The following is a 115343-nucleotide window of genomic DNA, read 5'->3' on the forward strand; positions in this document are numbered from 1 at the left end:
GGGGATTTGTGGGAGATGTAACAGGAGATGGAGTTGATGATTTAGCACTTGTATATGATTATGACGGTAATTCTACGGGATACGGCTATGCAGTAATAGTGGCGGGAGACAGGAATCTGGTATCTGTTCAGGATAATAATCCCTCTTCAGTTCCTTCATCTTTGAAGTTGGAAGCGTACCCCAACCCGTTTAATCCAACAACAAAGATGAAGTATACTCTTACGACTACGGGCTTCGTGACACTTTCAATAGTCAGTGTATCAGGAGAGCTGATTGAAAGACGGGAACTTGGAGAGCGACATCCCGGAAGTTATGAACAAGAGATAAACCTCGGTTCGAAAAACGCTGCCTCGGGAATCTATTTTGCAGAGATAACCCTCAAGACAGGTTCAGAAGTGAAGAAGGAGAGGGTAAAACTACAGTTGCTCAAGTAGATAAGAATATTTCTAAAAGCTGTCATCAGAAATGGTGGCAGCTTTTTTTTCAGGTATCTGCCGTATTAATTAAGACCTGTTTGGTCTCAACAAAATCAAAAAGTCTAATAAAATGAATAACACCAAATTCTTAATTCTGTCAGTTTTGCTCTCGTTTTCAGCCTTGTCACAGAACAGGCCGGGAATCGATTACTTCCTGCACATCAGTTTTTTTGACCAGTACATAAATGCCAAATTTGGTGTTGAAGCGTGGAGTGACAAAGAAAACAATGTACTGCAAAGAGTTAAGCCTGTATATGAGATGATGAAAGCAGCCGGAATTACGCATTGTGTTACATTTCTTGATGATTACACTTCAGATACCCTCGTAAATCCGGGACTGAAAATCTACGACCGTCACATCGAATGGTCGGAAATAGAAAGTCTGCCGGTCGAGGGAACAAACAATCCCGGGAGATATCTCCTCGCTCAGGGACTCGATACGATTGAGAATGCCTTTGAGATCGGGGAATCGTCGTCGTTTACCGGCTCTTCACTTACAAAAGAGAATAATTATGGCTTCGGAGTTGCCGGGGGAGACACGAGCAGCGTCTGGTGGATGAATGTTGCTCCCAATATGATTCCCAAGTGGGTCACGGGTAAAACGGGCGGCAGGGCATCTGATGACCTTGACACCGGCGGGAAAAAAATAAAAATCAGAAGAGGAGAAGTGTCAGCCGGAGGCGGATATTACCTGGTTTACGGGATTATTAACCGGATGATGTTTACACGAAACAGGCAGCACTTTATGTGGATAAAGGCAAAAACAGACGAAAATAACCTTCCCGCTTCCACTCCCGTGCTTACTGTCCGGATAAGAATTAAACCATATACTTATGAAATGAATCCCGAAGATCATTTCGGAAAGCAATTGAATTTTGAAGATCCTGCCACTTTAAGAGACTCTTTACTGCCCGATGTGGTCTTTCAAATTCCTGTAACCGTGAAGGATTTTAAGGGAGATGGCTACCACTGGATCGAAGTTACTCATCCTCTTTTTCGACGAAGTGATGCGTTCAATCAGGTGGGGAAGGAGATGGAGATCGCTCTGTATTTCGAGAACAACATCGGTGTGAGTATAGACAGGATCGCCATTTGTGATGAGGATTTCAGGGAGTTCTATTCAAACGGGAAACTTCGCTCGGAGATTGAGTCTGCGATCAATTCAAAAACCGGTAAATACATCGATAATCCTCTTTTTGAATCGGCATATTATGATGAACCATACATGCTTACGACGAAGATCCGGGGGGATTATCAGAAAATGTTGAGAAGGGGAACGAACAGGGAAAGACTTGATATTAATGGTGCAACAGGAGGTGCCTGGAACTGGAATCTTGCTTTCGACAGGGAAATGTCCAAAGGTGAACAGTTCTATAAAAATTATCTCCTCTATGATTTCTATCCCCTGATCAGGGAGATTCCAAAAGGATACGATGATCAGGCAAGACTTCAGAGGGCTTTTGATGAGATGATCTGCCACAAAGGTGAACCTGTACTTAAATATCCGGGTCACGACCGCGACATGATCCAACACATGGGCTATCTTTCCGCAATAGAAGCATCCCAAAATTACACATCAGGAATCCCGGGGGATGACATCCCCTTGTTTCACACCATACAAGTGGCTGCATCTCAGACCATAAGATACGACGGTAACGGGAAATACTCTTACAAACCTAAATTTGGTGAACTTCGGGCACCGACACCGGAGGAAGTAAAGGCGATGAGTAATCTCGCAATAGCTTATGGAGCAAAAGGTTTCATGTATTATATGGTACCGACAATGATCCCGATGTTCAGACAACCTCTCGTGGAAGGGAGTGAAGTGCTTGCAACTTACGGAATCTTTGACGATGCCGGGAGAAAATATGATGATGACAGCAAGGAAGTCTGTTTCTCAAGAGGCTATGCGGAACAAACAGGAAATGACAGATACCGGGCAGTGAAAGAAACCATAACCACCATCAAATCGATAGAAAAATACATTTTGCGAGGCAATTGGCTGAACGGGTTTACATCAGATCAGAATGGCGGGAAATATCGTCTCGATAGAGGAAGAAAATGGATCAGTTCGATCAGCAGCAGACTTCTTGACAAAGATATTCCCGACTCAATACCTTATATGGAAGCAGGACTGTTTGGTTATACCAACGGACTGAGCGGCAAGGAAAGGACTTTTTCGCCTGACACTTTACTTCTTTATGTTGTGAATAAATTTTGTGACGATACTGACCGTGATCCGACTACTCATGCGGTCAGGGAAGTAAAGGTATTTATCGATGTGGAGAGTGTTCCATTCAAAAGATTTAAAATTCTGAACTTGTCTGATTCACAAAACACGGTACCCGGTCGATTTTCGCAGGACAGGACCGGCAGTTCAGATTATGTGAAATTACTACTTTCAGGAGGGGATGCCGCACTCCTGATGATTGTGAAGGAATGACTTCACTTTGGTCACCGGTACAATCTGTTTCTAATTTATAAGGCTGTCTCTTAACGGGCAACCTTTTTTTAGAACCCGGGAGCTTCGGAACCGTATATTCTTTAAGTGATAAAAGCACTCAAGTACTCAGGTACTCAAGTCACTCAGGAACTGCCTCCCAATTCCCCAAATATTCCTATTTTTAAAGTTTGAAATATTTAAAATATTAAGACTTTATAAGTATGAAATATCAAGCAAGCGAAATCGAGCCGAAATGGCAAAAATACTGGGACGAGCACGGGGTTTACAAGACTGATCTGAACGATCCTGCCAAAAAGCTTTACTCCCTGGTAATGTTTATTTACCCTTCAGGGGCAAAACTTCACTGCGGGCACTGGTACAATTATGGTCCCGCTGACACATGGGCACGATTCAGAAAATTGATGGGATATAATGTTTACGAACCGTTCGGTTACGATGCATTTGGTCTTCCAGCCGAAAACTACGCAATAAAGACGGGTGTTCATCCGTTGGACAGCACCCTGAAAAACATAGAAGATATCAGAGCCCAGCTCAAAAGAATCGGCTGCATGTATGATTCAAACAGTGAATTGATGACATGTGATCCCGATTATTACAAATGGAATCAGTGGCTTTTTCTTCAACTCTACAAAAAAGGACTCGCATACCGCAAAAAATCACCCGTAAACTGGTGTACTTCGTGCCAGACAGTTTTGGCTAATGAACAGGTACTCGGGGATGGAAGCTGTGAGAGATGCGGAAGTCCCGTTATTCAAAAAAACCTTGTACAGTGGTTCTTTAAGACCACAGCCTATGCCGACAGACTGCTTGAAGATCTTGATCTGATTGACTGGCCCGAAGAGACAAAGACCAAACAGCGTAACTGGATTGGCAGAAGTGTGGGTGCTGAAGTCGAATTTAAGGTGGAAGGAAGTGAAGAGGTAATAAAAGTTTTTACCACCCGACCTGACACACTTTTTGGTGTTACCTATGTAACCCTGGCTCCCGAGCATCCGCTTGTAGCAAAACTCACGAAGCCCGAATACAAATCGTCTGTTGAAAAATATGTTGAACAAACCGCATATCTGACCGATATTGACAGACAATCGACGACAAAAGAGAAATCGGGTGTGTTCACGGGTTCTTATGCGGTTAATCCGGTCAACGGTGAATCGGTTCCCGTCTGGATCGGTGATTATGTCCTCGTAACCTATGGAACAGGCTGTGTAATGGCTGTTCCCGGACATGATGAGAGAGATTTTGAATTTGCGAAGAAGTTTAACCTTCCAATCGGAAAAGTGATTCTTCAGGAAGGTACCAATCTCGAGGATGAACTTGCCGAGGCATTTACCGAGGCAGGAACAATGGTAAATTCGGGTAAATTTACGGGATTAAACTCAATTGCCGGTAAAGAAGCGGTTATAAAGGAACTTGAAAAAACAGGGAACGGATGTGCCAAAGTTAACTACAGACTGAGGGACTGGCTGATTTCCCGTCAGAGGTATTGGGGAACGCCGATCCCCGTGGTTTACTGTAATACATGCGGCGAGGTTCCTGTTCCCGAAGAGCAGCTTCCGGTTACACTTCCCTACGATGTGGAGTTTAAACTTCAGGGTGATTCACCCTTGAGGAGACACGCAGGATTTATGAACACAACCTGTCCGAAGTGCGGCGGTCCTGCTGAAAGAGACCCCGACACGATGGATACATTTGTGGATTCCTCCTGGTACTACCTCCGTTATCTGAATCCGAAATTTAAGGACGGGATGATCGACACTTCGCTTACCGATAAATGGTCACCCGTTGACATGTATATTGGGGGCAGGGAACACTCGGTGATGCATCTGCTGTATGCCCGTTTTGTCCACAAATTTTTGATGGATATTGGTCTTGTCAAAACTCCCGAACCGTTCATGAGGCTTGTGCATCAGGGGACAATCACCAATCAGGGTGCCAAGATGTCGAAATCGAAAGGGAATGTCGTAAATCCCGAGCCATACATCGACAAATACGGATCTGATGTTTTCCGTCTATACCTGATGTTCATGGGACCATATGAACTTGGTGGTGACTGGAGTGATTCAGGAATTACCGGCACTGAACGGTTTGCCCAGAGACTTTATGACATGGCTCAGACCTATGCAGGATGGTTTACAAAACATAAATCCGAAGAAAAATATGATCTTGCAGATTTGAGCAGTGAAGAAAAATCGGTTTACAGATATGTGAACAAAACCCTCGCGAAATATCAACATGAGATGGAACATCTGAAATTCAATACGGCAATTGCCTCGATGATGGAACTGAGCAATGAACTCGGAAAGAATCTTGCAGCCTGCAGAGCCGGAATTCAGACATACACTCTCTTGAGGGTTGCTTCGATGCTGGCTCCACTGGCACCACATCTTGCCGAGGAAATTGCAAGCATTTTGGGACGGGAAAAGTCGCTGTTTGAGGAACCCGATCAGTTCACCCCCGATCCTGCAGCTTTGACGGTTGACTCCGTCACGATTGCTGTTCAGGTCTCGGGCAAGATGAGAGGAACTGTTGACATGCCCGTCGATTCAGATCAGGAATCTGTTTTTGATGCGGCAAAAAATGACCCCAAAACTGGCAAGTTCATTGAAGGAAAAGAGATCATTAAAGTAATCTTTGTTAAAAACAAAATTTTGAATGTAATAGTAAAACAGGCATAAAATGTTAGACTTAAAATTTATAAGAGAGAATCCCGATGTTGTAAGACAGGGAATCGAAAACAAAAATGAAAAAAACAGAATTGATGAAGTACTCGAACTCGACAAAAAGAGGAGAGAAATTCTCGTTATCGCCGATGATCTGAAGTCGAAGAGGAACAGGGTAAGCGACGAGGTGGCAAGGCTTAAAAAAGCCAAGGAAGATGCCACTTCCCTCATAGAGGAGATGAAAGGTGTCGGAGAGGATATAAAAAAGTATAACGAAGAGCTTGCAGTAGTGGAAGCGGATTTGAACAACATACTCGCTTACATTCCCAACCTGCCGCATTCATCAGTACCCGTCGGAAAATCTGCCGCTGATAATGTTGAAGTGAGAAGATGGCTTCCCGATGGATATAATCTTGATGACCCGACCGTGGTTCCCGACCATCTTCAGATTGGCAAAAATCTGAAAATCCTCGATTTTGAGAGGGGAACAAAGATTTCAGGTTCCGGTTTCCCCCTCTACATGGGAGACGGAGCCACTCTTGAGAGAGCACTTTTCAACTTTTTCCTCGATTTCCATCTTGAGCATCACGGATATCAGGAAGTGATGACCCCCTTTATAGTGAATCGTGATTCGATGAAAGGGACGGGACAGATTCCGAAAATGGAAGAGGATATGTACACCTGTGAAAGAGACGGGATGTATCTTATTCCGACTGCGGAGGTGCCGATTACCAATATTTACAGAAGCGAGGTTCTTGATGAGTCCTCACTTCCGATAAAATACTGCGGATACTCCCCCTGTTTCAGACGGGAAGCGGGTTCTTATGGCAAGGATACCAAGGGATTTTTAAGAGTTCACCAGTTTAATAAGGTAGAGATGGTGAAGTTCGCAAAACCTGAAGGTTCTTACGATGAACTTGAAAAACTTGTGAATGATGCCGAAGATATTCTGAAAGCCTTGAATATTCCATACAGAGTTCTGATGCTTTGTACCGGAGATTTAAGTTTTTCGGCAGCGAAATGCTATGACATCGAAGTGTGGTCACCCGCTGAAAAGAAATGGCTCGAAGCCTCTTCCTGCAGTAACTTTGAAGATTTTCAAGCCCGGAGAGCAAACATAAAATATCGCCGTTCGGAGGATAAAAAGCTTGAGTTCATTCATACATTGAACGGTTCAGGGCTTGCCACCAGCCGGTTGATGGTTTCACTTCTCGAAAACAATCTCAGACCTGACGGCAAACTCAATGTTCCCGAAGCTCTAAGACCATATCTCAGAAAAGATATTATCGGATAGAGATTTCCTTTCCCCGTGCAGAGGGGTTGTCTTTTCAGTGGATACAATTTAATCCCTGAAAACTCAACCCCTCCGGGATAAAAAATTCCCTGATAAAAAAATACCCGATTCATTTGTAATTCTCGTAAAATATTTGGAAATTCCATTGTGGATTTGCGATATTAGCGAAATGCCACACCGGTTAAATTTCATATTTACAAAACAGATCAGGACTGTGCTATGCAGAATGATTTTATAATGAACAGTATGATGTCAAAGCTGGCAGCCGACTCGAAATTCGTGGGAATTTTCATGATGGTTGTCGGCGGGTTGGTTTGTCTTACACTTTTCGGGATACCGTTTGGTCTTCCATATTTATTTGCCGGAATCAGAGCCAAGGATGCCGGAGCACAAATCGAACAATTTATGATGACAAACGACAATGTGATAAAAACGAATGCCTATGAGAACTATCAGAAGCATTTTTTCATATTGAAGGTTTTGTTTATAGTCGGAATTGTAGTTGCGATTCTTGCAATTCTGATTTTTGTATTCGTCTTTGCAGCAATGATTTCGAGTATTTCAAGATCGGGAGTACACTAACATGGAAAACAACTACTACGAAAAGAACATTATCACAAAGCTTGGTTCCGATGCCAAATTTGTCGGTATTCTTAATATCATCATCGGTGTTCTCAACTGTCTTTCGCTGTACGGAATTCCTTCAGGAGTTCTTACGATTATTACCGGGATGAAGGCAAAGGATGCGGGAAACCATTTCCAAAATTATGCAACTTACGGGGATGAGGCTGAAGAATACAGAGCCATCGAAAATCTCGGAAACTACTTCAAATGGATGAAAATATCGATCATAGTGGGGATTGTGATCATGGCGATCGTTTTCATTATTTCCCTCTCTGCCGGAGGCAGTCTTTTCAAGATCCCCAAGGGTAGATACACTCAGCTTTAGCCAATAAAAAAGAGGCTGATAACCTTTCGGAAATCAGCCTCTCTAACATTTCACACATCACTTCGGAGCCAACAAATCTTTATTGATACTCCGGCACACAGGCAATTCACAGCAATTCGTTCACAGTATATCCATCTTTACATTACTGCCGGAGCATCGGGAGAGATTCTATAATTAACACTGTTGGAGTAAGTACTTGTTTAACATTTGTGGCAATAAAAAGAGTTCCAAATGTTAGATAATTATTGACAAAAATTGAACGACACTTGATTATTAGCGAAAAGATGCTTAATTTTAGGATATGAAAGAAACTTTAGAATTCCCCATAAATGTCGTCGCAAAACTTACAGGCCTTTCGTCCCATCTCATCAGGGCGTGGGAAAAAAGGTATTCTGCAATTACTCCGTCAAGAACAGGTACGAACAGGAGGGTATATACTGAAGAAGCGATCGAAAAGCTGAAATTGCTAAAGCTCCTCACCTCAAAAGGTTACTCGATAGGGAATGTGGCTTCCCTTGGTATATCGCGTCTCAAGGATATGCTGGGACAGCCGGAGCTTCACCACCATCTCCCCGGTGTGGAGCCCAAAAGTGAGGGAGACATCATCACACGATGCCTGAAAGCGATTGAGGAATACGACTCACAGAAACTCGAAACAGAGCTGATTAAATCCTCACTTCAGTTTACCTTGCTGGAATTGTTCGACAAAGTGATTACTCCTCTCATGCATAAAACAGGTGACCTTTGGCGGGTTGGTAAACTAAGACCGGCACATGAGCATCTCGCAATTGAAACGATAAAAAGATTTCTGAGAGGAATTCAGGCAGGTTTCTCGATTCATTCTGCTGCCCCCGTCATGGTGGTTTGTTCTCCGGCAAACCAGTTGCACGATCTCGGTGCATTCATGACCACATTCGCGGCTTCATCTGAAGGATGGAAAACCGTTTTTCTGGGTTCGAACCTTCCCGCAGAAGATATAGCAGCCGCTGCACTCCGGGTAAATGCAAAGGCTATTGCATTGAGCATCGTCTATCCGGATGACGATCCATATCTCTCCTCTGATATCCAGAAAATGGGGATTCTTCTTCCCAAAAGCATTAAAATCATCTTTGGCGGGCAATCGGTCTATGGCTACAAGAAGGAAATCGACAGCATTGGGGGTATTATAGCCGGAAATATGACCGCACTTCGGAATGTGATGCACTCGATTAGAAAAAAATAAAAAATTTCACCTGTTTTTTTCCGAAATTTCATAACTTTATTAACCGGTTTTCAGCCTTTTTTGGCAGCGCCGAGGGCGGAAACAATCAGTTAATTTTTTACCGGCAGGCATAATATGAATACTAAAGACGACAGGAAAAAAAGATCCGGGAAGTTTCGCGGAATTGAAGAAGATTACCCCGGATTCGAAAAATTCAGGAAGAACAATAAATTTTACCCCGGGTATCCTCCTGATGCAAGCAAAGAAGCGATTCAAAAAATAGAATCTCAGCAGTTCGGTACAGGCCACCTTGTACACGACAGTAAAGTCCTTTTTGACGGCGACAGATCTGAAAACACTTATAAAGAATTCAGACCCGGTGTCGTCGGAAATCCACCCACCAAAAGCAACCGGTTCCTGACCGGCTGGTTCCCCTGCAGTACAGGGAGTTTCCATCGCAAGCGCTCCGAGACTGTTTTTCTTGACACTGACAACGACGGCATCGACCGCAAATGCTACATCCTCCTGAAGTATCGACAATTTTTTAAGTATTCAACACTCGTGGAAAAGAAATTCGAGATTTCGGAGCAAAAGAAAACTGAACTTAAAAATAAAATGAACAATTTGGACGGATAAGAAAATGGGGAAAAAGAATAAAATGAGCGAAGCAGAAAGATTTTTCAGAATGCTTAAACAGGATGATTCGCTGACATATGCCGAAATATCAGCGGCTTATGCTTGGTTCACAGGCTTTTTTGAGAAGAGAGCAAGGCAAACACTTTTTAATTTTGATGAATGGCAGGTTTTGAATGCCATGTCGGGTGTACTCGAGTCGCTTTTCACTACTTTCCGCGGAGAGGAAGCTCCCGACGATCCTGAAGCTTACCTGAGGATCACTATAGCGAACGCCTTAAAACCCCTTTATGGTGATAAAGCCGATGCAAACCGGATTGCCACAAGAAAAAAATATGCAAAAATTTTGCAAAGTTTGGAAAACGAGGGCAGAATTTACTCTAATGATACAAAGGTCAGTGTGAATAATGTGTTCGATCAGCCTGGGCTCAGTGAAGAATCCATTTATGGTTACATTTGGCAACTCGCTGATGATGACACAAAACTTGATGCAGTGTTCATTCTCGAACTCCTGACATTAATCAATGGACCGGTTGAAGAACAATTATTGCTCAATCAGTTGGTTAATTACTCAAGAGGCATAAAAAACACTGAGGTTAGAATTGACGGAGACGAAGATCCGGAGAATGAAACACCGGAATATGAAGCAAAGGATACAAATTTTTGGGCGGATAAGGAGCTTGAAATAAAAGATTTTATGGATAATGTTATGTCGGAAATTGAGCAAGAAGCCAATTCAGATAAAATATTGAGCGAAGAAGTTTTTATGCAGCTCCTTTATTTATCGATGAGCAACAAAACCAGCAAAGAAATCGGAAAAATTGCAGGAATGACTCAGAAAAATGTTGAATACTACATATCCGAGCGGGCAAACAGAGCGATGAGATGCCACATAAAGGATTGGACTAAAGAACTTGCTGATCTATTATGGGACTACAGCGAGGAAACCGTGCTCGCCCTGTTGCAGGATGAACTGACTGTGAGACTAAAGGATAAATACCATGTATATCTACAGGGAATTAATTGATGAAAATTGTGCTATTGTTGCAGAAATGTGAAGCAAGGAGTGTCTGATATGGACAAAAAAGAGAAAAAGATGATCAAACAAAAAAGTGTGATGCCTGATTTGGAGCAATTCAAAAAGATGGTGGAAAAAGCCCGGGCGGCTGTGTACGAAAAACCTGATGAGATAAAACCGGGACAAATATGGGGAATTACAGGCAAGGAATACCGGTTTGTAGTTTTGTCTTCTCCAGAAGACTCCATTACAGGAAAAGATGTAAGAGTTGTTCCGGTAACACATAAGGTTCACATGGCAACCGAAACAGATGTGATACTTCCTGAAGATTTCGTTTATTATTCCGAATCTGTAGTTCTTCCGTTTCAGGTTACAAACATCATGAAGGAAAGACTCGACCTTTATCACGGCGAGCTTAAAAAAGATATCACCGATTTCCTCCTCAAAACCGACAACAAAGGTGAGCTGGCGACACTTCCCAATTTCACACGCCAGGGCAGGAACGATCCTTACGACCCCATAATCTTTGAATACAACGAAAACCTCAGGGAAGAGTTGTTCAGCTTTGCTCAGGAAGTTTTTCATGCTGCAGATCTGGTTGAAGATGAGGAGAGGGTAACGGTTTTTGACACTGTAGAGAAAACATTACTGGAATTCCTGGGTTTCCTGAAGAATGCTCTCGCCTCTCCGGAACCTGAATATATGATGATGATGGCAATGACACCCGAGAGACCGGATTTCAATCCCAGAGCGAAAAACAAGAAAATTCTTCTGAAAAGTCACGACAACATTTCAATCGCTCTTGCCACCATAAGCTCCGAGCCGGTAATGGTTTTCACAGCATTAAATCTGGAGGACGACAGAGATTTGACGGGTGTCAGAATCACTCTAACAAGCGGAGACGGTGAAGGGAGCTATTCTGATTTTCATGATGGAAATTTTGGTTCCAGACAGATTAATTTTCTGATTCCTGAAAATATAGTTCAAAATATGAAAAATGGTTTTGTTCTAACCTATAAACTCGCCGGTCAGGCGTTTGAATTACCTGTCAATTTCAAATAAGAGAGCAAATGTCCGGTAAAATTAACAGGATCATCAATAAACTCAGACAATACAACAATGGTTTTGATGTAGCAATCTCCGAGTACCAGCAAAAAGACAAGGAAGAGAGGGTGGATTTTTTCCTTCGAATCCGGGATGAATATTTAACGGGAATCAGTGGACGCAGGTTAAAAGAGGATACCAAGAAGAGATTTCTGCAAATGGTATATCCCGACCAGGATGTTACATCTGAACTTCAAATTTGCAGCCGGTTCAGCCCGGTTGAATCACTTCAAATTGGCGAAACATACCTTGCAACCTACTTCTCCGAAACAACCGGAGGAGCAGCTTACAGGATGAAATTAGTTGCACAGAAAGCAACATCTCCGTCACAGATTGAAAGGAAATCTGTAAGTCCTGCTCTGACAATGATTTCCAATTTGATAAATGAAATCATCAAAGAAAAAAAGTTTTTTGTTGCAAGGAGCCATTTATTCAACTTCGAACCTGTAGTCTTCGATGCGTTTGATGTATATGTTGATGATATAAAAATAAAGGGAAGATCACACGAACTTCCAATGGCTATGGCACTCCTTTCTACAGTTTTTAAGAGAGCCCTTCCGGCAAATGTGGCTTTTACGGGTGCATTAAATGAGTATGGAAAGATTGAGAGAGTATCCGGTTTAACTGAAAAGATTAAAGCCTTCATCAATGAATATCCTGAGGTTGATACTCTATATATTCCGAAACAGAACGAATTCGACAAATATTTTCGTCCTGATAACATCAAAATAGTACCCGTTGACCGTTTCTCTGATTTGATGAAAATTATATTCCCCGATTTTAGTGAGATAATTGAGGGGGACATCGAGGAAAAAATTTACTTTGAGGTGGTGAAGGATGTCGAACTAAGCCTGCCCAAGGATATGCCGGGAAAGATGGATACGCCAAAAGCAGTTTTGTTCACTTTGCAATATTCCTATGTCGGTGATCTTGGAACCGGAGTTATGAACAAGCTCAACCTTGTGGAAGAAATAAGAAAGAATACGAGTGGAGATTCTGACTGGTTTATTCTTGACAATGTCAGACCAAACTGGTTTGTAGCTTTTCTGGCGGGAAAATTTTTTAATAAATGTTCGGTGTTTGCCATAACCAGTAAAAGTGACGGATTTCAGAATGCTGTAGTCATTTTCAAGAGGGGAAATGTGGGCGTGAAACCGGGGGATAGAATTCCTTACACAATAAAAAAGGCTTCGGACACCTAAACCACTGAATAGGGATTCATATCAAAGACAATTCTGATATCTTTGTGTTTTGATTTTTTCCGCCAGATTTCGTGAGCTTTGGTAATGGTTTCTCTAAGGATTGAAGCAGAGGGATCGACCTTTTTGGAAGTTTTTATGAGCATCTGGAAGCGAAACTCGTTTTTCAGTTTTGAGAGGACTGCCGCAGAGGGGGGAAGAATTGAGACATTTCTGTTGTAATTAAACATCTCTTTGTACAAATCAATAAGGGCATTACTTGCCTTTATCGGGTCTTTATCCTTTGTCTCGGCGAGGCAGAGGTTTGAGAACGGGGGATAGAGCCTGAATTCGCGACTTTGCACATCCCTGTTAAAAAATCCCGGATAATCGCCATTCAACACCAGCTTAAGGAGGGGATGATTCGAATCATAAGTCTGGATAATCACTTCACCGGGGAGGTTGCTTCTGCCCGCCCTGCCGCTGACCTGAGTCAGCATCTGAAAAGTTCTCTCCTCTGCTCTGAAATCGGGCATCCATAATGAAGCCTCCGCTGAAATCACACCGACGAGGGTAACGCGGGGGAAATCAAGTCCTTTCGAAACCATCTGAGTTCCTACCAGCACATCAATTTCACCATCCCTGAATTTATTCAGAATCTCTCCAAGTTTCCCTTTTTCCGAGATTGTATCGGAGTCAATTCTTTCAATCCGGGCATCGGGGAAATATGACTGCAATTCATCTTCCACTCTCTCAGTGCCCGTCCCAAATAGTTTCACATTTCGGGAGCCGCATACTGTGCACGCTTTTGGCATTGGTTTTACGGAGTTGCAATAGTGACATTTGATGTTGTTCGTTTTTATGTGGTAGATCATTCCCACAGAGCAGTTGTCACACTTTTCAAGGTTGCCACACTCGACACAGTAAACCTGAGTGGCAAACCCCCGTCTGTTTTGGAGGAGAATAACCCCTTCCCCCTTTTTGATTTTCTCATCGATTTTACTCAGAAGGAGCTTCGAGAAGACATTCTCCATCTCTCCTTTTTTCTTCATTTCGGTGGTGTTTACAAGTTTTAAGTCGGGAAGTGTAGCACCATCAACTCTTTCGGGGAGTTCGAGAAGTGTGTATTTGCCTGAACGGGCATTATGCATCGACTCGATGGAGGGGGTGGCAGAGCCCATCAAAATTGGACAGTCATTGTGCTTTGCGAGAACCACTGCAGCATCCCGGGCATGATATTTCGGGGGTATTTCCTCCTGTTTGTAACTGGAATCGTGTTCCTCATCCACTATTATCAGGCCGATATCATTCAGCGGTGCAAACAGAGCCGAGCGCGCACCTGTGACAACCTTGCACTTTCCCGATGCTATTCTCATCCATGCATCATGCCTCTCTCCCGGGGAGACCCTGCTGTGAATTACTGCAACCTTATCTCCGAAATTTTGAACGAGTCTCGCCGTCATTTGAGGAGTCAGCGAGATTTCAGGAACGAGAAGGAGGCAACTTTCCCCCTTTGCAATGGTCTTCTTTATCAGTTCGATATAAACCTGGGTTTTACCGCTTCCCGTTACTCCATGAAGCAGAAAGGGTTTGAAACTTTTATTTGTAATATGCACAGAAACGGCAGAGATCACTTTTTCCTGGTCCGGTGAGAGATCGAACTGCTTCAATTCCTCGTTGTAGGTTTCGTGGTAAACTCTGTCAACCACCTTGTCATAAACCTCCACAAGACCTTTTTCCACAAGTCCGTTTATGGAACTTGAAGAGCCTGATACCACTTTTAGCAGTTTTCCCGAGGGGGCTTCCTTCGTTCTGAAAGATGCAAGCTTCAGAAGCACAGTAACCTGTTTAGGGGAGCGTCTCTCGATTTCGGGTATCACCGAATATATCTCTTCAAGTGATTTTGCAAGTCTGACATACCGTTCGGTTTTGGTTTTAACCTTGGGCTTGCTTAGTCCGTCATCGATAGTGAGAATTCCCTCCTGCTCCATTTTCTTCAAAGGATTGATTATCGACTTCACACCCGTCAGATTTTGGAGTTGTTTTAGGGTATATTTCTCCTTCTTCAGAAGCAGATCCATCACTTTGTATCGTGTGGATGAGGTGTTTTTTTCATTTCCGATAAATTTCTCGATCGTTTCACGGTCGGAGTAAACAATTTTTTCAGACTGAATGGAAGTGCCGTAGGGGTCGGTAAGTTTTAGTGCCTCTCCGAGCGAACTCATGTAAAAAGAAGAGAGCCACTGATAAAATTTCAACTTTTTTTCGTCAAAAACGGGATGCTTGTCGAGTACCCGAATAATTTTTTTGATTTTACTCAGATCATCAAAGGGGGGGTCATCCGTCATCCCGACAATAAATCCCGTTAGAGTTCTCTGACCAAAAGGGGCAACCACCCGTTTCCCGATCTCCACTTCATCATAAAGCGTTACCGGAACCGAGTAGGTAAAAAGAGAATCAACCGGAAGCGGGAAAGATACCTGGAGGAAACGCATTTTTAATTATGAGTTATGAGTTATAAGTTATGAGTTAGAACCAAAATTAAATAATAACTCATAACTCATAATTCATAACTACTTTACTTTTTTCTTAAAAAATGGTACAAGGTCCCGCTTGTTTTGGGGTTTTTTGCTGATGAGTTCGAATTCGAGTTTTTTCTCATCTTTGGGCCATATGATGCGGGTGTATTCCGGCTTTTTGATAACGGTACCGTTTGTTACACCGATGGAATCTTTGCTGATGTTGGTATAGTAATAGTATTCACCGTCAAACTGGATGGCTTCCACATTGCGGATGGAATTGAAGGAAAACTGTACACTTCCCGAGAGTTTTTTGTTGACTACATCGAGGTTTACACCGATGAGTCTTTTTCCCGTCTCTGCCATATATCCTAAAAATTCATCCCTCTGGAAGTAGATATCCCACAGAATTGTAGTATCCTGTTCCAGCTCCTTGTTGCCGGTTGCATCTGAATAAATTCCGTCTGCGAAGAGGGTGGCGGTGCCTGTTGTATCGGAATTTTTATTTATGGTTATCTCATATCTCATTTTTTCGACGAGGAGGCAACCCTGGGAGGTCAGTAAAATGGTCAGTATGGAGAGGGCAAAGAGTGTTTTTTTCATAATCTTCTTGAGTTGTTTAAATTTCTACTGTTGGTTCGCAATTAACTGAATTAAGGTATTTTGATCAAGTCATCAATTACTCTCTCATCATAGATGAGGTGGTCATAGGTTTCACGGCTGCGAGCTATATGCCAGGCACTGCCATCCACAATTATTTCAGGTGGTTTTCTTCTGACATTGTAATTTGACGACATTACCGAAGCATATGCACCTGCAGACATTATTGCTACGAGATCTCCCGGTTCACCTTTTTGCAGTTCCCTTCCTTTGGCGAGATAATCACTCGATTCGCAGACCGGTCCGACAACATCGTATGTTATACGCTCACGGGAGTTAATAAGTTCTACCGGAAGGATTTCGTGGTAACTTTGGTAAAGAATCGGGCGGATAATTTCTGTCATGGAAGTGTCGAGAAGGAGAATATTTTTATTTCCGCTTTCTTTTGTGTAGAGCACTTTGCTGATAAGGGCTCCGCAGTTTGATGTGATGAATCTTCCCGGTTCGAAGAATATTTCACAGTTAAAATCATTCAGTATTGGAGCCACCTGCTCTCCAAATTCTTTAATATGGAAGATATCCCCGCCGTGGTAGGGTGACCCGAAACCTCCGCCGAGATCGAGGTGTTTTAATTTCAAACCGCGATCTTCGAGTTTACTCATGAATAACCTTAGTTTTTTCAGAGTCTCGAAGTAAGGGTCGAACGACAGGATCTGTGAACCAAGGTGGACATCAATTCCTGTGAATTCGATGTTTTGATAGTTCTTATGATTCAGAAAAATATCCATTGCAGGTCCCGGATCGATTCCAAACTTTACACCGCTTTTAGCAGTTGAGATATTTGGATGTGTCTGGACAACAATATCCGGATTTACACGCAATGCCACCGAAGCCTTTTTCCCCAGTTCGCCAGCAATTTCGTTTATCATTTCCACTTCAAGCTTCGATTCAGCTTTTATCATGAGTACTTCAGACTCAACTGCGAGGCGGATTTCTTCGAGAGTTTTTCCGACGCCGGTCATTATCATCCGGCTTGGATGGGCACCGGCTTTAAGGGCGCGATAGAATTCACCGCCCGAGTTCACATCGAGACCAAATCCTTCGTTATAGATTATTCTGATTACATTGATATTTGAGTTTGATTTTACTGCATAAAAGACTTTGTGAGGTACATTTTTGAAAGCGGCATCAAACTCGCGGCATCTTTTAACGAGCGAAGCTTTGCTGTAAATGTAAGCCGGAGTGTCTTCAGCAGAAATTATTTCTTCAACAGGGATGTTTTCACAAAATAGTTTGTTATTTTGGTAGTGCCAAAAGTTATCTTCAAAGTGTTGCATTTTTGGGGAAATTTTTCAGAAAATTAAAACGAAATTTAGTCAAAAATCTTAAGACAGCGGAATTTGGTGATTCCGGGAGCTTATAATGCAAAAACAGATAGTAGTCGATGAGAGGAGAATAAGACTTCTGCAGGAGGGGACGAACAGAAACGGGGTGGTGGTTTACTGGATGAGTCGTGACCAAAGGGCGGATGACAACTGGGCTCTTCTTTTTGCACTTCAGACGGCAAACAGACGGCAAATGCCCCTCATGGTGGTTTTTACTCTTGTACCAAATTTCCTTGAGGCAACAGAGAGACAGTATAACTTCATGATCAAGGGGCTGATGGAAGTGGAGAGAGTTCTAAGGAATCATCTGATTCCATTTAAAGTACTCCTTGGATCCCCTGAGACAACACTTCCGCAGTTTTTGAAGGAAATCAGGGCTTCGGCTCTCATCTGTGATTTCGACCCGCTGAAGATCAAAAGAATCTGGAAAAGGGATGTTGCCAAACAGATCAATATTCCTTTCTATGAGGTTGATGCACATAATGTTGTTCCTGTCCTCAATGTCAGCAACAAGGAGGAATTTGGTGCATACACCTTGCGACCTAAAATTCACAGACTTCTTCCCGAACTTTTGACCGATTTTCCGGTACTTTTCGAACCTGTCGTCAAGGAGAGTTATCCCGAAAGAGTCGATTGGGATTCTGTGAATTCATCTCTCGTGATCAACAGGGGGGTGAAAGAGTCGGAACATTTTCACCCCGGTTCAGGATCAGCCACGAAGGCATTACAGAACTTTCTGATCAGGAAGATAGAATTTTATGATGACAAAAGAAACGATCCAACGGAAGATTATCAGTCGGACCTTTCACCATATTTTCATTTCGGAAAACTTGCTCCTCAAAGGGCAGCTTACGAGGCTTTTATGAGGGTAAAGAAAACAGAAGCAAAAGATGCATTTCTTGAAGAATTGATTGTAAGAAGAGAACTGGCGGATAATTTTTGCTACTACAACACGAAGTATGATTCCTTCGAGGGATTTAAGGACTGGGGAAAGCTTACCCTGAACACCCACCGGAACGATGAGAGGGAGTTTGTATATTCACTAACAGAATTTGAGGAAGCGAAAACACACGAAGACCTGTGGAATGCAGCTCAAATGGAGATGGTAAAAAAAGGGAAAATGCACGGATACATGCGGATGTACTGGGCAAAAAAGATTCTCGAATGGAGTGAAAGTCCTGAGGAAGCCATGAGAATAGCCGTGTATCTTAACGACAAATATTCACTTGATGGCAGAGACCCCAACGGTTATACAGGCATTGCATGGTCTATCGGTGGAATTCATGACCGCGCATGGACTGAACGAGCTGTCTACGGGAAGATCAGATACATGAACTACAATGGATGTAAAAGGAAGTTTGATACGGCAGAGTATGTTAAACGATGGCTGAGTATTTGAAGGCTGAGGGCTGAATTGCGATGGCTGAATATTTGAAGTTTGAGGTTTGAAAATTTGAAGAAAATGAAATAATGAAGAAAACAATTTCGCGGCAGGTGGTGATACTTGGGATGGTGAGTCTTTTCACTGATATTGCGAGTGAGATGCTGTATCCCGTAACACCGATTTTTTTGACTGCAACTCTCGGTGCCTCGATGGCCTTGGTTGGTGTTATCGAGGGGATTGCGGAGGTGATTGCCGGATTCCTTAAGGGATATTTCGGGATGCTATCCGACAGGCTACGGAAAAGATCAATCTTTGTGACTATAGGATATTCATTGTCGGCAGTTGCAAAACCGCTACCCGGTTTGATTCCCGGTATCGGGACTGTGATTGGTTCGCGAATTGCTGACAGAATCGGGAAAGGGATCAGAACTGCTCCCCGTGATGCACTTCTTGCAAGTCATTCCGATGGGAATTCGGGGGCTGTTTTTGGTTTTCATCGCGGAATGGATACTCTCGGAGCGGCATTGGGACCTGTTGTTGCACTGGTTCTCCTCTATTTTTATCCCGAAAACTACACACTTGTCTTTTTGGTGGCGTTTATTCCGTCCGTTTTTGCGGTTGTTTCCACACTGCTGGTTAAAGACAGGTTTGTTGAGGGGAAATCGAAACCAAAATCAAACTACCTTGCTTTTCTGAAGAATGCGGGTACACAATACAAATTTCTTTTGGCAATTGTTGTTCTTTTTTCCTTTGTAAACAGCAGTGATGTCTTTCTTATTCTAAAGACTCAAAAAGAGTCAAATTCAGAACTGCTGGCAATAATTGGCTACATTTTCTACAATCTGGTCTATGCATCATTTTCCTATCCCGCAGGAATAATTTCCGATAAACTTGGTAAGAGAAAGGTTTTTGCAACAGGACTGTTTCTGTTTGCGATCGTTTATTCGGGATTTGCGTTTCTTTCCAATATTTATGTGATTTTTGGACTTTTTACCCTTTATGGAATATACGCCGCAACCACAGAGGGGATAGTAAAAGCATGGGTTTCTGATCTCGTTCCTGATGAGTCGAGGGGATCTGCGATCGGGTTGCTGACGATGTTGCAGAGTTTTGCTGTGATGGCGGGCTCCGTAACCACAGGAGTTCTCTGGGATGCCTTTGGGTCAAAATTCCCGTTTTTGATTTCGGGAGGTGTTGCCGGGGTGCTCTGTCTGGTTGTACTTCTCATGAAGGAGCAGATGCATCGTAAACATGAATTACCTGTGTAGAACGGGGATTTATCTATTCGGGCGACAGAGTGTACTAATCATGTACCTGTGTCGTAGTTGAACAGCATCCGGTACAGGCATCGAATTTATGTTTTCACATCAATTCATTATTAAGTAAATTTAAAGTCAAGTTTTTTTGAAATAAAGAAGAGTAAACGATATCCGATGGAATTTAAGTTAAGAACACACAATTGCGGAGAGCTTCGGGAGAGCAATATAGGCGAGAAAGTAGTATTGAACGGCTGGGTGGCTGTTAGAAGAGACCTCGGTGGAGTAATTTTTATTGATCTGCGGGATCGATACGGAATAACCCAGGTTGTATTTGATCATACTTTCAACGCTGATGCACATGCACACGCAAAAGAATTAAGATCGGAATATGTGATCTCGATAGAGGGAACCATTCGTAAGAGACCTGAAGGAACAGAGAACGCTGCACTTCCAACAGGATTTGTCGATGTAATGGTTGACAACCTCCTGATTCTGAACAGAGCGAAGACACCACCATTTCCAGTTGAAGACGACATTGATGTTCATGAGGAATTGAGGTTGAAGTATCGTTATCTCGATCTTCGCCGTCCCGCCATGCAGAAAAACATGCTTGTTCGCCACAAAATGTATCAGGTAACAAGAAAGTTTTTTGATGAAAACAGTTTTGTGGAAGTGGAAACACCGATACTTATGAAATCAACCCCGGAAGGGGCAAGAGATTTCCTTGTGCCGAGCCGTCTGCACAAAGGGAAGTTTTATGCTCTTCCACAGTCTCCTCAGCAGTACAAACAAATTCTCATGGTTGCAGGTTACGACAGATATTTTCAGATTGTAAAGTGCTTCAGGGATGAAGACTTGAGAGCCGACCGTCAGCTTGAGTTTACTCAGATAGATGTTGAAATGTCGTTCATCAATCAAAATTTTGTATTTGAGACTTTTGAAAGACTGATGAAAGTGCTTTACAAGGAGATCTGGGGGAGAGAGCTTGAAACCCCGATTCCGAGAATCACCTATGAAGAGGCTATGACAAGATACGGCTCCGATAAGCCTGATCTTCGTTTCGACCTTGAAATGAAAACCCTCAACGGAGTGTTTGCAGGCACGGAATTCAGAGTTTTCAAAGACACTATTGAGTCAAAAGGAATCATAACCGGACTTGTTGCTCCCGGATGCGGTGACTACACAAGAAATCAGCTTGATGTGCTAACTGACTTCATTAAGAAACAGGGTGCAGGCGGACTGATCTGGATTCGTGTAAAGGAAGATGGACTTGAGTCCCCGACGATGAAGTTCTTTACCGATACCGAGAAAGAGGCAATGGTAAGTGAACTTGGCGCCAAACCGGGCGATCTTATCCTTATCCTCAGTGGCAGGAAATACAAAACCCTGGGACTTATGGGCAACCTTCGTCTGGAGATGTCACGCAGACTCAATCTCGTCACAGCGGAATCAGAACCGAAACTTTTGTGGGTTAAGGATTTCCCTCTGTTCGAATGGGATGAAGAGACCAACAGATATTATGCAATGCATCATCCATTCACTTCCCCCAACATGGAAGATGTGGCGTTGATGGATACCGATCCTGCTGCTGTCAGAGCGCAGGCTTACGATCTGGTTCTCAACGGGAATGAAATTGCCGGTGGCAGTATCAGAATTCATGATTCGGAGTTGCAGGCTAAGATGTTCAAAACTCTCGGATTCACCGAAGAGGACGCAAAAGAAAAATTCGGCTTCCTGATGGGTGCGTTCCAATATGGTGCACCACCTCACGGCGGAATCGCATTCGGATTTGACCGTCTGTGCATGATCTTCTGCGGGGAGAAATCGATTCGCGAAGTTATTGCCTTCCCCAAAACTGCAAACGCAATTTCACTTATGGATGACAACCCGTCACTGGTCTCCGATGACCAGTTGAAGGAACTTCATCTCAGAATCAGACAGTAGTTATTAAGACCCGGTTAACAGCCGGGTTTTTTTATTATATTTCCCTAATGATTCAGAGAAATTTATGAGCCGAAGAATGAAGAAGCGAATACCATCAAAATCCTCAAATTATGCAAGTTTGATAGAAGAGAATATTTATTTTGTTGACAAGACGAAATATATCAGGACTTTAGAGTCGATCAGCGATAAATATGTGTTTTTTCTTCGTCCGCGCAGATTCGGGAAATCTCTCACCCTTTCCATGCTTGAATATTATTACGGCATTCAATACCGGGAAAGATTTGATGAGTTGTTCGGCCAATACTTCATCGGGCAACCGGGAAATACAACCCCCCTAAAAAACAGTTATTATATATTAAGCTTCAATTTCAGCGGAATAGGTACAGATGTCAGGGAAGAAATCAAGAAGAAGTTTGAAGTCGAAATAAGGACTGCTCTTAAAGGTTTCATGTACACATACGGTATAAGTAGTGAACAGGAAATTAATGAGTATTTGAATATTGATGGCAGCAGTGAGCTGTTAAGAAATTTTATGTTGATATTTAAAAAATACAGATCAGAGGGGAAAATTTATCTTTTGATCGACGAATATGACCATTTTACGAATGAATTATTCTCCTTCGACGAAGTTCATTTCAAGGAAGTTGTTTCCCGCAACGGATGGGTCAGGAAGTTTTATGAGGTAATCAAACAGTTCATGGGTGACGGAATAATCGACCGGTTCTTTGCAACAGGAGTAACTCCCGTTACACTCGACAGCATGACGAGCGGATTTAATGTCGCAAAAAACATCACACTTGACTACAAATTCCACAATACGGCAGGATTTACTGAATCAGAACTTTGGGGTATGATTGAAAATACCATCTATGAAGAGGGAAAGTTCGATATTGAGACGGTAATTTCAGATATGCGTTCGTGGTATAACGGCAGTAAATTCTCTTCAGAAACTACTGAGAGATTATACAATCCTCAAATGGTAATTACATTTTTGTCAAGATTCGCTGATAACTTCAAGTATCCCAAAGAAATGGCAGATCAAAATGTAACATCTGATTACAAAAAAATATCGAATATTCTCGCTCCTCTGTCAAAAGATGAATCTGATGAAATAATATCGGGTGTTCTGGAAACAGAAAGAACCACAGAACAACTGACAATTCAATACAATTTCGAGTTGCCCTATACAAAAACCGAAGCGGTCTCTTTATTATTCTACAACGGCTTGCTTACAATCGAAAATGAGATGTTTGGCAAATACACATTTGTGATTCCGAATTATGTAATCAAACAGATGTATTGGGAATATTTCAGGCATCTTTTCACAATGTCCAAAAACATAAGATTTGATTCATCAAAAATAATTGATTCAATCATAGAGATGTCATTAAGAGGGAAGATAGATCAGCTTGTTGCTTATGTCCATTATGTTTTGAAAAACCTTTCAAATCGCGATCTGCAAAACTTCAACGAGAAGAATATCAAGATGATCTTCATGACTTTGCTGATGGGGAACAATGCATATTATGTAAAAAGCGAGTATGAGAACAATAATGGATATGCGGATTTACTTCTGATTCCAACTAAAATTAATCCGGGAAAAGACAGCTTCCTTTTGGAACTTAAATACCTCAAAAAAAGCAGCAAAGAAAACCTGAAAACCGAGAAGGAGAAAGCACTCGATCAGGTTTCGAGGTATAAAGCAGAACTTGCTGACAAAGGGGTTTTTTGCAAGTCATTTGCGATAGTGTTTGTTGGGAAGAGTGAATTTGTGATAGCGGAAGTTTCATAGAAAACAGTACCACATAATCCGGCCCCATTTGAGACAGTATGTGAAGTCTTGACTTTAACCAAATAAATGGTTATGTTTGCATGTGACGAGTGTCCAGTATTTTAAAAGATACTCGAAATAAACCGGAGACATATCATGAATAAATTCAGATCAATTCCGTTTTTCCTTTCGCTTTTACTGTTTACCCCTCTGTATGCCCAGGAATCGATAATCATTTCACTCCACAAAGTCGACTCGACCGATTATTACATAATACTCGAAAAAAATGTAAATCTCTCCGAACTTTGGCTGAGAGAAAAACCATTTGCCAAATCGAACAATGACATTAAACTCGCTGTCATCGAAACAAAACTGACAAAAGAGGCATCAAAACTTGTTGTCCGGCAGCATCATCACTTGAAAAACAATATGATAGATGCCGGCAGGGCGCAACCTCTTGGAAGTGGAGTCGCATCGGTGAACGGTACCGATAATGAGTTGTTGCCTGTTTGTATGGTCTTCCTGACGCCGAACATGAATCAGAAATTTGTGAAGTTCATAGAAGAGGACGGGATTATAATTGCAGACAACTTTAAGAAGTTTGACTATGGTGATCCAAAGGATGTGACAATGAAAGGTCTGATACCATCAGATCTGGCGGAGGTGGCGATTGCCGAGGCGTGTAAAGATTACAGTGTTGCGAATTGAGTAAACGATAAAATCAAAAGAGCACACAAAGAAACTTCTCTGTGTGCTCTTGAGTTATTAATTCTTCAGGAATTCAGCCATCAGCCGTCATCCATCATCCTATTTCAGCAACATCATTTTACGGGTTGCGCTAAAGCTTTTCCCATTGACCGACTGTGCCGTAATTGTATAGAGATAGATTCCACTGTTCATTTTCGAAGCATCGAAATCAACTTTGTGCCAGCCGGTTGCAAAATTGCCATTCACGAGTTCTGCCACTTTATTACCCACCACATCATACACCGTAATTCTGACATTCGAGGCCTCAGGCAGGCTGAACGAAATCGATGTTGAGGGGTTGAACGGATTCGGGTAATTCTGTGATAAAGAGAAGGCATCAGGATTTGAAATGTCAGCGTTCACTTCATTCGAGAATGAGAAAGAACCGTCAAAATCGACCTGTTTCAGACGATAAGTATAGCTTCCTGCTGCAAAAGGCTTGTCGCTGAATGAGTAGTTTGAAATTTTAGTGGTTGTTCCGTTACCTGAAACGAAACCGATATTTACAAACTCACCGTTGCCGGATTTTCTTTCGATCTCGAATCCTTTGTTGTTGGTTTCGGTTGCAGTCGTCCAGTCAAGAACCACTGTCCCGTTATTTGAAGTTGCCGAAAAAGCAGCGAGTTCAACCGGAACCGGTTGAGTGATCGAAAAATTAGCATCAGACACATCGTAGAAGATATTATCAGCCGCTTCGATATAGAGTCTTGCAGTAGTAGTCTGGATATTCGGGAGATTCACAATTGCAGCACCATTGTTCGGAACAGGTCCGGCAACATTGGTGAATGTATTTCCACCGTCGGTTGTCACTTTGATATTGACATTCTGGCAATTGACAGGGGCTGTATTTGTGCTTGCCACATCCCAGGTAACCGTAACAGGTGAAAGTGCAGGAATCGAAACATTGGTATTAGGATATGTAACTTTAAAGGGAGCCGAACCTGCCACGGCAAACGACATCTCCTGGAACGCATAATTTCCGGCACCCGGATTGTTGTCTCTGACAATCAATCTGAATTTCAGGTTCCTCGCATAAGAAGGAAGAATTTCGCCAAGAACCTGTGTACCGCTGAAAACATTGGCTCTTTTCGGGAACCAGCGGGTTCCACTGACCACAGGATCAAAACTTCTGAAAATAGGTGCATTTCCCGAAGGAGTGTTTGGATGTGTGGATGGACCTAAATCATACTCTTCCCAGCAGTAGGTCAGAGTTGTGTTATCCACATCCGAAGCAGCACCGGTAAGTTTAAATGGTGTGTTAATTGGAATGGTAAATCCACCTGTCGGGAATGAAGTGATAACAGGTTTTTCATTTCCGTTGGTGACAGAAACTGCACAGTTGTTACCCGTTCCGGCGATGAAACTTGAAATTTCCGCCATGCTTCCGCTGTGGAAATAGTCATCGGAGTTATTCTGGAGATCGGGAGGGCAGATACCTGCGTAACCCATGATAGTGGCTGCACTTCCGGGTTCAAAAGCTGTTGAAGCATTTCTCTGGCAGTTGTTGTTCTGCGTATGGTTGGCACCGAACTGGTGTCCCACTTCATGAGCTACATAATCTATGTCAAAAGGATCGCCGACAGGAGCAGGACCACCGGTAACACCGCCTGCTTTACTCGAACCGCAAACACTTGCAAGGTAGGCGACACCACCGCCACCTGTGCTGAAAACATGGCCAATATCGAAATTTGCTGATCCGATTACACTGTTAAGATTGGTTATGTTTTGTCCAAGCATCGTCGAACCATTGTTATTGGTATATGGATCAGTGGAAGCATTGGTGTAAACTATCAGGTTGTTGTTTGCAATCAGAATCATTCTGACACTAAAATCCCGTTCATAAACCTGGTTTACTCTGTTCACAGAAGTAACTATCGCCGCCATTGCGAGAGCTACAGTACCTCCATGAAACGAAGTATATTCACCTGTGGCTGCCATGGCAAGGCGGTAGGTTCTTAGTGTACCTGCCGCAAGTCTTGCACCCGAGGGGGGAGCGGGCGATTCTTCATTTACGAGACAGACACTTTTTGATAATTTATCCTGTGAAGGGGAGAAATCTTTTCTGAAATATGAAATGTGGAAAATCGAATTTCCTTTTGCATACGGGTCAATAAAGATGGTACCTTCGGAAGTGAATATCTGGGCATGAAATCCGTGAGGAGTAAGGTCAAGTCTTGCAGAATATGAATAATTATCGATAGATTTTGCGAGATAAGTTCTTATTTCAGGATATTTTTCCGCGAGAGCAGGTTCCATTACCGGTGAATAATAAATTTCAAATTTGGAGTAATTTCCGTTAGGCAACGGGAGTTCGAGAACGGGCACCTTACCGGCAGTATATGAAAATTCAGGGGGAGCGGTTGCAAGAAACTGAGAAATGGATGATTTATCCAGCTCCAAAAGTCTGTACTGTTCTACAGTTATCTGTTTATCCAGCCCGGATGGCAGACTGTTTCTGTTAAAGTCTTTCCAGGGGTTCAAACTCAAACCCTGTGCGACAACAAACGGGACGATTAAAAAGAAGAAGATAAAGATTCTCTTCATGGGGGACCTGTCATGTTAATAAATGAAAAAGTGGAAACTTAAAGTTCTTAAATTCTCATCATATGAACAAACGATTTATCGAAAAAAGAAGGTTTTTATTGAAAAAAAATTGTGAGGTCAAGAATTTGGAGGTGTCAGTGGATATTAGCACGATCGAAAAAATGGTACGGAGAATGTCGTTTATTCACTCCGGTAGCAAACATGAAACAAAATCTCAATAAGGGCATGCAATAATTTTACTTTTCGATTTTGGTTTCTTTACTCTGATCAGGAATTTTTTCATTTTATTAAAATCTCTAACTTTGTGTGTAAATTCGAAACGGTAGAATAGAAATATTTAACCAAAATTTAAAATATGCGTCAACAGATTGCAGATTTTGCATCGTGTTGAGTCAGGAACATTTGTAGTCTGCCAAATTTGAGAAATAAAATGAATGAGATTCAATTACGCAATAAATTACAAGAACTTCTTTCTTTGCCCTCCGAAAATGAGGTAATTGAGTCTTAATAAAAGAAAAATCAAAAGAAATAATCTGTCAGTCTAATCGATTTAAAGGAAAATAGTGCGTTTACAGAATGAAATCAAAAGAAGATGAAAAGTAATAAAAAGGAAAACGCCCAAGCCTTGAATCACTGGATGATACATTATTATTAAAATTTAATTTCATCAAAGTCATCTTCGTAATATGGAGATATAAAATAAGCTCCCGATTACTCAGGAGCTTAAAAGAAATTTTCAAGAATTCTCACCTCTTCAGTAATACCGAAGGCATCTCTTCGGGAGTGGTGAGGCCTTACTTCATCAAAAGCATTTTCTTGACTGAAACATATTCACCGGCATCTAGTTTATAAATGTAGAATCCGGATGCGAGATCACCTCCACCAAATTTTACATCATAATACCTGCCTGTTTCTGCCGTACCATCAAACAAAGTGGCAACTTCAGAACCAAGTGAATTGTAAACTTTTAAGGTTGCCTTGGTATCTTCTTTTAGAGCAAATCTAATTGATGTCGCAGGATTAAATGGATTAGGATAATTTTGTTCCAAAGCAAATCCATTAGGAAGATCATCAACTAAAACTTCAACCTCAGGACTGTATTCAAACTGGCCATCATTATCAATTTGTTTTAATCTGTAAGCAATATTTCCAGTTCCGACCGGTTTCTCAGAATAGGTATAAAATTTTGGTGAGTTGGTGGAACCGTGCCCTTCAACAAATCCAATCTTGATCCAGTCAGAAGCCTCTGATTTTCTCTCAACTTCAAAACCGTAGTTACTAACTTCTGTTGCAGTTTCCCATTTTAAGTCAACAAGACCGTTTCTGATTGTAGCATTGAGGGAGGTTAGTTCGACGGGGAGGGGAGTTGCACCTCCAGAGAGAGTAGCGTTAGTGATCGTGGAACTAAGGGACCCCCCCGCAATGGTTAGTGATGAGTTGTCAACCAAAACTCCCTGGATAGCACCAGTTGCGTTCTCAGCTAAATCACATGTAACGAAGAACCAGTTATAATACGATAACGCCTTTGATAAAGAACTAAAAACTATATTATTACCTTCACCCGGATCTACGGCCACAGTCGTTCCAATCTGAGTACTTGTTAAAGGATCGAAATCAATGTTATCACTGCTTGCCCATAGCTTGAAGTTCGATACACCTGTCCTCGTTCCGTTTAGTTTAATCGTGGCCCCGGTTAGAGTAGAACCTTCATTTAAGTCATCCAAATAAAAACGACCAAATGGTTGGTTGATAGAACCCGGCACTCCTTCATGGGTGTATCCTGACCCGCCTGTAAATGTGATCGCTGCGAACTTATAAAAGGATAAGGCACTTGTGGGAGACGAAGTATATGGCTGGCTCCAAGATGTTATGGTCACAGCTGGATTTGACAAAGCATCTACCGCACCGTCAGTAGCTCCACCTCCCGAAGAGTAAACATCAAAATAGAAGTCGTCGCCTGCGTTCAAACCGATAGATGCAGATGTTACTTTCATGTTAATAATGCTTTGTGCGCCAGGTGTAATAGAAAATTCACTCAGGGGTGAATTTAGGTTCCAAGAACCATTGTACTGCCACAATTGAGACCCGCCACCACCATCAACCCAGGTACCACACCAGAAATCCATACCGCCATCGGTGGAGTTTAGTTGAATAGGTCTTCCCCAACCATTCCCGGTATTGGTAGTGGGAAATATACTTCCTGAAGAAATACCGATCATGAATTTCCCCCAGTCAGTTGTGCTGAGATTTCCGTTAACCGTAAGTTTGAACAAAATATCGGTTGAGGTATTTGATAATTCCAATTTAACGATATCAAGCGTGCCATTGCCGGTACTAAGTCCTGGATCAATATCACCTATCGCATCAACATAGATCTTCTGCGCCCAAAGTTGGGGCACCAAAGACAAGATTATTAAAAGCCAGTAAAAAATTTTCCTCATAGTTTTTCTTCTCCTTATTAAGTGTTAACCATACACCAATAGTATTTTCAATTCCTCAACAATAGAGGATATGAAATTAGCTCAACTATCCAAAATCATCCTGTTCAACTTCAGGCATAACAAAAAGCAGAAACAAGTCGATAGTGGCTTGAACAAATTATATATGTGTTGTTTACGGTAGAATGGTTTGACCTCTATCAGATCAAGTTACGAAGGAGCTAAATAGAGTGAAGAGAATCCCGGGTACAGAATTTAAAAGTTGGCTGTTTTTCCCTCACTAACCAAATTTAATGATGTAGGAATCTCTGATATAATTATCTAATAGAAAAAGAATACCTCCGGTTTTAATAAATGAAAATTCCTCACATAACCTAAATTAAAAATAACATTTTTTTATTTATTTATTTGTCAAGAGATTTTTCTAAAATCTAACATTTTGTCAAATATTTTTAGCTTATCTCCTGGATAGGGTAAGTTGAAGCGAGAACAATATTATCTTTGAAATATCTCAAAAGCGGGTGTATCTTAGTACATTCCAGTTTGTTCGAAAAATTAACCTTATTCAATTACTGAGGCTTATGGGTACAGACTCTTTAATCTGCCATGGTTGAGTCTACTGGAACTTATCTGGGTGAAAGGTTATTTTTTCATTCTGAAAGAAAAGCGGGCTTTAAAGGTGGCCCGCTTCTCACGTTTAATAACATTATTTGAGAAGAATCAGTTTCTTTGAGTCACTAAATTGTCCCGCTTTTAGTCGATAGATGTAAACACCGCTGGGTAATTTACCGGAATTAATTGTAAACTGATGTTTACCGGCACTCATGGTTTCATTAATCAATGTCATTACTTTCTTCCCTTCAGTTGAAAATAACTCAAGGATTACATGACCGGTAAGGGGTAAAACAAAACTTATTGTCGTTGAAGGGTTAAAGGGATTCGGGTAATTTTGTGAGAGAGTGAAATTCATATCGTCCGAATTATCATACTCCAATCCGGTTGTTATATACTGGTATGTTGCTGTTGCAGAGGATGAATAAATATAATAATAAGACTGTCCATTGTTATATGAAAAACGGATGTTTATTTGTGAACTAACCCAACTGTTATTTGACCATGAATAGTGTTGGCCGGAGACTGTATTTCCGTTATTGTCGTATGAATAGGTGTACTTCTCAGAATTTAGCCATGCATTATTCTGCCATAATTCTCGCAGGATAGACAATCGATTTCCGTTGTTGTCATAGCTATAACTGTTCTTCCTGTCATTTACCCAGTCATTATTCTGCCAGAGTTCATACAAGGAAGTCAGCCAATTTCCGCTGTTGTCATAAAAATAAGTGTTCTTTTCGGAATTTACCCAGTCATTATTTTGCCAGAGTTCATATACAGAAAAAATGAATTTCCCATCGCTGTCGTAGGTATAGGTGTACTTATAAGAATTTACCCAGGCATTATTTTGCCAGACTTCATACAAGTATGTCAGCCAGTTTCCGTTATTGTCATAGGTAGAAGTGTGCTTCCAGGAATTTACCCAGGCATTATTTTGCCAGAGTTCGTACAAGTAAGAAAGCTTCTTCCCGTTGTTATCATAAGTAGTAGTGTACTTCTTGTAATTTACCCAACTATTATTTTCCCATCTCTCATCCAACCATGTCAATTCATTTCCGTTGCTGTCATAGGTAAAAATCCACCTAAGGTTATAAACCCATGCATTGTTTTGCCATTTTTCATACAGATCAGTCAACCTGTTTCCGTTGTTGTCATAGCTATAAGTGTCCTGATAGTAATTTACCCAAGCATTGTTCTCCCATCTTTCAGACAGCTCGTACAATAGATTTCCGTTGATGTCATAGATATAACTGTACTTCCCGAAATTTACCCAGGCACTGTTTTGCCATTTCTCAACCAACCGCGTCAGAATATTTCCATCGTTGTCGTAGGTGTCAGTGTACTTCCAAGAACTTACCCATGCATTGTTTTGCCATTTTTCCTCCAATTCAGTCAGCCTGTTTCCGTTATTGTCATATGTGTAGGAGTAGCGAATTGTATCTCCCACAAGTGTAAGCATGACATATTTACCTGCTGTAAAATTGGATTTATTTTGTTTTGTTCGACCGTATTTTGGTTGATACATCTCATTAGATCTGGTAGGATCTTGAATTCCCTCTTTGATTTTGTAGAAATCCTTCGTCATATCCGGCTTGTTTCCACGGTTGCCATGATCAATGTCACGGAATTTTAGGGAATATTCTGATTGCCCCATGACAACAACACATAGGGCAACAAATAATAAGACCATTTTTTGTAAAATTATTCTCATTTTAATTCTCGAGGTATATTTATTGTATTGTTATTAAATCAATAATAACTAATTGATGCTGAACAGACTATAGCCAATTCTGAAACAGTGACAGAATTCGTTGCCCTGCCTGAAGCCGGGTTTTGTCTTTCCCGGCTTGTTTTGGGCGGAGCGTAATAACCTTGCTTATTTTAATACTATCATTTTTTTCGTATTCTGAAATCTCAGCCCACCTTCAAGTGCATATGCCTCAAGTGAATAGAAATAAACTCCACTTGCAAATCCTGATCCATCAAATTCGATTTCATAATTATTTGCTTCCTGTATTTCATTAACAATTTGCCTGACCATTTCACCTAAAGAGTTATAAATCCGAATATTTACCGTGCTTGTATTTGGGATGGAATACCTGATCTTTGTTACTGGATTAAACGGATTGGGAAAATTTTGAAATAAAGCAAAATTCTCAGGAACACCATGAAAGTCAACTTGTATGGTTGGTGTATAAGTAAATGATCCATCATAATCAATCTGCTTTACCCGATAGAAATACAGATCGTCTTCCATTGGAGAATCGATAAAACTGTAACTTCTCGGTTTGGTGGTAGTTCCATTCCCGTCAATAAAACCTATCTTGGTAAAATCTTTCCCATTTTGGGCTTTCCTCTCAATTTCAAAACCTCGATTATTTGTCTCTGTTTGAGTTTCCCATTTCAATGAAATTTTATCTCCACTCTGGATTCCTGTAAAAGATGTCAATTCAACTGGCACAATCTCCTCCCCCCTTATTTTGAAATAAATTGTGTCAGCTAAATTATCATAATGCACTATGATATAGGTGTCACCATCGGCCATTGCTGAAAGTTTTTTTTCTGCATCATCATAAACAAATATTGACGGATTCTCAAATGTTACCTTTAACTTGGTACCAGAAGTCCCGACCTTACTTATAAAATTCGGGAAATACAAATTCATATCAAGATAATAATCTTGTGATGCAACCAGATAAACAAATTTATCTTCTGACTCAAGATCGAAAGGGATATCGTTTGATTTTACCACAACAGGGACTGATTTGTTTACAATTTTTATTGAATCACCCATAAAATAATAAGCAAATATGTAAACTTTTTGGGTGTCAAGCCGATTATTGCTCACTCCGAGTTCAAAATTATAGTTAAATTGGGGGATAGTGTCTTCAACCAACTGGTCTTGGTATCTAATTTCAATTTTCTTTAGATTTACAGTATCTTCCAATTCAAATAGCAAATTGAATGTGCTATCAATAAATAATGTACTGTTGAGTTCAGGTTGAAATATCTCAATACCTGAACTATCTGCAACGATATTTACATGAGATGGTGCGATTCTAAAATCAGAAATAGTACGAGTTGTAGCAGGAATTGGACCCCACTTATTTGAATAAATGGACATGTCTAATAGACTGCTTACTTTTTCAGCAGAAACATCTACAACTGCATATGAACCAAACAAAGATGAGTGTACATAGTAAGGTCCATATGTGACATTATCCGAGGTAAGGGAGAGTCCTGAGAGCTGACTGTTAACCAAAACAATGATATCTGAGTTCGCAAAGGAATTGGGAATTGGGTCTTGTGCAGGAACCGCCGAAAAATGCGAATCCCATCTTTTAAGTAAATCGTAAGGTTTTTTTACATCCAGAAAGAATAATCTCAATAAATCAATTAATGTCTTATAAAATTGACTATCCCATATTGCATTTGCTGCCAATTGTGAAAATGTTTCGGGCCCCGGGATAAAATCGCCTACAAAAACATGTGATTTATATATGGTTTGATTGAAGGAGTGCTGATTTACTCTTAAATCCTCAAATGCAGGGTGAACCTTCAAACCATCACTAAAACTCCAATTATAAAAATCTTTTAGTAGAAGAGCAAGTGAAACCTCAATCAATGAGGCAGGAGGTTTAAAGTTAACTAACATGTTAGCTAAGGGTGAACCTTTATGCGGGGTATCTAATGAAATAAATTTATTAACAAAACCTTTCCTATAGTTCTGTCTGTCAGAGAAATTGTAGGGAAATATTGTTTCTGCGTATCGTAAAATACTGCCCCCCATGCTATGTCCAACATAATAAACCTGATTAGTTGCTATTTTATGATGCATTCTGTACTGCTTAATATAAGCGGGAAGTGAGTAGTTTGGATCAGCATTGAATAAAATATTTTGTGCATTAAGGTCAAAACTTCCTTTATTATCGATCTCAAGTTTATGAATGGTGAACTTTCTTAAATTTGGTTCTTTGACAAAACTATTCCATGTAGAAGTTGTGCCATTCAATCCATAAACTAGCACCAGTTGTGGGCGCTGAACAATAACTGGTTTTGTTGTTTGCTCTATTTGTCCGTTTGAATATTCTACTTCGATATGAATGTTAACTTTTCTTTCCTGAGTATTTTCAGAAATTGTCCCATCCAAGAAATCGTCAGGTGCCACATACCAACAATAGAATGAATTGGGTGGATGCTCATTACCATTTGCAGTTATTTGATCGGCAGAATTTGCCTCATCGCTGTAACTTGATATATTCGTTGCTTCTTTTAGTTTCCCCAGTATTCTTGTTTCGGTGTTTGAGTTCTGATCACTAAGTGTGAAAGTCACTCTTTCAATTGTTGTTGTAGGGTTTGAAACTTTTATATAAAATCTGCCTGTTCCATCAGCAACAACTCCAATTGGGGGTTCGCTTGGCCGAGGATAAGAATAATCCCAAAGATATTCGACTTTAAAATTTACAGAGGTTGCTGCGCTAATTTGTAACTGGGCATTTTCAGTCTGACGGTTTGGGATCAAACCATCTACAACTCTTAGAAAACAACTTCCTTCGTTTGGGATATTGACTACTTTACTTAAAGTCACACTTTTAAATTTATCATCAAATCCGGAAATAGATGAAATAACCTGCCAAGGTCCGTTTATACTTAAGGCTTTCTCGATATCGTATGAATACGCTCTTTGATTACCGCCGGGTGGGTTGTCATTTGCAGGAATTTCCAGATCAAGTTTGTCATTCCACTTCACTAAAATCTGATCGTTTGTGTTTGCCTGAGAGACAGGCTCAGGACTAAGAAGAGTAAAATACGAATTGTTTGATGGAGCTGAAGCAATAAACGATTTGTGGTTCGAAAAATTTCCTGTAAGCATATCTTTGCAATAAACGGAATAACTACCCGGTTCAGAAATCAGAACTGGATTGGCAAATTCACCTAAAGAATTTGTTGGTACATTCAAAAATAAATTAGATCCATTATTTGAATTTATTCGGACTTGAACTCCACTGTTTATTGAAAATTTTATCCCTGAGATCGAAACTCTTTCACCAACATTAATCATTGACGAAGAAAGAAAAATTGTCGGGGTTACCGCCACGATATTTGTCGAGAAATAATTTGGTTGTGAAAAAGGAATCCAATTATTTGCAATTTTTGCACGAACGATCCAGAAGTAAGTGGAACCATTATTGATCAACCCTGACGGTATCGGAAAGCTGGTATTTGGGATGTTATCATTTCCATAAATAAATTCATACCTGTTGCCAATTTTTTTATACAAGTGCAAACTGTAAAGTGTTGCATTTCTGACACTAAACCACAAACAAGTAGGAGTTAAAGTTGATATTGTATATCCGGGTTCTGTACCATTTCCAGGTGATACCAAAGTCACCAACCCCTCATTGAAATATGAATTAATCTCTGAAGCATTAATCGATCTGTTAAAAATTCTTATATCATCGATCGATCCATTTAAATGTTCGATAACCCCGGGTGTATTAACTCCCATAGTGAGACTATTATTATTCGGTATTAGTGACCCGGAAGTGGCCACTGAGCCTATAAGTTCATTATTTACATAAGTGTTGATTACAGAACCATTCCAGGAAACGGCAATAAAATACCATCGTTGAAGTTGGAATTGATAAGAAATTGTTGAGTTTATAGTTGCGTTTGAGGTATAAAACCCGATAAAAGTTTGGTTCAAGAGAATTTCATACTGAGGACCATCCGCTGATACGGATTTGCATAAAAATGGAGCAAATCCATTGTCCCAAGAATTGATGTATATCCAACCACAAATTGCAATTCCATTTACGGGTGAAGCCAAGGATGGAGAATTTGCGATTTCAATTTGACCATCAATTCCGTTGAATGCGAATGCAGAGTTTGGATTGCCAAATCTGTCGGCTGTAAGATAGGCACCTCCACTGGCGACACCATGGTTGTCATACCCACTCACATCATTCAGGTTTCCATTAAATGGGTAATATGCTACTATTGTATTGTCATTAGATTTAGGAGAGATTTTGTGATCGCCGGTAGCATTGCCTGGGTTGGTATTTATCGCACTGACACTAATAGTCAGACAATAGAGTGTTGCGAGTAGAAATATTATTTTCATTGGTTACTCCGTCAATATTCTTGTTACAGAGAATTTATCCCAAAGCTAAAATGACCTTGGTCATCCAAACTAAGAGACCTTGTATCACGAAAGAATTGTTGAATTTCATTTCAACAAACACTATGCTTAAAAAATCAATAAAAATCGCAAAAAATTGCAATTACTAAAAAAGAAAAATGTCATTGTTTACTCCATATTTGCTGTTTTAACTATCTAATTTTAAATCAGTTACAAAAAAAAGTTAATGGGATCTTATAGATTCCCGGGGCAACCATGAGTAACATGTAAAAGGATCTTTTGCAGGATAGTGATTAACGGTCGGGATTTGAACCAAATCCTCCATGGAAGAAATCTCAAGTTTCCGGAATAGAACAAAAAGAGGGGAAGCGCTTGTCACCGGGAAAAGCAACAATGCTTTAATTAACCATTTTAACATGTTAAGCAATTTATTAACTTATAAATTTTACAATCGATGGTTAAAATAGGAATTATTTAATTAAAAAAGAAATTCTTTTTAATGATTGGAAAAGTTTTTTTATTAAATCATTATCCTTAAGTAGTTAAACGAGGAACGATGAAAAAGATAAATATTACAACAATCTCCCTGGATCAACGATTTATCATTTGCCTTCATTTACTCAAAGTCATCTTTATTATACTTTGATTCTTTCCAGCAATAAGCCTCAATAGGTAGATACCCGAAGGAAGATTTGTTGCTTCGAATGTGATGGAGTGGTTCCCCGCCGGCAATTCTGAATTAATAAGAGTTACAATTTCTCTTCCCATTACATCATATACAGTTCCTTTAACTACAGACTGTTCAATTAGAGTGAAGTTGATAACCGTTTCAGGATTAAACGGATTTGGAAAATTTTGTGACAAAGCAAGCTCATTAGGCAACACAATCTCATCTCTAATATCTGAAGGTGGATCTGCACTTACGACCTGGCCTGCAGCGACTGTTACGACCCGGGAGTAAGCTCCTCCGAGAGCGGTAATAGTGTAAGTTCCAGGCTTCACATCACCAATTCCATAATTCTCATTGTAAATATCATCGCTTCCCACATAGGGGTCTCCAAAGTTGTAGGTAAGAGAGTATCCGTAAGTCGTGTAAGGAGGTCTCGGCTTTGGGTCGGGAGAAATATCGACACGGGTGCTGTTCGGAGCATTTGGTACCCGACCATAAATTGCGCCCGTTCCGGTCATTCCCGCCCACAGTTCGGCGTTTCTTCTTGAACCGGGGGTAGCGTAGGTGGCGGTATTCATTCTAATTTCGAAGTGGAGGTGGGGTCCGGTGGAATTACCTGTATTTCCTGAAATTGCAATCGGATCACCCTGTGCAACCGTTGCTCCCGAAGTTATCAGTGGTCTTTGAAGATGCATATAGAGCATGTATACGGTTTTATTGTTCCACATCGCGCGGTGGGTAATGTAGTTCCCTCCACCACCTGGTTCATAGCCACCGACTGTATCAGAGGGGTTATACCCGACAAAGGTTATTACTCCATCTGCTGCAGCGAAGACGGTATCATATCTTGCTGCAATATCGATACCAAGGTGTGCAAGCGCATTATTCCCATACCTCGGCTCGCCATAAAGGTATGAGCCGTTGGTTTGAATATTATCCTTTACCGGTCTTTTAAATCTAAAAGACTGGGCAGTTGTCACGGAAACAAGGATCAATAAAAACAAAATCGACTTTTTCATACAATCTCAATAAAATGATAAAGAAAGTTAAGAAAATAATTGCAGAGATTGCAAATAGTATTAATTTTGACAATTAAAACATCCTGAATTTTAATTACCATATTGAAATCCTCATTCTTTTCGTGCTGGCAGGAATGACTGGAGGTTCAGAAATGAAGGCAGAAAATGTTTACTAAAGTAAAATTCAATTCGCACAAAGAAGAGATACAGGAATGGTTGCATGACGCCTCAAATTTCAAGGGTGACTGCGACACTGTCTTCTTTCCAAAAGACCACCACGAACTTAATTCACTCCTCAAAAAATCCCATGCTGACAAAATAAAAGTAACAATTTCCGGAAGCCGAACAGGACTTACAGGCGGGTGCGTTCCTCAGGGGGGAATTCTGATTTCAACTGTGGGAATGAATACGATCTGGAAATTCAACAGAGTAAAAATGATTGTGACCTGTGATCCCGGAGTTCTGCTCAGTGATCTGCAGGCTTACCTGAAAGAGCGAGGTTTCTTTTTTCCTGCGGATCCTACTGAAACATTTTGCACAGTCGGGGGAATTGTCGCCAATAATTCCTCCGGTGCCCGTTCGTTCAAATATGGTCCAACAAGAAATTATGTTGCGGGAGTGTATTTGATGCTTCCGGATGGAGATACGATCAGGATGCGAAGAGGAGACATAACAGACAAGAGGGGGGTCTTTGCAGCAAAAACACTTGAAGGGAAAGTACTTAACATCCGTCCGCCGCGCTTAAAAGTGCCGGCGGTTAAAAATGCAGCCGGCTACTACAGCAAAGAGGGTGCCGACCTACTCGATCTTATTACAGGTTCGGAAGGAACTCTCGGGGTAATTACGAGAATCAAACTTAATGCGCTTCCGATTCCCGAAAAACTCCTTTCGTGTGTTGCATTTTTCAAAAATATCGATGACGCACTTCAATTTGTTTCTGAAAGCAGAGCCGAGGGGAGAGGAATTAACGGTGATCCGGAGATCGACCCTGTAACAAACACTTGTGGGTCCCTTTCCGCCCTTGAGTTTTTTGATGCAAATGCTCTGCTTTTCCTGAAAAATGATTATCCCAATATCCCTGAAAATATGGAGGCCGGCGTCTGGTTTGAAGTGGAGACGACAGAAAATACGCACGATGAAGTAACCGCATACTGGTTGAACAAACTTGAAAAATATCACTCGAGTCCTGAAGATGCATGGTACGCAGCCGACGACCAGGATGCTGCGAAAATAAAAGAGTTCAGACACGCAATCTCCTACAAGGTGAACGAATACATTACGCAAAACGGGTTTTATAAACTTGGTACAGATACAGCCGTGCCAGTCGCTGAGTTCGATGAATACTACAAATATTCCGTAAATCTGGTAAAAGAGAACGGACTTGATTATGTTGCCTACGGGCATTTTGGTGACTGCCACCTTCATCTGAACATGCTTCCAAAAAACGAGGAAGAATTTGCCAAAGGGAAAGAGATTTATCTTCAACTTTGCAAAAAAGCCGTGGAGTCAGGAGGAACCGTCTCAGCAGAACACGGAATTGGTAAGCTCAAAAAAGAATACCTCAAACTGATGTACGGGGAGTCCGGGATTGCCGAGATGAAACGGGTGAAAAGATATTTTGATCCATCCAACACTCTGAATATCGGAAACCTTTTTGACTGAAATTTACAAATAATTCGAAGAAGAAAAATTTTATGCCTGAATTCAAACTTAAACTTAACGGTAGTGAAGTATCAGTTGATGTTGATGCCTCGACACCCTTGCTTTGGGTGTTAAGAGATGAACTTGGACTGACCGGAACCAAATACTCGTGCGGAAAGGGCATTTGTGGCACATGCACGGTATTGCTTGAAGGAGAAATTGAAAAGTCGTGTTCCATTCCTGTCTCACAGGTTGGAGACAGAAAGATAGTAACCATCGAGGGATTTGCGAAAGACAAATCACACCCGATCTTCAAAAAATGGATTGAAAAAGAAGTCTCCCAATGCGGTTATTGTCAACCGGGACAGATTCTTACAGTCGCTTCACTTCTAAACCGCAAATCCAAACCAACACCTCAGGAAATGGAAATTGCCCTGACAGGCGTACTCTGCAGGTGCGGAACCTACCCGAGAATCAAAATTGCTGTTGATGAATTGATGAAAGAGAGAGGCTGATATGAAAAGGCGTGACTTTATAAAAATTGCGAGTATTTCAGGTGGTGGATTGATACTCGCAACATTTCTTCCCGCCTCCCTGGTCAGGGGTGAAAACGGAATTTTTGGTGACGATCCGAAAGGGATATTTCAGCCGGGTCCGTTTTTACAGATCAACTCCAACGGTGAGGTCACTATTATCGTGGCAAAGTCGGAAATGGGTCAGGGGGTATATACTTCACTCCCGATGATTGTGGCTGAAGAACTTGAAGTTGACTGGGAAACCGTAAATATTGTGCAGGCGGATGCCGGATTTGATTATGGAAATCAAACAACCGGCGGAAGCACGAGCATCAGGCAGGGTTATGAACCGTTAAGAAAAGCCGGTGCAACAGCCAGGATTATGCTGATCTCTGCAGCAGCAATTCTGATGAAAGAGAAAATTGAAGATCTCTATGCAGAAAAGGGATTTGTAATCAGCAAAAAAACAGGTGCAAAACTCTCTTATGGCGAACTTGCATCAGAAGCATCCAAACTTCCCGTTCCGGCAGATGTGCCGCTTAAAGATCCGAAAGACTTTAAGATTATCGGGAAAAGCACTCCAAGAAAAGACACGCCACCTAAATTGTACGGTGAGGCAATTTACGGAATTGATGTCCGTCTTCCGGGAATGATCTATGCCACTGTAAAGCGACCTGATGCCTACAAACTGAAACTCAAGGCTTTTGATAAATCCTCGATTTCATCGCTTCCGGGAATATATGACGCATTTGAAATCTCAACGGGTGTTGCCATAACAGGAAAATCGACCTGGCAGGTCTTTAAAGGAGCAGAAAAGCTAAAAGCTGAATGGCTACCCTCGGATACGCTAAAATTCAACACCAGTGATCTGCGCGAGGAAGCAAAAAAGAAACTCGCTGAGCCGGGTGGAGTAATAAAACAGGAAGGTGACCCTGACACAATCTTGAAGGGGAATAACGGAACAATTACTGCCGATTATGAAGTGCCGTTTCTCTCTCACTCACCGATGGAACCGATGAACGCCACTGCACACTTCATCAACGGAAAATGTGAAGTGTGGGCTCCAACTCAAAATCCGCAACGGCTCAGAAAAGATGTCGCCAGCACTCTCGGAATCGATGAAAAGGAGGTTACGGTACATGTGACTTTCCTCGGCGGAGGATTTGGAAGAAGGCTCGTGAACGACTTTGGTGTCGAAGCTGCTGAAATTACAAAAAAAACGGGTAAACCGGTAAAACTTACCTGGACAAGAGAAGATGATACAAAACAGGGAGTTTACCGCCCGTACGGTTTGTACAGATTTACAGGTACAGTAGAAAAAAACGCTCCTGTATTCACTCTCAACATTGTCGGGCAATCCATTCGTGCACAATGGAGCAAGGACACCCTGAAGCCGGAGCAGTTTGATATTGCTGAAGGTGCAAAGGACCTTCCCTATGGTATCAAAAATTATAAAATTACGGGTACTCTTCTTCAGACACCACTAACATCAAGTCCATGGAGAGCGGTCTACCATTCTCAGGTGCCATTTGCGGTCGAGTCATTCATCGATGAACTGGCGCATTCGAAAAATATCGATCCCTTCATCTTTAGAAGAGACCTGATGCCTGCAGGCAGCAGAGAGAGGGCAGTTCTCGAACTTGCAGCAGAAAAGGCAGGTTGGGGTAAGCAGAAAGGGATGGGAATTGCATTCTTCCAGGGATATGACAGTTATTGTGCTCAGGTCGCAACAGTTTCGGTTACGAACAACAATGTCAAAATTCGAAAGTTTGTTGTCGCTATCGACTGCGGACTGGCTATAAATCCTGAATCTGTAAAAGCACAAACTGAAGGAGCGGTAATCTTTGCGCTATCGGCTGCCATGAAAGGGAAGATCACTGTTAAAAATGGAGCTGTGGAGCAGTCTAATTACGATGACTATGGCATCATTTCATACGATGAGGCTCCTGAAATCGAAGTTCACATCGTGCAAAATACTTTCAAAGTGGGTGGAGTGGGTGAGGTTGGTATCGGTGCGTGTCCCGCTGCTCTGAGTAATGCAATATTTGCTGCTACAGGCAAAAGAATCAGGACACTCCCTGTTTTGGACAATTTGTAATTTGAAAATAAGTTCGCAGATACACGCGGATTAAAAGGAGTTACGCAGAGGAGAGTTTAAGTACAATTTATTGGTTTTGACTTATGAATTACCGGGACTGAAAAGGGGTCTCGACTGGTCCCGATTTACAGTAATTTCAAACTTCAAACCTCTGACTTCAAACTTCAATAATTCATCCTTCAAGAATTCAACCTTCAATTTTTGAAGATCATCAGAACGGTGCCTGCCACAATTACAAAAGCGGCAAATCCCTTTCTGAGTAAATCGCCTTCGTTGAATATTTTTCCGCCGGCAACACTTGCAAAGAAGACTGAAAATCTCTTAACTGCTATTACCAAAGCAACGGGGGCGATAGTGAAGGCAACGATCTGGGTATATCGGTAACCGATTGTTATGGCAGCCGTCGCAACGATAAGAAGAAAGAGGGGTTTCAACAGCTCGCCTTTGGGCAGGGTGAAACCGGACCGGGTAAAGAGCATCAACAAAGTAAAATCGAAAAGGAAAAAGATGTGTTGCATCACCATGAAGGTGGAGGTCTCCATCTTGTGGTCTTTTAACAGGTATTTGTCAAGAATCGTTGACACAGTAAAAAATGCAAGCGCTGCTGCCACATAAATATATTTCTTTGTTGTAAAGAATATCCTGAATGGCTCCACCGCCCCCTTTATAGTCTTCATCTCGAGAAAATAAGAACCCAGGAGAACCATGGAAAGTCCCAGAATCTCTTTTATTGTCAATGTTTCACCGATGAAAATAAAAGCAAAGATTGCAACGGTTGCAGGAGTCATCGCCAGGAGGGGAAGTGCGGAGCTGATCTCGAGACTCTTCAGACTGAGCATAACACACCAGAAAGCAAATGCCTGAAGGAATGTTTTGATAAACATCACCCATGTTTGTTCGCCGGTAATCATCGTAAAATCGATGAAAAACAGAAAAGGGATACAAAAAATCAGATTTACCCAGGAAAGATGAAATGAAAACTCAAGTGCATTTATCCCCTTTAATGCTTTCTTCTGTGTAATTGCCGCAACACTTGAAAGAACGGCGGAAGCCAGAGCCCAAATAAACCAGTGCATTAGATATCTCCCAGTCCTTTCTTGATTTTGTTTATTGTCAGAGGAGCTGAACCTTCATAGTGATTATTTACATTTAAATATACTTCAGTATCCATTCCCTTCAGCATCTCGAGTAGTCTGGTCAATCTTGAAATTTCCACATCTTTCGGTTCAACAATTCTGTCCCATACGCCCCCTGTTTTTTCCTCAATGCTTGATCTGTCCGGTCCGTGAAGTCGAATTATGATCCTCTCACCGAGCAAATCCTTAAACTTATCGATGATTTCAAAAACCGGTGGCATAAAGTATCCCTGCAGGAAAACAGGGACTACTTCAAGGTCATGCAGGAGAGTGAAAAATTCACGGGTGAGGAAATTTGGATTTCTGATTTCCACCGCAAGCGGCAACCCGTTTCCGGCATCTCTAAAAAACCTCTCGAGCAATCCAAAAAACAGGTTTGGATCAGGCATTTTTTGTTTGTTCAAATACTCAAACTGTAAAATCAGTGCAGCAGTTTTCGAGTGGAGTGGTGAGATCGAATCAACAAAGGACTTCCATAGCTCACCTGAGAGAAACCACGGGTTTTGCTCAAGTTTTCCACCGGTATATTTGGGATAAAAGTGGGTGAGTGTAATTGAATTGGGCACTTTAATGGTAAATCTGAAATTATCCGGTGTGACGGAAGCGTATTCCTCCGCATCTTTTACTTTTGGAAGTGCGGGTGGTTTCCCGGGAGTAAAAAGTGACCAGAACCACTGATCAACTTCGACAGAATCAAAAGATTTTGCGTACTCCTCCAAAAAATTGATTTCACCAAATTCAGGATATATAATCCCTTTCCATGACTCATATTTCCAACTGCAGGTGCCGAACCGGACAAGTTCACTCATAACTAAAAAACTTTTCCTATATTGAATTCAAAAAAACAAACATTTGAAGCCATGACCGAAAAAACAACTCTGGATAACCTGACAAAATTTTTCATTGCGACGCTGGGCATAGTAGCCATCGTTATCGTGTTGAAAGAACTTCAAAATCTTTTTCTTCCTTTTGTAATAGCCTATTTCCTTTATTTCCTTTTTGTGCCACTAAACAGATTTCTCACTTCGAAGAAAATACCACTCGCAATTGCGGGACTGTTGGATATTGCCATTACTTTCACAATGACATGGTTTGCGGGCAAATTTATCATAGACAGTCTGATGAGCTTCAGCAGTGAACTCGATCTTTACGATAAAAAACTTTCTGCAATGGTTATAAACACTGCCACCTCCCTCGGTATCACCGATCCGGCATTAAATAACTTTTCGATACAATCGCTTTTAAATCAGATCGACTACGGTTCCCTTGCCGGAGGTCTACTCACCTCGACAATTGATCTTATGGGTTACGCCCTGTTTGTAATATTTTTCTTCTCGTTTATTCTTCCCGGTCACAAAGCGATATATCGTGCCATCGAGAAAAGGGTTGTCTCTCCAAAGAAGTTCGAAATTATCAAACGGAAACAGCATGTTGCTGATGAATCAGGTAAATCCGTTGACCAGCTCGATCATGATCTTGAGGAAGAAACCACGAAGCTTGAGAAAACATTTAAAACCATTCCCGAGCAGATTCAAAAGTATATTATTACAAAACTTGTTCTCAATATCCTTGCCGGTGTAACCGTCGGGGTTGTTCTTGGAATTCTTGGCGTTCCGTTTCCCGCAGTATGGGGAGCATTTACCGCTATCCTGAACTTTATACCAACAATCGGGTCTGCTTTCGCAACAATACTTCCCGCCCTGATGTCGCTGGTGGATTCAGGGGAAATCACTTTCACGCTGCTGGTTGTTGGTTGTATGGCAGGGATACAAACCCTCTACTTTAACCTTCTTGAGCCGATGATTGTTGGGAAAAGGCTCAACCTGAATCCTCTGGTTATTCTTTTTTCTGTTATAATCTGGGGTTACATCTGGGGTATTATGGGGATGTTTCTGGCAGTTCCCCTGACGGCAATTCTAAAGATTGTAATCTCAAATTTTGATTCAAAAAACATGCAGTTTATTTCAGATTTGATGGGCTCGAACGATTAGAGGTTAAGTTCGTCCTTCATAAATCTGAATGTATCCTCTATCGAACTGGCAGAGTAGCCGAATTCGGTTTCTGCCTTAATGGTTACCAGTCCCGAGTTCAGGGGCCTTTTTGCCGGCTGATTCAGTTCAGGTGTGGTAATTGCCTTCACGAGCGATTTATCGAGACCAAAAAAGTCGACTATTCTCATTGTAAAATCATAACGGGAGAGGAATTCCCGGCCACCTATATTGTAGACTCCGTACTTTCCAAATTCCATCACCTGTCCAATGGCTCTAACCAGGTCATCCAGGAAAGTGGGATTATTTATCTGATCGGTTACAATTCTTATTGTCTCACCTTTTCTTATCGATTCAACGACCCAGCGCACAAAATCAAGCCGCCCTTCTTTTATCACACCATACAGTACATTCGTTCTCAATATAGTGTAGAGTGCGTTCGAAATTCTCAGGGCATTTTCACCCGCCAGTTTGGTCCTTCCATAGTAACCAACCGGATTGGGTTTGTCGTTTTCGGAGTACTGACCTTTTATTCCGTCAAAAATGTAGTCAGAAGAGATGTGTATCAAATGGGCATCACAGTTCCTGGCGCCTTCAGCCATGTATTCCACAGCTTTTACATTGATGCTCCATGCCAGTTCCCGTTCGGACTCGGATTTATCCACATTGGTAAACGCAGCGGCATTTATGATGTAATCGGGGGAAAAATTCGATATAATCGATTTGACCTTGTCTCTTTTTGTAATATCCGCCTGAACATAATTTGCGGAAGTGTCGTAGAACTTTTCTTCGAAGGAAGAGCAGAGGACAGAGTAACCGAGTTTTTTAGCGAAATATTCATAGCACCGTTGTCCAAGCATACCTGATGCGCCAAAAATCAGAATTTTATTTTTCATATAAGAGGGAATCAACATCTTTTTTAAGGTTCTCTATCTGTTCTGTTGTTTTATAAGTTGATATTACAGCACCGGCAGCATTTCCTGCATAAAGTGCTTTTATAGCGTCACCTGTTCTCAACCAGTTGAGGAAAAATGCGGCACCAAACACATCGCCACACCCGACCTTGTTTACGGTTTCCACTTTGATTGCTTTCGCGAAGAGGGAGTTTATTTCACCATTTTTCAGGTAATACATTCTTACCCCCAAATCGCCTTTGGTAACCAAAACAATTTTGACTCCCAAATTTAAGATATTTTCGACTATCGATTCCTCTATTTCGCCGGTACCACAACAAAGAATTTCAGTTTCATTTGCCTGCAGGATGTCGACAGATGCTGCCCACTTGTCAATATCAACTATTTTAGCGAAGTACCGGTTCCCGTCTTCGCTGAAGGACCTTGCCCGGGAATGGATATCGAGAAACAGAGGGGCTTGAGTGATTGATTTTAGTATCTTCAAATCATCGGGTGCAAAATCAAAACCGGTTATGAGATTCACGAGGACTCCACTCAGGTTGAGATCTGCCAGCCTCGCCGGGTCAAATTTAATTTTCTCCGTCAGGTACTCATATTTTTCCTCCCTTTCACCTTTTTCGTGAATGAAAAGGTGGTTGACGGGAAGCTGCTCAACAATATTTACGAGTGATCTGTTGAATCTCTCGTAGAGAGGGAAGTAGAGGTGCTTTTGTTTTTCTGACAGGTTCGTCAGCATAAAAATCTCATCACCATCTTCCTTGAGTGCATCAACAGCAGAAGCCACATAGAACATCCCACCCGGCTGGTTTAATACCGTGCCGTTTATATGAATCATGTCCTCTACGGAGGATCCGGCGATAAGAAGCTTCATATAAAACCTGGAAAATGATGTGTAAATATAGGTGTTTTATGGCAGGGAACATTAGAGTGGCAAGCGGATTCCGAAGAGTCAGCTGGATCGAATATGGATACAGCCGGAAATTGGGATTATGCTTTCTTGCCCGAGTTAAGTTCCATTATTTTGTTCCAGTTAATCGAACCATTTGGGAGACAGAAGTCGTTCAAGAAACCTCTCTGCAAGGTAGTGATTATTTCCATGTACTTTTCCAGAAATTCCAGATTCTTCTGTTTGGCATCATGTCCGATCGGTATTATTATTTCTCTGTACAGATCGTCATCACCTGAGATAAATGACCAGAACCTCTGTCCGCAATACTTGAAGTAATCTCCTTTGTCAGGGGTGTTATCAATACCATAGCAACAACCGTTCACAGGAACCACACGCAAACCTGAATTACTGGTACGCAAAGTTTTAATTGCCGACTTGAAATCGCTGAGCATTTTCTTGTTCTGACTGCTGTTTCCCCAGTTGGGACCCGACTTTATGCTGACAATGTATCTGATCGATTCTTTATCAAATTCAAGATCGATTCCTTGAATTCCAGACTTTCTACCGCTATAAACCGAAGAGTTAACGAAAATCGCTAAATTCTCCAACCAGTCACCAAAAATAGTCTCTTCGTTGGACGACAGAAATGCATCAGCAATACTTTTGATCATTTCAGCCGGTCCGAGGTCTTTGGCTTTGAACAAATAAGGATTTTTTCTTTTGATTATTTTATTAAGATCAAGTCTGCCAAGACTTTCCAACCGTTTTGTATGAAAAGTACCGATATTTTCTGTTACATAATTCTGAATGAGTTCTAAATTGAATTGTGCCATATCAACCAAAGAGTACCAGTTTTTGAGGTTCCACAGACAACTTGACCATATTGTAATATTCTTCGACAACATCAATACCAATTGAGTGTCTGTGCATTCTGTTTGCTACCTGGATTGTAGTCCCGGATCCCATAAAAGGATCTAAAACAGTATCCCCGGGTTGAGTAAAAAGTTTGATGAACCATTCGGGTAATTCCTCGGGAAATGCAGCGCTGTGATTTTTGTTGGAACATTCAGTCGCGAGGTGCAATACATTCGAAGGATAAGCCTTATCCCGATCCACCCAGTTGGAAATGTTTTTTCCAAAGCCGCTTCCAACTTTCGAGTTATCTCTGATTTGATCAGTTTGGCTCAATTTTTTTAAGCGTGTTTTTGCCCAGTCACCCATGGGAACCATCACACTTTCCTGATACATTGCGAACTTTTTGTCTTTATTGAATTGCAAGAGCCGTTCCCAGGAATCTCTGAACCTGTTGGGCCACTTGCCAGGATATGAATTTTTCTTGTGCCAGATGAATTCTTCCGTCCACAGCCAACCCTGTTTTCTCATCTCCAATATAAGCTCCAACACATAAGTGCTTCTTTCGCCATTCACGACTTTTTCCTTGATGTTCAAAACAAAAGTGCCCGTTGGCTTTAGAACACGGAGAAACTGCTCACTTCTTGGGATAAACCAGTTGACATATTGATCCGGGTGGATGCCACCGTAGGTTTCTTTTCGCTGATCAGCATAGGGGGGTGAAGTAAAAATCAGATCGACACAATTATCCGGTAGCTCTTTTAGAACTTCCAGGCAGTCGCCGAGATAGATGTTGTTATTAATTTCCATTGTTGCTCTATTGTGTTGTCTGACATTTAAAAAGTTTGACTCAAAAATACAATTTTGTAGCCGATAAATCAAACACAAAAAGATCAGCGATTTGTAACCTCCATAAAAAAAAGCTGCCCCGGTCTCACAAGGCAGCTTTATTCACAGACTGAAACAGTCGTTATCGTGAAAGTAAAATTAAGTAGTGCATGATCCCAAAATCATTTCTGACCGTCTAGAAGGAATCAGCTCCGGGACCTTCTTCTCCACCTTTCTTCTGCTGTTTTTTGAAGCTGTTGAAGGTGTAGGTGAGCCCTACATAAACATTTCTGGAGTCATTCTTACGATAGTTCGACAGGTCGAAATTGGTACCGACAGTTGAGTTGGTCCACTTCATTGTATTGAAGAGATCGGAAACTCTTACTGTAAGTGACAGGTTACCATCGAAGAAATCCTGTTTGTATGCGACATCCATGAAATACATTTCTTCAGTTCTGCCCTGGGCATTTACAGAGGGGGCATTGTAGTTAAACATCAACTGCATGCTTGCACCCTCGAAGAGATTGAGCGAGGAGATCAGTTTGGCATTCCAACTGTAATCATCCTGATTTATTTTTGTCAATCCCGACTCACCATTCAACTGAATTCTGTAGTAGGAGAACGATGGCATCAGACGGAATCCGGAGATAATTTCACCACCGGTGCTAACTTCAAATCCTGTGCTTTTTTGGGTTGCAATATTATCCCATGTTGTTTCAGTGATTCCATTACCGATAAGACGGGTGAATGAGTTGATTGCACCATTCGTTTGACGGTAGAAAAGGGTTGTCATGAAGTTCAGTTTACCCATAAAAAGTGAGTAACCGAGTTCATAAGAATCTGTAAACTGCGGGTTGATATTTGGATTACCGAAGTAGATGTTGAGTGAATCTGTATTATCAACAAAAGGATTCACCTGTCTTGGATTTGGTCTGTCAACTCTGCGGCTATAGTTAGCTCTGATCTCCTGAATCATACTTGGTGAGTATGTCAGGTAGACAGACGGGAAGAAATCGGTATAATTTTTATCCACTTTGACATTGGTTCTGTCGGTTTTGCCATCAGCAATAGTTGTTTCAGATCTTAAACCTGCCTGATATTTGAAGTCGCCGAAGCTTCCTGTAAATATTGCGAAGGCAGCATGAATCTGTTCATTGTAATCGAAGACATTTGTCTGATTGGCGTTTAGCACCCAGTTGTCAGTTACGGGGTCGTTATTGAAATAGGAGACACCCGAGTTCAGATTTCTGAAAGTGGTCTTGATACCTGTTTCAAGTTTTGTGGTACTTTCAAACAGGGGCATGGACCAGTTGATGGAACCGACAAGAAACTGAAATTTATTTTTTGAATCATTCTTGGTTTTCACGAGCGAGGAATTGTTGAATCTGTCAACATTCGAAAAACTGTTCAGATTTACATCATTTCTCGAGAAAGTCAGATCGGCAGTCAGTTCAGTGTTTTTATCGGTAAAGGTTCTTTTGTAATTCAGGGAGTAGTTCTGATTTTGGAAATCTCTTGCTCCCTCACTGTATCTCTGATACACTTCTGCAGGAGTTCCTGAAGAAGTGGAGGTGTTTTGAGTCTTGAACGCATTATCGAAATTGAACTTCCTGTAATTTCCCTGAAGTGTCAGGGTATTAAAGTCATCAAGGTACCAGTCGAAACCAAGGTTGTAGTTACTCATGTTCATGGTAAAATTACCGTTGGAAGTCTGGGAGAGGATATTTGTGGAACCGGGATAGAAGGCGGTTCTCACAGAGTTACCCTCGTTCATGAAGTTGTTCACTCTGAAATCAAAATTTCCGAAGAAATTGATATGTTCGAGTTTGTAGTTCAAATTGACTGAGGAATTGTATTTGTCATTTGTTCCGACATTTGAAGAGAGCATACCGTTGATACCAAGGTTTGATTTCTTCTTCAGTTTAATATTCACAATACCGGCGGTGCCTTCTGCATCATATTTGGCTGATGGATTTGTTACGAGTTCGATGGATTCGATCGAACCTGCAGGTATTGAAGCCAGAATGTCACCGATTGACTGACCGCCTGTGTTGGCAGGTCTGCCATCAATGAGGATTTTCACATTTCCATTCCCGCGAAGAGTCAGGTTACCATCTATGTCAACCTGTACCGAAGGGACATTTCTTAAGACATCGGCGGCATTTCCGCCTGCGGATGCGATATTTTTATCAACATTAATAATCTGTTTGTCGAGATTGTTGATTATGGCGTCTTTTTCGCCTGTAACCAGTACTTCATCAGTTGTCATTCCGGCAGGTCTTAACTTCAAAATCCCCAAATCAACAGACAGACTCTTTGGAGTCACCAGTATCGAGTCGATTGTGAGTTTCTCATAACCAATAAATGAGATTTCAGCAGTATAAAAGCCAAAGGGCACCTGGGACATTTTGAACAGCCCGGAAATGTCTGTTACAGTCCCGTTCACAAGAGCTTTGTCTTTTTTGCGGTAAATTACAAAATTACCATACTCGACCGGTTTGCCGGTTTTGGCATCAACGAGTACACCTGAAATCTCACCTGAAGGATCTGCTCCGCCGGGTGTGTTTACAGGTTTTTTTTGCTGGCTAAGGCTCTCGCTCGACAAAATTATGAGTGAGAGAATTGAAAGAATTATGATGCGTCTCATTTTCCTCATCGTAGAAATTTAATAATACTGATAATTGGACAGCCAAAATCACGAAAAGATTAATGATATTCAAGGATTTTGGTTGAATGGTATATATTCTAAACAAGCGGTTAAAAAGAATGGTTTCTGTTGAATAGTTTTATATCCAGAATTCAAGAAATTAAGGGAGAAATTTGTTATTTTTGCCCTTTTATAATTTAACAGTATAATTATTCATAAAATTCAATTCAGACGAGAATTTAACATGCCCGATTCAGAAATGGATCTTTCAACACTAAAAATTGACCGTACTCAAAGAAAAAATCCGGAAAACCGCGGAAAATACATCAAATTCGGGGTGCTGATAATATTATTGGCAGCGATCGCATGGGCGGTTTTTTATTTTTTTGGTGATATTTTTGATCCTCCGGCAGAAGTAAAAATGACGACCGCAGTAATGCAAACCCCAACAGAAAGTGAAGCCCTGCTCACAGGAAATGGTTATGTAGTGGCTCAAAGAAAGGCCTCCATTGCATCGAAAGCAATGGGAAGACTGGTTTTTCTGAAGGTAGTGGAGGGTGATAAAGTAAGGAAAAACGAAGTTATCGCCCGGCTCGAAGATACAGACATTATCGCTCAGATACAGCAGGCAGAGTCGAACTTGAAACTTTCTGAGACTGACCTTAAGGAAGCTGAAAACAATTTCAGAAGGGCGAAACAACTTTTCGAGAGAAATGCTCTGACCGAAACCGAGCTTGATGCCGCAGAGACAAGGTTAAAAAGGGTGGTTGCAGGAATTGATTATGCAAAAACCCAGATAACACGGCTGAAGGTGGACCTTGAAAATACTCTTATAAGGGCTCCTTTCGATGGAACTGTACTGACTAAAAATGCCGAGGTTGGCGAGGTGGTCTCTCCTTTGTCTGGTGGAGCCAATTCCAGAGCCGCAGTTGTTACGATTGCAGATATGAACTCCCTTCAGGTCGAAGCGGATGTCTCAGAATCGAATATTGATAAAATAACTTTGAACATGGAGTGTCAGGTTTATCTTGATGCTTACCCTGACAAGGGATATGCAGGTTTTGTAGCAAAAATAGTACCTACTGCCGACAGGTCAAAAGCGACGGTATTGGTGAAGATCGGGTTTAAGGATTACGACAGCAAGGTTTTGCCTGAGATGAGGGCGAGGGTCTCTTTTCTCGCTGAACCTGTAAAAAACACGGATCAGAAGCCGTTCCTTGCCATTCCTGTAACTTCGATCGTAAAACGGGATAATAAAAAGTATGTTTACAAAGTGAAAGACGACAAAATTGTGGAAGTTCCTGTAACAACCGGGAAGGAATACGGAACCTCTGTCGAAATCACATCCGGACTTGCCGAGGGTGACAAAATTCTCGAAAAGGTCACAAAAGAAATAACTCCCGGTCTAAAAGTGAAAATCAAACAATAACAGGTAATATATGTCATCTTTAATAGAGATCAACAACCTTCAAAAATCGTATTGGAGAAACAACCTCGAGATTCCTGTCTTGAATAAACTGAGTCTCGGTGTCGAGAGTGGTGAGTTTCTTGCCCTGATGGGACCTTCGGGTTCGGGGAAAACCACACTTTTGAATATGATTGCAGGTATTGACAGACCCACAGAAGGCACCATTAATATCAATGGCGAAGATGTGGGGCGCATGAGTGAGTCGAATCTTGCAAAATGGAGATCGGCTAACATCGGATTTGTTTTTCAGTTCTACAATTTGATACCTGTTCTTACTGCTTTCGAGAATGTCGAACTGCCGCTTCTTCTTACCAAGTTGAAAAAAGATGAGCGGAAAAAACATGTCGAAACCGCACTGACCATAGTAGGACTTGGTGACAGAATGCACCACTCCCCGAAACAACTTTCAGGTGGTCAGGAGCAAAGAGTGGCTATTGCCCGGGCAATTGTAACTGATCCATTGATAATTGTTGCAGATGAACCGACCGGAGATCTGGATAAAAACTCGGCTTCCGAGATTCTGTCGCTTTTGGAAAAACTTAATAAAGATTACCATAAAACTATCGTAATGGTAACTCACGATCCGCATGCTGCTGAGAGAGCAAGTCGTGTCCTTCATCTTGAGAAAGGTGAACTGGTCAAGGAGACAGTATGAAAATCTTAAAGATTATGCTGAAGAATGCACTTCGGCACAAATTGCGTTCCTTCCTTACGATTATTGGTATTTCAGTTGCCGTTATCGCTTTTGTTGTGATGAGAACAATCATTACGGCATGGGATATCGGGGTGGAAGCTGCTGCTGCAGATCGTGTAATTGTCAGGAATGCCGTATCATTTATCTTCCCTCTGCCGGTAGCATACAAAGATAAAATAGAGAAAATCGACGGAGTAAAAATTGTTTCATGGGCAAACTGGTTTCAGGGAGTCTACAAGGACAAGGAAAACTTTTTCGGCAGAATGGCAGTGGATCATAATACTTTTTTCGAAGTGTATCCCGAGTTTATGATTACGCCTGAAGAAAAAGCCGCATTTCAAAAAGATGTTCAGTCGTGTGTAATTGGCGAGGCTACCGCTACAAAGTTCAATATCAAAAAAGGTGATATTGTTACTATTGAAGGGGATATTTACCCCGGAAACTGGGATTTCAAGGTGGCAGCCGTCTATAAAGCCCGCGACAAGATAACTGATGCGACCGGCATGTACTTCCGTTGGGATTATGTAAACGAACGCCTGCAGAAAGAGTCTCCAGCAAGGGCAAATGAAGTGGGCTGGTATATTATCAAAGTTACCGATCCTGACAAAATTGCTGCCATTTCACAAAAGGTTGACGGATATTTTACAAACAGCTCATTTACCACCAAAACAGAGTCGGAAAGGGCATTCAACCAGGGATTTCTTGCCTCCACAAGTGCCATTATCACAGCAATGAATGTGGTTTCATATGTAATTATCGGAATCATAATGCTCGTGCTTGGTAATACCATGATCATGGCAGCGAGGGAAAGAACCAGGGAATATTCAGTGCTGAAAACACTCGGATTTACAGGGAAGCATCTGACAGGCCTGATACTCGGTGAATCGCTGGTTATATCCTTTCTTGGCGGACTCATTGGACTCTTCCTCGGGATCTCTCTTGTCGATGGTTTGAGTCAGATTGTCCCAAAAACAATATTCCCAATCCTGGAAGTAAAAACGATGACAATATTATTTGCTTTCTTTTCAGCCATGCTGGTCGGAATAATTGCATCGATTTTCCCGATTCACAAAGCCGTCAATACAAAGATTGTTGACGGATTCAGATTTGTAGGGTAAGGAGAAGAGTATGATACCTTTAAAATATACAGTAAACAGCCTCAAGAGAAGAAAACTCACCACTTCAATTACCATTGCCGGTGTTGCACTTGTGGCTTTTGTTTTCGCAGCGGTTTTAATGATGGCTTATGGAATTGAGAAAACCCTCAAATCGACGGGTTCACCTGATAATATTAAGATTGTCAGAAAATCTGCGACGGGTGAGATATCCAGTCTTATTGACGGTGAGTCTCAATCAATTATTTCCACATCACCACTGATTAGTAAATCGGCTGCCGGAAAACCTCTTATCTCAAAAGAGCCCGTGGTTCTGATAAATCTTACCCGCGATGACGGTGCCACAGGTAACCTGACTGTGCGCGGAACAAATGAGATTTATAAAGAACTCAGACCTCAGGTCAGGATCATAGAGGGACGCGAATTCAAATTCGGAGTGAATGAACTGATTGTGGGCGATGCACTCGTTGCAAAATTCCCGGAGACTGAAATCGGAAAGAAAATTAAATTTGCCGGTGGTGACTGGACAGTTGTTGGAATTTTCACAACTGACGGAAGTGGTTTCGATTCGGAATTGTGGGGTGATGCTTCGCAGATTCTCGCAGCTTTCAACAGAGGAAGCACTGTAAGCACGCTGACAACAAAACTTGTTTCTCCCGATCAACTCGATCAGTTTAATCAGTTCCTGCTCAAGGATAAACGGCTGAATCAATATGAAGCGAAGGCCGAGCAACAGTATTATGCCGAGCAGTCGGAGGGACTTTCCCTGTTCATCAGCATAGTCGGAATATTTGTCACTGTGATTTTCAGTTTTGGAGCAACCATTGGAGCCACAATCACGATGTACTCTGCGGTTGCGAACAGGACTGTGGAAATTGGAACGATGAGAGCCCTCGGCTTCAGCAGAAGGAGCATACTGATGGCATTCCTGATCGAGTCGCTGTTTCTGGCGCTTCTCGGCGGAGTAATCGGGTTGGGACTTGCATCTTTCCTCTCATTTGTGAAGATATCGACTTTGAATTTCTCGTCATTTTCAGAGATAGCATTCAGTTTCTCCCTTTCTCCGGCGATAATCATTTCATCTCTGATCTTTTCACTGGTTATGGGTTTCATTGGCGGTTTCCTGCCGTCATTCAGAGCAGCCAGACTGAATATCGTAAATGCACTTCGGGGGATGTAGCTTAACAGCTAATCCCTCTTTTGTTTATCTTTGCTTATCGATTATAAAGAATTTTGATGAGCAAGATTAAACACTACATATTAATTTTTTCCGTTCTCCAGGCAGTTGGACTTTCGCAGAATTTACTGGAGAGCGGAAAAGATATTTTTCGTTTGGCAGAAACAAGCGATACAGTTCAGATTGAACTTTATTCTCAAGCTGCGGAGAAGCTGGAACAGTATCTGCTCACAGATTCGACAAATCCGGAGGCTCACTACTTTCTCGGCTATGCCTACGACAGAATATCCCTCCCCACGATGAATTACCTCCCGGTTCTGGATATGTCATTCCTGCGGAAATCGGTGATCCACTTCCTTAAATCGATCGAATTGTCACCTGAATACAAAGGTGAATCGTGGCACTTAAGCGCCTATTCCAAGATTATTTCCATTTGGGGAACTGCGGCACTTTCGTATATGGTGAAAGGTCAGCCTGATTCGGCAAAGATATGCTTCAGACAAATCCTAAAAAACGGAGTGATATCGGGGGCATATTTCGATTATGGCGAGAATCTTTTAAGATCGATACCCCAAAATGCAATAGTCTTTTCAGAGGATGAACTGGAGACCTTTCTTGTCTACTATCTTCAACTGATGGACGGTCTTCGTAAAGATATCACTTTTTTACACGCCGGATTTCTAAATGCTCCCGAGTATGTAAAACTCATGAAGTCAAATTATTTTATGGGCACATATAATGCCGGGATGGACATCTCCGTGGATGAAATTGAAAAACTTCAGCCACAGACAAGAAAACCTGAAAAGTATAATCTTGAGATTCCGTTGTCAGTCCTCGATAAATATAAAGTGGAAAGCAAAGAGAGATTCCCCAAACTGTCGTTCGTATTTCCTCCGGTTCCGGAGAAAGAAGCAGATTCTTCCCAACTGGTTGTAACAGGTTCGGAGCAGGTTATATTCGACATCATAGCTAAAACAAAATGGCTTAGGGATATCTGCTTTACTCCGACATATCAGGGACGCGCACGCACCGTGTTCTCCAAATATCTCCGGGCGGAAGGGCTCGCTTACAGGATGCTTCCCTATGTAACTTCCGAAAGAAATGAATCGATAAACAGTGATCTGCTGGAAGTACTCTTAAGTACACCCGAAGATTATTTTGATGAAACAGCAAATTTTGGGATGCCATTCGATTTCGGTTCAATTAATTCTGAAGAAGTGGTTCGTGACAGGTCTTTATATTCCCTCATCGACAACTATTCCAATCTTTATTTCGATCTTGCTGATTCATACCTTATGATGGAAAACAAAGGTCAGGCAAAAAGGGTACTGATTTATTTTGATATGAATCTGAAGCCCGGAACCCTGATAAGGAACTACTCAACTGTTTACAGGGCGGCGCTTCTCTACGAGAGGGTGGGCGAACTGAATGATTTCAAAAGACTTGGCGTCATTTCAGAAGGACTTGCCTTAAAGGAACTCGAAAAAGATCCGTTCTCATACGATGATACCGGAAGCCCCTACGACATGCTGCTTGACTACTACATCAAGATAAACGACATGAATAAACTGATTGAGATGCTTCGTAATCTCTCCCAAAGGTACCCGGAAAATCTCGAAATAAAAGAAAAACTTGATGCTTTGACAAAAAAAGGATAGGTTTTACTGCCTCTTTCCGATGAATTGTTGCATCCTTTTTTTGCCATCCACAATCGAAATTTGGGATTCTCTTCTACGCTCTAATTCAACTAAGAGTAACTAACCACAAATCATTATATTTGCACATACCAAACAATTAAAATTCAAGCAAATGAAAAAGCAAATACCCTCCAAAACTTCAAATTATGCAGAACTCATTAGAGAGCAGGCATATTACATTGACAAAACAAAATTTATAGGACTGCTTGAGCAACTTAGTGATAATTACCTCTTTTTTCTCCGTCCGAGAAGATTCGGTAAATCGCTTCTAATTTCGATGCTTGAACATTATTATGGTATTCAGTACAATGATCAGTTTGAGGAATTGTTCGGAAATTATTATATCGGACAACCGGGGAACACTACGGCTCTTAGAAACAGCTATTACATCCTCAGTTTTAATTTCAGCGGGATTAAAACAGAGGATTCCGGGAGGATTGAATCTGAATTTAATTCGGAAGTTTACAATGTCATCATTAATTTTTTGAATGATTACGACATTGGTACCGAAACTGAGAAGGATATCTTCAGAAATCCTGATTTTTCAAGTCCCGAACTGCTCAGAAATTTTTTCACAATCTTTAGTAAATACAGACCGTCCGGTAAGGTATATATTCTAATTGATGAGTATGATCATTTCACAAATGATCTGTTCTCATTCAATCAAGAGCATTTTCAGGAGGTGGTCTCCCGTAACGGCTGGGTGAGGAAGTTTTATGAGACCATTAAGATTTATACCGGGAAAGGGATAGTCAGCCGTTTTTTTGCCACAGGAGTCACCCCGGTTACTTTGGACAGTATGACGAGTGGATTCAACATCGGGTTAAATATTACACTCGACATCGATTTTCACAATCTTGCGGGATTTACGGAGGCTGAACTGAAAGAGTTGATACTCGGTACAATCTACGAGGAAGGGAAATTCGACCTTGATAAACTGCTTGGCGATATGCGTGCCTGGTTCAACGGTAGCCGTTTTTCGAGAAGAGGTGGTGAGAAACTGTACAATCCCCAGCTGGTGTTGAGTTTTCTATCGGCTTTTCACAAAGATTATACATATCCGGAAGAAATAACTGACAATAATGTAACAAGCGACTGGAAGAAGATCAGTAACATACTCTCAAAATTGCCCAAAGCTGACAGGGATTACATCATTGAACATGTGTATGTGGAGGAGGCGATTGAAGGCGGTCTCTCAACACAATTCAATCTGGAGATGCCATACCGCCGGGCAGACGCCATATCGGTTCTCTTTTACAACGGACTTCTGACAATTGACAAAGAGGAGTACGGTATAATCAGGTTTGTGATTCCGAATTATGTTATTAAAACCATCTACTGGGAGTATCTGCGTGCAGTGTATGAGATGGAGCAGAATATTTCGTTTGACCTTTCCGAAAAAGCCCGCATTTTCAAGCAGATGGCGAGTGAAGGAAAGATTGATTACCTCGTAGAAGAAGTATCGAAGATTATGGAACCGCTGAAAGACAACGACTTCCAGAACTTCCGTGAAAGCAATCTGAAGATGATTGTAATCTCCATTCTCTCATTAAACAGGATATTTATTATCGACAGTGAGAGAGAGATTTCAAACGGCAGGCTTGATCTTCTTCTTACGAGATATGATGCGTATGACTCCAAGTATCAGTTTCTAATCGAATTCAAGTATTTGAAGATGAAAGATGAATCGAAGTACGAGCAGATAAAGAACGAGGGCATCGCCCAGCTCCAGAGGTACAGGTCATCGGAAGAGATAAAACGCCTGGAAAACCTGAAGTGCTATTTAGTCCTTTTCAGCAAAAAGAAAATTGGAGAGGCGTTTTTAATCCAATAATCCAATAATGCAATAATGCAGAAATGTTTCATAGCGGGAGAGGAGTAACCCGGTTACCCGTAACATATTGAAAGCAACTAAAGTTACTCCTGAACGGTTTTTATTACAGAATCTGATTACTTATTGTTAAACATGCAAAATAGAGTTACTTTTGCAGTTCATTTTTCCCGGAGATCAAGTTGGTTGTAGTATTTGAACAGCGAGCAGATGAAGAAAAGATTGACAGAATCGTTGAGAAGATCAAAGGTATGGGTTATTCTGTATTAAAATCCGAGGGAGAAGGACAGCGAATCATCGGTATCGGAGGGATGAAACCCGAGAGTGATATAAAAGAAATCAGCATGATCGAGGGTGTTGCGAAAGTACTCAGCATTTCCGAACCGTATGTTTTTGCAGGGCGGGAGTTTAAAGCCGACAATACCATCATTAAAGTTGGTAATGCATTGCTCGGAAGTGAAGAAGTTACAATAATTGCAGGTCCTTGTGCAGTGGAGAATGAAAGCCAGATTCATTCTGTTGCCCGTTATGTGGCGAAATCGGGAGCGAAAATTTTAAGAGGTGGTGCCTACAAACCGAGAACCTCCCCCTACTCGTTTCAGGGGTTGGGTGAGGATGGTCTCAGATTCATAAGGGAAGCTGCAGATGAAAACGGCTTAAAGGTCGTAACTGAAATAATTGATCTCACCCTTATCGATCTTGTCGGGAAATATACTGATATTTTTCAGGTGGGTGCACGAAACATGTATAACTACCCGTTGCTGAAAGAGCTCGGGAAATTAAATATTCCTGTACTCCTAAAGAGGGGATTGTCTGCAACCATTGATGAACTTTTAATGTCATCCGAATATATCCTCGCAGGCGGGAACAATAAAGTAATTTTATGCGAGAGGGGAATCAGGACTTTTGAACCCTCCACCAGAAACACATTTGATGTATCAGCAATACCGGTGATCAAACAGAAAAGCCATCTTCCTGTAATTGCCGACCCTTCACACGCCACCGGATACCGTGATATGGTAACTCCTGTTGCCAGAGCAGCCGTTGCTGCCGGCGCTGACGGACTGATAGTTGAAGTGCACAACGATCCAGCAAAAGCCATGTCTGATGGTCCTCAGGCACTCTTTCCGGATCAATTTGAAAAGTTGATTAATGAAGTGAGATTAATAGCCTCAGCTATCGGAAGACGGGTTTAGAAAGGCTGCTGCCACATTTTCTCCATCGATGGCAGCGGAAACAATTCCACCCGCGTAACCCGCTCCTTCACCACAAGGATAAAGCCCTGAAATCTGCGGATGCATGAGCGTTTCCCTGTTTCGCGGAATGCGGACAGGTGATGAAGTCCTCGATTCAACTGCAAGCATCTGAGCCTCTTCTGAAATGTAGCCCTTCAGTTTTTTATCGAAAATTCTCAAAGCCTCTTTTAATCTGAATGAAATTTCATGCGGCAGAATTGTGTTCAGGTCGAGTGAAACAGTTCCGGGTATATAACTCGTTTTGGAAAGTGTCGAAGAGACTTTCCCTTTTGTGAAGTCAGTCACCTTTTGAGCAGGGGCAGTTTGAGTGCTTCCCCCTGCCTTCCAAACATCAATTTCAACCATTTTCTGATACTCCAGCGCCGCAAGGGCACCTTTGTTTTCAAATTGCGCCCAGTCGTTTGGAGTGACCTCAACTACGAATCCTGAATTTGCAAAAGGGGAATCGCGGCGGGAGACCGACATTCCGTTGAGTACAAGTTCACCGGGAGCACTTGATGCCGGAACGATGATACCTCCCGGACACATGCAAAAAGAATAGACTCCTCTTCCGGAAGCCTGGCATGTGAGTGAGTAACTCGCTGCCGGCAGATTCGGGTCTCTTTTTTTGGAATGGTAACGCGCCTCATCGATAAGCGGTTGCGGATGTTCGATTCTCACACCGAGGGCGAAAGGTTTGGCTTCAATCAATATTTTTTCCCTGTCGAGGAGATAAAAAATGTCTCTGGCAGAATGACCGGTAGCCAGTATAACGGCATCTCCTCTGAACTCTTCTGATTCGTTTACGACAACTCCTGTGATTGTGTTGTTTACCCTCAGAAAACCGATGACTCTCGAATCAAAATGAATTTCACCACCATGATCGAGAATTGTTTGACGGATGGAGGCGATAATTTTCGGCAGTTTATTTGATCCAATATGAGGGTGAGCATCTACCAGGATGTCGGGGTCGGCTCCATGCATTACAAGAATGTTCAATATTTTAAGGACATTTCCTCTTTTGTCGGAGCGGGTATAGAGCTTGCCGTCGCTGTAGGTGCCTGCACCTCCTTCGCCGAAACAGTAATTGGAATCGGCGTTTACCGTATGGAACTGCATAATTGCTCTAAGATCCCGCCTCCTTGCCTGCACATCCTTCCCTCTCTCGAGGATAACCGGTTTAATGCCGCTTTCCAACAGTCGGAGTGCTGCAAAAAGTCCACCGGGACCTGCACCGACAATAATTACCTGTTTACCATCGGCAGCTTCCTTGTAAACAGGAGGTGTAAGGGGATTAACGACCGGTTCATCAATAAAAACCTGAACTTTGAATCGGTAAAGGGGGGTTCTGCTTCTCGCGTCAATTGATCTTTTCGAGATGTAATATCCCGATATTTTTGCCGGTTTCTCTCTAATCGATTTGAGAATGAGGGAGCGTATTTTTTCGTTGTCGCGGACATCAGCCGGATTCACGGCGATTTCAATTTCTTTTATCATAATTCCGGCGGGTCAGGAAATCCCGTTTCCGGCTATCAAATCGACAAGCCTCTCGGGAGGGTGAATGTTACAATAGTGCCCATTCCCAGTTCACTCGAAATCGCAATAGTGCCATGCATCTTTTCCAACAATTCCTTACACAGGAGAAGACCGAGCCCGGAACCTTTTTCATTGAATGTTCCCCGGGACGATCTTGTTTGAGAGATGTCAAAAAGTTTATTCAGGCTTTCAGATTCGATACCTCTTCCATTGTCGATAACCGAAACTTCGATCGTTTTATCCGTAGCTTTCTGGTTAATCCAAACCTGAGAACCGACATCACTGAATTTAGCGGCGTTCGAAAGAAGGTTTCTGATGACGGTAATAGTCATCTCGGTATCCGCAATTGCGAAAAATTCTTCAGATGGTGTAAATTTTATTAAAATATTTTTGCTTTCAAAGACGGATGATACTTGAGCAATGGCTTTTTGGATGGTAGTTGAGATCAGAAACCTTTCGGCATTTATTCTCAATTTCCCTTGCGTTGCCCTTGACCATTCGAGAATCGATTCCAAAAGTGCGAACTGGGTTTGAGCTATTTCATAACTTGATTTGATGAACTGTTTTCTTTCATCTTCTGTAAAAAGTTCATAGTCGCTGTGCAACAGGTCAAGTGAATTAAGCAACGGGTGGAAAGGACCCCGCAAGTCGTGAGCCAAAATGGAAATAAACTTGTTCTTTCTTTCATTCAAATCTCTTAATTCACTCGAAAGTGCTTCAAGTTCCCGTATCGAGTGTTTACGGTGGGTAATATCGAATCCGAAAATCGCCAGCCTGGAAACATCGCCATTTTCGTCAAAAACTGGATAAATCGAGTTCAGGATGTTGCTTCCAAATCTCAGATCCTCGAATTGTACAGAAGCTTTTTTACGGATGACCTCGTCAACCTTTTTTCTTCTGTATTCTGCTGTTTCAGGTTCCAGAAGTTCAAAAATGTTCTTTCCAGACAGATCTTCTCCCGGCCTCTTAAGTCTCTCGGCAGTAATTAAGTTACTGATTACAACGGTGCCGTCAATTTCGATCAGAATAGCAGATTCGGTGATCGAATTTACGAGTGACTTTAGAACTCCGGCATTTTCTTTGACGCTTTCCTGGAGTTTGATTTGTTGAGAGACATCTCTTGCAACGGCATAATATTTATCATTTTTGATTGCTGCCCGCCAGTCGAGGGTAACAACTTCACCTGATTTGGTCAGATATCTGTTTCGGAAAGAAGATATGATCCCGTCATCCGAGACATATCCCGCTAGGTTCAGGGTTTTTTCCAGATCATCGGGGTGTACAAATTCGATAAATGAGCGACCCTGCAGCTCCTTAACTTCAAAGCCGAGAGTTCTCTCCCATGCCTGGTTAACTCTTATGAGAGTTCCGCCAATTGTGGCTATACAAAGAAGGTCGGGTTGGATGTCGAAGAAGGTATTAAATTCGAATTCCCGTTCTTTTTTCTCTGTAATGTCGGTGATATATCCTTCAAGAAAAAGGAGATTCCCTTTGTCGTCGTAGATTCCTGCCCCTTTTTCCCAGACCCATTTCTCATTACCCGATTTTGTCAGGATTCTGTACTCGATGGTGAACGGAAGTCTGGAGTCAATTGATTCCTGGATGGCATCCCGGACTTTTTTTCTATATTCGGGCAGAATTAAGGAATCGAAGGAAACGAGTTGATTTATAAACTCATCCGGTGTGTATCCGGTCAGCTCAAAAGACCCGGGGGAAATAATAAACATGGTCCAGTCAGAATCATTGGCACATCTGTATGCCATTCCCGGCAAGAAACTGAAGAAATTGTCTAGAGCTATGCCATTACTACTATCTGAACTCCCATCAGAAATCATGATTTGGCTTTCTCAAAAGAGGTATAAAAAAACATTTAATGATGAGTTGTTAATCTAAATCATATTTTTCATAAATGCAAATGTTATTTGGGACATTGGGCACGAAACCCGTCTGCGATTTTAGATTTCTTTTGCTAAATTTGTAAGTTTGAAATTAAAAATTTCCCCACCGTGTTATTAGAAACAGAAACGAACATCGACAACTAAACAGGTTTTATATGACAGACGATAAAAATTTGCGTGAAATACAGGAACTTGAGAATCAGGAATGGCTCTATTCTCTTGATTATGTTTTGCAGAATGGCGGAAAAGAGAGAGTGGTTGAATTACTGCACCTCCTGCAAATAAGGGCACACAAAGCAGGAGTGGAGATCCCATTCACAGCCAACACACCTTACATCAACACCATTCCGAGAGAAAAACAGGTTCCTTTCCCGGGTGACCGTGAAATTGAAAGAAGAATAAAAAGCATCATCCGCTGGAATGCGATGGCAATGGTAGTAAGAGCCAATAAAATTGAAAACGGAATTGGCGGACACATTTCCACTTATGCATCGGTTGCCACACTCCTTGAAATCGGATTCAATCATTTCTTCAGAGCAAAAAGCGAAAACCATCCCGGCGATATGATCTATTTCCAGGGGCATGCCTCACCGGGAATATACGGCAGAGCATTTCTCGAAGGAAGAATTTCGGTTGAAGAGCTTGAAAACTTCAGAAGAGAGCTGAAAACTCCAAGAGGACTTTCCTCATACCCGCATCCCTGGCTGATGCCTGATTTCTGGCAGTTCCCAACCGTTTCGATGGGATTGGGACCACTTCAGGCTATTTACCAGGCACGATTTAACAGGTACCTCGAAGACAGAGGACTTGTTCCAAAATCTGACGCCAAAGTAATTGCGTTTCTTGGTGACGGTGAAACTGATGAACCCGAATCACTCGGTGCCATCACCCTCGCTTCCCGCGAAAAACTTGACAACCTTATTTTTATTATTAACTGTAACCTGCAGAGACTTGACGGTCCTGTAAGAGGTAACGGCAAAATCATCCAGGAGCTTGAAGCTGCTTTCAGAGGTGCCGGCTGGAATGTTATTAAAGTGGTTTGGGGTTCCGACTGGGATCCGTTGCTCGAAAGAGACGACAAAGGAATTCTCGTTCAGACCCTCGGAGAAATTGTCGATGGTGAATACCAAAAATTCTCGGTAGAGTCGGGTGCTTATGTCAGAGAAAAATTGTTCGGAAAACATCCTGAACTCACCAAAATGGTTGAGGAAATGAGTGATGAACAGTTGAGGAAGATGAGAAGAGGCGGACACGATCCTGAAAAAGTTTATACCGCTCTCAAATCAGCTTATGAGCACAAAGGTCAGCCGACTGTTATTCTTGCAAAGACAATCAAAGGTTACGGACTCGGTGAAAGCGGTGAAGGAAAGAACATTACTCACCAGCAGAAGAAACTGAACGAGGATGAATTAAGAGAATTCAGAACAAGATTTGGAATCCCCATTTCAGATGATGAAGTGGCTAAAGCTCCATTTTATAAGCCTGCTCCCGACAGCCCCGAGATTCAATATCTGAAAGCGAAAAGGGAAGCCCTCGGTGGTTCCGTTCCTCAGAGAAAAGTTGATATCAGACCGATTAAGACTCCACCTGAGGAGATCATTTCGGAATTTTTTGAGGGTACAGATGGCAGAGAAGTATCTACAACAATGGTATTTGTTAAGATTCTCGCCAATCTCCTCAAAGACAGGGAGCTCGGCAAGCTAATTGTTCCGATAGTCCCCGATGAAGCCCGTACATTTGGTATGGAAGCCCTCTTCCGTCAGGTGGGTATCTATTCCCATGTCGGACAGCTTTATGAGCCGGTTGACAGACAGAGCCTCCTTTATTACAAAGAAGCGATAGACGGACAGATTCTCGAAGAAGGTATTACCGAAGCCGGTTCGATGGCATCATTCCTCGCTGCAGGTACATCCTATGCCAACCATGGTTTGAATATGATTCCGTTCTTCATCTACTATTCGATGTTCGGATTCCAGAGAATAGGTGACCTTGTATGGGCAGGTGCCGACATGCGTACGAAGGGTTTCCTCGTGGGAGGAACTGCAGGCAGAACCACCCTTAATGGAGAGGGTTTGCAGCATCAGGATGGTCATTCTCACCACCTCGCTTATCCCGTGCCTACACTTCTGACCTACGATCCTGCATTTGCATTCGAACTTGCAATCATCATTCGCGAAGGCATTCGCAGAATGTATGAAGAGCAGGAAGACCTGTTCTATTATATCACAGTAATGAACGAAAATTATGCAATGCCCCCAATGCCCGAAGGAGTCAAAGAGGGGATTGTAAAAGGTCTCTACAAATTCCGTTCATCCGACAAGAAAAAATTGAAACTCAAGGTAAATCTTCTCGGCAGTGGCACAATCATGAATGAAGTGCTTAAGGCTCAGGAAATACTTGAGGAGAGGTATGGAGTTGCTGCAGATATTTACAGCGCAACAAGTTATAAAGAACTCAGAAGAGAAGCTCTCGATGTAGAGAGATGGAACCTTCTGAACCCCGGTAATCCGAAACAGACCTACATTTCGAAAGTGTTTGAAGGAGCTTCGGGCGTTTTTGTTGCTTCGAGTGATTACATCAAGGCAATTCCTGATTCAATTTCCAAGTGGGTGCCCGGAAGATTATTGACTCTCGGAACCGATGGATTTGGAAGAAGTGAGGGCAGGAAAGAGCTTCGGGATTTCTTCGAAGTGGATGCAAAATATGTTACCGTGGCAGCGCTCTATGGACTGATGTTAGAGGGCAAGGTTAAACAATCTGTTGTCGATAAAGCCATTGAAGAGCTTGATATCGACAAAAATAAACTTAACCCGATGATATCGTAAGAAAGGAATGTACCATGGATAAAGAATTTAAATTACCCGATCTGGGTGAAAGTATAGTTTCCGCGACCATCGTAAAAGTACTTATTGCACCGGGCGATATGGTGAAAGAGGATCAGACTGTTTTGGAGATTGAAACCGACAAAGCTACAATCGAGGTCCCTTCCGAGATATCAGGAAAAGTTTCAGGTGTCTATGTAAAAGAAGGCGATAAAGTTGAAGTAGGCGCAGTTGTGTTTTCAGTCAGCGCCGAAGGTCAGGCTGCTGCTCCTGTTGCAGCTCCCCCGGCAGTTGAAAAAGCTGTTGAAACTCCAAAGGCAAAGGCTGAAGAGCCTGTAACTGTCGTACCTGCTCCGGTAGCCCCGGTTCAAAATTCTGCTCCTGTATCGACCGAGATGATACTGCCTGATTTGGGTGATACAATAGAATCGGCGATGGTTGTCAAGGTACTCGTTAAAGTTGGTGATAAAGTCGAGGAAGATCAGTCTGTATTGGAAATAGAGACCGATAAAGCGACAGTCGAGGTGCCTGCGAGTGCTTCAGGTACCATAACAGAGGTCTTTGTAAAAGAAGGCGAGCATGCAAAAGTCGGTTCTGTGATGTTCAAACTTGATTCATCATCAGGTGCGGCTCCGGCAGTCAATACCGTGGCAAGTGCTCCTGTGGCACAGCCCGTGACTCCTTCCCAAACCGCAGCACCAAAACTGACACCCGAGGAGCTCAAAGAGGAACTGGGTAACCCTGAAGTGACAGTTGCTCCACCGAGAGTTCTGCTCGACATGCAACCACCGATCTTAAAGAATTCAGCACCAGCCGCTCCTTCAGTCAGAAGGCTTGCAAGAGAGATTGGTGTGGATATCAACAAGGTGCCCGGGTCAGGTCCGGGTGGAAGAATAACCCTTGATGATGTGAAAGCTTTCTCGAAAGCTCTTCATGAAGGAAGGGTGAAAGATCAGCCACAGGCTGCGGCAGGTGGTTTTGGAATTAAGCATCAGCCACTTCCCGATTTCAGCAAGTTTGGTGAAATCGAGCGGAAAGCGATGAACAACATCCGAACAAAGACTGCAGAGCACCTGAGTTACGCATGGGCTACAATTCCGCATGTAACACAGTTTGACAAAGCGGATATTACAGACCTTGAGCAGCTTAGGAAGAAATTTGCTCCTGATGTTGCGAAATCAGGTGGTAAACTCACGATGACTTCGATTTTGGTAAAGGTGATCACTGCTGCTTTGAAACAGTTCCCGCAGTTCAACTCATCAGTTGACATGGAGAAAAAAGAGATAGTTTACAAGAGCTATTTCAATATTGGCATTGCTGTCGATACAGAGTTCGGTTTGATCGTTCCAAACATCAAGGGAACCGACAATCTGAACCTTACCCAAATCTCTGCCGAAATGAATGTGATTTCTGAAAAGGCAAGGAACAAAAAAATCGGGCTCGATGACCTGCAGGGTGGATGCTTCACCATTTCCAACCTCGGTGGAATTGGCGGAACCTATTTCACACCTGTTGTCAATTCACCTGAAGTTGCAATACTTGGTGTTTCCAAAGGTGCATTCGAACCAGTTTACAAAGACGGTAATTTTGTACCGAGACTGATGCTGCCATTGTCTCTTTCATATGACCACAGAGTGATTGATGGTGCTGATGCAATCCGTTTCTTAAGATGGGTTATCGAAACTCTCGAGAATCCCTTTAAACTTTTGATTGAAGGGTAGGGGGTTGCTATGATAAAAACACAATTATTGGTGATTGGTGCCGGTCCCGGTGGATATGCTGCCGCTTTTGCCGCAGCAGATATGGGAATGGAAGTAACGCTTGTTGATCTGGATAAAAATCCGGGTGGAGTGTGTCTCTTCAGAGGTTGTATCCCATCGAAGGCACTTCTTCATGTTGCAAAACTGATAAACGAGACGAAGGAAGCAAAGCACTGGGGTGTCGATTTTGGCGAACCAAAAATAAACCTTGATCAGCTTCGTGAATTCAAAAATAAAGTAGTCGGCAAGATGACCGGTGGACTTGGTCAGCTTGCAAAACAGCGCAAGATCAATTTTGTTCAGGGAAGGGCTACATTTACTTCTTCCCGCTCGGTAAAAGTTGATCTTAACGATGGAGGCAAGGATGAAATTCACTTCGAAAAAGCGATTATTGCAATCGGTTCCGAGATCATAACGATACCTGCTTTCAATATAAAAAGCAACAGGCTGTTGAATTCCACTTCTGCACTCGATCTTCCTGCAATTCCTGAAAAGATGCTGGTAATTGGTGGCGGATACATAGGACTTGAGCTTGGATCTGTTTATGCAGCACTCGGGACAAAGGTCTCTGTAGTGGAAATGACAAACGGACTTCTGCCAGGTGCCGACCGTGATATGGTGAACTTCCTCTCTCAGATGTTGAAGAAAAAGTTCGAGGCGATAATGCTTGAGTCACGGGTAATGAAGCTTGAACCTGTCGAAAACGGAATTAATGTTACAATTCAGGATAAAACAGGTGCTGACAGAGTGGAATTCTACGATTATGTACTTGCATCGATCGGAAGAAGACCTAATACTGCCGGACTTGGTCTGGAGAACACAAAGGTTGAACTTACACCCCGCGGGCACATCAAAGTTGATAATACTCTGAAGACCACTGATCAGTACATTTATGCAATCGGTGATATTGCAGGTGATCCCATGCTCGCGCACAAAGCTTCACACGAAGCCCGTGTGGCGGTGGAGGCTATCGCCGGTCATCGTGTGGCATTCGAACCTGCGGCAATTCCCGCCGTGGTTTTCACAGATCCCGAAATTGCCTGGGCAGGAATCACAGAAACTGAAGCCCGTGAAAAGGGAATCAAGCACGAAGTTGCTAAATTTCCATGGGCAGCTTCCGGCAGAGCGACCACCCTTGACAGATTCGATGGTGTCACAAAGCTTGTTGTCGATCCCGATACTCAAAGAATTCTCGGAGTGGGAATTTGTGGTCCCGGCGCTGGTGAACTAATCGCCGAAGGCACACTTGCCATCGAGATGGGTGCAAATGTTACCGACCTCAAAATGACCATTCATCCTCATCCCACACTTTCAGAAACCGTGATGGAAGCCGCAGAAGTTTTCTTTGGCGAAAGTGTTCACCTCTACAGACCGAAGAAGAAAAGCTGAAGTCAGAAGTTTGAAAGCTGAGGGCTGAAGGCTGAATAGCGAAAGCTGAAAATTCAGGGGCGATGTCAGAAATGATATTCGCCCCTTTTTTATTTTTGGGAAATCTTTCGTTTCGGAACAGGAGTGACAATCGTCCCGATTGTCCTTTCGACCAATTCAAACTCAGGAAAAGGAGTGACAATCGTCTCGATTGTCCTATCGACCAACAAAATGGGAATACAGAAATTTATAAAACCTTAAAAAAAACCATAACAAACATGAAATCGAATTTCGAACCGGTTAAAGACCTGAATGTTACACGAAGGAAACCCCCTCACTATCAATCCACCCGAACTTGTTATTTCGTAACCTCGCATTGTTCGTCGGGCGAAATCCTTTCACCTGAGGAAAGAGACATAGTGCTTTCAGCAATAAAATTCCTCGATGATGAAAAATACGATCTTTTAACAGCAGTTGTGATGCCGGATCATATACACCTCCTGATAATTCCACTTCCTAAAAATGACGATGCGGAATTTTCCCTTTCTGAAATAATGCAAAGCATAAAAAGTTTCACAGCCCATCGGTGCAAAAAGAAGCTTTGGCAGCATGAATCTTTTGACAAGACTGTAAGAAACAACGATGAATTTGTAACATTTGCGAGCTATATCTATAATAATCCCATGAAAAAAGGGCTGGTGGTAGAGGGTGAGGATTACAAATGGTTTTATGTTTTTAATAATCCTTGAAAGTTTTCGGTAGGACAATCGAGACGATTGTCACTCCTTTTCCCGTTTCGAGAGTTTTCGGTAGGACAATCGAGACGATTGTCACTCCTTTTCTGAAAATGTAAATTCATCATTATTTAAATCACTCAAGTTTCTCAAGTCGCTGAGGTTCCGAATCTCCGGACTATGTCTCGCCTCTCTTTTGCTATATTTGTAAATTGATTTTTCCAATTTTTTTAACGAGGATACGGATGACAGCCAATCTTGATATGATCAGGAAAGTTTACGAAGGATTTGCGGGTAAGGTGGAGCATGCCCGCACACTTTTGGGCAGACCACTTACTTACGCCGAAAAGATTTTATATACTCATCTTTGGGAACTTCCTTCATCTCCACTTACACGAGGCAAGGATTATGCCGATTTGGCTCCCGACCGTGTAGCCATGCAGGATGCAACTGCCCAGATGGCACTTCTGCAGTTTATGTCAGCCGGAAAGAAGGAAGCTGCGGTTCCTTCAACTGTTCATTGTGATCACCTGATTCAGGCACAGACCGGCGCTGTTGATGATCTCAACAGAGCAAACACTGACAACCGGGAAGTATATGATTTCCTTGAAAGTGTCAGTAGCAAATACGGAATCGGATTTTGGAAACCGGGTGCAGGAATCATCCATCAGGTGGTTCTTGAAAACTATGCATTCCCTGGTGGAATGATGATCGGTACCGACTCCCACACACCAAATGCAGGCGGACTCGGAATGATTGCCATTGGTGTTGGCGGTGCTGATGCGGTTGATGTGATGGCAGGAATGGCTTGGGAACTTAAATGGCCCAAACTCATCGGTGTAAAACTTACCGGAAAACTGAACGGCTGGACATCTCCAAAAGATGTTATTCTCAAACTTGCCGGCATCCTGACCGTGAAGGGTGGAACTGGTGCGATTGTTGAATATTTCGGTGAGGGAACTGAATCGATATCATGTACAGGCAAGGGAACCATCTGTAACATGGGAGCTGAAATTGGTGCCACAACTTCACTTTTCCCTTATGATGCGAAAATGGCAGCATATCTTAAATCGACAGCAAGGGAAGACCTCGCTGCACTCGCTGATGACATTGCCTCAGAACTCAAAGCCGATTCAGATGTGGCTGCAAATCCTGAAAAATATTTTGACCAGATAATTGAAATCAATTTAAGTGAACTCGAACCACATGTAAACGGTCCTTTCACCCCTGATCTCGCATGGCCCATCTCAAAACTTAAAGAAGCAGCTAAAGAGAACAACTATCCTGAAAAACTGAGTGTTGCTCTTATCGGAAGCTGCACCAATTCAAGCTATGAAGATATTGACAGATCAACAAACATTGCCCGTCAGGCTCTCGCCAAAGGATTGAAAGCGAAATCACAGTTTACAATCACTCCGGGTTCCGAGCAGGTAAGGGCAACCATCGAAAGGGACGGTCAGTTGCAGACTCTTACCGATCTTGGCGGTGTAATTCTTGCAAACGCCTGCGGACCTTGCATCGGCATGTGGAAAAGAGTTGATATGAAGACAGGTGAGAGAAACACCATAATCACCTCTTTCAACAGAAACTTTGCGAAAAGAAATGACGGAAATCCTGATACTCTTGCATTTGTCGCATCTCCCGAAATAGTTACTGCACTGGCAATAGCCGGCACCATTTCGTTCAATCCGCTCACCGATGAACTTGTAAACGAAAAGGGTGAAAAAGTAAAACTTGAAGCCCCGGTTGGTGATGAACTTCCTGCAAGAGGATTTGATCCGGGTGAAAGCGGATTTATTTCGCCGGCAGAGGATGGATCCTCGGTTGAAGTAAAAGTATCACCATCGAGTGACAGGTTACAGCTCCTTGAACCCTTTACTCCCTGGGACGGTAACGACCCCGAGAACCTCCCCGTCCTTTTAAAAGCCAAAGGGAAGTGTACCACAGATCATATTTCGATGGCAGGTCCCTGGTTGAAATACCGCGGACATCTTGACAACATTTCAAACAACATGTTCATTGGAGCAATTAATGCTTATACAGGTGATCCCGGCAAGGTAAAAAATGTTGTGACGGGTGAATACAAATCAGTTCCTGAAGTTGCACGCGAATATAAAGCCTCCGGTTTAAACTGGGTTGTTGTTGGTGATGAAAATTATGGTGAGGGATCCAGCCGTGAACACGCTGCACTTGAACCAAGGCACCTCGGTGGCAGAGCGATAATCGTAAAAAGTTTCGCCAGAATTCACGAGACCAATCTGAAAAAACAGGGCATGCTTCCTCTTACATTTGCCAATCCGGCAGATTATGACAAAATAAGGGAGGGTGACCGTGTTTCCCTAAAAGGTCTGAAGGAATTCGCACCCGGCAAACAGGTTACACTCATTATAAAACACGCTGATGGCTCAACTGAAGAATGTAAACTGAACCACACTTTCAACGAAAGACAGTTTGACTGGTTCAAAGCCGGCAGTGCTCTCAATCTGATCGCAAAAGCCGGTAAGTAACGCTATATTATGGTTTCCAGGGGATGGAATGTCAAATTTGATTTGCGGGTGTCCGGTGAAGGTGAGTGGTACACCTTCCCGGCTGCCTTAATCCATCCCTTGAACCAACACCATTTCTCTTTAACAGTTCTGCTGTGACCGTATGAATTTCCTCTCACCCGGTTTATTGTTTGGACTTCTCGCTGCATCAATTCCGATATTGATCCACCTCCTCAATTTACGAAAACTAAAAAAGATAGATTTCTCCACACTTCACTTCCTTCGACTTATCGAAAAACAAAAAGTGAGAAGAGTGAAACTCGTACAGTGGCTGTTGATGGCGCTTAGGGTTTTGATCATCGCAATGCTGGTTCTTGGTTTCTCAAGACCCGTGATTCAGAATGAAAGAATTCCCGGCTTTACTTCCGCGGCTAAAACCACGGTTGTCCTGGTGTTGGATGACAGCTTCAGCATGGAAGTGGTGGAAGGTCAGGGGTCGAGATTCAATCTTGCCAAGGGAGTGGCAGTTTCCATCCTGTCGGGACTGAAAGAAGGTGACGAAGCCAGTGTAATTCTTACTTCAGGGAGAGATCTGGATATCAGACTCACCCCCGGAGATCTGCCGGCGTTAACAAAAGCCATAAAAGATTTGGAGCCTGATTTCATCAGTGGAGATCTCAACACTGCAATAATCAAGGCATCCCGTCTGCTCGGTGAATCAGAGAATTTGAATAAAGAGCTTTACATCCTCTCCGATTTTCAGAAAGCCACACTCGGAAATCCGAAAGAGTTTACCGATGTCTCGACTCTCCTTGACTCAAGAGTTCAAACCAGGCTGTTTAACCTCGGTTCGAAAAAGACGGTTAACTCGGCGATTACCGGAATAAAAGTAAACAATCAGGTCTTCGAGCCCGGCAAGGATATCTCTGTTACGGTGACAATAAGAAATTATTCCGATGATGATGTCAAAAACGGGGTGGTTTCACTTTTTGTGAATAACGAAAGGGGTGCCCAAAAAAGCTATAATCTTGATGCCGGGAAAATAACTGACATCACTCTCTCGGCACCTGTAAGAAAGTCAGGATTCTCTTCGATTTATGCATCGATCGAGGACGATGATATTAAAACCGATAACAGGAGATATGCTTCGATCTTTTTGCCGAAGGAATTTAGTACCGTTTTGCTGGGCAAGAGTTCCGATTTGAAATTTATCAGGGCAGCAATTGAATCCGGATCTTTCTCGGGCAACATGAAAATCACTGAGAAGGATATCACTCAGACGGGTGCTTTGGATCTTAAAGATGTGAACATGATTATTGTTGCCGGATCAGGTGAAGGGGTAAATTTAGGGAAATTGAGAGATTATACAGCCAATGGTGGTGGAATCCTTCTGTTTCCGGGAGAAAATACTTCACTTGCGGGATATTCTGCTTTGCTAAAACAGTTTGGAGTCTCCCCTCCTTTGGAGCTTAAGAAAGATTCAAAAGCTCTTCCGGGGAAATTTTCTGCGGTGATGTTTAATCATCCCCTGCTCAGGGAGATATTTCAGACACAATACGGGAACAGCGTTGAATCACCCGAACTTGTTACATGGTTCCGATTGCCGCAGGGTGGGGGCACTGATATAATTACAATGGCAGACGGCAGCGTGTTCCTTAAAGAGACGAGAGCAGGAAAAGGCAGGGTACTGTCAGTGGCGACATCACCAACCCTGTCAACCGGTGACTTCCCGATGATTCCCCTCTTCGCGCCTCTTGTCTACCGGTCAATGTTCTATCTTGCATCACAGGAACCGGCAACGGGGGGAAGTTTAACGGGCGAGGAGATCGCTCTTCCCGGTAGAAAAACAGGGGGAGGAAAGGTAACCGTGGTTGCTCCGAACGGACTGGCATCAGCACTTGGATCAGGTAAAACAGATGATGGGGTTGTATTTCCCGGGACAGACCTTCCCGGAATTTACAGGTTTACCCGGGATGATGAAGAGATCGATTTTGTCCCTGTGAATACTGACACAACAGAGTCAAATTCCACCCCGATGGAAAGACAGGAAATAGTTGATTATTTTAAGAAAATCAATGTGAAAAACAGCCCGGTCTTCATTGGTGCAGAAGGCAATTTTACACAGACGCTCACAGAGTCACGGCTGGGGTCGGAATTATGGAAACTGTTCATAATAATTGCAATGATATTGATTGGTGTGGAAATGTATTTTTCACGGGCAAAAAAGAGTGATACCCCTTAAGGCGTCACGAGCAGGCATGTCTAAGATGAATATAATTATTGTCTAACTATAAATTAGACAAGTGGCAAAATATAATGTAAACTAATGAAAAATAGTTTTGATTTTTTGCTAAAAATGGGATATTTTAAAGATGCGAAATTTTAGGTAATGATTTATTAACAAACGAAGAGAGTTAATCGGAGGCCTTAATGAGGTATATACTGTTACTGTGTGCCTTTATTGTTTCCATTCTGTTCCTTTCTCCTCAAGCTTTTGCTCAAGCCGGTAAGATTTCCGGAAGGGTTTTAGACTCTCAGACGAAGGAGCCGCTTCCATTTGCAAATGTGGTTATCATGGGTACAAACCTTGGTGCCGCTACCAATCTGGATGGCGAATATGTGATAATAAATGTTCCTCCGGGAACATACAAAATACGCGCTTCTATGACCGGATACAACAATTATACTGTTGAAAACATAAAAGTTGCTACCGGTCTCACCACTTCACTGGATTTTGCCATAGTTCCGGCATCTTTTCAGACTGAAGAAGTGATTGTAGTTGCAGAGAAGCCATTAATCAACAAAGATATTACCGCTTCCACTTCAATAGTGGGAGATGAGTTGATATCAGAACTTCCTGTTACCGACATCTCCGATGTACTCCAGCTTCAAGCCGGTATCGTTGTGGGTGGCGGAGGCGAGCTCCACATGCGTGGCGGTCGTGGCGGACAGGTGGTTTATCAGGTTGACGGTGTACCTGTGACAGATGCTTACGACAACAGTAATGTTGTTGATGTCGGCACAAATTCAGTAAAAGAGCTTCAGGTAATTTCTGGTGCTTTTAACGCTGAATATGGACAGGCAATGTCGGGTATCGTAAACATTGTGACCAAAGATGGTAACAATGATTACACCGGGTCTCTCTCTTTCTATGGTGGCGACTATATTTCCAACAAACAGGATGTTTTCTGGAACATTCAAAAGATCAATCCGATTGCGGTAAGAAATATTGATGCAAGTTTAAGCGGTGCATTCCTGAGGGATAAACTGTTTTTCTTTGCAAATGGGAGATACTATTACAACGAAGGATACTATTACGGAAAAAGAACCTTCCTTACATCGGATATTTCCAGAGAAAACACTTCGAATCAGTCGTATAACCTTGTTGACGGATCCGATACATCTCTGACACCTCTTGCCGGTCCCCGCGGAGACGGTGCATTTGTTCCTACGAATGAAAACACCCGTTACTTTGCACAGGGCAAACTGACATACAGGATTTTCCCGGGATTTACTGTCCGTTACAGTTATCTGTTTGACAAGCAGGATTATTTTGACGGTGCGCCAAGATTGACGCCTGACAATAATCTTCAAAGATTCAGACAAGGTATCAGCAACACTTTCAGTATTAACCATGCCATTTCCAATTCTTCATTTTATACTTTAAACCTCTCCTATTTCTTTAAAGACTACAGACACTACCTTTATGAGAACATCTACACCGGAAATCCTTCAAGACCTACACTTTATGTGGATAACAGGCTGAAGCAGAATCCTCCGTACAGTTTTGATATCGGTGGAACAAACAACAACAGGTTTGTAAGAAATACGGGAACATACTCTGCCAAACTCGACTGGGAAACCCAGTTTAACAAACAGATCAGTGTAAAGTTTGGTATTGATGCGAAACAGCACATGATATACTTTGAGAACATCAATCTCGTGCCAATGACGGTAAACGGAGTTGATGCAAAGCCATTCAATGTTATCGTGCCACCTGAGACTTCAACCGATCACGACACATATCGCAGAAAACCACAGGAAATTTCCGGTTATGTTCAATCGAAGTTTGAAGCATTCAACCTTATATTTAATGCCGGATTAAGATTCGACCTCTTCAATCCTGACGGCAAAATCCTTGCAGACCCGACAGATCCTGATATCAGAAAACCTGTTAAACCTGCAAACAGAGCAAAGACCTACGAAGAAAGACTTACCTACTGGTACAAGGACGCTTCTGTAAAAACACAGATCAGCCCTCGCCTTGGTATTGCTTTCCCGATTACGGCCCGTGGAGTCATCCACTTCTCATACGGTCACTTCTTCCAGCTTCCAAGCTATGAACTTCTTTACAGCAATCCTGATTTTGAAGTGCTTGACGGATCGGGTAATGTTGCCCTGTTCGGAAATGCTGATCTCAAACCACAGAAAACCGTTAAAGGTGAAATTGGTCTTCAACAGCAGTTGTCAGATGACATGGCTATTGATGTAACTTTGTTCTTCGAAGATTTTAGAGATCTTACCGGTACGCAAACCGATCAGATTTCAATTTTTGGTACGCAATCAACCTACAGCCAGTATGCAAACTCCGATTTCGGATTCTCGAAGGGCTTCATTGTGAAGTTTGAGAAGAGATTTGGTGGCGGTTTGTCAGTAAACATGGATTATACATTCTCGGTAACCAAAGGTAATTCGTCAAATCCTGCAGATGCAAGAAATGCAATCCTTGGCGGTGCAGCTCCCGAAACCTACATAGCACCACTCGACTGGGATCAGACACACACCATGAACCTTGCTGTAAGCTATTCGGTACCAAACGATTTTGGTATTTCCCTGATAGCAAACTATTTCACAGGTCAGCCTTACACTCCTGCAGTCAACAAAAACACAAGAGTGACACAGAATGCTTTCCCAAGAAACAGTGACTACAAAAACGATATTTTCAATATCGATTTGAGAGCTTACAAGGAAATTGAAATCTTCGGACAGAGGATAACAGCTTTCATGAGAGTTTTCAACCTGTTGGATCTTGACAATCCACGCGGATTATACTCCGACACAGGTGATCCATATTTCACATTCGGGCTTCTTGAAGCCAGAAAAGTTAACCCAAGGTTGTATTACAATACACTTGAAGAACTGTATCAAAATCCGGGTTTCTTCTCTGAACCAAGAAGAGTTGAAGTCGGTTTGTCGTATAACTTTTAATTCAGGTTGAGTTTATGAATAAAACAATTTTTAGTATCTCGTTATTGCTTCTTTTCGTCTTTGCCGGTGAAGCTTTAGCTCAACGCGGCGACCCGAATCTCAGAAGGATCGGTTATCATACGGGAAACCGTATCGGTATCTCATACTACAACGATGGTCAGATATCCGGTTTCAACCAGGGTGTCGATATCAGAGGTGAGTGGCCGCTTGGTTCCGGCGAAAATTATATTGGTGACCTTATTCCTCTTATTGGAGTGGAGTTTACCAATACATTAGGTGAAGTCAAACATTCGGTATGTATCTCAAGAGGTCCAAGAAGAGGACAGTTCGATGAGAGACATCCACTTTACAACTATTTTTGGGGTTGGAATCCGATTCCCGGATTTTTGAATCCCGCTTCTGAATCAGTTGCGATGTCACATCTCCCAAATTCCTGGCCCATCGGCGGGTGGAAAGATCAGCCAACATGGGTTGATCCTCTAACCGGCAAAACACAGTGGAACGGATATTTTGGACGCGGTGTAATTCAGGCTGATCAGGAAAGCTACTATTGGGCTGATGATAATCAGGATGACGAATTTAACGGTAACTTTTTACCCGATTCAAGAGACACTTCCAGAAAAGGAATGGGTCTTCAGATGGGTGTAAGAGGATTCCAGTGGTCGAGCTTCCTGGCTGCAAACAGCATCTTTTGGCTTTATGACATTAGAAACGAAGGAACAACACTCTTCAGAAAAGCTGACTTCGGAACCGTGGTTGGAACTCTCGCCGGTGGCGATGGCGACAGCCAGGATGATCTTGGTTCTTTTGATGTAAACAATTCCATCACATATTCCTGGGACAGCGACGGTTCGGGAAATAAAGGTCAGAAAGTTGGATATGTCGGCTATGCGTTCCTCGAATCACCGGGTAACTCATTTGACGGTATAGACAACGACGATGATTGTGGCGATCCTAACGCTCCAAGATTCATCCAGACTTCCTTTGATTCCGTAACATACCAGCCGGGTCAGGTAATGGTTCTCATAGATGGTGGCACCTATGCAAGAACTCAATACACTGTCCAAGCGGGCGTGAATACTGTAACAAGTCTTGGAAGAACAATTTCTTTCACTGCCGGTGTAAACTACTTCAGAGAAGGACATATCAAAGAAATCGTTAATGGTGTTGCCATTCCTGACTCGTCTGCGAATGACGGACTTGATAACGACTTCGACGGTGTCATTGATGAAAACCAGGCTATCCATTTCGAGACAAGAAGAATCAAAAACCTCCCCGGTCTTAAATACAAAGATTTTAAGACAGGTCTTGCGGTTAATGATCCACTAATCGATGAAAAACGCGATAACGATGCCGGAACAATTGTTTCCTCGTTCATCAAAAATCCTGACGGCACATCCACACTCGTATCACACTGGTCGGGTGATGAGAATGCCAACTGGGTAGCAAACGATGCTTCAACCGGTGACATTAGAGATGATGTCGGTAGTGACGGTTTGGGACCATATGATGAAGGTTATATCGGACCGGATCCTGACGGAAGTGAAGGCAACGGAAGACCTGATCAGGGCGAGCCAAACTTCGGTAAAACCGATCCTGACGAATCCGATCAGATTGGTCTGACAGCATTCAACTTTTTCGAACAGGCTTCTTCTCCCGACATGAGTCAGGATGAGGTGCTTTGGAGCAGAATGTTCCCCGGAAGATTTGATGTTATTCCGCCAAATCCACAGGATGGTGACTTTATTTATGCTTCGGGCTACTTCCCGCTGGCACCTAATCAGATTGAAAGATTCTCTGTATCTCTTCTCTTCGGACAGGATTATGCAGATGTGGTGCGTCAGAAAAATGTAGTTCAGCAGATTTACAACGCCGGTTACAAATTCCCGCAGCCACCAAGAAAACCAAAGATCAGCATCACACAGGATGACGGAAAAGTAATTCTTTACTGGGATCCAAGACCTGTTGAGAATTCGATCGATTTTATCTCAAAGACAAAAGACTTTGAAGGATACAAAATCTACCGTGCAAGCGATGCAGGTTTTATCGATGCAAGAACCATCACCAATGCTTATGGTGTGTTGTTCTTCAACAAACCGCTGAAACAGTTCGATATCAAAGGCAACGGCATAAAAGGGTTCTTCTATCCGAAACCTGAACTTCTCGAACAACTCGGTGGAACCACCTATTATTTGGGAGATGATACAACAGGTCTCACAAACAGATACATAGATTCAACAGCTACTAAAGGTCAGACCTACTATTATGCTGTTGCTGCCTATGATAAAGGTGATGCACCCAGCAACATCTTCCCGAGCGAGAACTCAAGCTTTATCTTCCGTTCAAATACGGGTGAAATCATTACAGATGACAACACCGGGTACATCACACCGGGTGCAAGACCGATTGGATATGTGGATGCAGGACTCGAGTCATTGACCCCCGAAATAAAACCAAGAGGTACCGGAAAAGTGATGGTTGAAGTTGTTGATCAATCGGCGATCAAACCTAAAAACACATACCGTGTGGTTTTTGCTGATACTTCACTTCAGAAATACACTGAATCATGGTCACTCGTTAATGTAACCACCGGTGACACTGTAATTAAACAATCGACTGTATTTGGCGGCTCAACCCCGATTATCGACGGTTTCAGATTGCAAATCGCGAATGATGATGTTATTAAACTTGACACAGTGAAATCAGGCTGGTATTTCAACGGACAGGACACAATTCCTGCAGCCGGTGGAGCAGGTTCTACTCAGTTCCCCGGGTTCACCTTCACTACTTTCCTTGTTGGAACAAACAGGGGAACAGTTTGGGCTGATGATTACTATCTTGAATTCAGTGCTGATACACTCTTTGGCACTTCCATAGCTGATACATTGGTACCCCCGACGAGTGCAAACAGATTCCCTTCGAGAAAGACTAATTTCAAAGTGAAGAGAATCTCTGACAATTCTGAAGTGCCGTTTGTATATTACAAAACGGGTACTCAAAGTACCGTTCATAACATCTACTTTAGAGAAGTTATTAATGGTACAAGATATCGTACATGGAGACTAAACATCTTCATGGATGCGGTAAATGCCCCTCTTCCAACTTCAGGCTTCCTTAAGGCATATACCAAAAAACCGTTCTCAAGCGCTGACGCATTCAGATTTAACATGAAATCGAGTTCGATTAACAGTGCTGCTGCAGCAAATGAGCTGGACAAAATAAAAGTTGTTCCTAATCCTTATGTGGTCACACATGCGAATGAAGCCAGACTTCTTAGCACCCAGACCAGCGGCAGAGGCGAAAGAGAAATCAGATTCACCCATGTTCCTCCGGGATCGAAAATCAAAATCTTCACCGTGAAAGGTGAGTTGATCAAGACGCTCGACGCTGCTGATGTTTATGTCGGTGATGTTTACTGGAATCTCAGAACTGAAGAAAATCTTGACGCAGCATTTGGTGTTTATGTCTATACAGTAGAGATACCAAATGTGGGAACCAAAATCGGCAAGTTTGCCTTAATCAAATAGCGGAGAGTTTGAGAATGAAAAGACTTTATTTTTTAGTAATTCTTGTGTCTGCCTGTTCGTTGATGTTCGGGCAGACTAAAGTCGGCTCTACTGCTGCTCCATTCTTGTCAATAGGAATAGGACCAAGAGCCGTCGGTATGGGCGGTGCATTTACTGCTACAGCCAACGACATCACTGCACTCTACTGGAACCCCGCAGGTGTGTCGAGGATGGGTGGAAGTGGTGCTTACTTTTCTCATACCAAGTGGTTCGCTGACATCAACTTCAATTATGCTGCGGCAATGTTGACTCTTGGTGATTGGGGTACAGTCGGCGGAAGCGTTACCTTACTTGACTATGGTGAGACTGAGATTACCACCGTAAAAGAACCCGATGGAACCGGCGCCAAATATGGTGCGAAGGACATGGCATTGGGTTTGCATTATGCGATGAATCTCACTGACCGTTTTTCAATCGGTGGTACCGTGAAGTATGTTCAGCAGTCGATCTGGAATACAAGTGCATCAACCGTGGCTTTTGACCTTGGAGTGCTTTTCCTTTCGGAGATTTATGGCTTGAGAATTGGAGCCACAATCTCTAACTTTGGAGGAGACATGACGATGGACGGAAAAGACCTTTATGTATTGTATGACATCGATCCGGGCATCTTTGGAAACAACGATCAGATTCTTGCAAAGTTGAAAACCGATCCATACCCGCTTCCCTTGACTTTCAAGGTGGGTGCGGCGATGGATGTTATCAACTCTTCGGATCTCAAATTGACTCTCGGTGTCGATGCACTTCACCCGAGTGACAACTCGGAGAGCATCAATGTTGGTGGTGAGATCGTTTACAAAAATCTTATCGCTCTTCGGGGCGGTTACAAATCACTCTTCCTTGATAATGCCGAGGAAGGGCTCACACTTGGTGTGGGATTAAATTATGATATCGCTCCAAATCTTGGTTTATCTTTTGACTACGCTTACCAGGACTTTGGATTGTTGAAAAACACACAGTTTTTCTCACTGGGTATCAAATTTTAGGCTTTAATTAAACAAACATTTTGAATAACTTGAAATCACAAATTCATTTAATGAGGAGAAACGCTATGAAAAAACTCTTTACGGCTGTAGTTTTAGTTGCAGCCATGGCTTCTATGGCTTTCGCCCAGAATGCTGTGACATTCAAAGTCAACATGGGAAAACAGGTTACACTCGGTAACTTCGATCCTATGGCAGATACTTTGTTTGTCAGTGGTGCATTCAACGGGTGGGGCACTGGAAACCCAATTCCAAAGCCAGCCGGCAATGACTCAATCTGGGTTGTAACCGTTCCTGCAGTTGGTGCACCTGGTGCAACTGCTGAATACAAATTCAGATTCAGAGATGTCTCTGCTGCTGCTGATGTATGGGAAAGTGTCGCAAACAGAAGCCTCACAGTAGCCGGTGATCCGACCGTTCTCGATGTAGTTTACTTCGACAACAATGGTTATCAGGCAACAACAAACTTAAGCCTTACATTCTCGGTTAACATGGAACTCGAAAGACTTTCAGGAAGATTCACACCATCAGAAGATACCGTTTCAGTAAATGGTAACTTCAACGGCTGGACTTCGAAAGTTAATATCATGCTTCCAAGTGCTAACCCTGATGTTTACGAAGTAACCTTCAACAAAGAAGTATCACTCGGTGAAGAACTTAACTACAAATACTGGTACACACCTAATGCATGGGAAAGCCGTCCTAACAGACAGTATATCATCACACAAGCTGATCTTACTGCAGGTTTCCTCGTACAGGAAGGTACATACAATGACGGAAGCCTTGCAATCGTTATCAATCAGCCATGTACAATTAAGTTCACAGTGAACACTAACGGAGCAAGCGGTCCTATCGGTCCATTTACATCTGTTACCAACGCTATCATCGCTGGTTCATCAGCTCCATTGGGATGGCCAGGTGGCGGATGGCCAACAAGTGACTCAGCAGTAGTTATCAGATTATTTGATGACGGTACCAACGGTGACCTTGTAGCTGGTGACAAAATATTCTCAAAGAATGTTCTTTTCCCTGCTTACACTTCACTCGGTCTCGAATACAAATATGGTCTTAACTTTGGATTGGCAACAAACCAGGGTTCGAACGATAACGAAGCCGGTGTTGGCAGCAACCATACACTCAACTGGCACATCAATTATGTAAGTGCAACTGCTGTTGATACTTTCGGTAGAATCACCACTGCAAACCTTATCAATGTCGTTACAGGCGTTAAGGAAATTGACAACAATATTCCTAACAACTATTCGATGACACAGAACTATCCTAACCCGTTCAACCCTTCAACATCAATCCGTTTCAGCATTCCTGAGACAGGTAATGTAAGAATGGTAGTTTACAATGCAATCGGTCAGGAAGTAGCAGTTCTCGTTGATGAGCAGAAATCAGCCGGTAACTATGAAGTTAGCTTCGATGCAGCTAAATTGCCTTCAGGTATCTATCTTTACACAATTCAGTCAGGCAGCTTTAGCCAGACCCGTAAAATGATGCTCTTGAAGTAATTCAACTCTAACTGAATTATTGTTAAAAAGGCTGCTTGAAAAGGCAGCCTTTTTTTTTGTCTATCAATATTGAATAGCTACTAAAGAAAAGAGTCGACTGAGAATTTTCAAATCAACTTACCCCCGAAGCGGGGTTATATGTTCGTAGCTGCAAGATTAATAATCAAATAATACCCCCGAAGCGGGGTTATATGTTCGTAGATGAAAGATCAATAATCAAATAATACCCCCGAAGCGGGGTTATATGTTCGTAGAGAGCAGAACAACAAACCATTCCTACCCCCGAAGCGGGGTTATATGTTCGTAGAGGGTTATATGTTCGTAGAGGGTTACATGTTCGTAAAGCTTTTCTCATTCTTTCCACAAATATTCTTTTTTATATTCGATTCCGTACGAAGTTAAAAACTTCTCATATTCTTCTGTAAAGCTGTTTCGGTGATGATGCACTTCCTGATCTTTAATGTATTGGACAATACGGCTTATCTCTGATTTACCGATTGAAAAAGCACCAAAACCTTCCTGCCAACTGAATCTTCCAACTGCTAATCTTTTCTCATTAACGAAAAGTGATGAACTTCTTTTAATCTCTTTTACCAGTTCTGAGATAGAAATATCCGGAGAAATCCCTAACAAAATATGAACATGATCCATGTCTCCATTAATAATGTACAAAACTTGTTTTTTATTGGTTATGATACCGGAGATATATTTGTAAAGTTCTTCTTTCCATTGTTTTGAAATCAACCTTTCTCTTCTTTTAACAGAAAAAACCACATGAATGTAAAGTTGAGTAAATGTACTTCCCATGATCGACTCATTAAATTGAAAAAAATGTTTATAAAAATAATTATTGGCATATAAATATCATAAAGGAATCTACGAACATGTAATCCTCTACGAACATATAACCCCGCTTCGGGGGTATTCAAGGAATTCTGTCGTGTGTCTACGAACATATAACCCCGCTTCGGGGGTATTCAAGGAATTCTGTCGTGTGTCTACGAACATATAACCCCGCTTCGGGGGTACTCACAGAATATCGCTATTTGTCAACCAAGATAAAATCGTGCTTCTACTCACATGTCACCCAAAGGGCTGACATAATGATTATACCTACCGGATGTTTTTTAGTTGCTCGGCAAGTTGGGCAGCTCCGGGGAAACGGGGATCGACCTGAAGGCAACGGCTGATATATGTTTTTGCTGAAGTGAAATCTTTCAGATTGATGTATGCCCCCGAGAGATTATAGAGCGTCTGGGCATCATTCCCGTTGTAATTAAGGCTTTCGCTCAACCATTTTTTGGCTTCTGCAGCCTTACCGTCGTTCAAAGCAAGGATACCAAGCCATTTTGTTGAGAATGCCCCGGGTTTAACGGTGTAACTTTCGTGAAATATTCTGCCACTTTCGGAATAGAGTTTCATTTGAAGGAATGCATCGGCAAGCATATCGTAGAATGTGGTCTGGTAATGGAATTGTGAGATCAAAACCCTGAACTCCTTTTCCATTCCGGACGGGTCATTTTTGGCAGTAAAATACTGCGCAGCTTTTATGTGGGCATCATGCCATTTGATGTCCCCTTTAGCCGACATTAAAGCCAGGGAATCGAGCATTGTTACGGGTTTCCTTATCTGTTCGAGAGTCAGTTTCTTTCCGTTTCTTACGAAAGGCCATTGCGACATTATCCCGGCTAATCTGTATTCTGCAATTAGAGAGTCAAGTTGAGAAAACGCAAGTTTTGAAAATGCCAGACTGTCCAGTGATTTACCGCCGGGTGAAAAAGCAGGAGACCCGGAAATCTTTCCTGATTTGATGATTGCATCGAGAAAGATATCAGCCAGCAAACTGTAGCCGGTAAGGTTCGGATGGAGGTGATCCACCATCAGCGATTTTCCGGGTATGCTGTTCTCACTTCGTGTTGAAAAGATCGAATCCGCTTTTACGACTGTAAAATTCAGAGCGGCGGCGTTTTCTGTAATTATTTTGTTAAAATCTTCAGGAGCCCTGAATCTCAGCTCATCCAGTTCCTTTGCCTCAAGAAATTTTGCAGAAGCCTCTCTGTTTTTACCTGATTTCAGGAGCCTGTTGGCTTCATCCCACGCTTTTCCAGCACCTGACAGTTCCGGATAGAAGGGTGGCTGGTCTGCCAGATTGGAAACCAGTGTACTCGCAATTACCGGGATATTGTTTTGTTTAAGTGAGGTGAAGATTTCAGAAAGATTGTATCTAAACTGTTCCACTCCTTCACTATAAAGATCGGAACCCTTGGGAATCAGTTTGTCTTTTGCGAGCGCCTCCATCAGGCCTTGTGATTCTGAGAGATTCCCCGGGGAAGAGGAAAAAATGGAGCCAATCAGTTTCATTACTTTAAGGTTGCCTGCTTTAAGCATAAATCTCGTTACACCCGGAGAACTCCCGATGCCCGTTTGTGAGGCAGCTCCCAAAGCACCGTAATATTCATTGTGGCCCGTATAAACAAGTACCAGATCAGGTTTTTGGGCTATAACATCTTCGAGTATATCCAAAATTGCATAAGAATTGATCGCCGCAATTCCTAAATTTACAACCTCAAACTTTTTTTGTGGATACAAAAGTTTTAGCTTGAGATCGAGAAATCTGGAGAATGAGCCGTTTGGTTCATAGGGAAATCCTGCTGCGCTGCTCTCTCCAAGGATGAAGATCCTGAGAGTGTTTGGGTCTTTTTCTTTAAGAAAAACATCATTTATGGAATGGGGAACGAATTGTGATCCTTTGAAATATCGACGGGTAAGGTCCGGGTTAAGCATCATAAGCTTTTCTTCGGTTCCCGGTACGGTAATGAATACTGGTTCATCTTTTGCGTATCCGCTTAGTCGCAGCACCACTTCGAGTAATGCGATAAGGACAAAAGGTGCGAGAACCGTCAGGAGATAAAAGGATAAGGGATATTTCTTTTTGTTTTCCATTTTCTCGGATGTAATTAATAAAATCAAGCGTCTAAACTTCGTGAAATATTGACTATTATAAAACAACAAAATAACTATGAAAATTAAGCCTCTACTCCATATTCTAATTCTCTCCCTCCTGGTTTCCTTCCCGATTACTGCCCAGTTAAAAAAGGATGTGGTGGCGAAGATCGGTGACAGGGAGATAACCGACAAGGAATTTATACTCCGTTATGAAATGACTCCAAAATATCTTGCTCATGTCAAGGGGGCTCAGAATGCACTTAAAGAGGAACTGATTTACACCGTGGCTGCTGAGAAACTGTTTGCTCTTGAAGCTGAAATACTCCGGCTGGACACGATTAAAGATGTGAAAAAAAGAATAGACCAGTTTGAGAAAATGTTCGCAAGCGATGCCCTTTTCAAAGTGGAGATTATCGATCGGATTGATCAGACTCAGCAGACCCTTGCAAATGAGATGGCGAAGGCTATCACAAAGATTGAACTGAGGGCTATAAGAAACAGCAATGAAAATGAGATAAAAAGGGCGTTTGATATCCTCCAATCGGGTGTCTCGTTTGATTCCCTTTTCTTTGGCATCTACGGGGAGCGTGCATTTGAGAATATGTTAACTTATACATACGGGATGTTCGATTATGATATTGAAACAAAACTTTATGTGAAAAAGCCGGGTGAATATACCGAACCCGTTCAGTTCAACAATATGTGGTATATCTTCAAAATAGACATAAAACGAGACTCATCTTTTAAGAATTCCACTGAAATTGAAAATGAATTCGCCCGCGTGAAAAAACTTTATGTAGAAAGACTGACCGACAAATACTACAAGATTTTCAAAAAAGATTTCTTCAAAGGACTAAAAATCAATACCGATGCAAGACTTTTCTCTCTGTTCCTCGACAGATTTCATTCTGTACTTAAAGAGATGTACGATAATGATAAAAGTTTCAGGGAGTCACTCGGTAAAGATGCAAAATGGACTTTAAAAAGTGATTACTTCTGGCTCATTAAAAAAGGGATTCCGGTAGACTCTTTACAATTGCCATACTTCTCTCATAATGGAAAAGAGTATCCACTCGAGGACTTTATCTACTACCTCGCAGGTGATGTAAGGGAGATTGAATCGATCGATAAAAGCAAATTGTCGATAAAAGTGAAAAACTGGACACGGGACTATATCGAATCCGAACTTCTCGCTGAGGAAGCAATGAAAAGAGGTTTGCATAAAAAACCCGATGTCCGGCGTGAGTTTAACATCTGGAGGGATTTTACCCTCTCAAATGCCTACCAGATGCTTTATTTGGATTCTGCAAAAATAAGTGATGAAGAAGTGAAGGACTACTTTATCAAGCGAAATTCCGGGAAAGCAGGCGGTATAAACATAAAACTTCTGAGGGCTGTCAGTACCGATCTCGATTTACTTTCATCGATACTTGCAAAAATTGACTCCGGAGTCGACTTCTCCCTTCTGGCTGCTGAAGTAAATGGAAGTCGCAATTCAGAACTGAACGGGAACTCTGACAAATTTGTACCAGCTTCAGACTATGGTGAAGCAGGTACGATCGCATTGAAACTTAACCCCGGGAGAATATTTGGTCCCGTAAAGGTTGGGGAAGAATATATGATCCTTAATCTTGTCGACAAAAAAACTGATGACATCGTTTACGATGAAGAATACGAGGCAGTGAAAGACAAATTAAAACGGGATCTGGGGTTCCAAAAATATTTCAAAGCGATGGTAAACAATACAGCAGGTCTGGCGGAAAAGTACAAAACAGAAATTGACACCAAGAAGATTGAAGACTTGAAAGTCACCGAAACCAATTCAATATATTTCCGTTATATGGGATTCGGAGGCAAACTTACAGCATTTCCACTTTCAAAACCGTTCACCGACTGGGTGGAGGTGTGGATGAAACAAAGGAGTCTGAATCCCTGATTAAACTTCGGGGGTGAATCCAATTTTTTTGTTGAATGCCACTATCATTCTCCAAATGGCAAAGGAGAAAAAGGGAGCAACGAAGATATCGATGGTGTAGTGGACATGCTGCAGCAGGATGAATACCGCCATTATTCCCGCGAGGAATAAGAGAATGTATTTCCTGACCTTGTCAGCCACAACAAAAGAAAGAAGGACAGCGACAGAAAAATGTCCCGAAAAAAAGAGGTCATGTTTCAGGACGATGCCCGAACTGAGGGAAGAGATAAAAGGGTCGTAGAGGGGGATAAGTGTCTCAGGAGCTTTTAAAGGCAGGAATGTCATCGCTATCAGGCGGGAACTTAAAAGAAAAAAATATGCCTGAAATCCCATCATGAATCTGACCGGTTTATCAGAAAAATAATGAAATGTTATGAAGACTCCCCCGTAAAGTGCAATAAAAGTAAACCATGTGAGATCGACAGGCGAAAAAGTGGTTAAAAGGGGATCATCAAAACTAAAACCCTTCCTGAATTCATTCCATTCAAGCACTCTCGGTGCAAAGTATGCCAGCACCAGACTGAAAATCACTGTTGCGATAAAATACCATTTAAAGTTGCCACTCGATAATGTCTCTTTCCAGATTCCGGCCGATCTTTTAATGCTCACTCTTTCTCTACTTCTCCATTAAAATTAGAAATTGAAACTCCAAATATAACAATGAGTGTAGAGTATCAAAGGTCACATTTTATCAATAAATAGAAAATATTTACTGATTTTGAAAAACGGAAGATTAAATGTCTGGATTATGATTTATAAAGGTAATTTTAGCGTGGTATAATTTTTGATGCAGATTACTGCCACAAATAAAAGTATGTAAATGTTCAGATCATTTAGCACTAAAGGGACTTTCAAAGGTGGAGTGCATCCTGCGGAATCTAAAGAATTGTCAAAGGATAAGCCATTTGAAAGTATTCCAAATCCAAAGACTGTTTATCTTCCTCTTTCCCAGCATGCGGGAAAGGAATCAAAACTGCTCGTCAAAAAAGGGAGTTCTGTGCGAAAGGGTGAACTGCTTGCCGAGTCCGACGGATTTATTTCAGCCCCTGTCCATTCACCTGTAACCGGGACCGTAACAAAAATAGCGAAGACCGCACACCTCTCCGGTGTTCCAAAAACTGTGATGGAAATTGCAGTGTCTGAAGATGATAACCCGCTGTATATGGAACCGCTTGACTGCCGGACTGCCACAAAAGAAGAACTTCTTCAAAGGATCAAAGAAGCCGGAATTGTAGGCATGGGAGGGGCTGCATTTCCCGCCTTTGTCAAGTTATCCCCGCCACCCGGTAAAAAAATCGAAAAATTGATAATAAACGGTGCAGAATGTGAGCCATATCTGACGCGTGACTACCGTTTAATGCTCGAGTACACAGATCAACTGATCGGTGGCATCGAAATACTGATGAAAATTCTCGGGGTTGATTGCGTTATCGGCATCGAGGACAACAAACCGGAGGCGGTAAAGGCACTTAAAGACAAACTCAAAGGAAGAAATGACATCGCTGTGGAAGTGTTGCCCGTAAAATATCCGCAGGGTGCAGAGAAAATGCTGATATATGCCGTTACCGGAAGAAAAGTTGCTCCGGGAAAACTGCCGATGGATGCCGGTGTGGTAATGCAAAATGTCGGAACAGCAGTATCAGTTTACAAAGCTGTCGTGGAGGGCGAACCTCAGATAACTGCTTTTGTGAATGTAACAGGAGAAGGAATAAGCGAAGCAAAGAATCTGATTGTTCCGATCGGAACACCTGTATCCTATATATTGGACTGGTGTGGCGGTTTGAAACCCGATGCCATAAAAGTGATTGCGGGTGGTCCCATGATGGGAGCAAATTTGTATGATTACTCGGCTCCCGTGATGAAAGCTACATCGGGAATTCTTGTTCTCACCGAGGCAGAATCGAAACCGCAGGAGGCTATACCGTGTCTGAGATGCGGAAAATGTGTGGAGGTTTGTCCTGTAAATCTCCTGCCAACCCGAATATCACAATTTTCGAAATTGCAGAGATTTGAAGATGCGGAATCGGCGGGAATTCTCGTGTGCATGGAGTGTGGCTGTTGTGCATATGAGTGTCCTGCAAATATTCCTCTTGTTCAGTGGATAAGGCTTGGGAAGAAAGAAGTAATCCGGTTGAAGTCACAGGAAAGGAAGAGTGCCTGATATGGAAAATACCGGTACAGTTGAACTGAAATCGAAACCCGTTCTCACGAGTACACCTCATGTCCATTCTTCATTGAGTGCACAAAAAGCGATGTGGCTTGTGGTGGCGTCACTTCTTCCACCGCTTGTTATGGGAGTGGTCTATTTTGGATTGTTCCAACTCGTCGTTGTTGCCTCTGCCATTGCCGGAGCATTGCTGACAGAGTATGCCATCAAGTATATCAGGAAGCAGAAAGTTTCTTTGATGGACGGAAGTGCGGTCATCACCGGTCTACTGCTGGGATTGATACTTCCTCCAAACTTTAATCCTGTCTTCGCTTTTATCGGGTCTGTCGTGGCAATTGGATTCGGTAAGGAAGTGTTTGGCGGACTGGGATACAATATATTCAATCCGGCTCTTGTGGGCAGGGCGTTTTTACAGGCCGCATATCCCGTGGCAACAACAACATGGACACCCCCCGCTATGGCTGTTGATGCAGTGACCTCGGCGACACCATTAAGTCAGTATAAGTTTGAAGCGATCGCATCCAAAGGTGGAATTGACCTGATGTCACTCTTCCTCGGAAATATCGGCGGATCGATCGGCGAAACTTCTGCCCTTGCAATACTTCTTGGGATGATCTTTCTGGTCGTAATGAAGGTGTTGAACTGGCGTGTACCTGTTGCGATGGTTCTGGGGATGATACTTTTCGCAGGAATTTTCTGGTTTCTTGATCCGGGAAAATTTGCATCACCATTTCACCATCTCTTTATGGGTGGTTTTATGTTTGGTGCTGTTTACATGGCGAGCGACTGGGTTACATCTCCCGTTACAAACAAGGGAATCTGGTTTTATGGTCTTGGCATCTCACTGATTGTCGTAATGATCAGACTGTTCGGCGGACTTCCCGAGGGTGTTATGTATGCAATATTGATTATGAACGGATTTGTACCGCTTATAAACAGATATACAAAACCTGTAATTTTTGGAGCGGAAAAATGAACACTGTAGTTAAGATGTTACTTACGCTCCTTGTGATTGGAGCAATTTCGGGTGGACTGCTTGCAAAGATTTTTGAGTGGGCTGATCCTCAGATTAAACTGAATGCCCAGAAAGAGACTGAGAGAGCGATATTTATTGTTCATCCCGAAGGCAAAAAACAGGAGAAAGTCTCCGGTACCACCTCCGACCTCTACAAAGTAATGGACGGCAGCGGAAAAGTTATCGGTTATGCTCTTCCTTGCAAAGGAAACGGGTTTCAGGGACTGGTGAAGTTGATGATGGGTGTTACACCCGATCTGAAAAAAATTACCGGCCTCACTGTCATTGAGCAGGTGGAAACCCCCGGTCTCGGTTCAGAGATCACCAAAGAGGGCTTCACCAACCAGTTCAAAAAGGTGAATCCTGATCCTCATATTGTCGGAAAAAAGGGAGCTGCCGAATCACCCAACGACATAGTTACAATCACCGGTGCCACCATATCCTCCAAAGCTGTCGTTAAGATAATGAATGAGGGATTGGACGAACTAAGAAAACTAAAAAAAGAGGGGAAAATATGAGCAAAGCAAACAGCCCTCTGAATGATTTCATGAATGGAATCTGGAAGCAGAATCCGATTTTTAAACAGGTGCTGGGTACCTGTCCCACTCTTGCAGTGACTGTTTCGGTAATGAACGGCATCGCGATGGGACTCGCCACAACATTTGTTCTCTTTTTTAGCAGTGTCATCATTTCAATGATCAAAAAACTGATTCCCAATCAGGTGCGAATTGCCGCTTACATAGTTGTGATAGCAACTTTCGTTACGATAGTTGATATTGTAATGAAGGCTCAATTTCCCGAACTAAGCAAGTCACTCGGTCCATTCATCCCCCTGATAGTGGTGAACTGCATAATTCTCGGAAGGGCAGAAGCCTTTGCATCGAAGAATACAGTTGTCCGGTCGGCGTTCGATGCTCTTGGTATGGGAGCGGGCTTTACGCTGGCACTCCTTGTTCTTGGCGGGATAAGGGAGATTCTCGGTTCAAACCAGCTTTTGGGAACGGTCATTCTTCCCGCCACAGTTGAACCAATGCTGATATTCATATTGCCTGCAGGAGCTTTTTTAACTCTCGGGATCCTGTTTGGTACTGCAAATTTCTTCGAGCAAAGAAAAAAAGAGAACGCACGCCAAAAAGTGATTGAAGCCAACAGGGCATCGCGTCAGGTCGCACTTCCTGTCGAACAACAAAATGAGGGAGAGGAGGCATAAAATGGACCTGCTTATCGTATTTCTTTCTGCCGCAATAGTTAATAATTTTGTGTTGTCATATTTCCTCGGAATTTGTCCCTTCATCGGCGTTTCGAATAAACTGACCTCTGCTTTTTCGATGGGACTTGCAACGACATTTGTGCTGGTGCTTACGGCAGTGGTGACATGGATGATTAATCATTTGATTCTCATTCCTGCGGGTCTCGACTACCTGCAGTATGTCTCATTTATTCTCGTAATTGCATCTCTTGTGCAGTTTGTGGAAATGTTCATTAAGAAAACATCGCAGCCCCTTTACAGGGCACTCGGTATTTATCTGCCTCTGATAACAACAAATTGTGCGATACTCGGACTTGCTCTTTTTATGGCACTGCGTGATTATGACATGATGCAGAGTATCTTTTTCGGTCTTGGTGCCGGTACGGGTTTCACTCTCGCACTCGTAATAATGGCGGGAATCAGGGAGGAGCTTGAGCTTGCTGATATCCCGAAACCGTTCCGGGGAGTTCCGATAACTCTCATAACTGCGGGATTGCTGGCAATGGCATTCATGGGTTTTTCAGGTTTGATATAAAACTATTTGGAGTTTAAAAATGATTAACAGAAGAGATTTTTTGAAAATATCCGGACTTGCAGTCGTAGCTTTGGGAAGTGGTGCCGGATTAAGAAAACTGTTTACCACCCGGGAGAGGGATATCACGCTCGCAGCGCTTCTGCCCGACAATAACAGACTGATAGCAAAAGTGATAAACGAACTTGCAGGCGAGGCTGATATCAGACTGAAACCTTCCACAACACTGTTGATGGGGGAATCCACTCTTGTTTCAAGACTCAGGAATATGGGATTCAGTCCTGACCGGCTGGAGAATCCGAATTTTGTAATCTCAATTTCGAGAATTCCGGCGGGCAGTAAAGCCGATATTTTTGTCAAAACCGGTGATTTTGAGATACTGACCCCCGAGACAGGATTCACTTCAGGTCTGAAACAGTTGCGAAGAGAAATCAAGGATTCTGATGCTGCGCTTCTGATGAGTATAAGACCCTTTGCGGCATATGACAGCAAAAAAGAAAAGTTTGTGGTCATCGAATCCGAGGGGAAACAGGTCGAAAAGGTTTCTCTTACAGGTGTTGAGAAAGAGATCAAAGTATATGGCGGAAATCTGATTTCAGTCGGAAACGGCAGGGCATTTGTGAAAGAACACGGCTGTAAACACGGAATTTGCAGAAGCATGGGACATATAGCTCTTCCGGGTGACATGATAGCATGTGCCCCTCACAAAACCGTGATTACTGTCGTCTAAAAACAGATGCTTAACAAAAAAGCTATCCTGTTTTTGGCGGCATTTATTCTCTTTTTCATGATCGGACTCTTCTTTACCGGTGTGGAAAAAGAGGCTCCGAAGAGAGTGAAGCAGATTATTCCTGCGATGGGCACGATTGTTGAAGTACAATTGCAGGAAGGGGATGCTTCTCAAAATGAAAAAGCTTTCAAAGCGGCTTTTGACGAGATCAGGAGGATTGATTCACTCTTCACCGATTACAATGACTCGAGCACCATTGGCTCCTTAAATAAAGTTGATTCTGGAAAAGTGACTGTTAATCCCGAGGTGGTCGCTCTGGTTAAGCGGGGATTGGAGCTGTCTCCAAAAACAGAGGGAGCCTTTGATATTACTCTCGGAAGTGTGGTCCGCCTTTGGGGATTCAAGGATGGAAGCATGCATCTGCCCGCATCCGATTCCATAAAAATTGCTCTTGGAAAATCCGGCATCGACAAAATAAAAATTATTAACGATAGTCTGATCGGGAAAAAAGGCGAAATACACCTCGATTTGAGCGGAATTGCAAAGGGATATGCGGTTGACAGAGCCTTTTACATTCTTGAAAAGATGGGCGTTAAAAGTTTCCTGATTAATGCGGGCGGTGAAATCAGAGCAAAAGGGGAAGGGTGGACAACCGGAATTCAGGACCCCTTCAACGAAAGCGGGATTGTCGAAATTTTATATCCGGGCAAAAAGGCTGTTGCGACATCGGGTGACTATGAAAACTTTTTTGAGGTTGATGGAAAGCGCTACTGCCACCTCTTCGATCCGAAAACAGGTTTTCCGGCCGCTAAAGTTTCGTCGGTTACAGTTCTTGCTGATGATGTGACTACAGCTGACGCACTCGCCACAGCATTTTTTATTCTCGGAATTGAGAAAAGTAAAGAGCTCATTAAGAATTTCCCCGGGTGTGAATTCATGATTATCGATAAAAACGGTAAAAGGCATTATTCACCGGGTTTCAAAGATTATACAAGGAGTTGAAATGGACACTCAATTTATAATTGCACTTGTCACAATGGGAGGACTCGGTTTTATATTTGCCGGTGCTCTCGCAATAGCAGACAAAAAATTACGGGTTGAGGAGAATCCCCTGATCGGGGACATCAATGATGTTCTTCCCGGAGCAAACTGTGGTGGATGCGGTTATGCAGGGTGTTATGATTTCGCGGTGAATGTTGTAGAGAAAACCGCAAAGACCAACGGATGTCCCGTCGGAGGATCCGAAACCGCCCTCTCTATTGCCCGCCTTATGGGTGAAGAAGCCGGCGAGGTAGTCAGATTTTTACCAAGGGTTTTGTGTCGTGGTGGAAACAAGGAGGCGGTTCAGAAATTTGCAACTTATCATGGACCCCTTACATGCAGCGCGATGGATCTCCTTTCGGGGGGTGACAAACTTTGTTTTTACGGCTGTTTGAGTGGTGGCGACTGTGTAACGGCATGTCCTTTTGGTGCGATGGTAATGGGTGAAAACGGACTTCCCGAGGTTATTGAATCGCTTTGCACCGGTTGTGGAAAGTGTGAAAAGGCGTGTCCGAGAAACATAATTGAAATGCATCCTGCAAACAGGAAAGTGTTCGTTTTTTGCAAAAGCCATGACGATCCAAAAACTTCGAAGGCTGTTTGTTCCGTCTCCTGTATGGGTTGCAGCATTTGTGCAAGAAAATCTGATGGTGGAGTGGAGATGGAAGACAATCTCGCAGTGATAAAATACGGTCTACTCGATGCTGAAAAAATTCCTTTTGAAAAATGCCAGACAAAAGCTATCCGAATGATAGAGATTAATTAGGCAAATGATGGAAGTCTTCACCGAGGAAGGAATTATTCTCGAGAAAAAAGGTGATCTCGCCGAAATTGCCATTATGGATAAAGGCAATTGTAAAACCTGTGCCGCCAAACCATTTTGCAGTACAAACAGCGACGGGGTTTACTCTAGACTCACAGTGCTCGACAATCTGGATGCAAAACCGGGCGATGAAGTGGTGGTGGAAGTGAAAGGAACCGATATTCTCAAGGCGGTAATTATGGTTTACGGAATTCCTCTCTTTCTTTTCATATTTACGATCGGAATCGTAATTTATTTTTATGACGGGAGTCCGAATAAAGAGTTAATAGCTTTCCTTTCTTCCCTCACAGTTTTGGCGTTTTACTACGGTTTTCTAAAACTTCGCGGGTCATCAGGAAAAATTGATAAAAAGAGTTTACCCAAAACTGTAAAGATCAAAAGGTCTTTTCAGTCAGTCAATAATTAAACACGGTAGGTTAATGTTTAAGATAGTTTCAGCACAGTTTTTGGCACCCGAAGTGAAGAAATTCGAAATTGAGGCACCAAAAATAGCCGCAAAAAGAAAAGCAGGTCAGTTTGTTATAGTTAGAATTTCGCCGCAGGGTGAGAGAATTCCCCTAACAATTGCAGATTCCTCAATCGAAAAAGGAACGATAACGATTATTGTTCAGGGAATCGGAAAAACAACCAAAGAGATCAACTCTCACGAAGCCGGTGATTCGTTTCTCGATGTGGTGGGACCCCTCGGTCTGCCTTCCCATATAGAAAATTTCGGTACAGCCGTCAGCATTGGTGGCGGGGTCGGAACAGCAATTGCTTTCCCGACTGCAAAAGCCCTCAAGGAAGCCGGCAATCACACTATTTCCATTATTGGCGGTAAGACAAAGGAATATGTCATCCTCGAAGACGAACTGCGTGCAATTTGTGATGAAGTTTTTGTTACCACTGACGACGGAAGCTACGGCTATCATGGCTTCGTCACAGGGAAGTTGAAAGAATTGATCGAATCGGGACGGAAAATCGACTTTGTCCTGGCAATTGGACCCATCCCGATGATGCGGGCAATAGCCGAAGTGACCAGACCATACGGAATAAAAACTGTTGTCAGCTTGAATCCTGTAATGGTTGATGGAACAGGGATGTGCGGCGGTTGCAGAGCGGTTGTTGGCGGTAAAACGGTTTTTGTATGTGTTGACGGACCCGAATTTGACGCACATGAGGTTGATTTTGACCTCCTGATAAAAAGAAACAATACCTACGGAGCTGAAGAGAAGGACTCACTCGAGCACCACATCTGTAACATCGACAAACAGTATGCGGAAGCAGTAAAAACATTTTAAGACCCTTTATTAATAAAGAGAAACAATGGCAGAATTAACAAAAAAAGAGAGGATGCAAATCCCTCGCCAGCCGATGCCTGAGCAGGACCCTCAGACTCGTAATAAAAATTTTACAGAAGTAAATCTTGGATTTACGGAAGAACTTGCGAAACTCGAGGCTGAAAGATGCCTTCAGTGTCCCAAACCAAAATGTGTTGAGGGATGCCCGGTTGGAGTAAAGATTAAAGATTTTATTCAGCTTGTCGCCGATGGCGAGTATCTTGCAGCAGCCGCAAAAATCAAAGAAAACAATGTCCTTCCTGCTGTATGCGGTCGTGTTTGTCCACAGGAAGAACAGTGCGAAGCCAAATGCGTTACCGGTGTAAAGGGTGAGTCCGTTGCCATAGGTCGCTTGGAAAGATTTGTAGCTGATTATGAAAGGAATACCGTTGGAATTCGTGCCGCTGAAATAAAAGAAAAATCGGGCAAAAAAGTTGCAATTATCGGTTCAGGACCTGCAGGTTTGAGCTGTGCCGGAGAGCTCATTCAACTGGGACACGATGTTACGGTTTTTGAAGCACTTCACGATGTTGGCGGGGTGCTTATCTATGGTATACCTGAATTTAGACTCCCAAAAGAGATTGTAAAAGCTGAAGTGGATGCCCTTGAAGCTCTCGGAGTGGAATTCAGAACAAACGCAGTTATCGGATTCACCGATACAATCGATGAGTTGATGACCACTGAGGGTTATGATGCTGTTTTTATCGGAGTGGGTGCAGGACTTCCTTACTTCATGAATATCCCCGGTGAAAACTACAACGGAATTTACTCTGCCAACGAGTTCCTCACCCGGGTCAATCTGATGAAAGCCTACAAGTTTCCCGAATTTGATACGCCTGTTTTTGATGTTAAAGGAAAAAATGTTGCTGTTTTTGGTGGCGGTAACACTGCCATGGATGCAGTAAGAACTGCAAAAAGACTCGGTGCCGGAACCGCTTCCATAATTTACCGCAGAAGTGAAGTGGAAATGCCGGCAAGAATAGAAGAAGTTCATCATGCAAAGGAAGAGGGGATTCAGTTTGTAATGCTGACCAATCCTCTCGAGTTTCTGGGTGATGATGCAGGCTGGTTGCACGGAGTAAAACTTCAAAAGATGGAGCTCGGCGAACCTGATGCATCCGGCAGAAGAAGACCTGTGCCCGTTCCCGGTTCGGAATATGTTATGCCAATCGACATGGCAGTTATAGCTATCGGTAACGGCTCAAACCCGATAATCAAGAAGACCACACCAGATATCGATTTCAACAAATGGGGAAACATCCTCGTTGATGAAGCCACAATGAAAACATCAAAAAAGGGTGTCTTTGCCGGTGGTGACATTGTCACGGGTGGTGCAACAGTTATTCTTGCGATGGGTGCGGGACGAAAAGCCGCCACCGCGATTGATGAATTTCTCAGGTCCGGCTTATAAGTTCTTAAGAGCCCGCGGATACACGCAGATTAAACTGATTTCCGCAGATATATTGAAATGGTTCCACTGATTTCACGGATTAATCACGGATTCCACGGAAGACTTTTGAATCTATTGTGGCGACAAATCTTTACCAATCCTCCCCTCTCATTTCAGGAGAGGGGCCGGGGGTGAGGTAATAAATACTTTCAAACCTCAAACCTCAAACCTCAAACCTCAAAAAAACTCCCCTTTTTTTGATAAAATTGCGCAATCTTATCATAATCAAATAGAATAATACCTAAAAAGTATAATATATTTGAATCGAGTTCTTCAAAGTTCTTTAAAAACATTTTGTATTTCATTTTCTGAACTGCAACAGTTCCGGCCGTCCTGCTGCGGTTTAATCATTTTTTAATCAAAAATTATCCGGTGAAATCATGCGATCAACACTACTTGCTACAATCGTTGTTATTCTTCTTTTGTCTGTAACAGTTAACGGACAGATGAATTATGTGATGGAAAAGACCACAGGCACTTACACCACACTGACTGGTGGAAATAATTTCCGATACATTTCAAATCCCGCCTTTCTGAATGAAAATTTTTCATTGGCAACACCAATTGGATTCTCATTTAATTATAACAGTCAGGTTTTTGATTCATTTCAGGTATCAACAAATGGTTTCATCAGAATGGGATCGGGTCTGGGTTCCTCCGGAAATACAAACTCCCTTAACAGTCTGATCAGAAGGATAATAGCTCCTCTTTGGGATGATCTTCAGGCTCAGGACACAAACAGCATACAGTATCTGACTTCGGGAACAGCCCCAAACAGGGTTTTGTCCGTCGACTTCAAGAGGGTAAAATGGAGTACTGGTACGGGTTATTCGAGTTTTATGATAAAATTGTATGAAACCACAAATGTCATAGAATTCATATACGGCACCATTAATCCCGCTCCCTCGATATCGGTGACAATTGGAATGTCAAGCAACCAGGCAATTAACGCTTCAGGCTCAGCAACCGGAACTAATGGCTTTCTTTCCGTTAACATAGGAGCTGATTCACTGAATCCATCGTATCATCAGAGCATGAGTCTAAGCTACGATAACATTCCCAAAACCCCGCTTCCGGGTACTCTTCTCCGATTCACACAGGTTTCCACACCGATAGCAACAGGGACATATACAGTCGGAGCAACCGGCGATTTCAAAACGATAAGTGATATGGTAATCGCACTGAATACAAGAGGTATTTTGGGCCCGGTTACATTCCTTATTCAAAACGGAACTTATGATGACTTCATGCACCTTTCGCTGATCAACGGCACTTCGGCTACAAACACAATTACAATAAAACCTGCAAACGGGGCGACTGTAACCCTTTCACCCACCAATGGTTCGTTTTTGACAAATCAAATTGGACCGTTCGCAGGTGAAGCTATACTTCGCCTCGCAGGTGTTTCATATACAACCATTGAGGGAGTAAAGATTGTTCATGATCCCCGAAATACCACTACAGCCACGAGATTTGAACATGCAATAACAGTAACAGGCTCTTCAGTTTCCATAGGTACAGTAATGACCAGCATTGGTTCCAAATACAACACCTTCCGGAAAATAGAAGCAAACATGGCTATGAGCACGAGCTCGACACCATATGGTGTTTCAACCGGAATTATTCTGGGTGCGATAGGCAGTAATTTCACCGACTCAATAGCATCTGTCAGTTATAACACATTTGAAGATATAAAAATTGAAGATTTTGGAGCGATTGGAGTATATTTACTCGGAGCAAGCGACACAAATCCCGATACCGGTAACAAAATTACAGCTACAACGGGAAGAAATTTTATTGGCAATGTCAATTTTAGCGGAACTTCCGGCGTAACAACCGCACATGGGATTTTCGCGTACAAACAGAAGGACCTGACGATTGAAAAAACAGATATTGGTAATATTCTTATTTCAACCTTTGGTGGTGGAAACACTTCAGGAATTAATCTCAATTCGATTGATGCTCCCACATTCGCCAATCAGGGAGAAGTAATTGTAAGAAACAACCGTATCTTCAACATAAAGCAAAACCCGATTCCATCATCTCCTGCCGCTACCTCGGGTGTAACAACGGGTATCCTTTCAAACAGAGTCAGTACAGGATCGACTGTAACCATTTCGGGGAACGAGATATATAATCTTGAGTCAAACATGCCGGGAAACTCGACAAAGGTGAACGGAATACTTTGTAATGCCGGCACTTCCAACTCAATTATTGAAGTGGCAATTACAAACAATGTTATTTCAGACCTTAAGAGCTCGAACTCCATAAGTTCGGTGGCCACCGTAAACGGGATCGAAGTGAAATCACCGACGGGTGGCGGTTCAAATATAAAACTTGCTCACAATACAGTATTAGTGACTAATAACCTTTCTGTTTCTGCCGTGGTATATTCCACCTGCCTTTATCTGGGAGATGTGGGATTAGGAAAAGTCGATCTAAAGAACAACATTTTTATAAATAATTCGACCCCGGGAACAAGCGGGCAAGGCACTGCTGTATTAATCGGTGCCGTCAACACCTCAGGTTTTTACAGAATTTCCGATGAATCAAACTACAATATCTATTATTTTGCGGCACCTTCACCCAACAGGGGTGTATCAGCAATCGGAACTGTGCTGAATAGAACTCTCACAGATCATGTGATTGCTCTCTGGAATGAGTCAAGGGAGGGTACCAGAGACTACAATTCCACTTTTTCTACCATTCCTTTCATTAATTCAATGATTACACCATTTGATCTTAGAGTGAGCACAACCACTCCGACACAAGCGAGCAATGCAGGAATTCCTGTTGCGGGTGTTACTACCGATTTGGACGGTAATGTGAGAAGCTCGACCTCACCCGATATCGGCGCATTTGAATTTACCGGAATTGATAATGACAAAACCTCTCCGTATCTCTCAATGAAGCCATTTTCTTCTTCGGTTCAACTTGGACAAACGCTCACATTTAAAGCCGCTGTCAGAGACAGAAACGGAGTGGCGACAGCCGGCAATTCTCCCAGAGTCTGGTTCAAAACAAAAGGAGCGGTTTCGTTTGTCTCGCAGGCGGGAACACTTGTCACTCCCGATACAGTCTCGTTTACAATTGATCCGGTACTTGCAAACGCCTCAGCGAACGATACCCTTCAGGTCTATATCGCCGCCCAGGACAATCTTCCATCACCAAATGGTGGGACATATCCTTACGGTGGCGCTGGAATAAATCCACCCGGCGGCACTTCACCCGAAACCTTTTATGAACTCGCTGTAATGGCCGGACCACTTTCGGGTAACTATACAATCGGGCTGACTGCTTTCAACAGGGTTACAGGAAAAAACCTTTACTTCAAAACCAACCCGGCTTCGCCTGCAAAAGAGCCTGTTCTGATGGAAGGAGGAAATCCTTATCAGGGGTCTCTCTTCGCTTCAACGGGAACGGAGGCTGTCTATGCCACGATGGCTGCGGCAATTGATGATTACAACCGGAGAGGTATTTCTGCAAACACGAACTTTCTTTTGGTTGACACAGCATATGTAAACGCAACTGCTTTAGGTCTGAACACGATCTCAACCTTCACTCCATCGGAAACAGCAAAACTGAGGATCGCTCCGGCTGCAGGGGTAAACACAACTATAAGGGGACCCCTTGATGCATCGATTTTTTACATTTTCAATTCATGGATCGAATTTGACGGCTCAAATACACCCGGGGGTTCCACCAGGAATCTTACGATTTTACTCACCGGAACAAACCAGGGTTCGGGTGGCATTATTGCTGCCGGAAGAGGGATTGTACTGAAAAACCTTAATATCGGAAGTGCCGATACCCTAAGTGGAACCGGAATCTCCCTTAATTTTGCAAAAAATTCATATGTGACAAATAACTTTTTCTACTCCCTTTCGACCGGTATTCAAGCCTGGAACGATTGCGACTCGATTTATATTTCGAAGAATATCATAGGTGGTACAAATACAGGTTTAAGAATTGGCAGGGAGGGTATTTACATGCGGACCACAAAGAACTTCAGGATCACAGAGAATATAATCTCCGGAGTAACAGGCAATGGTGTGAACGCAGTATATGGGATATATTTTGTAAATCCTGCAGCGGTTGCATCTCCGATAAACGGTTTGATTGACCGAAACCACATTCATGATGTCACACATACAGGTTTGAACACAGACGCTCAACCGGCAATCGGAATTTATCTGGCTCCGAACAGCCCTGAAGCAGTTATTACAGTTACCAACAATGTTATCTCGAATATTCTCTCCGGTCAAAAAAATGCAGCAAATGCGATGACCAGCGGAATCTTCATTCAGAATGGCGGCGGGATAAATGTAATAAACAATTCGATCCGGCTTGCCGGTCAGATTACTCACAATCAGCCTTCTGAAACATATTCAAGTTGTATTTTTGTGAACAGCCCCGGAACAACCGGTATAAACATCATGAACAATATCCTTTCCAATAGGATAAGCAATCCTGCCGGAGGAAACGGAACGCATTTCGGTGTATGGACCCGGTCTGCTTCAAGTTTCACAAATTTTAATTTCAATCTTTTCGACACGTCTCCCGGGACGGGCAGACTGCTTTATCTTGCGGGGACATTTGTAAATAACAGGGACAGTATCTTCACCCTGCTTGGCAAAGGAGATTTTTCATTTGTTAACCAGCCTGCATTTGCCGATACCGTTTCACTCGCCATCGACACACAGAATCCGGATGCTGCATTCACTGATGCTTTTGGTTATCCAACGGGTGTGGCTCAGGACTTCAACGGGAATCAGCGGAGTGTGGCTCTGGGAACGGGTCCCGTTGATCTCGGTGCCTATGAATATGATATGACAGTTGAGCCACCGTTGGTCGTGCCCAATCCGCCACCAGCTCCCGGTGGACTTTCAACATACGAGCTCAATGGTGTTGTGATTGCTCAAATCCAGTGGGGTACAACCGGAACACTTCCTTCAAATATGACTCTGGCGTATTTTGGTGAAGATCCACAACAAACCGAGGATATTAAATACTATTTTGGGAAGTGGAAGCTTGTAGCCACGGGCGGGTCCAATTATAATTACACACTTAAGACCCGAATTTCACCCTCCTCCGTCGGCAATTCTGATACGAGTGCATTAAAAGCAATAGTTTTCACCGACAAATGGTATTTGACAGGAACATCCATTAAGACAGGTGACTTTATCTCCACATCGGGACTTACCGCCGGCGGACTCTACAGTCTGGTTGATGCAAGTTTTATCGCCCCGGTGCCCGCATCGCCGGCAAACAACCAGTTGGTGAACAGCACAGTCACACTTAAATGGTCAAAAGCGAACTTCCTGTTGCCTGTTCTGAGTAAGCCGGGAAACTCAAAAGGTCTTGATCCTGAAGGGTCTGTTACAACCTATTCTGTTCAGTTGTCATCAGATTCACTTTTTACATCACCTGTGCTGCAAACAACAGTTGATACTTCAATTACGCTCAGCAATCTTCCCGAAGGAGCTGTAAGGTACTGGAGAGTGGGAGTTACGGAGAAGAATTTCTTTACGGGTTACTCAAATCATCTGGTATTCAGGGTGAAACTTAACACCCCTTCAAACCTTTCGGCAGTTTCAACACAATACAACAGAGTAACGCTGACCTGGTCGGATAACTCATCTGCAGAGGCGAATGTTGTTCTCGAGAGAAAATCGGGTGATTCCACCTCGGCGAACAACTATTCTGTGGTTGCCACGCTTCCTGCAAACACCGTCGCCTTTCAGGATACAACAGTTTCGGGAAGTACAGGTTACACATATCGTGTGAAAATGACCAGTCAGGGCTCAAATTCCGACTACAGTAATCAGGCACAGGTCGTCACATTGGTGCCCGTCGAACTCTCATCCTTCACTTCATCTTTTGAGGGAACGGGAATAAAATTGAACTGGGTTACAGCTTCCGAGAAAAACAACCGTGGCTTCGAAATCGAGAGAAAATTGAATGGTGACTGGCAAAAGATAGCATTCATTGAAGGCAGAGGCACCACAACAGGCGTGAGCAATTACGCTTATGACGACAATTTGAGATTCATCTCGTGGAAAGGCACCATTTCCTACAGGCTGAAACAGATTGATTTTGACGGTTCCACTGCTTTTTCACCCGTTGTCGCAGTTGAAGTGGACCTGACACCGACGGAATTCGCCCTGTTCCCCAATTATCCGAATCCGTTCAATCCATCTACCGTAATCAAGTACGCTCTGCCATCCGACAGCAAAGTATCGCTAAAGGTGTACAGTCTGAATGGTGAATTGCTGGCAGACCTGGTGAATTCAAATCAGCCGGCAGGATATCACGATATGGTCTTCAATGCGGCTAATCTTTCATCCGGTGTCTATCTCTATGTGATCGATGCAGCACCCCTGAAGGGCGGAAACTCCTTCCGTCAGGTGAAGAAGATGGTACTCATGAAATAGCTATTTAGCTATGATCTATTAGCTATGAACTATGAGATGCGGTAATTAGCCCTTTAGGGCGACATATGTGTAGAATAGCTATGATCTATTAGCTATGAACTATGAGCTGCGGTAATTACCCCTTTAGGGCGAAATATGTATTGAGGACGCAGATATCCGCAGATTGAATGTGCCGAAGGCATCCCTCTGGGAGATTTTCGCAGAGGGGAAGCCCTTCAGGGCGAAATATGGGTGGAACGAGGCACCCAACATTAAAAGAGCCCTTTAGGGCGACATATGTGAAGAATAACTATGATGTATGAACTATAAGCTGTTGTAGTTGAGCCCTTTAGGGCGACATATGTTAAGAATGTGGCACCCAACATCAAAAAAGCCCTTTAGGGCGACATGTGTGTAGAACCAGTGAACAATCCCAGGAAAGCCCTCGGGGCGGCATGTGTGTAGAATGTGGCACCCAACATCAAAAGAGCCCTTTAGGGCGACATGTGTGTAGAAACTGCCCCACAAAAAAATATTCCATAAGCCGGGGTTAAAACCCCGGCCTATTGGTTCTATTTTTCTTCAGCAATTCAGCCTTCATCCCTCAGCAATTCAACTTATTTCATCAACGCCATTTTAATGGTGAGCGACTTCGTTCTGCCCGAAACGGTATTTGTGCAAAGCACCTGACAGAAATACATGCCCGATGATTGGGTCCCCATCTCGATATCCTGCTCGAAATTACCGTGAGGGAGGATACCTCTGTCAATCTCTTTAACCAGCTCTCCCATAGGATTGAAAACCCTGATTACCACCTTGTTCTCTTCGGGGAGTGAAAATGTAACCTTTGTAGATGGATTAAAAGGGTTTGGGTAGTTCTGATTGATCGCATAGTTTCCAGGTACATCACCAAGGAGGACTTCCACTTCCTTCGAGTATTCGAACTGACCATTATAGTCAATCTGTTTCAGGCGGTAATAGAGAATTGCAGGAGCTTTCGGCTCATAGTCGTCATAACCGTAATAGATTTTACGGGTTGAGGTTCCTGATCCCTTGGAAAAAGCAATCTTTTTCCAGTCACCGTATTTGTTTCTTCTTTCGATCTCAAATCCCAAGTTGTTGGTTTCTGTTTCGGTTGTCCAATTTAGCATTACTTTGTTGTCGAACGGAAATGCAGTAAAAGAGGAGAGTTCTACGGGGGTGTTACCGCGGTTATTGGTGATCCAGATGCTTCTTCTTCCTCCTCCACCTGCGATGGCAATACCGTTAAGGTGGTCGAACATGTGTACTCCCGCAAGAGAGGATAATCCTGTGGAAGGAATTTCATTCATCTTCCACATCTTTCCTCCGTCGTATGTTGAGAAGAGTTTGTTTGCGATCAAATGGTAATTTAAAGAGTCGCTGCAGAAAACATATCGTGCACCTGACATTTCAGCTATTGATACAAGCTCAACTGTTGTTCCACCATCATGTGTTCTGTAAACCTGTTGGTTACTCCCCACAAAAAATCCGTTATTACTGTCATAAAAATTGAACTGGTAAACACCAAAAAGTGAATAACCCAATTGGACCCATGTATCGCCGTGATTAGTGGTTTTATATACTTTCCCGTTTGCCGCATAACCTGTTCCGTCACTAAACATCTTGATCATCCTGAAGTATTCACCTCCGGGTGAGAATTTTGTAACCCATGTTTGTCCATCATCGCTACTGGAGATTAGTTTGTTGTTTGAGCATAACCAAAAATTACCATTCGGTGATACCTCAATATCCATAATGAATTCTAATGGCAAGGAGGCATACCATTGATAGTTCTTACAGATTACATCAGTTTTATAGATTTCTGTTGTACTTGCAAGATATACCAATGTATCTGAGACGATTTCCAAATTCATCGGAGTAAAAAAAGGAAAATATTCCGTTCGCCAATTTTCACCTCTGTCCGATGATATGTAAATCTTGTGATGTGATGAGTAACTTGAATTATTTCCGATTATGACATACCCGGGATCCAGAAAATCGAATCCTCTTGGGTTTTGGTAGGTTTGCTCCAACCTTAGGTCCCACGGCTCGACTATGTTTTCATTAGAGGCTAAAAATACAGATCCCACACCGGAAACAAAAACTTTGTTGTTCATTATCTCAATGTCAGTACCGCTGTAGAATTTCTCGGGATAATCACCCGTGGACCAGTTCTGACCCAAATCAGTTGTCATCAATATTCCCCGTCCGGTCTCAAGGATTGTGAGGGCGGTGGTATCGTTTAGTAATTTAATATCACTCGCTATTCCTCTTATTGTCGTCAGTGAAAAATCCCTGACACTCCAGGTATCACCCCCATTTCTTGAGATGGCAATAACGGGTGCGTAAGTACTGGATCCGAAGCCGCCAATCCATTTTGCTCCCCCCAAGATAATCAAACTATCAGCAATAGTATCAATCGACCATCCGTCGCTGAATCCAGATGGAAAATTCAATTGGGTGAAACTCCCACCACCGTCGGTAGTGTGATACATTTTGTCGCCACATAGCCATCCATCCTGAAGATTAGAGAACCGAAATCGGTTGATGCCGGATGTTGTCAAATTGATGTTCACCCAGTTAACTCCTCCATCGTAGGTTCTCAACAATGAATCAGACTTAATCCCTCCTGTTGATTTCCTTACAAGAGCATAGCCATCGTTGGCACCAAAGAACTGAATTTGTTTTACTTCACTGAATGTTGAGGGAACAGAGAAGTTTGTCCAGGTTGCCCCACTATTAGTGGTTTTGAAACCGTTTGATCCGGAGTAGCCAAAAACGATAATTGTCTGTTCGTCCAAAAAGTTTACAGCGGCTGCGGCAGTAAGAGCTATCGGGTTAAGAATTGTCCAATTGCGACCACCATCATAACTTCTAACCACAAAACACGAATCGGCTTCGAGAATGGCTGTAATATTCAGTGTATCGCTCATATAGAATTCAACAATACTCCCATTCAGCGGATAAAAATTTGCAGCAACCCACTGACTATAAATGAGCGAACTCATCACAAATAATAAAACTATCAATCTTTTCATTTTTAATCTCATTTTTTTATTTCGAAACATCACCAGTAACAGGGCAATAGTCCCACGGATTTCACGGATTAAGCACGGAATCCACGGATGGGTTTTTCAGCCTTCATCTTTAAAAGATTCATCCTCATTTCATCAACGCCATTTTAATTGTAAGCGACTTCGTTCTGCCCGAAACGGTATTTGTGCAAAGCACCTGACAGAAATACATGCCGGATGATTGGGTCCCCATCTCGATATCCTGCTCGAAATTACCGTGGGGGAGGATACCTCTGTCGATCTCTTTAACCAGTTCTCCCATTGGATTGAAAACCCTGATTACCACCTTGTTTTCTTCGGGGAGTGAAAATGTAACCTTTGTAGAGGGATTAAAGGGATTTGGATAAGCCTTCAAATCGATCGAAACGGGAATTTGGGGTTCATCCTCTGTGATTCCGACTGAAGGGTCATAACTCAAGGTATGATAACCGGTTGATGAAGGATGATAGACCAACTTCGGTCTGTAAAATTTATCGCGAAGTGTAAATCTGTATTTAAATTTGTAACCGGCTTTCATTTTGACACTGTCGAGAAACATGCTGACAGCTGTTACCGGGGTACCAGCCTCAATGGCTGTTTCATAAGCGAGAGTAGAATCGGTGCCGTTTGTGTAATACCATCGGATGAACAGCGAATCGTTAAAATTGATTTCAGGTATATACTGTGAATAGAGGATGTTGACATTGTGTGTAGTGTTCACCAAGAATGTCTTGTAGAAAACTGAAGTCGTGGTTTCAGGGGTGTATGTGAGCAAGGGTGCCCATGTTTGAGTTTTGTAAAGTGTATCGCCATTTTGATTGAATCTTATTAAATTGAAGGTCGCCCAGTCATCACTAAACCCTCTCCCGTTTGAAATTGAATAGGAAGTGTACCTTTCGCGGAGGCCAAGTCCTCTTTCTACGCGATATTCAGTCGACTCGCCACCCTGAGCGTGTGATTGATAATACTCGTAATATCTAACAGAGTCGCTTCCGGTAACGGTAATATTATGAGATGTATATTCACCCGGAAACTGCCCAACAAAACTTGAGCCCGGAGGGATATTAAAATCGAGCATCATAATTTTAGTACTGTCTCTTAAGAAGTATAGCTTGTTATTTGCTTCATCCATCCCAAAATAAATACTTGGTCCAGCGCAATAGCCTTTAAAAAATCTAATTCCATCCTTATCCACCATGGAACTAACCGATGTTTGATGGAATGATTTTGTCATTGTTGAGGAGCCATATTCCCAGGAATTGGCTGTGTAAATGTACTGTTCCTTGTCATTGGGAGACATAACAAAAAACGGAGTGGTTTGGGCATGGATATTCAATGAGAGAACCGGCACAAGTAAAAAGATGCCGGTTAACAGGCGGGATAATATTTCCTTTTTCATAAGAGTCTCAACTTTTTTTATTGATCTTTTTTGTGACCAATAAACTAATTGACTGTTTTAGCAGTCTCCGTTAGTTCCCTGCAGGGATATGAGTTCAGAGGATTCTTCTGGTGAACTCGAATTTTATGCCCCTGTCGGCAGTTGATGGAGACCATTTTTTATTGTTCAGGAGGTCGCGGAAATCGAATCCGAGAGAGAATCCTTCTGCGACTGCCCATCTGATACCGGCATGAAGATAACCGTTCCCTTTGCCGTATCGATCATTGGTATTATCATTGAATCCAAAGTTGTACTCAACCATAACACTGACATTGGAGCCGATTGTTTTTTCGGCACCAAGCATAATGTTGGTGAACCCGTCACCATCCTTCTGCTCGAAAGAGTAGTTTACTGTACCGTGCAGACTTAAATATCCGAGCAGTTTGTAGTTCTTGCTCACAGCGGCGAAAATACCGGGAGATTTAATCTCGTATCTGCTTTCGGAAGAGAAATATCTCCCTTTCCCCTGAAGATCGGCACCCACAGCTATTGAAGGAAGTGAGAGGCTCTCATCAATTATCTTAAATCTGATATTCACACCGGGGTATTTATACCATTCCACTTCGCCTGAACCAATAAGATTTTCGCCTCCGTAGGATATTCCAAAACTCAAGTTATCAAAAACGCCTACATCCAGTCTTGTAAGGAGCACACCCCCAGGCATAAGGTCGGAGCCAACACTTACATACCCTCTTTTAAGCACTCCGGCAGTCGGCATGTCGATAAGGAAACGGGGTTCAAAATCGAGTTTTTCACCGGCAAGAATCTGCGAGTAAACGGGCAGTGACAGCAAAACAGCGAATACAAGGGCGAGTATCTTCTTCATTCAGCGATTTCTAATTTTTTGACACAAGTAATCTACAAAATTTTTTTGAATTTGATGTGATATAATTGGGTAGCAATAGTTCCACGGATTTCACGGATAGATTACAGATTCCACGGAATTCAAACTTCAAGCCCTCAGCCTTCGAAACTTGTCTCTGTGTCCTCTGTGGTTTTAACAAAATCAAGGTTTAACCGTAAACTCAAAGAGAGTCGGTTTGAGTGCATGTTTTGGTGTGACGAGAATTTTTATCTCCCCCGGACTTGTAAACTTCAACGAGAGGCTGCCGGTAAACGACTCATCCTTTTCAATTTTTAGAAGCCCCAATCCCTCCCGGATTTCATAAGTAAACGGAGCGTCCCGAAAGGGAGGTCGAAAGCCAAGACCGTTCACAGCGTTCGCCGAAATAGTGATTGTATCATCAATTTTTATCTCATTTTTTACAGGACTTAAAGTTACTTCGTAAATTGAGAAAACGAATGAATGCAGAAGAAATGCCATTATCAAAAAAATGGCTATTATTGCAGCTACTATAAACATATTCATGGAGATTTTCATTTCGCAAGTTTAATTAACAGTCAAAAAATATCATTTGAGAGTAAATGTAAACAAAAAAGATTACATTTTAGCTCTTTAAAAGGTCGGATATCCTAATAAATTATTAATCGCTAGTTCTTCAAACGGTTGAGATTGATGTTCATCTTCCTTCTTTTCCCTCATTTTCGTTACCTTTCGAATGCAAATTTTTGGACTTTTATTCTTTTAAAAAATCGCCAAATTGCATAATTACCCTTTATTAATTAATTCTTACTTCCAAAGCCCGTTAAAATTTGTGAAAATGAAATTTTTGTCCCCTCTTTTCCCCCTGTTCTCTGCTCTGTTTATCTTCGGCTGCAGTTCCCCGGTCATAAAGGTCGAAGAAACTGCACCAAAAGAGAAAAATCATCCGGTGGCGAGAGAAGTATCACAAAGGGACGCTTTGGAGAATTTTATAGCCGGCACGGGTTTTGAAGCAAAGGAAGACTGGTTTCTTGCGGTCAATTCCTATCTGAAGGCTTACGAATACGACCCGGCTCCCGGAATTTCCTGGTCGATAGCCAGATGTTACTACTGGCTTGGGAAACTCTCGCAGGCTCTCCCGTATGCCAGGGAGGCGGTTGAAAAAGATGGTGCAACGAGGGATTATCACTATCTTCTTTCCGATATTTATCTTTCAGGAAGACAGTCCGACTCGGCAGCTCTCGTGATGCAGAATCTGATTGAAAAATACCCGGCAGACTACAACAGTCTCTACCGCCTTGCAAACATATATGAAAAATCGAAGCCTCTTTCGGCAATTGAAGTTTACAACAAAATTCTCGAAGAAGAGCCTGAAGACTGGAATGCATACATACGGCTCGCCGACCTTTACGACAAGACAGGAAATAAAGAGAAATCGACGGAAGTGCTGGAGCAGTTTCTGGAGTTTAATCCCTCAAGTGTGGAGCTGAGAGAGATTCTCGTCAATTACTATATCAAGCTTAAAAAATATGACAGAGCTCTGTTTCATATTGACCAGATTTTACAACTTTTCCCGAATAAAACAGCCTCACTACAAGCAAAAGCTGAAATTTTTGCGGAACAGAACAACTACTCTGCGGCAGCGGATTCCTATCTTAAACTGGTAAACGACCCGCTTGTTAATCTTGAATTCAAAATGAATGTCGGGGCTCTCTACTTTGAGCAAGGGGTGAAGGATACAGCGCTCCTTAAATTCTCCGATTCTGTTTTCTCAATCGTTGAGAAAGATACTGTCTTCTGGTTCACTAATTTTTACAAGGGTGCGCTCGCAATAATGGCGAAAGATACCGTAAAAGCCGGCGAGAGATTCGGGAAAATCGTTGGTGATTCTTTTATGTATCTACAGATCTGGCAGAGAATCGGGGGTGTGATATATGATGCAAAACGATACAAGGAAGCGGTATTTGTTTTGAACCATGCTCAAAATTCCTTTCCCGAGGATTTTCTGGTGAATTTTTTTCTGGGTTTGTCGTATGCCTTGATGGGGGAATATGAAGCCTCGGAACCGTTCCTTTATAAATCGACTCTATTGAATCCGAAGGAAGTAAATGTCTTTTCTGCATATGCATTTACTCTCTCAAGATTGAAAAAAGACGAACTTGCCATAAATTATTACAATAAAGCTCTGGCTCTTGAGCCAAAAAATGTGGAGCTGCTAAACTCTCTGGCAATAGTTTACGATGGCTCCGGAAATCAGGCTAAAAGCGACAGCCTTTATTCCCTCTCACTGCAACTTGACCCGAAAAATGCTCTGGCAGCAAACAATTTCGCTTATTCCCTTGCAAAAAGAGGAACAAGGCTCGATGAGGCATTGAAGTTTGCTGAGCTTGCCCTCGCAATCGATCCGAACAGTCCCTCGTATCTTGACACATACGGATGGGTGCAGTTTAAACTGGGGAACTATGACACAGCAAAAGTTTATATAGAAAAGGCTTTGGGAATGGATGGCAATAATCATGAATTGCTCGACCATTTTGGCGATGTCCTCTCGAAGCTCGGAGACAGGGAAGGAGCGATTCTCTACTGGAAGAAAGCTCTCGATCTAAAAAAAGACAATGAAACAATCAAAAGAAAAATTGAAAGAGGCGAACTTTGAAAAAGTTTTTGTTTTTTATCATTTTTATCCTCCCTCTGATGTTGATATGGCAGGGGTGTGCCACCGTAAATGATTCAGGTGATGAAGAAAATGAAATTATTGACGGCAACATAAAGCCCGAACGGCTGATCAAAAAGATGGAAGCCAACAGACGGAAAATAAGGTCGTTCAACGGCAAAGGTGAGATGCATGTTCAGACTCCCGAAATGGATAACTCGGCATTCTTTCAGTCGATTCTAAAAAGACCCGATTCACTCAATATTAATGTTTACGGTCCTTTTGGTATCGAGCTCGCCAATGTCCTCCTTACGGAGAAGGAATTCAAGTTCTATGAGTCATTGAACAACAATCTCTATAAGGGAGGTGTTGACAACATTGCACTCAGGAATATTTTCAAGGTTGATCTAAGTTTCGATGACATCAGGGATGCATTTGCGGGCACCGTAAATCTTACAAAAAGGTTATATACCCAGCCAACGGAATTCAAGTTTGACAAAGGTTATTTCAATTTGACCTATGCAGACAGCCTCTCGGGAAATCTTGTTTCGTATAAAATCAAACTGGACGGACTTGCAACCGAAGCATATTCGATTAAAACCAAAAAAGGGGAAATCCTTGTCGAAGCAAAATACTCCGATTTCCAAAAAATTGAAGGAGTAATGCTCCCGAAAAGCATCGAAGTAAATGCGCCGAAACTGAAACAGTCTCTTCAACTGACTTATCAGACCATGCAGGCGAACAAAGAGTGGATCATAGAATTTCTTCCACCGGCTGATGCAACGGTAATTGAGTACTGATTTTAAACCAGAAAAATGACAAAAAACTCCTTCTTTCGTCCGTTTCTTATAATTCTGGTGCTGTTCTCCGTTATTCTTTTTGACGGACACAACCAGCAGCCAGATATAAAAAAGAAAAAGGATGAACTCGCTTCTCTTAAAAAAGAGATCGAATCACTAAAGGATGAGTTAAAAAAGGCATCGGGCGAGGAGAAGAAAACCTATGAGTTGATCGAAAAATTCAACAGGCAGGTTTTCCTCTTGAATAAACTTGTAAACGGACTTCAGGCAGAGGAAGAGAAAAA

The 115343-nt window shown here is 42.5% G+C and carries 77 protein-coding genes (1 of these 77 running past the window's edge); 53 read left to right on the forward strand and 24 right to left on the reverse strand.

Translation table 11 applies throughout. The features are described 5' to 3' along the window. The 11 genes from LCH52_13865 to LCH52_13915 form a co-directional block, all read left to right on the forward strand. The coding region (locus tag LCH52_13865; protein ID MCA0389571.1) for a T9SS type A sorting domain-containing protein at positions 1-434 on the forward strand (434 nt) is incomplete at its 5' end. A gap of 112 nt (positions 435-546) precedes the next feature. Further along, positions 547-2919: a hypothetical protein gene (locus LCH52_13870; GenBank protein ID MCA0389572.1), complete on the forward strand. Its 2373-nt coding sequence runs from the start codon at positions 547-549 to the stop codon at positions 2917-2919. A 221-nt stretch (positions 2920-3140) separates the two neighbouring features. After that, on the forward strand, positions 3141-5615 hold the full coding sequence (gene leuS, locus LCH52_13875) for a leucine--tRNA ligase (protein MCA0389573.1): 2475 nt from the start codon (positions 3141-3143) through the stop codon (positions 5613-5615). A 1-nt stretch (position 5616) separates the two neighbouring features. After that, positions 5617-6894: a serine--tRNA ligase gene (serS, locus tag LCH52_13880; protein ID MCA0389574.1), complete on the forward strand. Its 1278-nt coding sequence runs from the start codon at positions 5617-5619 to the stop codon at positions 6892-6894. A 219-nt stretch (positions 6895-7113) separates the two neighbouring features. Then, positions 7114-7476 carry a DUF5362 domain-containing protein gene (locus LCH52_13885; protein ID MCA0389575.1) on the forward strand — a complete coding sequence of 121 codons (363 nt, stop codon included), beginning with the start codon at positions 7114-7116 and terminating at the stop codon, positions 7474-7476. Position 7477: 1 nt separating this feature from the next. Then, the gene (locus LCH52_13890; protein ID MCA0389576.1) at positions 7478-7843 is read left to right on the forward strand and encodes a DUF5362 domain-containing protein; all 366 of its coding nucleotides are present in this window, start codon (positions 7478-7480) and stop codon (positions 7841-7843) included. A 301-nt stretch (positions 7844-8144) separates the two neighbouring features. Beyond that, positions 8145-9065: a MerR family transcriptional regulator gene (locus LCH52_13895; protein MCA0389577.1), complete on the forward strand. Its 921-nt coding sequence runs from the start codon at positions 8145-8147 to the stop codon at positions 9063-9065. A gap of 114 nt (positions 9066-9179) precedes the next feature. Continuing rightward, positions 9180-9680, forward strand: a complete 501-nt coding sequence (locus LCH52_13900) for a hypothetical protein (protein ID MCA0389578.1) — start codon at positions 9180-9182, stop codon at positions 9678-9680. 22 nt (positions 9681-9702) lie between these two features. Further along, positions 9703-10704, forward strand: coding sequence for a hypothetical protein (locus tag LCH52_13905; GenBank protein ID MCA0389579.1), 1002 nt, complete (start codon positions 9703-9705; stop codon positions 10702-10704). Between the two features lie 48 nt (positions 10705-10752). Then, the gene (locus LCH52_13910) at positions 10753-11757 is read left to right on the forward strand and encodes a hypothetical protein (protein MCA0389580.1); all 1005 of its coding nucleotides are present in this window, start codon (positions 10753-10755) and stop codon (positions 11755-11757) included. 8 nt (positions 11758-11765) lie between these two features. Then, the gene (locus LCH52_13915; protein MCA0389581.1) at positions 11766-13001 is read left to right on the forward strand and encodes a hypothetical protein; all 1236 of its coding nucleotides are present in this window, start codon (positions 11766-11768) and stop codon (positions 12999-13001) included. On the opposite strand, the gene priA is transcribed toward LCH52_13915, so the two are convergent. The 3 genes from priA to lysA all read right to left on the reverse strand — a co-directional run bounded on the left by priA (position 12998) and on the right by lysA (position 17433). After that, entirely contained in the window at positions 12998-15472 is a 2475-nt protein-coding gene (priA, locus tag LCH52_13920; GenBank protein MCA0389582.1) for a primosomal protein N', read from the reverse strand. The two genes, LCH52_13915 and priA, sit on opposite strands and share 4 nt — an antisense overlap. Positions 15473-15550: 78 nt before the next feature. Next, entirely contained in the window at positions 15551-16099 is a 549-nt protein-coding gene (locus tag LCH52_13925; GenBank protein ID MCA0389583.1) for a hypothetical protein, read from the reverse strand. A gap of 50 nt (positions 16100-16149) precedes the next feature. Next, the gene (lysA, locus tag LCH52_13930; GenBank protein MCA0389584.1) at positions 16150-17433 is read right to left on the reverse strand and encodes a diaminopimelate decarboxylase; all 1284 of its coding nucleotides are present in this window, start codon (positions 17431-17433) and stop codon (positions 16150-16152) included. 85 nt (positions 17434-17518) lie between these two features. Between lysA and LCH52_13935 the strand changes: the two genes are divergently transcribed. From LCH52_13935 to LCH52_13955, 5 genes are all read left to right on the forward strand, one after another. Next, complete coding sequence (locus LCH52_13935; protein MCA0389585.1) at positions 17519-18880, forward strand: deoxyribodipyrimidine photo-lyase; 1362 nt, start codon at positions 17519-17521, stop codon at positions 18878-18880. 71 nt (positions 18881-18951) lie between these two features. Continuing rightward, a complete protein-coding gene (locus tag LCH52_13940) occupies positions 18952-20133 on the forward strand; it encodes an MFS transporter (protein ID MCA0389586.1) in 1182 nt (393 codons plus the stop codon). A gap of 165 nt (positions 20134-20298) precedes the next feature. Beyond that, positions 20299-22068, forward strand: a complete 1770-nt coding sequence (aspS, locus tag LCH52_13945) for an aspartate--tRNA ligase (GenBank protein MCA0389587.1) — start codon at positions 20299-20301, stop codon at positions 22066-22068. A gap of 76 nt (positions 22069-22144) precedes the next feature. Further along, positions 22145-23860: an ATP-binding protein gene (locus tag LCH52_13950; protein MCA0389588.1), complete on the forward strand. Its 1716-nt coding sequence runs from the start codon at positions 22145-22147 to the stop codon at positions 23858-23860. A 135-nt stretch (positions 23861-23995) separates the two neighbouring features. Continuing rightward, positions 23996-24547: a hypothetical protein gene (locus tag LCH52_13955; protein MCA0389589.1), complete on the forward strand. Its 552-nt coding sequence runs from the start codon at positions 23996-23998 to the stop codon at positions 24545-24547. A gap of 99 nt (positions 24548-24646) precedes the next feature. Here the strand turns inward: LCH52_13955 and LCH52_13960 are convergent, their stop codons facing one another. The 5 genes from LCH52_13960 to LCH52_13980 form a co-directional block, all read right to left on the reverse strand. After that, a complete protein-coding gene (locus LCH52_13960) occupies positions 24647-27130 on the reverse strand; it encodes a M12 family metallo-peptidase (GenBank protein MCA0389590.1) in 2484 nt (827 codons plus the stop codon). A gap of 794 nt (positions 27131-27924) precedes the next feature. Then, complete coding sequence (locus LCH52_13965) at positions 27925-29529, reverse strand: T9SS type A sorting domain-containing protein (GenBank protein MCA0389591.1); 1605 nt, start codon at positions 29527-29529, stop codon at positions 27925-27927. Positions 29530-30274: 745 nt separating this feature from the next. After that, positions 30275-31834 carry a T9SS type A sorting domain-containing protein gene (locus LCH52_13970; GenBank protein MCA0389592.1) on the reverse strand — a complete coding sequence of 520 codons (1560 nt, stop codon included), beginning with the start codon at positions 31832-31834 and terminating at the stop codon, positions 30275-30277. Between the two features lie 222 nt (positions 31835-32056). After that, on the reverse strand, positions 32057-36304 hold the full coding sequence (locus tag LCH52_13975; GenBank protein MCA0389593.1) for a T9SS type A sorting domain-containing protein: 4248 nt from the start codon (positions 36302-36304) through the stop codon (positions 32057-32059). 630 nt (positions 36305-36934) lie between these two features. Then, positions 36935-38011 (reverse strand): peptidoglycan DD-metalloendopeptidase family protein, encoded by a 1077-nt coding sequence (locus tag LCH52_13980; protein MCA0389594.1) that lies wholly within the window; start codon positions 38009-38011, stop codon positions 36935-36937. Between the two features lie 165 nt (positions 38012-38176). On the opposite strand from LCH52_13980, the gene LCH52_13985 reads away from it, so the two are divergent. The 3 genes from LCH52_13985 to LCH52_13995 are packed head-to-tail and all read left to right on the forward strand — an operon-like array spanning position 38177 to position 42265. Continuing rightward, the gene (locus LCH52_13985; GenBank protein MCA0389595.1) at positions 38177-39673 is read left to right on the forward strand and encodes an FAD-binding oxidoreductase; all 1497 of its coding nucleotides are present in this window, start codon (positions 38177-38179) and stop codon (positions 39671-39673) included. Between the two features lie 32 nt (positions 39674-39705). Continuing rightward, a complete protein-coding gene (locus tag LCH52_13990) occupies positions 39706-40167 on the forward strand; it encodes a (2Fe-2S)-binding protein (GenBank protein ID MCA0389596.1) in 462 nt (153 codons plus the stop codon). A 1-nt stretch (position 40168) separates the two neighbouring features. Beyond that, a complete protein-coding gene (locus LCH52_13995; protein MCA0389597.1) occupies positions 40169-42265 on the forward strand; it encodes a molybdopterin-dependent oxidoreductase in 2097 nt (698 codons plus the stop codon). 194 nt (positions 42266-42459) lie between these two features. Here the strand turns inward: LCH52_13995 and LCH52_14000 are convergent, their stop codons facing one another. Beyond that, positions 42460-43341, reverse strand: coding sequence for an EamA family transporter (locus LCH52_14000; protein MCA0389598.1), 882 nt, complete (start codon positions 43339-43341; stop codon positions 42460-42462). Continuing rightward, on the reverse strand, positions 43341-44210 hold the full coding sequence (locus tag LCH52_14005) for a DUF72 domain-containing protein (protein ID MCA0389599.1): 870 nt from the start codon (positions 44208-44210) through the stop codon (positions 43341-43343). The genes LCH52_14000 and LCH52_14005 overlap by 1 nt, the downstream gene beginning before the upstream one ends. Before the next feature lie 51 nt (positions 44211-44261). Here LCH52_14005 and LCH52_14010 point away from each other — a divergent pair, with 51 nt between their 5' ends. Then, positions 44262-45392 (forward strand): AI-2E family transporter, encoded by a 1131-nt coding sequence (locus LCH52_14010; GenBank protein MCA0389600.1) that lies wholly within the window; start codon positions 44262-44264, stop codon positions 45390-45392. Here the strand turns inward: LCH52_14010 and rfbD are convergent. The 5 genes from rfbD to LCH52_14035 all read right to left on the reverse strand — a co-directional run bounded on the left by rfbD (position 45389) and on the right by LCH52_14035 (position 51519). Beyond that, positions 45389-46285 (reverse strand): dTDP-4-dehydrorhamnose reductase, encoded by an 897-nt coding sequence (rfbD, locus tag LCH52_14015; protein MCA0389601.1) that lies wholly within the window; start codon positions 46283-46285, stop codon positions 45389-45391. The two genes, LCH52_14010 and rfbD, sit on opposite strands and share 4 nt — an antisense overlap. Then, positions 46275-47174 carry a carbohydrate kinase family protein gene (locus tag LCH52_14020; protein MCA0389602.1) on the reverse strand — a complete coding sequence of 300 codons (900 nt, stop codon included), beginning with the start codon at positions 47172-47174 and terminating at the stop codon, positions 46275-46277. Before LCH52_14020 ends, rfbD begins: the two co-directional genes overlap by 11 nt. 116 nt (positions 47175-47290) lie before the next feature. Further along, on the reverse strand, positions 47291-48025 hold the full coding sequence (locus LCH52_14025; GenBank protein ID MCA0389603.1) for a cytosolic protein: 735 nt from the start codon (positions 48023-48025) through the stop codon (positions 47291-47293). 1 nt (position 48026) lies between these two features. Then, entirely contained in the window at positions 48027-48854 is an 828-nt protein-coding gene (locus LCH52_14030) for a site-specific DNA-methyltransferase (protein MCA0389604.1), read from the reverse strand. Positions 48855-49068: 214 nt separating this feature from the next. Continuing rightward, the gene (locus tag LCH52_14035) at positions 49069-51519 is read right to left on the reverse strand and encodes a TonB-dependent receptor (protein ID MCA0389605.1); all 2451 of its coding nucleotides are present in this window, start codon (positions 51517-51519) and stop codon (positions 49069-49071) included. A gap of 244 nt (positions 51520-51763) precedes the next feature. On the opposite strand from LCH52_14035, the gene LCH52_14040 reads away from it, so the two are divergent. From LCH52_14040 to aroF, 7 genes are all read left to right on the forward strand, one after another. Next, on the forward strand, positions 51764-52948 hold the full coding sequence (locus tag LCH52_14040; GenBank protein ID MCA0389606.1) for an efflux RND transporter periplasmic adaptor subunit: 1185 nt from the start codon (positions 51764-51766) through the stop codon (positions 52946-52948). A 10-nt stretch (positions 52949-52958) separates the two neighbouring features. Further along, positions 52959-53642 (forward strand): ABC transporter ATP-binding protein, encoded by a 684-nt coding sequence (locus LCH52_14045; GenBank protein MCA0389607.1) that lies wholly within the window; start codon positions 52959-52961, stop codon positions 53640-53642. Further along, positions 53639-54799: an FtsX-like permease family protein gene (locus tag LCH52_14050; protein ID MCA0389608.1), complete on the forward strand. Its 1161-nt coding sequence runs from the start codon at positions 53639-53641 to the stop codon at positions 54797-54799. The genes LCH52_14045 and LCH52_14050 overlap by 4 nt, the downstream gene beginning before the upstream one ends. A gap of 10 nt (positions 54800-54809) precedes the next feature. Beyond that, a complete protein-coding gene (locus LCH52_14055) occupies positions 54810-55976 on the forward strand; it encodes an FtsX-like permease family protein (protein ID MCA0389609.1) in 1167 nt (388 codons plus the stop codon). Positions 55977-56032: 56 nt separating this feature from the next. After that, positions 56033-57631: a hypothetical protein gene (locus LCH52_14060; protein ID MCA0389610.1), complete on the forward strand. Its 1599-nt coding sequence runs from the start codon at positions 56033-56035 to the stop codon at positions 57629-57631. 151 nt (positions 57632-57782) lie between these two features. Continuing rightward, on the forward strand, positions 57783-59504 hold the full coding sequence (locus LCH52_14065; protein MCA0389611.1) for an ATP-binding protein: 1722 nt from the start codon (positions 57783-57785) through the stop codon (positions 59502-59504). A 179-nt stretch (positions 59505-59683) separates the two neighbouring features. Next, entirely contained in the window at positions 59684-60697 is a 1014-nt protein-coding gene (gene aroF, locus LCH52_14070) for a 3-deoxy-7-phosphoheptulonate synthase (protein MCA0389612.1), read from the forward strand. On the opposite strand, the gene LCH52_14075 is transcribed toward aroF, so the two are convergent. Both LCH52_14075 and LCH52_14080 read right to left on the reverse strand, forming a co-directional pair. Continuing rightward, complete coding sequence (locus LCH52_14075; GenBank protein MCA0389613.1) at positions 60674-62233, reverse strand: FAD-dependent monooxygenase; 1560 nt, start codon at positions 62231-62233, stop codon at positions 60674-60676. The two genes, aroF and LCH52_14075, sit on opposite strands and share 24 nt — an antisense overlap. Before the next feature lie 35 nt (positions 62234-62268). Then, a complete protein-coding gene (locus LCH52_14080) occupies positions 62269-64035 on the reverse strand; it encodes a PAS domain-containing protein (protein MCA0389614.1) in 1767 nt (588 codons plus the stop codon). A gap of 290 nt (positions 64036-64325) precedes the next feature. Here LCH52_14080 and aceE point away from each other — a divergent pair, with 290 nt between their 5' ends. The 10 genes from aceE (at position 64326) to LCH52_14130 (ending at position 84611) form a co-directional block, all read left to right on the forward strand. Then, positions 64326-66995 (forward strand): pyruvate dehydrogenase (acetyl-transferring), homodimeric type, encoded by a 2670-nt coding sequence (aceE, locus tag LCH52_14085; GenBank protein MCA0389615.1) that lies wholly within the window; start codon positions 64326-64328, stop codon positions 66993-66995. Between the two features lie 14 nt (positions 66996-67009). Beyond that, the gene (locus LCH52_14090; protein MCA0389616.1) at positions 67010-68713 is read left to right on the forward strand and encodes a dihydrolipoyllysine-residue acetyltransferase; all 1704 of its coding nucleotides are present in this window, start codon (positions 67010-67012) and stop codon (positions 68711-68713) included. Positions 68714-68722: 9 nt separating this feature from the next. Continuing rightward, a complete protein-coding gene (gene lpdA, locus LCH52_14095) occupies positions 68723-70141 on the forward strand; it encodes a dihydrolipoyl dehydrogenase (protein ID MCA0389617.1) in 1419 nt (472 codons plus the stop codon). 398 nt (positions 70142-70539) lie between these two features. After that, the gene (locus LCH52_14100) at positions 70540-70869 is read left to right on the forward strand and encodes a transposase (protein MCA0389618.1); all 330 of its coding nucleotides are present in this window, start codon (positions 70540-70542) and stop codon (positions 70867-70869) included. 230 nt (positions 70870-71099) lie between these two features. Then, on the forward strand, positions 71100-73361 hold the full coding sequence (locus LCH52_14105) for an aconitate hydratase (protein ID MCA0389619.1): 2262 nt from the start codon (positions 71100-71102) through the stop codon (positions 73359-73361). A gap of 142 nt (positions 73362-73503) precedes the next feature. After that, on the forward strand, positions 73504-75582 hold the full coding sequence (locus tag LCH52_14110; protein ID MCA0389620.1) for a BatA domain-containing protein: 2079 nt from the start codon (positions 73504-73506) through the stop codon (positions 75580-75582). Positions 75583-75770: 188 nt separating this feature from the next. Then, positions 75771-78548, forward strand: a complete 2778-nt coding sequence (locus LCH52_14115; protein MCA0389621.1) for a TonB-dependent receptor — start codon at positions 75771-75773, stop codon at positions 78546-78548. 14 nt (positions 78549-78562) lie between these two features. After that, positions 78563-82075: a hypothetical protein gene (locus tag LCH52_14120; protein ID MCA0389622.1), complete on the forward strand. Its 3513-nt coding sequence runs from the start codon at positions 78563-78565 to the stop codon at positions 82073-82075. 14 nt (positions 82076-82089) lie between these two features. After that, positions 82090-83097, forward strand: coding sequence for a PorV/PorQ family protein (locus LCH52_14125; GenBank protein ID MCA0389623.1), 1008 nt, complete (start codon positions 82090-82092; stop codon positions 83095-83097). A 65-nt stretch (positions 83098-83162) separates the two neighbouring features. Beyond that, positions 83163-84611, forward strand: a complete 1449-nt coding sequence (locus LCH52_14130; GenBank protein ID MCA0389624.1) for a T9SS type A sorting domain-containing protein — start codon at positions 83163-83165, stop codon at positions 84609-84611. 351 nt (positions 84612-84962) lie between these two features. On the opposite strand, the gene tnpA is transcribed toward LCH52_14130, so the two are convergent. After that, a complete protein-coding gene (gene tnpA / locus LCH52_14135; GenBank protein MCA0389625.1) occupies positions 84963-85418 on the reverse strand; it encodes an IS200/IS605 family transposase in 456 nt (151 codons plus the stop codon). A gap of 306 nt (positions 85419-85724) precedes the next feature. Next, entirely contained in the window at positions 85725-87554 is a 1830-nt protein-coding gene (locus tag LCH52_14140; GenBank protein ID MCA0389626.1) for a hypothetical protein, read from the reverse strand. 76 nt (positions 87555-87630) lie between these two features. Here LCH52_14140 and LCH52_14145 point away from each other — a divergent pair, with 76 nt between their 5' ends. After that, positions 87631-89493: a hypothetical protein gene (locus LCH52_14145; GenBank protein ID MCA0389627.1), complete on the forward strand. Its 1863-nt coding sequence runs from the start codon at positions 87631-87633 to the stop codon at positions 89491-89493. On the opposite strand, the gene LCH52_14150 is transcribed toward LCH52_14145, so the two are convergent. Beyond that, on the reverse strand, positions 89494-90141 hold the full coding sequence (locus LCH52_14150) for a hypothetical protein (protein MCA0389628.1): 648 nt from the start codon (positions 90139-90141) through the stop codon (positions 89494-89496). Positions 90142-90352: 211 nt separating this feature from the next. Here LCH52_14150 and rsxC point away from each other — a divergent pair, with 211 nt between their 5' ends. The 12 genes from rsxC (at position 90353) to LCH52_14210 (ending at position 106292) form a co-directional block, all read left to right on the forward strand. Continuing rightward, on the forward strand, positions 90353-91693 hold the full coding sequence (rsxC, locus tag LCH52_14155) for an electron transport complex subunit RsxC (GenBank protein MCA0389629.1): 1341 nt from the start codon (positions 90353-90355) through the stop codon (positions 91691-91693). 1 nt (position 91694) lies between these two features. Then, a complete protein-coding gene (locus LCH52_14160; protein ID MCA0389630.1) occupies positions 91695-92675 on the forward strand; it encodes an RnfABCDGE type electron transport complex subunit D in 981 nt (326 codons plus the stop codon). Continuing rightward, complete coding sequence (locus LCH52_14165) at positions 92672-93232, forward strand: FMN-binding protein (GenBank protein MCA0389631.1); 561 nt, start codon at positions 92672-92674, stop codon at positions 93230-93232. The genes LCH52_14160 and LCH52_14165 overlap by 4 nt, the downstream gene beginning before the upstream one ends. Then, positions 93229-93924, forward strand: coding sequence for an electron transport complex subunit E (locus tag LCH52_14170; GenBank protein MCA0389632.1), 696 nt, complete (start codon positions 93229-93231; stop codon positions 93922-93924). The genes LCH52_14165 and LCH52_14170 overlap by 4 nt, the downstream gene beginning before the upstream one ends. A 1-nt stretch (position 93925) precedes the next feature. After that, positions 93926-94498, forward strand: coding sequence for an electron transport complex subunit RsxA (gene rsxA / locus LCH52_14175; GenBank protein ID MCA0389633.1), 573 nt, complete (start codon positions 93926-93928; stop codon positions 94496-94498). A gap of 19 nt (positions 94499-94517) precedes the next feature. Beyond that, a complete protein-coding gene (locus LCH52_14180) occupies positions 94518-95225 on the forward strand; it encodes a NusG domain II-containing protein (GenBank protein MCA0389634.1) in 708 nt (235 codons plus the stop codon). Between the two features lie 6 nt (positions 95226-95231). Continuing rightward, complete coding sequence (locus LCH52_14185) at positions 95232-96227, forward strand: FAD:protein FMN transferase (protein MCA0389635.1); 996 nt, start codon at positions 95232-95234, stop codon at positions 96225-96227. 1 nt (position 96228) lies between these two features. Further along, a complete protein-coding gene (locus LCH52_14190) occupies positions 96229-97032 on the forward strand; it encodes an RnfABCDGE type electron transport complex subunit B (GenBank protein MCA0389636.1) in 804 nt (267 codons plus the stop codon). Between the two features lie 4 nt (positions 97033-97036). Continuing rightward, positions 97037-97495: a SoxR reducing system RseC family protein gene (locus tag LCH52_14195; GenBank protein MCA0389637.1), complete on the forward strand. Its 459-nt coding sequence runs from the start codon at positions 97037-97039 to the stop codon at positions 97493-97495. A gap of 13 nt (positions 97496-97508) precedes the next feature. Then, positions 97509-98369 carry a sulfide/dihydroorotate dehydrogenase-like FAD/NAD-binding protein gene (locus LCH52_14200; GenBank protein MCA0389638.1) on the forward strand — a complete coding sequence of 287 codons (861 nt, stop codon included), beginning with the start codon at positions 97509-97511 and terminating at the stop codon, positions 98367-98369. 25 nt (positions 98370-98394) lie between these two features. Continuing rightward, positions 98395-99819, forward strand: coding sequence for an NADPH-dependent glutamate synthase (gene gltA / locus LCH52_14205; protein MCA0389639.1), 1425 nt, complete (start codon positions 98395-98397; stop codon positions 99817-99819). A 419-nt stretch (positions 99820-100238) separates the two neighbouring features. Beyond that, positions 100239-106292, forward strand: coding sequence for a hypothetical protein (locus tag LCH52_14210; GenBank protein MCA0389640.1), 6054 nt, complete (start codon positions 100239-100241; stop codon positions 106290-106292). A gap of 596 nt (positions 106293-106888) precedes the next feature. Here the strand turns inward: LCH52_14210 and LCH52_14215 are convergent. From LCH52_14215 to LCH52_14230, 4 genes are all read right to left on the reverse strand, one after another. After that, positions 106889-109330: a hypothetical protein gene (locus LCH52_14215; protein ID MCA0389641.1), complete on the reverse strand. Its 2442-nt coding sequence runs from the start codon at positions 109328-109330 to the stop codon at positions 106889-106891. Between the two features lie 124 nt (positions 109331-109454). After that, positions 109455-110744, reverse strand: a complete 1290-nt coding sequence (locus LCH52_14220; protein MCA0389642.1) for a T9SS type A sorting domain-containing protein — start codon at positions 110742-110744, stop codon at positions 109455-109457. A 94-nt stretch (positions 110745-110838) separates the two neighbouring features. Continuing rightward, positions 110839-111609, reverse strand: a complete 771-nt coding sequence (locus LCH52_14225) for a YjbH domain-containing protein (protein MCA0389643.1) — start codon at positions 111607-111609, stop codon at positions 110839-110841. 180 nt (positions 111610-111789) lie between these two features. Continuing rightward, positions 111790-112152, reverse strand: a complete 363-nt coding sequence (locus LCH52_14230; protein ID MCA0389644.1) for a hypothetical protein — start codon at positions 112150-112152, stop codon at positions 111790-111792. 292 nt (positions 112153-112444) lie between these two features. Here LCH52_14230 and LCH52_14235 point away from each other — a divergent pair, with 292 nt between their 5' ends. The 3 genes in view from LCH52_14235 to LCH52_14245 are tightly spaced (at most 15 nt apart) and all read left to right on the forward strand, a layout consistent with a single transcriptional unit that may run on beyond the window. After that, entirely contained in the window at positions 112445-114262 is a 1818-nt protein-coding gene (locus LCH52_14235; GenBank protein MCA0389645.1) for a tetratricopeptide repeat protein, read from the forward strand. After that, complete coding sequence (locus tag LCH52_14240; GenBank protein ID MCA0389646.1) at positions 114259-115059, forward strand: DUF4292 domain-containing protein; 801 nt, start codon at positions 114259-114261, stop codon at positions 115057-115059. Before LCH52_14235 ends, LCH52_14240 begins: the two co-directional genes overlap by 4 nt. 15 nt (positions 115060-115074) lie before the next feature. Continuing rightward, positions 115075-115343, forward strand: partial view of a peptidoglycan DD-metalloendopeptidase family protein gene (locus tag LCH52_14245; protein MCA0389647.1) — the 5' portion only. 1063 nt of this gene lie beyond the right edge of the window; only the first 269 of its 1332 coding nucleotides appear in the window; the start codon lies at positions 115075-115077; its stop codon lies off the right edge, out of view.

Source organism: Bacteroidota bacterium, from assembly GCA_020161395.1.
GTDB lineage: Bacteria > Bacteroidota > Ignavibacteria > Ignavibacteriales > Ignavibacteriaceae > UTCHB3.

Excerpts from the sequence above, each read along its gene's own strand:
- LCH52_14090 (MCA0389616.1), top strand. The coding sequence starts at position 67,010 with ATGGATAAAGAATTTAAATTACCCGATCTGGGTGAAAGTATAGTTTCC.
- LCH52_14195 (MCA0389637.1), top strand. The coding sequence starts at position 97,037 with ATGATGGAAGTCTTCACCGAGGAAGGAATTATTCTCGAGAAAAAAGGT.
- rsxA (MCA0389633.1), top strand. The coding sequence starts at position 93,926 with ATGGACCTGCTTATCGTATTTCTTTCTGCCGCAATAGTTAATAATTTT.
- LCH52_14235 (MCA0389645.1), top strand. The coding sequence starts at position 112,445 with ATGAAATTTTTGTCCCCTCTTTTCCCCCTGTTCTCTGCTCTGTTTATC.
- LCH52_13915 (MCA0389581.1), top strand. The coding sequence starts at position 11,766 with ATGTCCGGTAAAATTAACAGGATCATCAATAAACTCAGACAATACAAC.
- LCH52_14110 (MCA0389620.1), top strand. The coding sequence starts at position 73,504 with ATGAATTTCCTCTCACCCGGTTTATTGTTTGGACTTCTCGCTGCATCA.
- LCH52_13985 (MCA0389595.1), top strand. The coding sequence starts at position 38,177 with ATGTTTACTAAAGTAAAATTCAATTCGCACAAAGAAGAGATACAGGAA.
- LCH52_14170 (MCA0389632.1), top strand. The coding sequence starts at position 93,229 with ATGAGCAAAGCAAACAGCCCTCTGAATGATTTCATGAATGGAATCTGG.
- LCH52_14020 (MCA0389602.1), bottom strand. The coding sequence starts at position 47,174 with ATGAAGCTTCTTATCGCCGGATCCTCCGTAGAGGACATGATTCATATA.
- LCH52_14230 (MCA0389644.1), bottom strand. The coding sequence starts at position 112,152 with ATGAATATGTTTATAGTAGCTGCAATAATAGCCATTTTTTTGATAATG.
- LCH52_13980 (MCA0389594.1), bottom strand. The coding sequence starts at position 38,011 with ATGAAAAAGTCGATTTTGTTTTTATTGATCCTTGTTTCCGTGACAACT.
- LCH52_14050 (MCA0389608.1), top strand. The coding sequence starts at position 53,639 with ATGAAAATCTTAAAGATTATGCTGAAGAATGCACTTCGGCACAAATTG.
- LCH52_13895 (MCA0389577.1), top strand. The coding sequence starts at position 8,145 with ATGAAAGAAACTTTAGAATTCCCCATAAATGTCGTCGCAAAACTTACA.
- priA (MCA0389582.1), bottom strand. The coding sequence starts at position 15,472 with ATGCGTTTCCTCCAGGTATCTTTCCCGCTTCCGGTTGATTCTCTTTTT.
- LCH52_14040 (MCA0389606.1), top strand. The coding sequence starts at position 51,764 with ATGCCCGATTCAGAAATGGATCTTTCAACACTAAAAATTGACCGTACT.
- LCH52_14145 (MCA0389627.1), top strand. The coding sequence starts at position 87,631 with ATGAAAATTAAGCCTCTACTCCATATTCTAATTCTCTCCCTCCTGGTT.
- LCH52_13905 (MCA0389579.1), top strand. The coding sequence starts at position 9,703 with ATGAGCGAAGCAGAAAGATTTTTCAGAATGCTTAAACAGGATGATTCG.
- rfbD (MCA0389601.1), bottom strand. The coding sequence starts at position 46,285 with ATGAAAAATAAAATTCTGATTTTTGGCGCATCAGGTATGCTTGGACAA.
- aceE (MCA0389615.1), top strand. The coding sequence starts at position 64,326 with ATGACAGACGATAAAAATTTGCGTGAAATACAGGAACTTGAGAATCAG.
- LCH52_13960 (MCA0389590.1), bottom strand. The coding sequence starts at position 27,130 with ATGAAGAGAATCTTTATCTTCTTCTTTTTAATCGTCCCGTTTGTTGTC.
- LCH52_14185 (MCA0389635.1), top strand. The coding sequence starts at position 95,232 with ATGCTTAACAAAAAAGCTATCCTGTTTTTGGCGGCATTTATTCTCTTT.
- LCH52_14065 (MCA0389611.1), top strand. The coding sequence starts at position 57,783 with ATGAAAAAGCAAATACCCTCCAAAACTTCAAATTATGCAGAACTCATT.
- LCH52_13940 (MCA0389586.1), top strand. The coding sequence starts at position 18,952 with ATGAAGAAAACAATTTCGCGGCAGGTGGTGATACTTGGGATGGTGAGT.
- LCH52_14010 (MCA0389600.1), top strand. The coding sequence starts at position 44,262 with ATGACCGAAAAAACAACTCTGGATAACCTGACAAAATTTTTCATTGCG.
- LCH52_14160 (MCA0389630.1), top strand. The coding sequence starts at position 91,695 with ATGGAAAATACCGGTACAGTTGAACTGAAATCGAAACCCGTTCTCACG.
- LCH52_13990 (MCA0389596.1), top strand. The coding sequence starts at position 39,706 with ATGCCTGAATTCAAACTTAAACTTAACGGTAGTGAAGTATCAGTTGAT.
- LCH52_14105 (MCA0389619.1), top strand. The coding sequence starts at position 71,100 with ATGACAGCCAATCTTGATATGATCAGGAAAGTTTACGAAGGATTTGCG.
- LCH52_14140 (MCA0389626.1), bottom strand. The coding sequence starts at position 87,554 with ATGGAAAACAAAAAGAAATATCCCTTATCCTTTTATCTCCTGACGGTT.
- LCH52_14025 (MCA0389603.1), bottom strand. The coding sequence starts at position 48,025 with ATGGCACAATTCAATTTAGAACTCATTCAGAATTATGTAACAGAAAAT.
- LCH52_14130 (MCA0389624.1), top strand. The coding sequence starts at position 83,163 with ATGAAAAAACTCTTTACGGCTGTAGTTTTAGTTGCAGCCATGGCTTCT.
- serS (MCA0389574.1), top strand. The coding sequence starts at position 5,617 with ATGTTAGACTTAAAATTTATAAGAGAGAATCCCGATGTTGTAAGACAG.
- leuS (MCA0389573.1), top strand. The coding sequence starts at position 3,141 with ATGAAATATCAAGCAAGCGAAATCGAGCCGAAATGGCAAAAATACTGG.
- LCH52_13890 (MCA0389576.1), top strand. The coding sequence starts at position 7,478 with ATGGAAAACAACTACTACGAAAAGAACATTATCACAAAGCTTGGTTCC.
- LCH52_14080 (MCA0389614.1), bottom strand. The coding sequence starts at position 64,035 with ATGGCATACAGATGTGCCAATGATTCTGACTGGACCATGTTTATTATT.
- LCH52_14060 (MCA0389610.1), top strand. The coding sequence starts at position 56,033 with ATGAGCAAGATTAAACACTACATATTAATTTTTTCCGTTCTCCAGGCA.
- lpdA (MCA0389617.1), top strand. The coding sequence starts at position 68,723 with ATGATAAAAACACAATTATTGGTGATTGGTGCCGGTCCCGGTGGATAT.
- aspS (MCA0389587.1), top strand. The coding sequence starts at position 20,299 with ATGGAATTTAAGTTAAGAACACACAATTGCGGAGAGCTTCGGGAGAGC.
- LCH52_14220 (MCA0389642.1), bottom strand. The coding sequence starts at position 110,744 with ATGAAAAAGGAAATATTATCCCGCCTGTTAACCGGCATCTTTTTACTT.
- LCH52_14125 (MCA0389623.1), top strand. The coding sequence starts at position 82,090 with ATGAAAAGACTTTATTTTTTAGTAATTCTTGTGTCTGCCTGTTCGTTG.
- LCH52_14215 (MCA0389641.1), bottom strand. The coding sequence starts at position 109,330 with ATGAAAAGATTGATAGTTTTATTATTTGTGATGAGTTCGCTCATTTAT.
- rsxC (MCA0389629.1), top strand. The coding sequence starts at position 90,353 with ATGTTCAGATCATTTAGCACTAAAGGGACTTTCAAAGGTGGAGTGCAT.
- LCH52_14115 (MCA0389621.1), top strand. The coding sequence starts at position 75,771 with ATGAGGTATATACTGTTACTGTGTGCCTTTATTGTTTCCATTCTGTTC.
- LCH52_14120 (MCA0389622.1), top strand. The coding sequence starts at position 78,563 with ATGAATAAAACAATTTTTAGTATCTCGTTATTGCTTCTTTTCGTCTTT.
- LCH52_14045 (MCA0389607.1), top strand. The coding sequence starts at position 52,959 with ATGTCATCTTTAATAGAGATCAACAACCTTCAAAAATCGTATTGGAGA.
- LCH52_13925 (MCA0389583.1), bottom strand. The coding sequence starts at position 16,099 with ATGAAAAAAACACTCTTTGCCCTCTCCATACTGACCATTTTACTGACC.
- LCH52_14005 (MCA0389599.1), bottom strand. The coding sequence starts at position 44,210 with ATGAGTGAACTTGTCCGGTTCGGCACCTGCAGTTGGAAATATGAGTCA.
- LCH52_14200 (MCA0389638.1), top strand. The coding sequence starts at position 97,509 with ATGTTTAAGATAGTTTCAGCACAGTTTTTGGCACCCGAAGTGAAGAAA.
- LCH52_13950 (MCA0389588.1), top strand. The coding sequence starts at position 22,145 with ATGAAGAAGCGAATACCATCAAAATCCTCAAATTATGCAAGTTTGATA.
- LCH52_13995 (MCA0389597.1), top strand. The coding sequence starts at position 40,169 with ATGAAAAGGCGTGACTTTATAAAAATTGCGAGTATTTCAGGTGGTGGA.
- LCH52_13885 (MCA0389575.1), top strand. The coding sequence starts at position 7,114 with ATGCAGAATGATTTTATAATGAACAGTATGATGTCAAAGCTGGCAGCC.
- LCH52_13975 (MCA0389593.1), bottom strand. The coding sequence starts at position 36,304 with ATGAAAATAATATTTCTACTCGCAACACTCTATTGTCTGACTATTAGT.
- LCH52_14225 (MCA0389643.1), bottom strand. The coding sequence starts at position 111,609 with ATGAAGAAGATACTCGCCCTTGTATTCGCTGTTTTGCTGTCACTGCCC.
- LCH52_14165 (MCA0389631.1), top strand. The coding sequence starts at position 92,672 with ATGAACACTGTAGTTAAGATGTTACTTACGCTCCTTGTGATTGGAGCA.
- LCH52_14190 (MCA0389636.1), top strand. The coding sequence starts at position 96,229 with ATGGACACTCAATTTATAATTGCACTTGTCACAATGGGAGGACTCGGT.
- LCH52_13955 (MCA0389589.1), top strand. The coding sequence starts at position 23,996 with ATGAATAAATTCAGATCAATTCCGTTTTTCCTTTCGCTTTTACTGTTT.
- LCH52_13970 (MCA0389592.1), bottom strand. The coding sequence starts at position 31,834 with ATGGGGCAATCAGAATATTCCCTAAAATTCCGTGACATTGATCATGGC.
- LCH52_13870 (MCA0389572.1), top strand. The coding sequence starts at position 547 with ATGAATAACACCAAATTCTTAATTCTGTCAGTTTTGCTCTCGTTTTCA.
- LCH52_14210 (MCA0389640.1), top strand. The coding sequence starts at position 100,239 with ATGCGATCAACACTACTTGCTACAATCGTTGTTATTCTTCTTTTGTCT.
- LCH52_14000 (MCA0389598.1), bottom strand. The coding sequence starts at position 43,341 with ATGCACTGGTTTATTTGGGCTCTGGCTTCCGCCGTTCTTTCAAGTGTT.
- LCH52_14035 (MCA0389605.1), bottom strand. The coding sequence starts at position 51,519 with ATGAGACGCATCATAATTCTTTCAATTCTCTCACTCATAATTTTGTCG.
- LCH52_14075 (MCA0389613.1), bottom strand. The coding sequence starts at position 62,233 with ATGATAAAAGAAATTGAAATCGCCGTGAATCCGGCTGATGTCCGCGAC.
- gltA (MCA0389639.1), top strand. The coding sequence starts at position 98,395 with ATGGCAGAATTAACAAAAAAAGAGAGGATGCAAATCCCTCGCCAGCCG.
- LCH52_13910 (MCA0389580.1), top strand. The coding sequence starts at position 10,753 with ATGGACAAAAAAGAGAAAAAGATGATCAAACAAAAAAGTGTGATGCCT.
- lysA (MCA0389584.1), bottom strand. The coding sequence starts at position 17,433 with ATGCAACACTTTGAAGATAACTTTTGGCACTACCAAAATAACAAACTA.
- LCH52_13935 (MCA0389585.1), top strand. The coding sequence starts at position 17,519 with ATGCAAAAACAGATAGTAGTCGATGAGAGGAGAATAAGACTTCTGCAG.
- tnpA (MCA0389625.1), bottom strand. The coding sequence starts at position 85,418 with ATGGGAAGTACATTTACTCAACTTTACATTCATGTGGTTTTTTCTGTT.
- LCH52_14180 (MCA0389634.1), top strand. The coding sequence starts at position 94,518 with ATGATTAACAGAAGAGATTTTTTGAAAATATCCGGACTTGCAGTCGTA.
- LCH52_13900 (MCA0389578.1), top strand. The coding sequence starts at position 9,180 with ATGAATACTAAAGACGACAGGAAAAAAAGATCCGGGAAGTTTCGCGGA.
- LCH52_14055 (MCA0389609.1), top strand. The coding sequence starts at position 54,810 with ATGATACCTTTAAAATATACAGTAAACAGCCTCAAGAGAAGAAAACTC.
- LCH52_14030 (MCA0389604.1), bottom strand. The coding sequence starts at position 48,854 with ATGGAAATTAATAACAACATCTATCTCGGCGACTGCCTGGAAGTTCTA.